The sequence below is a fragment of the Belnapia sp. genome, assembly GCF_059504005.1.
Genome location: NZ_JCACHU010000166.1, coordinates 55360 through 166674, shown reverse-complemented (window position 1 = coordinate 166674; position 111315 = coordinate 55360). Strand labels below are relative to the sequence as shown.

The window sequence follows — 111315 nt, the reverse complement described above, 5'->3', positions numbered from 1 at the left end:
CGTCTCTACCGCTCGGCGACCCTGGCCCATCTCACCGAGCGCGACATGGCGACCATCGCCGACCTCGGCCTCAGGACCGTCTGCGACCTCCGCGGCGTGGAGGAGGCCGCCCACCGCCCCTCCCGCCTGCCCGAGGGCGCCGAGCGCGTCCACCTCCCCATCGAGCCGACCGTCGGCACCTCGCTCGCCGACCTCATGCAGCGCGAGCTGGCGACCGGCGAGGACGTGGTCGACCTCCTTCGCCGCGCCTATCTCGATTACGGCACCCGCTTCATCGGCGCCTACCGCACTCTCTTCGACCTGCTGCTGGAGCCGGAGCGCCACGCGCTGCTCTTCCACTGCTCCGCCGGCAAGGACCGCACCGGCCTTGCCGCGGCGCTGATCCTCACCGCTCTCGGAGCCACCCGGGAGACCGTGCTGGAGGATTACTGCGCCACCGACCGCCTCTGGCGCCACGACCTGGCCTTGCCCGCGGGCACCCCGCAGCCCCTGGCCGACGCCCTCTTCGCCACCCATCCCGAGCTGCTGGAAGCCGCCCTCGATGCCGCCGTCGAGGCGCATGGCGGTGCCATGCCCCTGCTGCTCGAGCGCGGCCTCGGCCTCACCGCTCCGCGCCTCGCCCGCCTGCGCGACCTGCTGCTGGAATGATCAGGCGAGGTAGCCGCCCCCGTTCACGTGATAGACCTGCCCGGTGATCCAGGCCGCCCCTGACGAGGCCAGGAACACCGCCATGTCGGCGATATCCTCCGGCCGCCCGAGCCGCCCGAGCGGCAGCGCCGCCCCCATCGCCCGCACCTCCTCGTTGCTGTTGCCGTGGCGCGGCTGCGCCGTATCGGTGAGGCCCGGCGCGATCGCATTCACCCGGATGCCATGCGGCGCCAGCGCCAGCGCCATGGAGCGGGTGATGCCGACCACGCCGTTCTTCGTCGCGCTGTAATGCACCCCGACCGGCGTCCCCCGCACCGCGGATGAGGCGAGGTTGACGATGCAGCCCTTCACCCCCTCCGCCACCATGGCCCGGGCCGCTGCCTGGGCGCAGAACACGCTGCCCTTCAGGTTTACGGCAAAGACCTGGTCCCACTGCGCCTCCTCCATCTCGAGGAAGTCGACCCGGGGGAAGATCCCCGCATTGTTGACCAGCACCTCGACCGTCCCGAGCGCCGCCGCGGCCGCCCCGACCAGCGCTGCGCAGGCAGCGGCCCCGGCGCCGACATCGCCCTGCACCAGCGCGGCCTTCCGCCCGGCGGCGCGAACGCCCTCAGCGACCGCCTCCGCCGCCGCCCGGTCATCCAGCCAGTTGATGGCGACGTCATGCCCCGCCGCCGCCAGCGCCAGCGCGCAGGCCCGCCCGATCCCCTGCTGCGCCCCCGTCACCAAGGCCACCATCGCCCCGTCCTCCGCCCGTGCCGCGCCGCACTATGCAGCCCCGCATGGCGCCTGAGGAGGGAGCGGCGGCGGGCTGCCGCGCCGGGGGAGGGGCCTGGACCACGCCGCCGCTCGGTGTAGCCTGCCGGCATGATCGCCCTGCCCGAGACCCCGAGCCTCCGCCTTGACGGCCGCCGCGCCCTCGTCACCGGTGCCGGCCGCGGCATCGGCCTTGCCGCCGCCGCCGCGCTGGCCGGGGCAGGGGCCTCGGTCACGCTCGCCGCCCGCACGGGCGAGGAGGTCGAGGCCGCCGCCGCCGCCATCCGCGCCCGGGGCGGCCAGGCCGAGGCGCTCCGCCTCGACATCGCCGATACGGCGGCGACTGCCGCCGCCATCGCCGGCCTCCCCGCCTTCCACGCCTTCGTCAACAACGCCGGCACCTCGCGCCATGCCCGCTTCCTCGATGTGACGGAGGCGGACTTCGACGCGGTGCTGGCCCTCAATCTCCGCGGCTGCTTCTTCGCCGCCCAGGCCGTGGCGCGCCGCATGGTGGAGGAGGGCGTGGCCGGCTCCATCATCAACATCTCGTCGCAGATGGGCCATGTTGGCGGCCCGAACCGCAGCGTCTACTGCGCCAGCAAATGGGCGATGGAGGGCTGGACCAAGGCGATGGCGATCGAGCTCGGCCCCCTCGGGATCCGCGCCAACACCATCGGCCCCACCTTCATCGAGACGCCGATGACCCGGCCCTTCTTCGAGCGCCCCGAATTCGCCGAATGGGTCCTCTCCAGAATCAAGCTCGGCCGCCTCGGCCAGGTGCAGGACCTGATGGGCCCGGTCGTCTTCCTCGCCTCCGACGCCTCCGCGCTCATGACCGGCTCTGCGATGCTCATCGATGGCGGCTGGACCGCCGAATAAGGGAAACCTCCGACCATGGCCCACTGGCTCAAGCAAAGCATCTCCGCCTCCGACAAGGCCGATGCGGACACCAAGGTCCGCGGCATCGTCGAGGGCCTGCTCGCCGACATCGCCGCCCGCGGCGACGCCGCCGTCCGCGAATACTCGGTGAAGTTCGACGGCTGGGACCGTGCCGACTACCGCCTGACCGATGCCGAGATCCGCGAATGCCTGGACCAGCTCACCGGCCAGGACCTCGAGGACATCCGCTTCGCCCAGGCCCAGGTCCGCAATTTCGCCGAGCACCAGAAGGCCGCCCTCCGCGACATCGAGGTCGAGACGCTGCCCGGCATCGTCCTCGGCCACAAGAACATCCCGGTGAACTCGGTCGGCTGCTACGTCCCCAGCGGGAAGTACCCGCTGCTCGCCTCCGCCCACATGTCGGTGGTGACGGCGAAGGTCGCCGGCGTCCCGCGCATCGTCACCTGCGCCCCACCCTACAAAGGAAAGCCCGCACCCGCCATCGTCGCCGCCCAGCACCTGGCAGGCGCCGATGTCATCTACTGCCTCGGCGGCGTGCAGGCCGTCGGCGCCATGGCGCTGGGCACGGGAAGCATCGCCGCCGTCGACATGCTGGTCGGCCCCGGCAACGCCTTCGTCGCCGAGGCCAAGCGCCAGCTCTTCGGCCGCGTGGGCATCGACCTCTTCGCCGGCCCGACCGAGACCCTCGTCATCGCCGACGAGACGGTCGATGCCGAGCTCTGCGCCACCGACCTGCTCGGCCAGGCTGAGCACGGCCCCACCAGCCCCGCCATCCTGCTGACCGACTCCGAGAAGCTCGCCCACGAGACCATGGCCGAGGTCGAGCGCCTGCTGACCATCCTCCCGACGGCCGAGATTGCCCGCAAGGCCTGGCAGGACTATGGCGAGGTCATCCTCTGCGACAGCCTCGATGAGATGGTGCGGGAGGCCGACCGCATCGCCTCCGAGCATGTCCAGGTGATGACCCGCGACGACGACCACTTCCTGCGCCACATGACCAATTACGGCGCCCTCTTCCTCGGCCCCCGCACCAATGTCTCCTATGGCGACAAGGTCATTGGCACCAACCACACGCTGCCGACGCAGCGGGCGGCGCGCTACACCGGCGGCCTCTGGGTGGGCAAGTTCCTGAAGACCGTCACCTACCAGCGCGTGCTGACGGACGAGGCCAGCGCCATGATCGGGGAGGCCTGCTCCCGCCTCTGCATGCTGGAAGGCTTCGCCGGCCATGCCGAGCAGGCCAATATCCGCGTGCGCCGCTACGGCGGCCGCAACATCCCCTATGCGACCGCGGCGGAGAAGCGCTGATGGCCCTCGACCTCCTGCTCCGCCACGCCCGCCTGGCCGACGGCACCGCGACCGATATCGGCGTGAAGGACGGGCTGATCGCCGCCCTCTCGCCTAGCCTCGGGGCCGATGCGGCGGAGGTGGTGGACTGCGCCGGCCGCCTCGTCTCCCCCGGCCTCGTCGAGACGCATATCCACCTCGACAAGACCTGCACCATCGACCGCTGCGCCTGCGAGACCGCCCGCTTCCCGCACGGGGCGATGGAGCGCACCAGCGCCATCAAGCACACATTCACCGTCGAGGATGTCACCGACCGCGCCCGCCGCACCCTCGAGAAATGCATCGGCCACGGCACCACCCTGATTCGCACTCATGCCGAGGTGGACCCGAAGGTCGGCCTGCGCGGCTTCGAGGGCGTGAAGGCCCTGGTCGATGAGTACAAATGGGCCATCGACATCGAGATCTGCGTGATGCCGCAGGAGGGGCTGCTCAACAACCCCGGCACCGACGAGCTGATGGTCGCGGCGCTGCGCAGCGGGGCCCGCGTCGTCGGCGCCGCCCCCTCCTACGATACCGACCCGGCCGGCCAGATCCGCCGCGTCTTCGAGCTCGCCCGCGAGTTCGACGCCGATATCGACATGCATGTCGACAGCGGCTCCTCCGCCGCCCATCTCGACACGCGCTTGGTCTGCGACCTGACCGAGCGGTATGGCTGGGGCGGCCGTGTCGCCTGCGGGCACCTGACGAAGCTCTCCGTCATGCCGCTGCCGGAGCTCGACGAGATGGCGAAGCGCATGGCCGGCACCGGCGTGGCGTTGACCGTCCTACCGGCGACCGACCTCTATCTCGGCGCCCGCGACCGGGACCACCGCATCGAGCGCAGCGTGGCGGACGCCAACCGCCTGCACCGGCTCGGCGTCACCTGCTCACTCTCCTCCAACAACATCCTGAACGCCTTTACGCCCATGGGCGACGGCCAGCTCATCCGCATGGCGAATCTCTACGCCAACGTCACCCAGCACGCGATGCCGGACGACCTGCGCGAGACCTGGGCCATGTTCACCACGGAGTCGGCCAGGCTGATGCGCCGCCAGGATTACGGCATCGCGGTCGGCAACCCCGCCGACCTCGCCCTGATCGACGCGCCGGATCCGGTCGCGGCCATCCGCGAGGTCGCGCCCGTCCTCGCGGCCTTCAAGCGCGGCCGCCGCAGCGTCACGCGCCAGCCCGTCACGCTGCATCGCCCGGAGTGACCCCATGACCAGCGTCACCGACCGCCGCCTCCGCTTCCGGAACGTCCTCGCCGGGCCGGCCTGCGTGCATCCCGGCTCGGTCTTCGACCCGATGTCCGCCCGCATCGCCGAGGATCTCGGCTTCGAGGTCGGCATGTATGCCGGCTCCACCGCCTCGCTCACCGTGCTCGGCGCGCCCGATCTCATCGTGCTCACCCTCAGCGAGTTCGCCGAGCAGGCCCGCCGGATCTGCCGCGCCGTCCGCACCCTGCCGCTGTTGGTCGATGCCGACCATGGCTACGGCAATGCTCTCAACGCCATCCGCACGGTGGAGGAGCTGGAAAATGCCGGCGTCGCCGCCATGACGCTCGAGGACACCGTCCTCCCGCGCCCGCATGGCGATGGCCGTGTGACGCTGATCTCGCTGGAGGAGGGCCTCGGCAAGGTTCGCGCCGCGCTCGCCGCCCGCGACGACCCCTCCTTCGTTATCGTCGCCCGCAGTGGCGTCGTCTCCGTCAACGGCGTGGAGGATGCCGTCGCCCGTACCAAGGCCTATACCGCGAGCGGCGCGGACGCCCTCTTCTACACCGGCATCAAGACCCGCGCCGAGCTCGAGGCCGTCGCCGCGGTGGCCACCCGCCCCATCATCCTCGGAGGCATCGAGGGCACGGAGCTGAAGGACCGCGACTACCTTGCCGCCCGCGGCGTCCGCATCGCCCTCCAGGGCCACCAGCCCATCATGGCCGCCCAGCAGGCCGTCTACGCCACGCTGAAGGCGCTCCGCGAGGGCGTGCAGCCGGCCGATCTCCCCGGCCTGCCGGAGCCCGGCCTGATGCCCCGCATCACCCGCGACGCCGACTACAAGCGTTGGACAAAAGAATTCCTCGGAGGGAACTAGACATGTCGAACACGGCGGAAAGCCCCTTCCAGACCCTCCATGAATTCGTCAAGGAGGCGAAGGGCCGCCTCAGCCCCGGCAACTGGGACTACCTGGTCGGCGCCACCGAGACCGAGACGACGATGATGCGCAACCGCGCCGACATCGACGGCCTCGCCTTCCGCCCCCGCGTCCTCCGCGATGTCTCCAACATCGACCTCACCGGCCGCTTTCTCGGCAAGCCCGTCACCCTGCCGGTGATGCTGGCGCCCGTCGGTGGCCTCGAAAATTTCGACCCGCAGGGCGGCGCCCCCGCCGCCCGCGCCGCGGCCGAGTTCGGCGTGCCCATCATGGTCTCCTCCGTCTCCATGCCCGGTCTTGAGCCGATGGCTAAGGCGGGGCAGGGGCCCAAGGTCTTCCAGCTCTATGTCCGCGGCGACTTCGCCTGGATCGAGGAGATCACCCAGCGTGCCATCGATGCGGGCTACGATGCCTTCTGCCTGACGGTGGACACCGCAATCTACAGCCGCCGCGAGCGCGACATCGCCAAGCGCTTCGTCAAGCCTTGGCGCCAGCGCGCCACCGGCCAGCACTTCCAGGCGGCGCTCAGCTGGGACGACGTGAAGCGCTGGAAGGACCGCTTCCCCCGCATGCCGCTCGCCCTCAAGGGCATCGCCACGGCGGAGGATGCGGTCCTCGCCGTCGAGCATGGCGTCGAGGTGGTCTATGTCTCGAACCATGGCGGCCGCCAGCTCGACCACGGCCGCGGCTCCATCGCCGTGCTGCCGGAGGTGGTGAAGGCGGTGGAGGGCAAGGCGAAGGTCTGGGTCGATGGCGGCTTCGTGCGGGGGAGCGACATCGTCAAGGCCGTCATCCTCGGCGCCGAGCTAGCCGGCATGGGCCGGATGTACTGCTACGCCCTGGCCGCCGCCGGCGAGGCCGGCGTCGCCCGCATGTTCCAGCTCCTGCAGGAGGAGGTCCACGAAGTCCTCGGCCTGCTCGGCGTGACGAGCTTCGGCCAACTCGACGGAAGCTACCTCCACCCCGTCGCACCCGTGGTGCAGCCCCACGTCCACAGCGCCTTCCCGCTGACCAACCTCAGCGACCCTGGCTACCGCTAGACCCCGGCCGCATACCCGTCCCGCTGCGGATCGGCGCCGCCCTCGGCGGTGCCGTCCCAGACGGCGATGCCATGCACGCCGGCAAAGGCGTAGCTCTGGTAGCTCCGCTTCGTCGGATAGCCCATCGCCTGCAACGCCCGCTCCGTCGCGCGCGGGATGCGGTTGGACAGGTCGATGGTCTCGCCCGTCGCCGAGAAGCGCGGCGCCATCACCGCCTCCTGCATCCCCATCCCCCAGTCAAGCAAGTTGAGCAGCACCTGCGCGACCGCGACGGTGATCCATGCTCCACCCGGCGCCCCGAGCGTCACCACGGGCTTGCCCTCCCGCAGCACGATGGTGGGCGTCATCGAGGAGTAGCGCCGCTTCCCCGGCGCGATCGACCCGGCCCGCCCGGGCCGCGGGTCCATCCAGTTCATCGCCCCGTTCAGCATGAACCCCATCCCCGGCACGATCAGGCCGGAGGGCACGGCAAGGGTATGCGTCATCGAAACCATCATGCCATCCGCATCGACGCAGGAGACATGCGTGGTGTTCGGCGCATCGCTCCTCGCCCGGGTCAGCGAGGCCCGCTCCCCCCGCCGGATGCGTGCCGCGCACTCCTCCGCATATGCCTCCGACAGCAGCCGCTCCACCGGCACCGGCTGGAAGGCCGGATCGCCGACATGCGCCTCCTTGTCGATGCCGGCGATCTTCATCGCCTCCGCGACGACGGCGATGTAGTCCGGCGTGTTGTGCCCGAGCGCGGTGAGGTCGAAGCGCTCCAGGATCCGCAGCATCTCGCCGACGACGATGCCCCCCGCCGGCGGCTCCGGCAAGGCCAGCTCATACCCGCGATAGGGCATCCGCAAGGGCGGCGCCTCCGCCACCCGGAACCCCTCGAGATCGCCGGCGGCGATCAGCCCGCCCCGCTCCTCCATCGCCGCCACGATCGCCCGCGCGATGCGCCCGCGGTAGAACTCCTCCGCGCCGCCCTCGGCAAGGACCCTGAGCGTCGCCGCCAGCCCCGGGTTGCGCACCGCCTCGCCGAGCCGCTTCGGCGTCCCGTCCTCCCGCAGGTAGAGCAGCCGGCCCTCCTCGGTGAAGCCGAGCTTCTCCGGGTAGCTCATCCGGCCATAGGGCCGCTCGTCGAGGGTGAACATCGCCTGCACATGCGGGCGGATGATCCAGCCCTCCTCGGCGAAGCCGATCGCCGCCTCGAAGAGGCTGGCCCAGGGCTTCCGCCCGAGCCTCGCATGCGCATCCGCGAAGACCCGCAAGGCTCCCGGCACGGTGACTGCCTTCGCCCCGCACTCGTTCTCGTGACCGCGGACGCGATAGCCGAAGCCGTCCGGGCACTCGCCGAGGAAATCCGCGGCCCACATGTCCTCCCGCACCGCGCCTGGGCAGGTGCCGAGCCCGTTGAGCACCGCATGCGTCCCGCTCGCGGGATCGAAGACCTGCAAGGTGGCGATCCCGCCGATCCCGCACATCATCGGGTCGACGACCCCCTGCGCCAGCGCGCAGGCCAGCGCCGCATCCAGCGCATTGCCGCCCGCGGCGAGCATCGCGGCCCCCGCCTCCACCGCCTCCGGCTGCGGCGCGACCACCATGGCGCGCGGGGAGGGGAGGCGACGCTCCGGCCGCATCACTCGGCCGCCCGCAGCCCGTCCCACCAGGCGCATTCCCCCGGCATGAGGACGTGGTTCCCCGGCAGCACCTGCACCGGCGCCCGCTCCCCCTCGGCCGCCGCCATCAGCCGCATCCGCCGCGCCTCGGCCCGCATCTCCGGTGGGCCCCAGCTCCGCTCATGCCCCCAGAGGCTCGGCCCCGAGGTCATCTCCACCGGCTTCCAGGAGCCCGGGTCGATCACCCGCCCGCCCCAGCCATACTCCACCATGAAGCCCCCCGGCGTCCGGGCATAGAAGCTGGTCATGAAGTCGTTGGTGTGCCGCCCGAGGCTGACCCCAATCCGGCCCTCGTCCAGCATCGCCAGGTCATAGCCCTGGCCGACATCGTCGAGGCTGAACAGCTCCAGCATCAGGTGGTGCAGCCCGGCCTGGCCGGTCTCGATCAGCGCCAGCGAATGATGCCGGGGATTGACGTGGAGAAAGGTCGCCCTGAACGGGTGGGTGACGAAGTCCGAGACCCCGAAGCCCAGCACATCCCGGTAGAAGGGCAGCACCGCCTCCATCCGCGGCACCGTCAGCACCGCATGCCCCATGCCGAGCGGCCCGGTGCGGAAGCCGCTGATGCAGCGCCCCGGCCGGAAGGGCTCCGCCGTCACCTCCGCCCCGTGGACGATCTCGAGCCGGTTGCCGACCGGATCCTCGCTGACGACCAGCCCGGCGACCCGGCGCTGCGCCGCCAGCCCCGCATCGCCCTGCGCAACCGGCACGCCCAGGCCCTCCAGCCGCGCGGCGACCGCGTCGAGCGCCGCCCCATCCGCCACCTCCCAGCCGAAGAACCGCGCCCCGTCGCCGGCGCCCGGCACCACCAGCAGCCGCTGCTTCCGGTCATCCATGCGGAAAGTGAGCTGCGCCCCGCTCCGTTCGGCGAGCTGCAGGCCGAGCAGGCCGGTGCCAAAAGCCGCCCAGTCCTCCAGCCGGCTGGCCTCGATGCCGACATAGCCGAGCGCCTGGATGGCCATGATGTCCTCCCCTTCGCCGCCTCCCCGGCAGCATCGCGCCGATGGGGCCGCCGGTCACATGAAAAGCGCCGGTTGCCGCAGCCAACCTCACCCTCCGAGCGCCATCCCATGGGATGGACCCGGCGCCGGTCTCCGCGCGGAAATGAGACGGCACCACATTCGGCGAGCCCTCGCAAATACTCGTGCTGAAAGAATACTCACATCCGAGGCAAAGCCTCATTATTCCCTCTGACTCACAATGGCTTCGATCATAATACGCCTCGTTCCCATACAAGGCGTGCAAGCCATGCGATATGCGATACTTGGCCTTTCCCTGGCCACGATGCCGCTCGTCGTTGCCGCGAGCCTGACAGCCGCCGCGCAGCCGGCCCTGCCGGTCGCGGCCGAGGCCGGGCCGGATGTCGGCCTGCCCCACCCGCCCTCGGTCCAGTGCCGCCCGGTCTATGCCCCGGTCGCCGTGACCTTGGGCCCCGCCCGCGCCGATGCGGAGCGGAGGACCGAGGGCCTGCTCCTCATCGGCATGGTCTGCACCAGCGGCGGGTGACGCAAGATCCATGCGTGACTTCCTGCTGGCCTATCTGGCGCTCCTGGTCACGCCTGGCCCGAATCTCCTGGTGATCGCCGGCTTCGCCGCCTTGCGCGGGCTGCGCGGCGCGCTGCCGATCTGCCTCGGCATCGCGCTCGGCGCCGGCACGCTGAGCGCGGCGCTCGCGGCGGTCCTCGGCAACGCCCCGGCCGCCGCCGGCTGGGCCAAGGCCGGCCGCGTCGCAGCGGCGGCGCTGCTTCTCCTGGTCGCCCTCGCGGTTGCGCGCAGCCGCCGGCCGGACGCCGGCCGCGCCCCGCGCCGGGCCCAGGGCGCCGAGTTCGGCGCCGGCTTCTGCACCGCCCTCACCAACCCGATGACGGCCGCCTTCTTCGCGGCCCAAATTCTGGGGCCGCTCGCCTTGTCCGAGGGCCTCCTGCCGATGCTGCCCCTGGCGGTGACGGCGACGGCGCTCGCGGTCTCCCTCGTCCTTGCCACGCTGCTGGCCTATCCGGCCTGCCAGCGCATGGCGCTCGACTGGCACCGCCCGATCCGCCTGGCCACGGCCGCCGTCCTGGTGGCGATGGCGGGCTCGATCCTCGCCACGCCCTGAGGGGGTGCCGGCCGCGCCGGCGGATGGCAGCCTCCCCAAGGCCTTCCCGGCGATGGCGGGCCACGCCGGCCAGGGACGAGGACCCGACCGGCACCTGCCCCGAGGGCGGGATGGTTCGGCCGGGGCGCGCTACGCCAACCCCTTGGACGCCTTCTCGAACGTCCCCTTGCTGAGCTTCGGCGCCGCCAGCACCCGCTGCAGCTCCTGGCGCATCAGCGCCGCCCGCGCCGGCGCCTGCCGGCGCCACTGCCCGAGCGGCCCGACCATGCGCGCCGCGATCGAGCCGTTGATCGGGTCGAGCGCGATCACCGCATCGGCCAGGAACCGGTACCCCTCGCCATCCTCCCTGTGGAAGTGCAGCGGATTCCCCGCCGCAAAGGCCCCGACCAGGGAGCGGGCGCGGTTCGGGTTGCGCAGGTCGAAGTCCGGATGCCCGTAGAGCGCCCTGACCGCCTCCAGCGTATCCGCCCGCGATGACATCGCCTGGATCGAGAACCACTTGTCGAGCACCAGGTCGTCGCCCCGCCAGCGCGCATGGAAGTCGGCCAGCGGCCCCTCCCGCGCCGGCCCCTCGGCATCGGCGAGCAGCGAGAGCGCCGCGAGCCGGTCGGTCATGTTCCCCGCCGCCGCATACTGCGCCTCGGCAAGGCCGGTGTCGCCGGCCGCCACGAGATAGGCGAGGCAGGCATTGCGCAGCGCCCGCCGCCCGATGCTGCGCCCGTCGACGCGGTACTCCCCCGCCTCCGACAGCGCGCCATAGGCTTCGCGCAGCACATCGCCGCAGCGCCGCCCGATCTCCCGCCGCAGGTGCTCCCGCACCGCATGCACCGCGGCCGGCTCGGCGACCTCCATCTGGTCGGCGACGAAACCCTCGCCCGGCAGGGCCAGCGCCTCCGCGGCGAAGGCCGGGTCCGCCTCCGCCCCGCCCAGCGTGGTGCGCACCGCCTCCTCCAGCGCCGCATCGAAGCCGAGCGCCTCGCCCCGCTGGTGCGCCGCCACCATCTCCAGCATCAGCGCCGCGGCATATTGCAGCCCGCTCTCCCAGCGGACGAAGGGGTCCGTGTCGTGCACCGCGAGGAAGCGCAGCCGCTCCCGCGCCACGCCCTTCAGCTTCACCGGCGCCGAGAAGCCGCGCAGCAGGGAGGGGACGGGCGGCCCGTCCACATCCTCGAAGGTGAAGCTCTGCTCGCCGCCCTCCAGCAGCAGCACCCGCGTCCCCGGCCTGGCCTCGTTCTCCCCGGCGAGCCGCGTCGCCACCTCCCGCCCGCCCGCATCGAGCAGCCCCATGGCGACGGGGATGGGCACCGGGTGCTTCTCGGCCTGCCCCGGCGTCGGCTTCGTCGCCTGCCGCAAGGTCAGCACCCAGCGACGCGCCGCCGGCTCGTAGCGATCCTCGGCGGTGAGCTCCGGCGTGCCCGCCTGGTCGTACCAGCCCATGAAGGAGGAGAGGTCGACGCCGGACGCCTCCTGCATTGCCGCGACGAAATCCTCGATCGTCACCGCCTGGTTGTCGCAGCGCGCGATGTAGAGATCCATCCCCCGCCGGAAGGCCGCCGCCCCGATCCGCGTATGGATCAGCCGCACCACCTCCGCGCCCTTCTGGTAGACGGTCGGGGTGTAGAAATTGTCGATCTCGATATAGCTGTCCGGCCGCACGGGATGCGCCATCGGCCCTGCATCCTCGGGGAATTGCGCGCCGCGCAGCCCGCGCACGTCGCGGATGCGCTTCACCGCCCGGCTGCCCTGGTCCGCCGAGAATTCCTGGTCGCGGAAGACCGTCAGCCCCTCCTTCAACGAGAGCTGGAACCAGTCCCGGCAGGTGACGCGGTTGCCCGTCCAGTTGTGGAAATACTCATGCGCGATGACGGTCTCGATGCCCTGGTAGTCGCCATCCGTCGCCGTCTCCGGCTTGGCGAGCACGTATTTGGTGTTGAAGACGTTGAGCCCCTTGTTCTCCATCGCCCCCATGTTGAAGTCGGAGACGGCGGCGATGTTGAACACGTCGAGGTCGTATTCGAGGCCGAACACCTCCTCGTCCCATCTCATGGAGCGGATGAGGCTGTCCATCGCATGGCCGCAGCGGTCCTCGTCGCCCCGCCGCACCCAGATGTTGAGCGCCACCTGCCGCCCGGATTTCGTGACGAAGCTGTCACGCACGTCGACCAGATCGCCGGCGACGAGGGCGAAGAGGTAGCTCGGCTTCGGATGCGGGTCGACCCAGCGCACCCAGTGCGTGCCGTCCCCGCCATGCCCCGCCCCCGCCGGATTGCCGTTCGAGAGCAGCACCGGGCAGCGCGCCCGCTCGGCATGGATGGTGACGGTGTAGCGCGCCATCACATCCGGCCGGTCGGGGAAGAAGGTGATGCGGCGGAACCCCTCCGCCTCGCACTGCGTGAAGAAATTGCCCCCGGAGGTATAGAGCCCGGACAGCTCGGTATTCTTCTCCGGCGCGATCCGCACCAGCGTCTCCAGCACGCCCGCATCCGGCGCATCGGCGACGGTCAGCGACCCGTCCCCGCCGAGCCTCGTCCGCCCCTCTGCCAGGGCCGCCCCATCGAGCCTGGCCTCCAGCAGGGTCAGCCCATCCCCGTCCAGGCGGAACTCGCCCGGCCCGTTGCGCCGGAATGCCAGCCGCGCCCGGACCAGCGTCGCCGCCGGGTCGAGGCGGAATTCCAGCTCCACCGTATCGATAAGGAAGGCGGGCGGCCGGTAATCGGCCCGGTGGGTCGTGTGCGGAGCGCTGTCGGGCATCGGTGTGAACCCCTCCCATCTCGGTCATCCGGGAGATCGGGTCGCCCCCGCCATTCTGCGAGGGGCCCCCTCAATCCACCCGGATCCGGTTGGCCTCGATCACCTGCCGGAACTGCTTCCGGTGCGTCTTCAGGAAGGCGGTGAACTCCGCCGTCCCCCGCGGCTCCGGCTGGAAGCCGATCGCGGCCAGGCGCGAGCGCACCTCGTCCGTCGCCATCGCCTGCCCGGTCTCCTCCGCCAGCCTGGCGACGATCTCGGGCGGCGTCCCCGCCGGCATCATGTAGCCGCCGAAGGCGCCGACATCGAAGCCCGCCGCCTCCGGCACGCTGGCAAGCGGCGCGATCCCCGGCGCCAGCGCGCTCCCTGCCGCGAGGGTGATGCCGAGCGCCCGTAGCGCCCCCTGCCGCACCAGCGGCCCCGTCGCCGCCAGCGTGTCGACGGCGAAATCCACCTGCCCCGCGACCACCGAGGTCAGCGCCGGCCCGCTGCCCTGGAAGGGCACGTGCACGGTGTCCGTCAGCCCCGTCTTGCTCAGGAACATCAGGGTGATGAGATGCGCCGCTGCTCCGGTGCCCGAGGAGGCGTAGGTGAACTTGCCCGGATTGGCCTTCACGACGCGGATGAACTCCGCCGTATCCTTGGCGGGGAAGTTGTTCGTCACCGTCAGCAGGTAGGGCGAAATGCCGATCATCGCGACCGGCGCGAGGTCCTTCTCGGGATCATAGGGCGTCCGCTGCACCAGCGGCGCCGTGGTGATCGGCCCGGTCGAGGCGGCAAGGATGGTGTAGCCATCGGGCGCCGCCTTGGCGACCGCATCCGTCCCGATCATCCCGGCCGCGCCCGCCTTGTTGTCCGGCACGATCGGCTGCCCCCATTGCGCCGAGACCTGCTGGCCCGCGACCCGCGCCATCAGGTCCGTCGCCTGCCCTGGCGGCCAGGGCACGACCAGCCGCACGGGGCGGGACGGGTAGGGGCCCTGCGCCTGCGCCTGCGCAAGGCCGAGGCGCGGCGCGGCAAGCCCTGCGCCGGCGAGCAGAAGGGTACGACGATCCACGGCAGGTTTCCCCTTTTTTTCGTTTTGCCGGGCGAGCATAGGGCGGGAGGCGCGCCTGCTCCACCCACATCTGACGAAGCCGCGTCAGCAGACGACCAAGCGGATGCTCTTGCCCCGCTCCATCAACGCGAAGCCATGGTTGATCTGCTCGAGCGGCATGGTGCGGGTGAGCGCCGCGTGCTGATCTCCGCGCCGACGACGCCGATGATGATGCTCCCGAGCCAGCCGGGACGCGTGCGATCCGGCGTTCGGCGCATGACCTTGGCATTGCCGATGCATTCGAAGGAAAAACGGTGACGCCGGCGCGCACCTCGCCCGCCCTCGGCCTCGAGGATGACTAGGTCACTGCCGCACGTCCCTCATGGACTGGCCCCCTGCCGAAGCCGGCGGCACCCCGCCGCCGGTCCCGGCAAGGGTCCGGAATGCGTCTTAGTCCTTCAGCTCGGCCGGCACCTTGCCGCCATTCGCGGCCAGCTTCTGCATGACCTGCTTGTGCAGCCAGATGTTCATCGATGCCGAGTCACTGGTGTCGCCGGAATAGTTGAGCTCCTTCGCCAGCTCCTTCCGGTTCTCGAGGCTGCTGTCGAGCTCGAGCAGCTTCATCAGGTCGACGATGGAGTGCCGCCAGTCCAGTCGCTGCCGCTGCTGCGAGGCCAGCCCGTCGAGGATGCCCGTCACGTCGATTGGCGCCGAGGCGGTCGCCGCCCCCGCCGCAGGCAGGTCATCCGCCGGGCCCGGCGATTGCGGCGGCGCCACCGCGGCCCCGTCGGATGCGGGGGCGGCCTGGGCATGCCCCCGCAGCTTGTCGAGAATTCGGCCGAACAGACTCATGCGGATCACTCCATGGGATTGCCCAGCCCCAACGATCCGCGGCCCTTCCGGTTCGCTCATGGGCCATGGCTGGCCCGTACAAGGGTCTTTCCCTCCTCCTCCGAGTAGACGAAAAGGAGCGCGGCCGGCGGCAGCGTCACATGCAGGCTTCGATGGCACACGCCGCACATGGCTCGGTCGACGAGAAGGTGGCCGAGGCGAGCGCTGCGCTGCCACAAGATGGCTGAGGCATGCCCTTCGACATGGGTCGCGATATTGCCCTGGCTCGGTCCGCCGGAGGTGAAGCCGCGCCCTTCGCCTCGCGGCACGCCACCGCGCTGGGTCCCGCCCCAGGGTCCGCCCTCGATGCCGCTCTTCAGGAAGATCGGCGGTTGCATGGCGTCGCCGACGAACAGCACGCCGACGGCCTGGTCATGCCCGACAAAGAAGCGGCGCGCCTCCTCCAACAGGGACCGCGAATAGGAGGTGAGGCCGCGAGCATGGGTGTAGAGCTTCTCGTCGGCGGCCAGCTTGGCCTGCGGATCGAGCGCCATGGGTTCCTCCCGCCCTTGTTGCAGGGCGATTCTGCCTCCGGCCGCCCGAACCTGCCATTCAATCCGAAGGGTTCAGATCAACGGCGCGCCCTCCGGCTCCAGCGCCCGTTGCAGGAAGCCGTCGGCCAGCGGCGCATAGTCCTCCCAGAGCGTGCGGAGCGCGGGCAGCGGCGCCGCCGCCTTGTCGACGCGCAGGTCGACATAGGGAAAGACCTCCCGCCAGACGACCAAGAGGCTCGCGGAGCTCACCGCCCCATGCTCGCCGCCCGCTGCCTCGCCGGCCTCCAGCCCCCGCATCAGCCGCTCCGCCAGCGGCAGCTCCGGCGCGGCGACGAAGGCCCCCACCATCGCGCCCGGCACCGCGGATGAGGCGAGGATGTTGCCGATGGCCACCACCCCCTCGCCATGCGCGGCACCGAGCCCCGGCTTCACCTTCGTTCCATGGAAATGCGCCGTCCGCCCTTCGGCATCGAGCACCGCGACCTGCCGCCAGGCATGATGCGGCGTCGATGCCACCAGCGCCGCCACCACCGCCTCCGCGCCGCAGCCCGAGCGCAGCAGGTCGAGCCCCCTTGGCCCCAATCCGGGATCGGTCCGATGCTGCGTCAGGACCGCCCCGACCCCCGCCGCGCAGAAGGGTACCCGGCTGCCGACCGCGATGGAGGAGGTCGTCACCGCCGCGCCGATCTGCCCCGTCCTCGGGCAGCGGCCGATGAGCGAGAAGGTCACGGCCGCACCCCCCGCCCGATCCGCCCCGGCTCCCGCAGCTTCTCGGCGTAATCCGCGAACTCGCAGAGCAACCGCCGCGTCTGCCGCGGGTCGATGATCTCCTCCGCCCAGAAGGCCTCCGCCGTCCTAAGCGGGCTGCGCAGCTTCTGCAGCCGCGCCTCGATCTCCGCGAGCTTCGCCCTCGGGTCCTCCGCCGCCTCGATATCCGCCCGGTAGGCCGCCTCGATCCCGCCCTCGAGCGGCAGCGACCCCCAGCGCGCCGAGGGCCAGGCATAGCGCAGCGAGAACCGCCCCGCCGGCTGGTGGATCGCCCCCGCCACCCCGAAGGCGTTGCGCAGGATCACCGTGCACCAGGGCACCCGGCTCTGGTTGATCGCCGCCATCGCCCGCACGCCCCAGCGGATCGTCCCCCGCTGCTCCGCCTCGAGGCCGATCATGAAGCCCGGGCAGTCCATCAGATGCACCACCGGCAGGTGGAAGGTATCGGCCAGGTCGACGAAGCGGATGATCTTGGCACAGGCATCCGCCGTCCAGGACCCGGCGTAGAACATCGGGTCCCCCGCGATCACCGCCACCGGCAGCCCGTTCAGCCTTGCCAGCGCAGTGACGACCGAGCGCCCGAAATACCGCCCCGTCTCGAAGACGCTGCCCGCATCGAGCAGCCCCTCGATCAGCGGCCTGATCCGGTAGGCCTTGCGGATCTCCCGCGGAATGGCCGAGAGCCAGTCCTCATCCGCCCGCGCCGGGTCATCCCCGCAGGCCGCCCGGGCGGGCAGCTCATGGACGGAGCTCGGCAGGTAGCTGAGGAAGCGCCGCGCCGCCGCGAAGGCCTCCTCCTCGCTGTCGACCGCATGGTCGACCGAGCCCGCCCGGGTCTGCGTCTCCCACCCGCCCAGCTCCTGCTTGGTGAACTGGCGCGGCCCGAGCGCATTCACCACCGGCGGCCCAGCGACGAACATCGCCGAGCCCTCCTTGGTCATCACCGAGAAATGCGTCGCAGCGAGGCGCGCCGCGCCGAGCCCCGCCACCGAGCCGAGCCCCAGCCCCACCACCGGCACCACCGAGAGGTTGTCGCCCGTCAGGTGGTACATCGCCTCCCCGCCGATCCCGCCCGGCAGGTTGGCCCGCCCGGTGGTCTCGATCGTCTTGACCGACCCGCCGCCGCCCGAGCCCTCGATGATCCGGATGAGGGGCAGCCGCAGCTCGCGGGCCATCCGCTCCGCCATGATCGGCTTCTCGCGGATCGTCGCATCCGCGCTACCGCCGCGGACGGTGAAGTCGTCGCCCACGATGACCACCGGCCGCCCCTCGACCCGCCCGCGCCCCATGACGCAATTGGAGGGCGTGAAGGCCGCCAGCTCCCCATCCGCTCCGTACTGCGCCTTGCCCGCAATGGTCCCGACCTCATGGAAGGAGCCTGGGTCGAGCATCCGGTCCACCCGCTCTCGCACCGTGAGCCGGCCGCCGGCATGCTGGCGCGCCACCTTCTCCGGCCCGCCCATCGCATGGGCCAGCGCCTCGCGCCGGGCGAGGTCCTCCAGCTCCGGCTGCCAGCTCATCCGCCCCTCCATGTCTTTCCCAGGATGCTATGGCGGTTTCGCCCACGCGGTACACGGACGAAACCGCCCTAGCCATTGTTTTGGCGAGGCAATTACTCCAGCGGGCGTCGACGCTCGTTGGAGTTTGCTCTGGCCGCGCCTATCTTCCGCGGAACGAGGAACGGAGCACATCCATGGCCGAGACGCTCGACGCCTGCATCGTGGGCTGGGCCCATACCCCCTTCGGTAAGCTGGAGGAGCCGGATATCGAGAGCCTGCTCGCCCGCGTCGGCCGCGCCGCCATCGAGGATGCCGGCATCTCCCCGGCCGAGATCGATGCCGGCTTCCTCGGCGTCTTCGGCGAGGGCTTCACCAACCAGGGCTTCCCGAGCTCGCTGGTCCTCCAGTCGATCCCCCAGCTGCGCTTCAAGCCGATCACCCGCTACGAGAATGCCTGCGCCACCGGCACCGCCGCCATTCACGGCGCCCTCGATTTCCTGGCGGCCAAGCGCGGCCGCTTCGCCCTCGTGCTCGGGGCGGAGAAGATGACCGCGACGCCGGGCCCCCAGGTCGGCGAAATCCTGCTGAACGCAAGCTACCGGAAGACCGAGCAGGACATCCGCGGCGGCTTCGCCGGCGTCTTCGGCCGCATCGCCGAGGCCTATTTCCAGCGCCATGGCGACCAGTCCGACGCGCTTGCCGCCATCGCCGCCAAGAATCACAAGAACGGCGTCGACAACCCCTGGGCGCAGATGCGCAAGGACCTCGGCTACGCCTTCTGCCGCGCCGAGAGCGACAAGAATCCCTTCGTCGCCCCGCCGCTGAAGCGCACCGATTGCAGCCTGGTCTCCGACGGTGCCGCGGCGATGATCATCACCGATGCCGAGTCGGCGAAGGCGATGCAGAAATCCGTCCGCTTCCGCGCCGCCGTGCAGGTGAACGACTACCTGCCCATCGCCGCCCGCGACATCATCCGCTTCGAGGGACCGCGCGAGGCCTGGTCCCGCGCCCTCGACCAGGCCGGGCTCGGCGCCGCGACGGACCTGTCCTTCGTCGAGACGCATGACTGCTTCACCATCGCCGAGCTCCTCGAATACGAAGCAATGGGCCTGACGCCGGAAGGGCAGGGGTCCCGCGCCATCCTCGAGGGCTGGACGGCGGCCGACGGCAAGCTCCCCGTCAACCGCTCCGGCGGGCTGAAGTCCAAGGGCCATCCAATCGGCGCGACGGGCATCTCCATGCACGTCCTGACCGCCATGCAGCTCACCGGCACCGCCGGCGACCTGCAGCTGCCGAAGGCCGATCTCGGCGGCGTCTTCAACATGGGCGGCGCGGCGGTCGCCAATTACGTCACCATCCTCGAACGCGCCTGAGGATGGAGCCGGCCGACCCCGTCCTCTGGGTCTGGGTCACCACGGCCGATGCGGAGGAAGCCCGCCGCATCGGCCGAGCGGTGGTGGAGGAGCGCCTGGCCGCCTGCGCCAACCTCCTCCCCGGCCACACCGCCATTTATCGCTGGAAGGACGAGGTGAGGGAGGACCCCGAGTCCGCCCTCGTCCTGAAGACCACCGCCGGCCGCTTCGAGGCGCTCCGCGCCCGCATCCGCGCGCTCCACAGCTACGACCTCCCGGCGATCCTCGCCCTGCCGGCCGCCGCGGCCGATGCCGATTTCCTCGCCTGGGTGCGGGACCAGGCCAGCGGCTGAACATCCGCGTCCCGAAGGCGTTAGGCCCTGACCCTCAGGTCAGGACACAAGCCGATGCCGCGCTGGACCCGCCTCGCCGACCCCGCAACCGATGCCGACCTGCTGCCTGCCTGGTTCGTCCGGCGCATGCTGGGCGCGGAGACGGGCCATTTCGGCCTGCTGCTGACGACGGGCGACGTGCTGCGGGTCGCCGGCCTCCGCGCCGCCCATATCGCCGAGGACGGGACCATCCTGCTGGACCTGCTGCTCGACCACGCTGGGGTGCCCATGCTGGCCGACCTCGCCTGGCAATCGAAGCACTTCCTCGGCGCCCCGGTCCCCGGCGCGGTGGAGGCGACGGTCAATCTCGCCCAAGTGGTCTGCGCCGTCGAATTCACGGCTGAATCCACCCTTTCGGACAAGGTGGTCGAGCTCCGCGCGGCGGCCGAGGCGGCGGTCGAGCGTCAGGAGGTGGCCTGACCGGCCGGCCGTACCGCGATCCTTGCGTCCGGCCGAATGTTCCTGCTACGTTCCGGCCGCCGCCGCCCGAGCCGCGCGCCCGGGACGGTGCTGCGCCTCAAGCACTCAAATATTAAAGCGGAGCCGTGAGAAAAGCTATAAAAACAATGGTTTCTGCTAGGAACCTCAAGCGCCATGACGGCTCTGTTTGAGGCGATTTGAGGACCTTCAACCCGGCACCAGCACCATCGCCGCCGCCTGTGCCGCGATCCCTTCGCCCCGGCCGGTGAAGCCCAGCCGCTCCGTGGTGGTCGCCTTCACCCCGACGATGCCCGGGTCGACGCCCAGCAGCTCCGCCACCCTGGCCTGCATCGCCTCGCGGTGCGGCCCGATCTTCGGCCGCTCGCAAAGGATCGTCACATCCACATTGGCGATGACGCCGCCCCGCGCCGCCACCCGCCCCGCTGCATGGCGAAGGAACTGCGCGCTGTCCGCATCCTTCCAGCGCATCTCCGAGGGCGGGAACCAACGCCCGATATCGCCCTCGGCCAGCGCCCCGTAGATCGCGTCGCACAGCGCATGGATGCCGACATCCGCATCGGAATGCCCCTCCAGCCCGAACTCGCAGGGCACGACGACGCCACAGAGCACCATCCGCCGCCCGACCTCGGTCCGGTGCACATCGAAGCCGGTGCCGATGCGCGGCACGAGCCGCCCCTGCACCTGCCCTGCCACCCGCTCCAGATCCTCGGGGAAGGTGATCTTCACATTGGTCTCCGATCCCGCCACCAGCACCACCCTCTCGCCCGCGAGCTCCAGGAGCTGCGCATCATCCGTCGCCTCGCCCGCCGCCGCCCGGTGTGCCTTCAGCAAGGCCCCGAAGCGGAAGCCTTGCGGCGTCTGCGCCCGGTAGAGGCCGGCCCGCGGCACTGTCTCGACGATCGTCGAGCCTTTGCCCCGCTTCAGCGTATCCGCCACCGGCTGCGCCGGGATTGCCCCCGGCGCGCCCCGCAAGGCCTCGAGGATGGACGGGATGGTACCTCGCGGCACGACCGGCCGCGCCGCGTCATGCACCAGCACCACCTCCGGCGCCTGTGGGGCCAGCGCCTCCAGCCCGGCGCGGACGCTGGCCTGCCGCGTCGTCCCGCCGGTCACCGCCGGCAGCACCGGCAGCCCGTCGAGCAGCGAGGCGATCCGCCCCTCCTCGCCCTCGGCACAGACGGGCAGCAGGATGTCGACCAGCCCCTCCGCCAGCAGCGCCTCGGCGGCATGGCGGATGACGGGGCGCCCCAGCAGGGGCAGGTACTGCTTGGGCTCTGTGGCGCCGAAGCGCGTGCCGCTGCCGGCGGCCATCAGGAGGGCGGCGATGCTCATCGCCGGACCCTATCGCAGAACCGCCAGGGGCGAAATCGCGCCGAAAAATTGGTACGTTTCTCGGCGTTCCGCCCAGGCAGGCGTTGCCGAAACGCAGCACTTCGCCTAGTTTGCCCAAATCATGAGCATGAGCATGCCCGACTCCCAGGCCCGCCCGGAGCCGAATGCCCCCGAAGCAGGCGGTCTGCCGCCGATACTGGTCGGCGACGTGCGCATCGACACGCCCGTCTACCTTGCCCCCATGTCCGGCGTGACGGACCTGCCCTTCCGCCGCCTCGCCCGCCGGCTCGGCACGGGCATGGTGGTGAGCGAGATGATCGCCTCCCAGGCCATGGTCCGGGAGAACCGCCAGACGCTGAAGATGGCCGAGGTCGACGGCTTCGGCGCCCCTTCCGCCGTCCAGCTCGCCGGCTGCGAGCCCGCGGTGATGGCCGAGGCCGCGAAGCTTGCCGCAGACCGCGGCGCCGCCATCATCGACATCAATTTCGGCTGCCCGGTGAAGAAGGTCGCGCTCGGCCAGCAGGCCGGCAGCGCCCTGATGCGCGACGAGGTCCGCGCCGCCGCCATCCTCGAAGCGGTGGTGAAGGCGGTGACCGTCCCCGTCACCCTCAAGATGCGGATGGGCTGGGACCATTCCTCGCTCAACGCCCCGAACCTCGCCCGCATCGCCGAGGCTTGCGGCATCCGGCTCGTCACGATTCATGGCCGCACCCGGCAGATGCTCTACACGGGCAAGGCGGACTGGGCCTTCATCCGCGGGGTGAGGGAGGCTGTCTCCATCCCCATCCTCGCCAATGGCGACATCCTGACGCCCGAGCACGCCGCCGAGGCGCTCCGCCTCTCCAGCGCCGACGGGGTGATGATCGGCCGCGGCTGCTACGGCCGCCCCTGGCTGCCGCGTCAGGTCGCGCACTACCTCCGGACCGGCAAGACGCCGGCCGAGCCCAGCCTTGCCGAGCAGCTCGCCATCCTGCTCGAGCATTATGCCGAGATGCTCTCGCATCACGGGACGCAGACCGGCCTCCGCCTCGCCCGCAAGCATATCGCCTGGTATTCCAAGGGCCTGCCAGGCTCGGCCGAGTTCAGGTCCCAGGTTAACCAGGTGGAGACGGCCGAGGAGGTGGTGCGGCTGATCGAGGGCTTCTACCGGCCGCTGCTCGATCTCGGCCTGGAAGCCGCCCGCGCCCGCTTCCATGCGCAAGGGTTGGAGCGGATCGCGGCATGAGCGGCGCCTTCGCCACCCGCACGCGGGTGACGCCGCTGCCGACGCGCAGCGCGCCGCTGCCGGAGTACGGCGCGATCCTCGCCGCGCTTCCCATGCCGGCGGTGGTGCTCGATGCAGAGGACCGCTTCCGCTACGCCAACCCGGCGGCGGAGCTCTTCTTCCAGCTCTCCTTCGGCTCGCTCGCCATCCTCCGCCTCGGCGACCTGCTGCCGCCGGACAGCCGGCTCTTCGCCCTGCTCGCCCAGGTCCGCCAACATGAGGCGCCGGTCTCCGACCATGACCTGACGCTGGAGAGCCCCCGCCTCAACCGCCGCGGCGTCGCCGCCCATGGCGCGCCGCTGCCGGAGATGCCGGGCGCCGTCATACTGACCCTGCAGGACGGCTCGACGGCGCAGATGATGAACCGCCAGCTCAACTTCCTCGGTGCGGCGCGTGGCGCTTCGGCCATGGCTGAGATGCTGGCCCATGAGGTCAAGAACCCGCTGTCGGGCATCCGCGGCGCCGCCCAGCTGCTGGAGCAGGGCGCCGCGGAGGCCGACCGCGAACTCTGCCAGCTCATCCAGGATGAGGCCGACCGCATCCGCAACCTGGTCGACCGGATGGACATGTTCTCCGACCGCCCGGTGGAGCTCGCCCCGGTCAACGTTCACCAGGTGCTCGACCATGTGCGGCGCGTGGCCCAGACCGGCTTCGCCGCGCATCTCCGCATCCATGAGGAATACGACCCGTCGCTGCCGCCGGTCTGGGGCAACCGCGACCAGCTCGTGCAGATCCTGCTGAACCTCGTGAAAAACGCCGCCGAGGCGGTGGATCCGCTCTCCGGCGAGATCGTCCTCGCCACCGCCTACCACCATGGCGTCCGCATCGCCGTCCCCGGCAGCCGGGAGCGGGTGCACGTGCCTTTGCAGGTGATCGTGCGCGACAACGGCTCCGGCATCCCGGAGGCGGTGCGCGCCACCCTCTTCGAGCCTTTCGTCACCACCAAGCGGGGCGGGCAGGGGCTCGGCCTCGCGCTAGTGGCCAAGCTGGTCGCCGACCAGGGCGGGCTGATCGAATGCGACAGCCGCCCGGGCCGCACCCTCTTTCGCCTCTCGCTCGCCATGCCGCCGGCGGGGCTGCGTCTCGATGCCAATCGGATGGACCGTCCATGAGCGATAGCCGCACCATCCTCGTCGCCGATGACGACCGGGCGATCCGCACCGTGCTCAGCCAGGCGCTCGGGCGCTCCGGCTACCAGGTGCGCGCCACCTCCTCCGCCTCCACGCTCTGGCGCTGGGTGGAGGATGGCGAGGGCGACCTCGTCATCACCGACGTGGTGATGCCGGACGAGAACGGCCTCGACCTCGTCCCCCGCATCAAGCGCATCCGTCCCGACATGCGCGTCGTGGTGATGTCGGCCCAGTCGACCTTCATGACGGCGCTGAAGGCGGCACAGCGCGGCGCCTTCGAGTACCTCCCCAAGCCCTTCGACCTGAAGGAGCTGTTGGCCGTCGTCGAGCGCGCCCTCGCCGCCCCCCAGGCCCCGGCGCCCGCCGACGAGGCAGAGCCGGAGGAGCGCCTGCCGCTGGTCGGCCGGAGCCCTGCGATGCAGGAGATCTACCGCACCGTCGCCCGCCTCACGACGACCGACCTCACCGTGATGATCACCGGCGAGTCGGGCACCGGCAAGGAGCTGGTGGCCCGTGCCCTGCACGACTACGGGCGGCGCCGCGGCGGGCCCTTCGTCGCCATCAACATGGCGGCCATCCCGCGCGAGCTGATCGAGAGTGAGCTCTTCGGCCATGAGCGCGGCGCCTTCACCGGCGCGCTGAACCGCGGCATCGGCCGGTTCGAGCAGGCGGCCGGCGGCACGCTCTTCCTCGACGAGATCGGCGACATGCCGCCCGAGGCGCAGACCCGCCTGCTGCGCGTGCTGCAGGAGGGCGAGTTCACCACCGTCGGCGGCCGCAACCCGATCAAGGCGAATGTCCGCATCGTCGCGGCCACCCATCGCGACCTCCGCCAGTCGATCCGGCAGGGGCTCTTCCGCGAAGATCTCTTCTACCGTCTCAACGTTGTCCCCATCCGCCTGCCGCCCTTGCGCGAGCGGATGGAGGACATCCCGCTGCTCGCGCGCCACTTCCTCGAGCGCGCCCGCGCCTCCGGCCTGCCGCTGAAGCAGCTCAGCACCGAGGCGTTGGAGCGGCTGAAGGGTCATGCCTGGCCCGGCAACGCCCGCGAGCTCGAGAACCTCATGCGCCGCCTCGCCGCCCTCTACCCGCAGGAGACGATCGACGCCGAGGCCGTCGCCTCCGAGCTGTCCGAGGCGGAGCCACCGGCCGAGACCGGCCAGCGCCGTCCCGAAACGCTGGAGCAGGCGGTGGAGCGGCACCTGAAGGCCTTCGTCGCCGCCCACAAGGACGGGCTGCCGGTGCGCGACCTCTATGACCGGGTGCTGGCCGAGGTGGAGCGGCCCTTGCTGCGCCTCGTCCTCGGCGCCACCCGCGGCAACCAGATTAAGGCGGCGGCGATGCTCGGCCTCAACCGGAACACGCTCCGGAAAAAGATCCGCGAGCTCGAGCTGCCCGTGGTGCGCGGGCTCGGCTGATGGCGACCGGCGAGCCGCGCCAGCGCGGCCTGCCCCGGCGGATCGCCGATGTGCTGCTGGGCCGGGGGATGACCCTCGGCCTCGCGGTCGGCGCGCTGCTGCTCGGCGTCGTCACCTTCTCCGTCCTGTCGGATGGCAGCCCGCTCGGGCCGACCAAGCCGGGCGCCGTGGTCGGCCTCGTCCTCGTCAATGCGGCGGTGCTGCTGCTGCTGATGGCCTCGCTCGCGGGCAGATTGGTGCGGGTCTGGGCGGAGCGGCGGCGCGGCTCGGCGGGGTCCCGGCTGCATGTGCGACTTGTCCTGCTCTTCGGCGTGGTCGCGGTGGTGCCGGCGATGCTGGTCGCCGCCTTCGCCGCGCTGTTTTTCAACCTCGGCATCGAGACCTGGTTCAGCGACAGGGTGCGGACGGCACTGGAGGCCAGCCTCCAGGCCAGCCGCGGCTATCTCGAGGAGCATCGCAACACCATCCGCGGCGATGCGCTGGCCATGGCGGCGGACCTTTCCCGCGCGCGCGTCCTGCTGCCCGACAACGGCCTCGCCTTCGCCCGCGTCCTGGCGACGCATACGGCCCTGCGCAACCTGACGGAGGCCGTCGTCTTCGACCCAGCGACGCAGCAGGTGATCGCCCATGCCGGCTACACGACGAGCTTCGTCCTCGACCCGCCGCCGGAGGACGCGATCGCCCAGGCCCGGCTCGGCGAGGTTGCCGTGCTTCCGGCGGAGGACCGGGTGCGGGCCGTGGTCGCGCTTGATTTCGGCCAGGGCTGGATGCTGCTGATCGGACGGCCGCTCGACGCGACCGTGCTGGCGCATCAGCGGTCGGTCGAGAAGGCGGTCGCCGAGTATGTCGAGCTCGACAACAACCGCTCCGGGCTCCAGATCACATTCGTCATGATCTTTGCCATCGCGGCGCTCCTAGTGCTGCTGGCGGCGGTGCTGATCGGCCTGGTGCTGGCCAACCAGCTGGCGCGGCCGATCGGGCGGCTGATCGTCGCGGCCGAGCGGGTGAGGGGGGGCGACCTCGCCACTCGCGTTGAGGAAGGGGCGGCCGACGAGGAGATCGCCAGCCTCGCCCGCGCCTTCAACCGGATGACCAACCAGTTGGCGGCACAGCGCTCGGAACTGCTGCAGGCCTATCGCCAGATCGACGAGCGGCGGCGCTTCACCGAGACGGTGCTGGCCGGCGTCTCCGCCGGCGTCATCGGCCTAGAGACGGATGGGCGGATCAACCTGCCGAACCGCCGTGCGAGCGAGCTGCTCGGCATCGACCTCGACTCCGCCATCGGCCGGCCGATGGCGGAGGTGGTGCCGGAATTCGCGCCGCTGCTGGCGGGCGGCGCCGAGCGCACGGCCGAGATCCGCATCGGCCCGCCGAGCAACCGCCGGACGCTCCTCGCCCAGATCGGCGAGGAGCGGCAGGCGGGCGGGCAGGGGGAGCTGGCCGGCTTCGTCCTTACCTTCGACGACATCACCGAGCTGCTCTCGGCCCAGCGCAAGGCGGCCTGGGCCGATGTGGCGCGGCGCATCGCCCATGAGATCAAGAACCCGCTGACCCCGATCCAACTCTCGGCCGAGCGCTTGAAGCGGCGCTACCTGAAGCAGATCAGCAACGATCCGGAGACCTTCGTCGCCTGCACCGACACGATCGTCCGCCAGGTCGGCGATATCGGCCGGATGGTGGACGAGTTCTCCGCCTTTGCCCGCATGCCCCAGCCGGTGATCCGCCCGGAGGACCTCTCGCAGGTTCTGCGCGAGGCGCTGGTGCTGCAGCGGGACGCCCATCCCGGCATCCGCTACCAGGTGGACCTGCCCGAGGGGGTGCGCGGCCCGCTCGTCGCCTGCGACCGCCGGTTGCTCGGCCAGGCGCTGACCAACCTGCTGATGAATGCTGCCGACGCCGTCACCATGCGGGCCCAGGCCGAGCGGGAGGCCGGCGAGGATCCTGCCCCAGCCTTCGGACACATCACCGTGCGCATCGAGCAGGGCGAGGACAGCGTCGCCATCGCCATCGAGGATGACGGAATCGGCCTGCCCCAGGGGGATGAGCGGGACCGGCTGACCGAGCCTTATGTGACGCATAAACCGAAAGGAACCGGGCTCGGCCTTGCCATCGTGAAGAAGATCATGGAGGACCATGGGGGCAGGCTGGGGTTGGAGGACCGTCCCCGCGAGGCCGGCTCGGGGCGCGGTGGGGCCCGGGCCGTTCTCACCCTGCCGTGGCGACCGGGCTCCGACCGCATGGCGGAGCGCCCGGCCGGCACGGAGACCGAGACGATGGACCCCTGGCCGGATGGCAGCATGAGGCGCGCGCATGGCGCATGAAATCCTGATCGTGGACGACGAGCCGGACATCCGGGCGCTGATCGAGGGCATCCTCTCGGACGAAGGCTACGAGACGCGGCAGGCGGCGAATTCCGACCAGGCGCTGGCGGCCTTCAAGCAGCGCCGGCCGTCCATGGTGGTCCTCGACATCTGGCTGCAGAACTCGAAGCTGGACGGGCTCGGGATCCTAGCGGAGCTCCACAAGGAGGAGCCGCAGATCCCGGTCGTCATGATCTCCGGCCACGGGACGATCGAGACGGCGGTGCGGGCGATCCAGCAGGGCGCCTACGACTTCATCGAGAAGCCCTTCAATTCCGACCGGCTGCTGCTGGTGGTCGCGCGCGCGCTTGAGGCGGCGCGGCTGCGGCGGGAGAATTCCGAGCTGCGGCTCCGGGCCGGGCCGGAGACCGAGCTGGTCGGCACCTCGGGGAGCCTCGCCCAGCTCCGCGCCTCGATCGAGCGGGTGGCGCCGACCGGCAGCCGCGTGCTCATCGCCGGCCCGGCCGGTGCGGGGAAGGAGGTGGCGGCGCGGATGATCCATGCCCGGTCCCGCCGCGCCGACGGGCCATTCGTTGCGCTCAACTGCGCGACGCTGAACCCGGCCCGCTTCGAGGAGGAGCTTTTCGGCACCGAGGCCGGGGTGGATGCCCAGGCCGCGCCGCGCCGCGCCGGCGTGCTGGAGCGCGCCCATGGCGGCACGCTGCTGCTGGACGAGGTGGCGGACATGCCGCTCGAGACCCAGGGCAAGATCGTCCGCGCGCTGCAGGAGCAGGGCTTCGAGCGCATCGGCGGGGCGACGCGGGTGAAGGTCGATGTCCGCGTCATCGCCACCACCAACCGCGACCTCCAGGGCGAGATCGCGGCCGGGCGCTTCCGTGAGGACCTCTATTACCGCCTCGCCGTGGTGCCGCTCCGCATCCCGGCGCTGCGGGAGCGGCGGGAGGATGTGCCGGCGCTCGCCCGGCACTTCATGGCCCGCTCCGGCGAGACCTCCGGCATGCCGCCGCGGGAGCTGGCCGAGGACGCCATGGCGGCGCTCCAGGCCTATGACTGGCCGGGCAACGTCCGGCAGCTGCGCAACCTCATCGACTGGCTGCTGATCATGGCGCCGGGCGAGGCGCGCGAGCCGATCCGCGCCGAGATGCTGCCGCCCGAGGTCGGCTCCGCGGCGCCCGCGATGCTGAAGCTCGACCGCAGCTCGGAGATCATGACGCTGCCGCTACGCGAGGCCCGCGAGCTGTTCGAGAAGCAGTATCTCGAGGCCCAGCTGCTCCGCTTCGGCGGCAATATCAGCCGTACTGCCAATTTCGTCGGCATGGAGCGGAGCGCGCTGCACCGGAAGCTGAAATTCCTCGGCGTCCATGCCGAGGACCGGGTGCCGGCCGGGCCGGCGCTGTGACATCCTGCCGGAACGGCTAGCCGGGGTCCCCATGTCGCGCATCGCTTACGTCAACGGCCGCTATGTCGACCAGCGGCGCGCCGAGGTGAATGTCGAGGATCGCGGCTACCAGTTCGGCGACGGCATCTATGAGGTCGTCCATCTCCATGCCGGCCGCTTCATCGACGAGGAGCGCCACCTGGCCCGGCTGGAGCGCTCGCTCGCGGAGATCCGCCTGCCGATGCCGATGACCCGCACGGCGCTGCGCCATGTCCTGGCCGAGGTCGCCCGTCGCAACCGCGTGGCGGAGGGGCTGCTCTACATGCAGGTGACGCGCGGCGTGGCGCGGCGCGACCATGCCTTCCCGAAGCAGCCGGTGCCGCCGGCACTGGTTGTGACGGTGAAGCGCATCGCCCCCTATCCGGCGAGCGTCGAGGGCTGGGGCGCCAAGGCCATCACCCTGCCCGACCTGCGCTGGGCGCGGCGGGACATCAAGTCGATCAACCTCCTGCCGAACTGCCTGGCCCGCCAGGCGGCGCGCGAGCAGGGGGCGATCGAGGCCATCCTCTACGACGCGGCGACGGGGATGGTGACGGAGGGCGCCGCGACGACCTTCTGGATCGTCGATGCGGCGGGCGTCATCCGCACCCGCCAGCTCGACCACGTCATCCTGCCCGGCTGCACCCGGGCGGCGCTGCTGGCGGAGATAGGGGCGGCCGGGCTTCGCGTCGAGGAGCGGGAATTCAGCCTGGAGGAGGCGAGGGGTGCCCGCGAGGCCTTTCTCACCTCGGCGACCTCCTTCGTGAAGCCGATCCTGGCGCTCGACGGCCAGCCGGTCGGCGACGGCCAGGTCGGGCCGGTGGTGCGGCGGCTCTTCGACCTTTTCGCCCGGCATGTGAAGGGCGATCTGAGGAACGCGGCGTGACCGAACCGCGGGGCATTCTCTGGGACTGGGACAACACCCTGGTCGATGGCTGGCTTGCCATCGCTGCCGGGCTGAACGCCGCCTTCGACCGTTGCGGCCTGCCGCGCTGGACATTGGAGGAGGTACGGGGCCGCGTGCGCCGATCGCTGCGCGAGACCTTCCCCGAGATGTTCGGCCCGCGCTGGGAGGAGGCGAGGGATGTCTTCTATGCGGCGGTGCGCGCGCGGCACCTCGAGGTGCTGACGCCGATGCCGGGGGCGGGGGAGGCAGTTGCCGCCGTCGCCGCGCTCGGCCTGCCGCAGGGCGTCATCAGCAACAAGCAGGGGCCGCTCCTGCGGGCGGAGGCGGCACATCTCGGCTGGGCAGGGCACTTCCGCATCCTGGTCGGGGCCGGGGATGCGGCGGTCGACAAGCCCGATCCGGCGCCTTTCCGCATGGCGCTGCCGGCGCTCGGCCTGCCGGCGGGCGCGGTCTGGTATGTCGGCGACACCGCACTCGACATGGAGGCGGCGCGGCGGGCAGGCTGCACCGCGGTGCTGCTCGGCGATGCGGCGCATGACGGCGGGCCGGAGGCTGCCGCGCCGGACCTTACCTTCGCCGACGCGACGGCGCTCGCTGCCTATCTTCGAGGCGCCCGCCAGGGCTGATGCCCGGAGCGGCGGCAGGCCCCGCCGCCATGCGCGGATGGGGGGTCAGCCTCGCCTTGCAAAGGGCGGCACGAGGATGGATGGTGCGGCCTCCGGCGGGGTAACCCGTCTCGGGCGCGCCGCCGACTCAGAGTGGCCGTCAAGAACAAGAAGGACCGAGCCGTGGCAGCCGAGAAGTCCCAGAACGTGCAGGATGTCTTCCTGAACCACGTTCGCAAGAGCAAGACTCCCGTGACGATCTTTCTCGTGAACGGCGTCAAGCTTCAGGGAATTATTACCTGGTTCGACAACTTCTCCGTCCTTCTCCGCAGGGATGGGCATACCCAATTGGTCTACAAGCATGCGATCAGCACCGTGATGCCGGGCGCGCCGATCCAGCTCTTCGATGCCACGGCGGCCGCCCGCGAAGGGGCGACCGTCGGCCGCGAAGGCACCACCTTGACGATGAACCGTGAGGCCAATCCTGTCGGCGGAGATTGAACCGGGGCTTCCGGCCCCAGCGAATGACCGGGGCGACGGCACCGAATCCGGCCCCACCAGGGCCGCCGTCATCCTGCCTTACGAGCGCCAGCCCCGGGGCCTCGGCCCGCAGCAGGACACGGCGCCCCGGGCAGCCGAGGCCAGGCTGGCGGAGGCCGTCGGACTCGCCGCCAGCATCGGCGTGACCATCGTCCATCAGGCGGTCTACCCGCTGCGCGAGCGCCGCCCCAGCACCTATCTCGGCGAGGGCCAGGTCGCGGCCGCGCGGCAGGCGATCGACGACCAGCGCGTGGCGGTGGTCGTGGTCGATGCCGCGCTCTCGCCGGTGCAGCAGCGCAACCTCGAGCGCGAATGGCGCTGCAAGGTCATCGACCGGACCGGGCTGATCCTCGAGATCTTCGGCGAGCGGGCCCGCACCAAGGAGGGCTCGCTGCAGGTCGAGCTCGCCCATCTCGACTACCAGCGCACCCGCCTCGTCCGGTCCTGGACCCATCTCGAGCGCCAGCGGGGCGGCTTCGGCTTCCTCGGCGGCCCCGGCGAGTCGCAGATCGAGATCGACCGGCGGCTGATCACCGACCGCATGGTCAAGCTGAAGAAGGAGCTGGAGCAGGTGCGCCGCACCCGCGGCCTGCACCGCCGCCAGCGGGAGAAGGTGCCCTACCCGGTCATCGCGCTCGTCGGCTACACCAATGCCGGCAAGTCGACGCTGTTCAACGCGCTGACCGGTGCCGGCGTCTATGCGCAGGACCAGCTCTTCGCCACGCTCGACCCGACTATGCGCGGCATCCGGCTGCCCTCGGGGCGGCGGGCCATCCTTTCGGACACCGTCGGCTTCATCTCGGAGCTCCCGACTCAGCTGGTCGAAGCCTTCCGGGCGACGCTCGAGGAGGTCGCGGCGGCCGATGTCATCCTCCATGTCCGCGACGTCGCCCATCCGGACACGGCAGCGCAGCGGGCCGACGTGCTCTCCGTACTTGAGGAAATGGCCGAGGGCGCCCATGCCCCGCTCGACGAGGGATGGCAGCGCCGGGTGCTGGAGGTGCTGAACAAGGCCGATCTGCTCGGCGGAGTCGGCGCCGTGCCCGGCGGCTCGGTCGAGGGCGCCGTCGCCGTCTCGGCCCTGACCGGGGAGGGGCTGCCGCAGCTGCTGGAGGCGCTCGATGCCCGGCTCTCGGCCAATATGGAGACCGTGCGCTATGCCATCCCCTCGGCGGATGGGGCACGGCTCGCCTGGCTGTACCGCCATGGCGAGGTGATCGAGCGCGCCGATACCGAAGAGGATGTCCAGGTGACCGTGCGGCTCTCGCCCACCAACCGCGCCCGCTTCGAGCAACCGTCGCAATGAGCATGCAGTTCAACAGCCGGGCGATGGAGGAGGTCGCCGCGCTGCTCAGGCAGGCGACCCGGGCGGAGATCCTGCCGCGCTTCCGCCGCCTCGCCGCCGGCGCGGTGCGGGCGAAGAGCGGGCCGCTCGACCTCGTCACCGATGCCGACGAGGCAGCGGAACGGGTGATCACCGCCGGGCTGCAGGCGCGCTTCCCCGGCTGCGTCGTGGTGGGCGAGGAGGCGACTTCGGCCGACCCCTCGCTGCTCGGCCGGCTGGCCGGCGCCGATCTCGCCTTCGTCGTCGACCCGGTGGACGGCACGGCGAATTTCGCCGCCGGCCTGCCGGTCTTCGGCTGCATGGCGGCTGCCATCATCCGCGGCGAGATTGTCGCCAGCTGGATCCATGACCCGCTCGGCGACGACACCGCCATGGCGCTGCGCGGGGAGGGGGCCTGGATCGAGGCGCCGGACGGGCACCGGGCCACGCTGCGGGTGGCGGCGCCCGCGCCGGTCGGGCAGATGGTCGCCGGCGTGTCCTGGGGCTACATGCCGGAGCCGCTGAAGAGCCGTGTCGCCTCGCGCCTGCCGCGGCTGGCGGCAACGGTCAACTTCCGCTGCGCCGCGCATGAGTACCGGCTGGCGGCCGGGGGCCATGCCCACGCCCTCGTCTACAACAAGCTGATGCCCTGGGACCACGCGCCCGGCTGGCTGCTGTACTGCGAGGCAGGCGGCTATGCCGCCCGCTTCGACGGCTCGCCCTACGGGCCTCAGACCACGGCAGGCGGGCTCATCCTCGCCCCCGACCGGGACGGGTGGGAGGCGCTGCGCGAGGCCCTGCTGGCGGAGTAGCGGCGCGGCAGCCTAGTCTCCCGGCCAAACCGAGGAGAACCTGCCATGTCCGATGCTGCGCCTGCCCTGGTCATCCTGCCGCGCGCCCATGACGTGGGCGGCTTCGAGGTCCGCCGTGCCCTGCCCGCCAAGGAACGGCAGATGGTCGGGCCGTTCATCTTCTTCGACGAGATGGGCCCGGGGGAATTCCTCGAGGGCAAGGGGCTCGATGTACGGCCGCATCCGCATATCGGCCTCTCCACCGTGACCTATCTCTTCGAGGGCTCGATCCAGCACCGGGACAGCCTCGGCTCCGACCTGCCGATCGTGCCCGGCGACGTGAACTGGATGACGGCCGGGCGCGGGATCACCCATTCCGAGCGCAGCAGCGACGAGAGCCGCGGGCAGCGGCAGCGGATGGCCGGCATTCAGTCCTGGGTCGCGCTGCCGAAGTCGGCCGAGGAGACGGCGCCCGATTTCGCCCATCACCCGGCCGCGACGCTGCCGGTGGCGGAGGAGGGGGGGCTCCGCCTGCGCCTGGTCGCCGGTGAAGGCTGGGGGCTCAGGGCGCCGGTCGCGGTCTCCTCGCCGCTCTTCTATGCCGATGCCGTGCTGGCGCCGGGCGCCGTGGTGCCGATGCCCGACCAGCATGAGGAGCGCGCGGCCTATGTCGTGGAGGGTGCGGTCACGGTCGGCGAGGACAGGCATGAGGCGGGGCGGATGCTGATCTTCCACCCGCGCTCCGGCCTGGCGCTGCGGGCCGGGCCGGAGGGCGCGCGCCTGCTGCTGCTCGGCGGGGCGGCGATGGACGGGCCGCGCTACATCTTCTGGAATTTCGTCTCCTCCTCGCATGAGCGGATCCAGCAGGCGAAGGAGGACTGGCAGGCCGGCCGCTTCCCCAAGGTGCCGTCCGACTCGGTCGAGTTCATTCCCCTGCCGGAGACGGTGCGGGCGCGGGGTTAAGGACGACTCACCGTCAAGTGATCACGTTTACGCATCGATCTGCGCCAGATTGGTGCCGGGCTGAGCCAGCCGGGGTCGGAGGCAGATCGGGAGGCATGCGACACGGATCTGGCCGGCGCAGGACCGCCTGGGCGCGGCTGTCCGTGCTGCTCCTTGGCCTTGGCCTCCCGGCCCAGGCAGCCGCCGAGCCGGTAGTGCTTCAGTTGCAGTGGGACCACCAGTTCCAATTCGCCGGCTACTATGCCGCCTTCTGGCAGGGCTATTACCGCGAGGCGGGGTTCGAGCAGGTCGATATCCGCAGCGCCTTCCCGCCCGGCGGGGGCCCGCTGCGGAACCCGGTCGCCGAGGTCGCGGAGGGGCGGGCGCAATTCGGCACCAGCAACGCCGGCATCCTGCTGGCCCGTGCTGCCGGCCGGCCGGTCACGGTGGTCGCCTCGGTCTTCCAGCAGAGCGGCACGCGGCTCTTCTTCCGCCGTAGCACTCCTATCTCGAGCCCGGCCGACCTCGTGCGGCTGCGGCTCGGCCGCAACGAGGGTAACGAGCTGCTGGACGTGGAGCTGCGGGCGATGCTCGCGGCCGAGGGCATCGACCAGCGGCGGATCGCCGTGGTGCGCTTCCCGCCCAACCGCATCCTCGCCGAGCTCGCCGCCGGCACCTTCGACATGGTCTTCGGCTACAGCCTCTCGGCGCCTTGGGAAGCCCGGGAGATCGGCATGGAGCTGGGCGAGCTGCGCCCGGTCGATTACGGCATCGCCTTCTACGGGGACAGCCTCTTCACCCATGCCGAGCTTGTCCGGCGCGACCCGGCCATGGTCCGCCGCTTCCGGGAGGCCAGCCTGCGCGGCTGGCGCTACGCGCTGGATCATCCCGAGGAGGTCGCCCGGCGCATCTCGGCCGAGCTGCCGCGCACCCTGCCGCTGAACGACCGGCTGGGCTTCGACCTGTTCCAGGCCGAAGGGGTGCGGCAGCTGACGCTCCATCCGATCGTCGAGCTCGGCAATACCAACCCCGACCGCTGGGAGCGGATGTTCAGCCAGCTCCGCCGCGCCGGGGTGGTGGAGGGGGCGCTCGATCTCGGCGAGTTCCTCTACGACCCGCAGCGGACGGAAGCGGAGCGCCGGGAGCGGCAGCAAGCGGTCCTGCTCTGGGCGCTGGCCGCGGCGGGGCTGGTGGTTTTGGCGGCGGGCGGGCTCAGCCTCTTCCTCCGGCGCGCCGTCGCCCTGGCCCGGGCCGAGCTGGAGCGCAGCCAGGCGGCCCTGCTGAGGGCGCAGAAGCTCGAGGCGGTCGGGCAGATGACCGGCGGCATCGCCCATGACTTCAACAACCTGCTGCAGGTCGTCTCCTCCGGCCTCTCCCTGCTGGAGCGGGAGACGACGCCCGCGGCGCGGCGGCAGGAGATTCGCCGGACGATGCGGCAGGCGCTCGACCGCGGGGCACGCATCTCCCGCCAGCTGCTGGTCTTCGCCCGGCGGCAGGCGCTGCTGTCGGAGCGGGTGGATGCGGTGGAGCAGCTGCGCGGCATGCGGTCGCTGATCGCCGGCGCCCTGCGGCCGGATATCGAGCTGCGGCTCGAGCTTCCGGCGGAGCCGCTGGCGGTGGAGCTCGATACCGTGCAGTTCGAGGTGGCGCTGCTGAACCTCGCGGTGAATGCGCGGGATGCCATGCCGCGGGGCGGGCGGCTGGTCGTACGGGCCGAGGCACGGCGGCTGGCGGAAGCGGCAGGGCTGGCGGACGGGCTGCGGGGCGACTTCGTCGCGGTGGAGGTGGCCGATACGGGCCAGGGCATGACCCCGGATGTCATGGCAAGGGTCTTCGAGCCCTTCTTCACGACCAAGCCGCTCGGCCATGGCACCGGGCTCGGCCTGGCCCAGGTCTATGGCTTCGCCCGTCAGTCCGGCGGGACGGTGCGGATTGCCAGCCGCCCGGGCGGGGGAACGGCGGTGACCCTATTGCTGCCCCGCAGCGAGGCGGCGGTGGAGACCCGGGCCGAGCCGGCGCCCGCGGAGGCACTGACGGGCGAGGGACTGTCCGTCCTGCTGGTCGACGACGATGCCAACGTCGCGCTGTTGCTGACGGAGTCGGTCGAGGCGATCGGCCATCGGGTTACCTATGCCGCCGGGGCCGAGGCGGCGCTGGCGGTGCTGGAGAGCGGCCAGCGCATCGACGCGGTGGTGACGGATGTGATGATGCCCGGCGGCATGGGCGGGGTGGACCTCGCCCAGGCGATCCGGGCCCGGCGGCCGGGGCTGCCGGTGATCCTGGTGACCGGCTACGGGGAACGGCTGGAGGAGGTGCAGGCGGTCGGCCTGCCGGTCCTGCGCAAGCCCTTCCGCATCGAGGAACTCGATGCGCTGCTGCGCGGCGAGGCCAGGCAGGGCGCCGGCGTTTCCGGTTAGTTCACGAATGATTCTGCGCTAGGCGGATTACAACATCGCCTTAGCAAAGCTTTGACAGGTTTTAGTCAAAACTTAACAAACCAAGTGAAAAGCTTTCACTCCGTGCCGGCGACCTCCGGACGACGACTGTGAAGCCGTTTACAGGTGTTGTTTTTCCTCGGTTTTCACCGCTTGCCACTCGGCCTCCATGGCCTCAAGCGAAGCATCGGCCGGCGCTAGGCCACGCTGCGCAAGGCGCGTCTCGACGCCCTGGAAGCGCCGCTCGAACTTGGCATTGGCGGAACGGAGGCACTCCTCCGGATCCAGCTCCAGCTTCCGTGCCAGATTGGCGAGAACGAAGAGCAGGTCGCCCACCTCATCGGCCAGCCGCGCCGGGTCGGCGCCCGGCAGCTCGGCCCGGAGCTCGGCGGCTTCCTCCTCCAGCTTGTCGAGGACCGCGGCGGCATCCGGCCAGTCGAAGCCGACCCGGGCAGCGCGACGCGTCAGCTTGGCGGCGCGGATGAGGGCAGGGAGCCCGACCGGGACGCCGGCCAGCGTCCCGGTTTCGGCCCGGGCGGCGCGCTCGGCGGCCTTCTGCACCTCCCAGGCCGCGGTCTGGCCGGCAGCGTCGCGCGCCGCGGCCTCACCGAAGACATGCGGGTGGCGGCGGATCATCTTCTCGCTGATCGCCTCGGCAACCTCGGCGAAGCCGAAATGGCCGAGCTCCGACGCCATCTGGGCGTGGTAGACGACCTGAAAGAGCAGATCGCCCAACTCGTCCTGCAAGGCGGCGAAATCAGGGCCGCGCCGGATGGCGTCCGCGACCTCATAGGCCTCCTCGATCGTGTAGGGCGCGATACTGGCGAAGTCCTGCACCCGGTCCCAGGCGCAGCCATCCGGAGCACGAAGGCGGGTCATGATGGCAAGCAGCCGGGCGATGGCAGCCTCGGGAACAGGGGGGTTGGGCATGGCAAGGGCTCCGCGATCGGGTCGAAGGCTCCCGTCGCAGATACCGGCCCGGGCAGCAATCCGCGCCGGTTTATCCCCAAGTATGATTGTTGGATAAGATATATTATGGAAAAAAAAGAGCTGGGGATAAAGCTGTGGCTAAGCCTGTGGGCAGCGCGTTCGGCCGATTGACCGTGGTTTTCGCGCAGCACGCTGTGGTGAGGATGCCTCAGTCCAGCGGGATGTCCAGCACCATTCCGTCATGCGCAGGCTCGATGCCGGGCGGCAGCTCCCGCCTCAGCCGCGCATAGTCCAGCCCGGTGCCCATATGCGTCAGCACCGTCCGCCGCGGCTTCAGGCGGGCGACCCAGTCCAGCACCTGGCCGAGATTGGCGTGCACCTTGTGCGGCGCGCGCTGGAAGCAGCCGACCACCCAGGTGTCCAGCCCCTCGAGATGCGGCATGCTCTCCTCCGGCAGCATCACCACATCCGTCGAATAGGCGAAGCGGCCGATCCGGAGGCCGAGCGTGTCCATCACCCCATGGTCCTGGCGGAAGACCTCCACCGTCAGCCCGGCAACCTCGAAGCGGTCGCCATACTCCACTCGCCGACCCTCGAGCGCCGGCCGGTAGAAGAATGGCGGCGTCGGTCCGATGAAGGCGTAGTCGAAGCGGTCATCGAGCTTTTGCAGCGTGGTTCTCGTTCCGTACGCCTCCAGCGCCCGGCCGGTGATGCGGTTCACCTGGCGAAGGTCGTCGATGCCGAGGCAATGGTCGGCATGGGCATGGGTGAAGAGGATGGCATCCAGCCGCCCGGCGCCGACCGCGAGGAGCTGCTGGCGAAGATCCGGCCCCGCATCGATCAGCAGCCGTCCGCCCGACGGTCCCTCGATCAGCGCCGAGGTGCGGGTGCGCCGGTTGCGCGGCTCGGCGGGGTCGCATTCGCCCCATTCGCCCCCCTCGCCCGCCCCGCCGATCAGCGGCACCCCGCCGGAGCCGCCGCAGCCGAGGATGGTGACGCGCAGCACGCCCTAGGCGACCCGCGGGAAGAGGCGGCGGAAATTCGCCGTCGTCAGTGCCTCCACCTCCGCCCCGCTGAGGCCGCGGGCCTCGGCCAGGACGCGGGCGGTATGCGCCACATAGGCGGGCTCGCAGCGCTTCCCGCGCAGCGGCACCGGGGCGAGATAGGGACTGTCTGTCTCGACCAGCAGCCGGTCGGCTGGCAGCTCCGCGGCGATCGCCCGGATCTCCGGCGATTTCGGGAAGGTCAGGATGCCGGAAAAGGAGACGTAGCCCCCCATCGCCACGGCCTCCCGCGCCAGCTCAGCGCCGGAGGAGAAGCAATGGAGCAGGAAGTCGAAGCCTCCGCCCGCCTCGCGCTCCTCGCGCAGGATGCGGATGATGTCCTCATCCGCCTGCCTGGCATGGATGGCGAGCGGCAGGCCGGCCAGGCGCGCCGCGCGGATATGCCGGCGGAACCCCTCCCGCTGGAGGTCGCGCGGCGATTTGTCATAGAAATAGTCGAGCCCGCTCTCGCCAATGCCGATGATGCGCGGATGGTCGGCGAGCGCCACGATCTCCTCGGCCGTCGGCAGCCCCTCGGGCTCGCCGGCATTGTGCGGATGCACGCCGACCGTGCCCCAGACATCCGGGAAGCGCTCGGTGAGCGCCTTCACCGCCGCCGCCTGGCCGGTCCGCACGCCAATGGTCACCAGCATGCCGACGCCCGCCTCGCGGGCCCGGCCGACGATCCCCTCGATCTCGGCTTCAGTGAAGTAGTCGAGATGGCAATGGCTGTCGACGAGCATGGGTCAGGCTTCGACCTTGCGGAAGAGCGGCGCGGGCGGCGGCAGGGCCGCGCCCTCGGGCAGCGGCTCGGCGAGGCCGGCGAGTCCCCTGCCCTCCGGCGGCACGCCGAGCTGGTCGAGCATCGCCGCCATGGTCGCCGGCATAAAGGGCTGCAGGAGGGTGGCGAAGACCCGGAGCGCGGTGTGCAGATGCCGCAGCACCATGGCCATGCGCGCCGGGTCGGTCGTCTTTAGCGCCCAGGGCGCCTGGAGGGTGATGTAGCCATTGGCCGCGCGTGCCTCGGCGAGGATCGCCTCCAGCGCCAGGTGGAACTCCTGCCGCTCGAGATGGGCGCCGACGCGCGCCGGGAGGCTCCCGAGTCCGGCGAGCAACTCGGCATCGCCCTCCGCCGCTCCGGCCGAGGCCGGCAGCGCGCCGCCGCAATTCCGCTGGATCAGCGAGAGCGTCCGGTTCGACAGGTTGCCGAGCGTATCCGCCAGCTCCCCGTTGAGCCGCCTGATCAGCGCGGCGCGGGAGAAGTCGCCGTCATTGCCGAAGGGCACCTCGCGCAGCAGGAAGTAGCGCACCGGGTCGAGCCCGTATTCCTCGACCAGCTTCACCGGGTCAATGACGTTGCCGAGGCTCTTCGAGATCTTCTGTCCCTCATTGGTCCACCAGCCATGGGCGAAGACCCGCCGCGGCGGCGCGAGCCCCGCCGCCACCAGGAAGGCCGGCCAGTAGATGGCATGGAAGCGGACGATGTCCTTGCCGACGAAATGCACATCGGCGGGCCAGAACTTCCACCGTTCGGCTGAGGTGTCGGGGTAGCCGGCGGCGGTGATGTAATTCGCCAGCGCATCGAGCCAGACATACATCACATGCGCCGGGTCGCCCGGCACCGGGATGCCCCAGGTGAAGCTGGTCCTGCTGATCGAGAGGTCCTGCAACCCGCCCTCGACGAAGCGCATCACCTCGTTCCGCCGCGAGGCGGGGGCGATGAAGTCCGGGTTCTCCCGGTAGAAGTCGAGCAGCCAAGGACCCCATTTCGACAGGCGGAAGAAGTAGCTCGGCTCCCGCACCCACTCGACGGGGGCGCCGGTCGGGGCGAAACGTTTCCCGTCCCGCTCCTCGATCTCGTCCGGGCCGTAGAAGGCCTCGTCGCGAACCGCGTACCAGCCCTCGTAATGGCCGAGATAGATCTCGTCGCGCCGGGCCAGCTCCTCCCACAGCGCCTGGCAGGCGGCCTTGTGGCGGGGCTCGGTGGTGCGGATGAAGTCGTCGTTGGAGAAGCCCATGGTCGCGGCCAGGTCGCGGAAGTGCTGGCTTACCTGGTCCGTGAAGGCCTGCGGGTCCATCCCCGCATCCTGCGCCGCCTTCTCCACCTTCTGCCCATGCTCGTCCGTGCCGGTGAGGAAGAAGACGTCATGGCCCGAGAGCCGGTCCCAGCGCGCGGTCACGTCGGTGGCGAGCGAGGTATAGGCATGGCCGATATGGGGCCGGTCGTTCACGTAATAGATCGGGGTGGTGACGTATTTCGTGGCCATGGCTGCGTCTTTCAGCGGAGCGAGAGCATCCCGAGGCTGCTCAGGACGGCCTGCTTGCGGTCGAGGTTCAACCGCTCCGTCTCGTCCGCGAGGCGGCCCAGCTTCTCCCACAGGGTGGACCACTCGGCAAGCGAGCGGCCCTCGGCCCAGGGCAGCGCCGCCCCCTCGCGCACCGCGCCGCGCAGCCCGGCCGCCATCGCCCGCCGCAGCAGGGCCATGAAGGTGGCGAGCGCCGCCGCATCCCGCCGCGCCGTGACCCGGTCGGCGATGTCCTGCGCCCGACGCGGGTCGAGCCGCGGCAGGCCGGCTAGAACCTCCTCCACCATGGCCTGGAGGGCGAGCCCCTCGCCTTCCGCCAGCAGCAGGGCGCGGCCGGGGCAGCCATCGGCGATGCGGGCGAGGCCTGATCGCTCCGGCCCGCCGAGCTCCGGCAGCCAGCGGCCGAGCAGCCCCTCCATCGCCGGCGCCGGCAGCGGTGCCAGGTCGAGCCGCCGGCAGCGGCTGCGGATGGTCGGCAGCAGCCGGTCCGGCGCGCTGGTGACGAGCAGCTGCACGGTGCGCGGCGGCGGCTCCTCGAGCGTTTTCAGCAGGATGTTGGGGACGACCTCGCGCTCCGCCCGCTCCAGCTCCTCGACGACGACAGCGCGCCAGCCGCCCTCGGCCGCGGTCATTGCCATGAAGCGGAGGGCAGCGCGGGCATCCTCGGCGCGCAGCACCTCCTTCTTGCCGCGCTCCCCGGTATTCGGCGCCATGCTGAAGAGGTCGGCATGGGCGCCGGCGGCGATCCGGCGGAAGACGGGGTGGTCCTCCGGCAGGTGGAGCGGCACCTGCCCTGGCCTGGCCGGGGGCAACCCGGCCAGCAGCCAGCGGGCGAAGCGATAGGCGAGCGTCGCCTTCCCGACTCCGGAAGGCCCGGCAATCAGCCAGGCATGCGGCAGGCGGCCGGAGCGCGCTGCCTCCTCCAGCGTGCGCGCGGCATCGTCATGCCCGACGAGGTCGGGGTTGGCGCGGGGTTCGTGCGGTGTCACGGCAGCAGGCGGCGGCGCACGGCCTTCAGGATCTCGCCGGCAACGCCCTCCGGCGTGTCGCTCGCGTCCAGCAGCAGGCAGCGTTCCGGCTCCGCCGCGGCGATGGCGCGGAAGCCGTCGCGGACCCGGGCGTGGAAGGCCGGGTCCATGGCCTCGTAACGATTGGCGTCGCCACGGGCGGCGGCACGGGCGAGGCCCGCTTGGGGTTCGATTTCGAGCACCAGCGTAAGGTCAGGCTTCAGCCCCTCCAGCGCAACCGCCGCCAGCGCGTCGAAGACCCGGCGCGGCACGCCCTGGCCGAAGCACTGATAGGCCAGCGTCGAGTCCGCGAAGCGGTCGGAGACCACCCAGGTCCCGGCGTCGAGCGCCGGCCGGATGGTCCGCTCCACATGCTCCCGCCTTGCGGCGAAATGCAGCATGCATTCCGCGACGCCGTCCCACGGCCCCTGCCCGAGCAGCACGCCGCGGACGGCCTCCGCCCCTGGCGCCCCGCCCGGCTCCCGCGTGCGGAGGACGGGGATACCCTCCGCCGCCAGCGCCGCGACGAGCCGCCCCGCCTGGGTGGACTTGCCCGCCCCCTCCCCGCCTTCCAGCGTGATCAAGCGGCCCCGCCCCATCAGCCGCCGATCCAGCGGCCGATCACCGCCGGGATGCGAGAGACGAGGCCAAGCTTGTCCACATCGGCGCCGGCCTGCAGCGGCAGGGAAAGGTTCGGCACGCCCTGCCCGCCCACCTCCAGCCGACCGAGCTCCTGGCCCTTCTGAACCGGCGCCGCGATCGGCGCGTCGTAGCGCAGCTTGGCCTGCAGCCGCTGGCGCCACTGCCGCGGCAGGGTGACGACGACATCCTTGCCGCCGACCAGCGGCACCGTCTTGCGGTCGCCGAGATGCACCGGCACCTCCTCGATCACGTCGGCCGCGCGGAACAGCACGACATTCTCGAACTCACGGAAGCCCCATTCCAGCAGCCGCTCGCTTTCCTCGCCACGGGCCCGCATGCTGGGCAGGCCGTTGAAGACGAGGATCAGCCGCCGGTCGCCCCGCCTGGCGCTGGCGGTGAGGCCGTAGCCGGCCTCCTCCGTGTGGCCGGTCTTGAGCCCATCGGCACCGGGCACGCGGGCGAGCGTCGGGTTGCGGTTCTCCTGGGTGATGTTGTTCCAGGTAAAGCTGCGCTCGTTGTAGTACCTATAGTATTCCGGAAAGTCGTTGATGATCCGCCGGCCGACCCGCGCCAGGTCGCGGCAGGTCATCCGGTGCTCCGGGTCGGGCCAGCCGGTAGCGTTGCGGAAGTTGCTGTCGGTCAGGCCGATCTTCTTCGCCGTCTCGTTCATCATCTCGGCGAATTGCTGCTCGGAGCCGGCGATGCCCTCGGCCAGCACGATGCAGGCATCATTGCCCGACTGCACGATGACGCCGCGGATCAGCGCCTCGACCGGCACCGTGTTGCCGATCTGGACGAACATCTTGCTGCCCTGCATGCGCCAGGCGCGCTCGCTGACCGGGAGCTCCTGGTCGAGCTTCAGCCGCCCTTCCTTCAGCATGCTGAAGACCATGTACATGGTCATCAGCTTCGACATGGAGGAAGGCGGCATCCGCTCATCGGCGTTCTTCTCGAGCAGCACCGCATCGGTGTCGGCGTCGATGATGAGCGCCTGGCGGGCGATGGTGTCGAAGGGGCCGAGCGGCGTGCTGGCCGGGGTCGGCGCCGGGCCGGAGGGCGCATTGCGCGCCATGCCGGGCCGGGGGGCGTTGCCGCTCCGCGGCTGGGCGAAGGCCGGCAGGCTGGCCGAGGTCAGCGCCGCGGCGGCGGGCAGGATCAGGCCGCGGCGGGTGGAACCCAGGACCCCGGGCTTCGGGGCATCAGGGCGGGATGGCATGGCGGGCTGACTCCGGTGCGGTGCGCATCGCATACGCTGTTGCACCCCTGCCGCTCAAGGCCTTGTGTGCACCGACCGAAAAACGAGACGCTGGCGTGGCTTGCGGAACGCTATTCGACCAGCAGCCGAACCTCCGACAGCCCGGCCCGCAGCACGGCGCCGACGGCTCGGTCGGCCGCGGCGATGTCCGGGATAGGCCCGGCGACGACCCGGTACTGCGGCTGCCGCCCGCCGCCGAAGGGCTCGACCCTCGGCGCCACGCCCGGGATCCGCGCCGCCTGCCGCTGCGCCAGGTCACGGCGGAAGAAGCTGCCCGCTTCGACCAGCAAGCGCCCCGGCCGTGCGGCGCGGGTCGTCACCGTCTCCGGCAGCGGATCGGGCGGCAGTTCGGGCCGAGCCTCGGCAAGCGGCCGTGCGGTCGTCTGGGCGAGGACGGGGCGCGCCACCGCCTCGCGCGCGCCGGGCAGCGGCGGCAGCGCCTCGCGCTCGACGGCGGCGCGGGGCGCGGCGGCGAGCGCGAGCGCCGGCCGGTCCGGGCTCGGCAGGGCGCCGGCGAGGGCCTGGCTCGGCCCGGTCTCGACCCGGATGCGCACCTGCGCCGCCCCACCGGCCGGGATGCCGAGCAGCTGCGCCGCCCGCGGCGACAGGCCGATGATCCGCCCCGGCTGGGCCGGCCCACGGTCATTGACCCGGATGCGGACCTCCCGCCCGGTCTCGAGGTTCCAGACCGAGACGACGGCCGGCAGCTGCAGGGTGCGGTGGGCGCCGACCAGCCGGTCCGGGTCATAGACCTCGCCATTGGCGGTGGGCTGGCCTGGGCGCCCGCGCGGCAGGACGGCGGCGATGCCGCTCTCCTCGAGCCCGAAATCCTCCCTCGGATAGGACCAGACACCGCCCAGCGAATAGGGCACGCCGAGCGTGTACCGGCCGGCGGGCGCAGGCGGCGCCTGGCGATCGCATCCCGCCGCCAGCAGGGCGAGCGCCAGGGCGGCAGCCAGCCTCAACCGACGCGGTCCGAGAGCAGCCCCACGGCCAATGCGTAGTTCACCGGCGGGTTGTAGCGGCGGATCACCTGGAAATTCTTGTGGCAGAGGAAGACCTGCGTGGTGCCGTTGCGCGGCAGGACGAGACCCGTCTCGATGTCGGAGGCCGGCAACGGTCCGCCATCGACGCGGCGGAAGCCCATCCGCCCCCATTCGCGCAGCGGCCGCCGGCTGTCCGTCTCGGCCCGCTCCTGGTCGAAGCCGGGGGGCACGAGCACCGCCTGGCCCCAAGGCTCCTCCTCCCGCCAGCCATGGCGGGCGAGGTAGTTGCCGATGGAGGCCAGCGCATCGGCGCGGCTGTCCCAGATGTCACGCCGCCCGTCGCCGTCGAAGTCGACGGCCAGCCGGTCGAAATTGGTCGGCATGAATTGCGGCTGGCCCATCGCCCCGGCCCAGCTGCCCTTCATGCGGGCGGGCGCGACATGGCCGCCATCCAGTACCTTCAGCGCGGCGAGGAGCTCCGTGCGGAAGTAGCTCGACCGCCGCCCGTCCCAGGCAAGGGTCGCCAGCGCCTCGATCACCCCGAAGCCGCCGGTATTGGTGCCGAAATTGGTTTCCATCCCCCAGATCGCCACGATCACGCGGGGATCGACGCGGAAGCGGGTGCCGATGGCCGAGAGCAGGCTGCGGCTCTCGCCGTAGTTCCGCCGTCCGTTCTCGATCCGGGTCTGGGAGACGATGCGGTCGCGATACTCCTCCCAGCTCATCGACCCTTCGGGCTGCTTCCGGTCCAGCTCCAGCACCCGGTCATTCGGGCGGAGGCCGGTGAGCGCCCGCTGGAGGGTGGCGGGCGAGACCCCGGCACGGCGGGCATCGCTGCGCACGCCGTCGAGGAAGGCATCGAAGCCAGAGGTGGCGGCGCGGGCCGGCGCGGCGAGCGCCACCGGAACGGCAAGGAACAAGCGGCGTGGGAGCATGGCGCGACAGGTGCCATGAGCCCCACCCTTTCCGCAACCATGACGTGCTCTTCAAAGCCGGAAAGGCGGTGCTAGGATCGCGGGACAGAAGGGGAAACGTCATGGCCGCCGTCACCGAAACCATCGCCCAGTATTGCGCGACGCTCGATTTCCAGGCGCTGCCCGCCGAGGTGCAGGAGCGCACGCGCTTCCTGGTGCTCGACCTGGTCGGCAACATCATCCGCGGCCGGCACGACGCGGAGAGCACCCCTGCCCTGCTCGCCGCGGCCCGCGCCCTTGGCCTCGCCGCCGGCGGCTCCGCCGTGCTCGGCGATTCCGCGCGCTACACCCCAGCCGGGGCGGCGATGCTGAATGGCGCCCTCGCCCACAGCCTCGACTTCGACGACACCCATGCGGCGGGCACCCTGCACCCTGGCGCGCCGGTGATTCCCGCAGCGCTGGCGGCTGCCGAGATGGTCGGGGCCGATGGACGCACGGTGCTCTCGGCCATCGTCGCCGGCTATGAGGTGACGTGCCGCCTTGCCCTGGCCCTGCCGGGCGGCGACCACTACGATCGCGGTTATCACCCGACCGCCACCTGCGGCGCCTTCGGCGCGGCCGCCGCCGCGGCACGGGTCTTTGGCCTCGACGCCCGCGGGATGCAGGATGCCTTCGGCATCGCCCTCTCCCAGGCCGCCGGCAGCCTGCAATTCCTGGCGAATGGCGCCTGGACCAAACGCTTCCAGGTCGGCTGGAGCGCGATGAACGGCCTCGCCGCCGCGACCCTGGCACGGGAGGGCTTCCGCGGCGCCTCCGAGGCCTTCGAGGGCAAGGCCGGCTTCCTCCGCGCCTATGCGCCGAAACCGACGCCTGAGCGCGCCCTCCAGGGCCTCGGCCACCAGTTCGAGCTGATGAACACGGCGGTTAAGCCCTACCCCTCCTGCCGCTACGGCCATGCCTGCATCGACGCCGCCATCGCCTTCCACCAAGAGCTCGGGCTGAAGGCCGAGGAGATCGAGGCCGTCACAATGGGCCTGCCCAACAAGGGCATGCTGCTGGTCGGCGCCCCCCTCGCCTACAAGCAGAACCCGCAGAATGTCGTGGACGGCCAGTTCAGCGGCCCCTTCGTCGTCGCCTGCGGCCTGGTGCACGGCCATATGGGCTGGGACAGCTACGCCCATCTGCAGGACCCGGCGGTGCGCAGCGTCCTCCCCAAGGTCAACTGCGTCGAGGATCCGGAGGTCCAGGCCCTCTTCCCCGACTACATGTCCGGCAAGCTGACGCTCCGGGCGCGCGGGCAGCAGCATGTCCGGCTGGTGAAGATTGCCAAGGGCGAGCCGGAGAATTTCCTCACCGAGGCGGAGCTGAGGGCGAAGTTCCACGGCCTGGTCGATGCCGTGCTCGGCCGCGACCGCGCGGTGCAACTGGCCGATGCGGTGATCGGCCTCGACCGGGCGGCGGATGTGAACGGCATGCTGCGGCTTGGCGCGCCGATGATGGCGGCGAGGCTCGCCGGGGAGTAATCCCCGGTCCTACTTGTCCTCGAGCTGGCCGAGGAAGGCGCGGAAGTCCCGCGCCTCGCCGAAATTGCGGTAGACGCTGGCGAAGCGGACATAGGCCACCTGGTCCACCTCCCTCAGCGTCTCCATGACGATCTCGCCGATCTGGCGCGAGGTCACCTCTGCATCGGCTTCGGTCTCCAACCGGCGCTGGATGCCGTTGACGATGCGCTCCACCCGGTCCTCGTCGACCGGGCGCTTGCGCAGCGCGACGCGGATGGAGCGCGCCAGCTTCTCCCGGTCGAAGGGAGCCCGGCGGCCATCGGTCTTCAGCACCGTCAACTCGCGGAGCTGCACGCGCTCGAAGGTGGTGAAGCGGCTGCCGCAGGCCGGGCAGGAGCGCCGGCGGCGGATGGCCGCCGCGTCCTCCGCCGGGCGGCTGTCCTTCACCTGGGTATCGTCACTGCCGCAATACGGACACTTCATCGATAGATCGGGAAGCGTTGGCAGAGGGCGAGGACCCGGGCCTTCACGCTCTCCTCCACGGCCGAGTTGGCCGTGGCATCATTGGCCCGCGCGAGCCCGTCCAGCACCTCGCCGATAAGCCGGCCGACCTCGCGGAACTCCGCCTCACCGAAGCCGCGCGTGGTGCCGGCCGGCGTGCCAAGGCGGACGCCGGAGGTGACCATCGGCTTCTCCGGGTCGAAGGGGATGGCGTTCTTGTTGCAAGTGAGGTGCGCGCGGTTGAGCGCCCCCTCCGCCGCCTTGCCGGTCAGCCCCTTCGGCCGCAGGTCGACCAGCAGCAGATGGTTCTCCGTCCCCCCCGTGACGAGGTCGAGGCCCTGCGCCTTCAGCTCCTCCGCCAGCGCCACCGCATTGGTGACGACGGCCCGGGCATAGGCGCGAAACTCGGGCTTCAGCGCCTCGCCGAAGGCCACCGCCTTGGCGGCGATCACATGCATCAGCGGCCCGCCCTGCAGACCCGGGAAGACGGCCGAGTTGAACTTCTTGGCCAGCGCCTCGTCATTGGTGAGGATCATGCCGCCGCGTGGCCCACGCAGCGTCTTGTGCGTCGTCGTGGTCGCCACATGCGCATGCGGGAAGGGCGAGGGGTGTGCCCCACCGGCGACCAGCCCCGCGAAATGCGCCATGTCGACCATGAACCAGGCGCCGACCTCGTCCGCGATCTCGCGGAAGGCCTCGAAGTCCCAGACCCGGGCATAGGCCGAGCCGCCCGCGATGATCAGCTTCGGCTTGTTCTCGAGCGCGATCCGGCGGACCTCCGCCATGTCGATCCGCTGATCCTCCCGGCGCACCGTATAGGGCACCGGCTTGAACCACTTGCCGGAAAGGTTGGCCGCCGAGCCATGGGTCAAATGCCCGCCAGCCGCCAGGTCGAGGCCCATGAAAGCATCGCCCGGCTGGAGCAGCGCCAGGAACACCGCCTGGTTGGCCTGCGCCCCGCTATGCGGCTGCACGTTGGCGAAGCCGCAGTCGAACAGCTTCTTCGCCCGCTCGATCGCCAGCGTCTCCGCCACGTCGACGAATTCGCAGCCGCCATAGTAGCGCCGGCCCGGATACCCTTCGGCATACTTGTTGGTCAGCACCGAGCCCTGCGCCTCGAGCACCGCCCGGGAGACGATGTTCTCCGAGGCGATCAGCTCGATGCCGTCCTGCTGCCGGCCGAGCTCCTGCCCGATGGCAGCGGCGAGGTCCGGGTCGGCCTCGGCGACCGAGGCGCTGAAGAAGCGGTCCGGGATGCGGTAGGCGGTGGTCTCGTTCATGGCGTCACCCCTTCGGAGCAAGCTTGGCGAGGCGCCGGGCATGCCGCCCGCCCTCGAATTCGGTGGCGAGGAAGGCCCGGAGCGCGGCGAGCGCGAGTTCCGGCCCGGTGGTGCGAGCGCCGAAGCAGGCGATGTTGGCATCGTTATGCGCCCGGGTCAGCCGCGCCTCGGTGGCGGAGTGCAGCACCGCCGCGCGGATGCCGCCATGGCGGTTGGCCGCGATCTGCACGCCGATACCCGTCCCGCAGACCAGCACGCCGTACTGGGCTTCCCCGGCCTCCACCGCGGTGGCGACGCGATGGGCGAAATCCGGATAGTCGACGCTCTCGGCGGAGTTGGTCCCGACATCGACCAGCTGGTGGCCAGCCTCGGCCAGGGCCTGCTGCAGCACGGATTTCAGCGGCAGGCCGGCATGGTCCCCGCCGATGGCGATGGTGAGCTGGGTCATGCGGCGTCCCTACCACGCAATGGGCCTCGCCGGATATGGTGCCCACAAGGGCTTGGGCGCAACCCCGGCCCGCACCCGGCCGGACCGATCCCCGGCCGGCGCCTCTCTCATCCCGCTTCCGTCCCGGCCCCGGACATGGCACGGATAGGCGAGCGGAGGAGCACCCCATGGTCAACAGCACCAATCCCGAGACCCTGGCGCTGCATGGCGGCAGCTACCGGGCCGATCCCACCACCGGCTCGGTCGCCGTGCCGATCCACCAGACGACGAGCTTCCAGTTCCAGGATACGGGCCATGCCGCCCGGCTCTTCGGCCTGGCCGAGCTCGGCAACATCTACACCCGCATCATGAACCCGACCTGCGACGCGCTCGAGACACGGGTCGCGGCGATCGAAGGGGGGGTGGCGGCGCTCGCGGTCGGCTCCGGCCAGGCGGCGACCAGCTTCAGCGTGCTGAACCTCTGCTCGGCCGGCGACAACATCGTCTCCTCGACCGACCTCTATGGCGGCACCTGGAACCTCTTCGCCAATACCTTGAAGCAGTTCGGCGTCGAGGTCCGCTTCGTTGACCCGGCCGACCCGGAGGGCTTCGCCCGCGCCACCGACGCCCGCACCCGCTGCTACTATGCCGAAGTCCTGCCGAACCCGAAGCTGCAGGTCTTCCCGATCGAGCAGGTGGCCGCCATCGGCCGCCGCCTCGGCGTGCCGCTGATCATGGACAACACGGCGGCCCCCATCATCTGCAAGCCGCTCGCCCTAGGCGCCGCGGTCGTCATGCATTCGACGACCAAATTCATCGGCGGCCATGGCACCAGCATCGGCGGCATCGTGGTCGATGGCGGCAATTTCGACTGGGAGGCCGGCGGCGACCGCTTCCCGACCCTGAACCAGCCGGACCCGAGCTACCATGGCGCGGTCTGGACCCAGGCGGCGAAGCCGCTCGGCCCCATCGCCTACATCCTGCGGATGCGCACCTGCCTGCTGCGCGACATGGGCGCCCCGATGTCGCCCTTCAACGCCTTCATGTTCCTCCAGGGGCTGGAGACGCTGCCGCTGCGGATGGAGCGGCATTGCGCCAATGCGCTGAAGGTCGCAGCCTACCTCTCTTCCCACCCCAAGGTGACGAAGGTCATCCACCCGAGCGTGCAGACCGGCGAGGCCAGGCGCCGGGCCGATGCGGCGCTGCATGGCGGCTATGGCAGCCTGATGGGCTTCGAGATGCAGGGCGGCGCCGAGGCCGGCGCCCGCTTCATCGACAACCTGAAGATGCTCTACCACGTCGCCAATATCGGCGACGCCCGCTCGCTCGCCATCCATCCGGCGACGACCACCCACAGCCAGCTCTCCGCCGAGGAGCAGGCGGCGACCGGCGTGACGCCCGGCTATGTCCGCCTCTCCATCGGCATCGAGCATGTGGAGGACATCATCGCCGACCTCGCCCAGGCGCTGGAGGCGGCATGAGCATCGGCGCCCCCGTCGGGGCCTTCCCGGCGACACGCATGCGGCGCAACCGGCGCGACGCCTGGACGCGCCGGCTGAATGCCGAGAACACCCTCACCGTCGACGACCTGATCTGGCCGATCTTCATCCGCGAGGGCACCGGCCAGACCACCGATGTCGCCTCCATGCCCGGCGTCGTCCGCGTGACGCTCGACCGGCTCGCCGGCCATGTGGAGGGGGCGGCGAGCCTCGGCATCCCCGCCATCGCGCTCTTCCCGATGACGCCGCCCGAGCTCAAGAATGCCGAAGGCACCGAGGCGCTCAACCCCGAGAACCTGATGTGCCGGGCCGCACGCCTGCTGAAGCGCGAATTCCCCGAGCTCGGCCTGGTCGGCGACGTGGCGCTCGACCCCTATACCGACCACGGCCATGACGGGGTGATCCGGGAGACTCCGGCGGGCGACTATGTCCATAACGATGACAGCGTCGCCATCCTCGTCACCCAGGCGGTGAACCAGGCCGCGGCCGGCATCGACGTCATCGCCCCCTCCGACATGATGGACGGCCGCATCGGCGCCATCCGCGCGGCGCTCGACGAGGCCGGGCTGATCGACACCCGCATCATGTCCTATGCGGCGAAGTATGCCTCCGCCTTTTATGGCCCCTTCCGCGATGCGGTCGGCAGCGGCAGGGCCTTGCGCGGCGACAAGAAGACTTACCAGATGGACCCGGCCAATTCGGACGAGGCGCTGCGCGAGGTGGCGCTCGACCTGGCCGAGGGCGCCGACATGGTCATGGTCAAGCCGGGGATGCCCTATCTCGACATCGTGCGCCGGGTGAAGGATCGCTTCGGCGTCCCCACCTTCGCCTATCAGGTGAGCGGCGAGTACGCGATGATCGTGGCCGCGGTCCGCAATGGCTGGCTGGAGCATGAGCGGGCCATGCTGGAGAGCCTGCTCGGCTTCAAGCGCGCCGGCGCCAATGGCGTGCTCACCTATTTCGCGGTGGAGGCGGCGCGGCTGCTCCGCGCCCGGTCATGAACACCGACTGGCTCGGCCTCGCCGACAAGATCGCGGTCGTCACCGGCGCCGCGGGCGGCATGGGCCGTGCCATCGCTGTCGCCTTTGTCGATGCCGGTGCCGCCGTCGCCCTGCTTGACCGAGAGAAGGATGGGCTGCTGGCGCTCGAGGGCCAGCTCACCGCCGCCGGCGGCCGCGTCGCCGCCATCGCCTGCGACACCGGGTCGGAAGCGAGCATCGCCGATGCCGCCCGCGCCTCGGCCGACAAGCTGGGCCCGGCCGATATCCTGGTGAACAATGCCGGGATCCTGCGCGCCGGGCCGCTCGCCACCCTGCCCCTCGAGGAGTGGAACACACTGCTCTCGGTGAACCTCACCGGGTACCTGCTCTGCGCCCAGGCCTTCCGGCCGCAGATGCTCGGGCGTGGCGGCTCCCTGGTCCATATCGCCTCGATCGCGGCCAGCAACCCGCAGCCGCGCAGCGGCGGCTACAGCCCGAGCAAGGCGGCCGTTGCCATGCTCTCCCGCCAGCTCGCGCTCGAATGGGGCCCGGACGGCATCCGCAGCAACGTCGTGAGCCCCGGGTTGATCCGCACGCCGATGTCGGAGAGCTTCTACCAGGCGCCGGGGGTGAAGGAGCGGCGCGAGGCCATGCTGCCGCTCCGCCGCATCGGCACGCCCCAGGACATCGCCGATGCGGTGATCTACCTCGCCAGCGCGCGTGCCTCCTATGTGACCGGCGGCGAGATCCTGGTCGATGGTGGGCTCGGCCAGGTCATCATGGAGCTGACGCCCCGCCCGGGCTACTGAGCCCCTCGAAAAAGGCGCCGATTGCCCGGGCGGCGAGGCTTTCCTTGTCCCGGTCGTAGAAGCCGCAATGCCCGCCGCCCGCGACCCGCAGCGGCAGCACCGCCGGGCACTCTGCCCAGTCGATGCCGTCCATCACCGAGACCGGCACCAGCGGGTCGTCCTCCGCCATGACCAGCAAGGTCGGCACGCGCAACCGCGGCAGGGCGGCGGCCGGGCGGTTCACCTCGAAGAAGACGGCGAGCGAGGGATAGCCGAAGCGGGGCGCCGTGACCTGCGCCTCGAACTCCATCAGCGAGCCGGCTCGCCGCGCCGCCTGGCGCAGCGGCTCGGGCAGGTCGGTGGCCGGCACGGCCAGCACCTCCCGCCGGTAGAGCGCCAGCAGGGCCCGGCCGAGGACGGGGTTGGCGTCGATCGCCGCATAGGCCGCCTCCGGCTCCAGCGGCGGGCCGATGGCGGCGGCGCCGAGGATGGCGGGCAGCGCCTCCCCCTCGCGGACGAGCAGGTTGAGCACCAGCGCCCCGCCGAGCGACCAGCCGGCCAGCACCAACCCCTGCCCTGTCAACGCCTCCGGCAGCACCGCGAGCGCCTCTGCCAGGTCCTCGCTGCGGCCGAGATGGTAATGGCTGGTGCTGCGGGCGAGGCTGCGGGCGCTGCCGCGCAGGTTCAGCCGCAGGACCGGGAAGCCCCGCCGCAACAGCGCGGCCGCCGCCTCGCGGAGATAGGGATCGTCCTCCGTCCCGGTCAGGCCATGGACCAGCACGGCCAGCGGCCGCCCATGCTCCGCACCTGGTAGATGGAGCATGGCAGCCAGCGCATCGCCATCCGCCATCGGCAGCCAGAGGCGATGCCCGGGCGGCAGCCGCGCCGGCCAGGGCCATCGCAGCGCCCGGAGCGTCTGCAAGGTGCCGCCCAGCCAGGGCGGCCGCGGGCGGAAGGGCACGGGCGATGGCGTCATGCCACCGCCAACGCGCTGCCGCCGCCGCGGTTACAGGACCCCCTTCTCCCGCAGCCCCGCGATCTCCTTGGCCGACATGCCGAGAACCCCACCCAGCACCTCCTCCGTGTGCTGCCCGAGGACGGGCGGCGGGCTCCGGTACTCGGGGGGCGTCGCCGAGAGCTTCACCGGGTTGGCGATCACCTTCACCGTCTCGCCCGAGGCGTGCGGCAGCTCCAGCACCATGTTGCGCGCCTGGACGTGCGGGTCGGCGAAGACCTGTTCCAGCGTGTTGATCGGGCCGCAGCCGATCTTCAGCGCCTCCAGCGCCTCGATCCATTCGGCCGTCGTCTTAAACCGCATCACCGGCGTCAGCGTCTCTGTGACGAGCTGCCGGTTGGCGACGCGCTTCGGGTTGGTGGCGAAGCGCTCATCGGCCAGCAGATGCTCGAGCCCGTTCGCCTTGCAGAAGCGCTCGAAGGTTGGGTCGTTGCCGACGGCCAGGATGATGTAGCCATCCTTGGTCGGGAATTCTTGATAGGGCGCGATGTTCGGATGCTGGTTGCCGAGGCGCGGCGGGTTCTCGCCCGTTGCCAGGTAGTTCATCCCCTGGTTGGCGAGCCAGGCGACATGGGTATCCAGCATGCCGATGTCGATCTGCTGCCCTTCCCCCGTCGCGTTGCGATGGTTCACCGCGGCGAGGATGCCGATGCAGCCATAGAGCCCGGCGAAGAGGTCGGCGACCGGCACGCCCACCTTCTGCGGCGACCCGCCCGGCTCCCCGGTCAGGGACATGACGCCGCCCATTGCCTGGATCAGCGCGTCATAGCCGGGCCGCGGCGCATAGGGCCCGGTCTGGCCGAAGCCGGTGATGGAGCAGTAGATCAGCCGCGGATACCGCTCCCGCAGATGCTCCCAGCCGAGGCCGTATTTCGCCAGCGCGCCGACCTTGAAATTCTCGACCAGGATGTCGCAATGCCCGAGCAGCCGGTGGATCACCGCCTGGCCCTCGGGCCGGGCAAGGTCGAGGGTGACCGACTTCTTGTTACGGTTCACGCCGACGAAATAGGCGCTCTCCCGCGTGTTCGGCACGAAGGGCGGGGCGAAGCCGCGGGTGTCGTCGCCGGCCTCGGGCCGCTCGATCTTGAAGACCTCGGCGCCGAGGTCGCCCAGCATCTGCGTGCAGGTGGGCCCCGCCAGCACCCGGGTCAGGTCGAGCACCCTGAGCCCCCGCAGCGGCCCGCCCTTCACTCCGTCCTGCATCACCCTCTCCCTCCCCTCGCGGCCATGATCCTCTCCTCTGATGCCCCAGCCTCACGGCAACATCCAGCCCGGCCGTCCCCAAGTCAGCCCGGCCGCGCCCCGGCCTTTTCCTCGCCGCCCAGCAGGCGTGCCAGGGCGGAGCGCGACGGCGCCTGCATCAGCGCCTCCACCGCGGCGGAGCGTGCCACATGGCCCGACGCCACGAAGCGCTCGTGATTGGCCTCGATCTGGTCGCGGTCGTAAAGGTAATTGACCATCACCCCGAAGCTTTCGCGCATGCCGCGGGCCGAGGTGTTGCCGAGCCAGTTCACCCGCTCGAGCCTCGCGCCGTTGCCGAGATGGAAGCGGGCCACCGGGTCGATGCTCGCCTTCCCTGCCGCAGGCCGGGTGAGATAGGTCGCCGCCAGGCGGAGCAGCGGCCCGCGCAGCGCCTCCCGCTTCGCCTCGTCCCGCCACCACTCGCCCTCGGTCAGCGCCCGGAAGGCCGAGGCCGCGTCCGCCTTTCCCGCCGTCGCGGTCAGCAGCGCCTCCTCCTCGGCGCGGAACGGCGCCTCCTCCATCCGCTCCAGCCAGCGCCGCAGCCCCGGCACCGGCGAGAGGGTGGCGAAGCTGGCGAGCTGGGGCAGTTCCGCCTTCAGCTCCTCCACCACCTGCTTGATGAGGAAATTGCCGAAGGAGATTCCCCGCAGCCCCTCCTGGCAATTGGAGATGGAATAGAAGATCGCCGTGTCGGCCCGTGCCGGATCGCCCGACGGGTCATCCCGCGCCAGCAGCGGCTGCACCGCGGCAGCCAGGCCCTGCACCAGCGCCACCTCGACGAAGATCAGCGGCTCGCCCGGCAGGGACGGGTGGAAGAAGGCGAAGCAGCGCCGGTCGGCATCGAGCCGGCGGCGGAGGTCATCCCAGCCCTGGATCTCGTGCACCGCCTCGTAGCGGATCAGCTTCTCCAGCACCGCCGCCGGGGTCTGCCAGTCGATCCGCCGCAGCTCCAGGAAGCCGCGGTTGAACCACGAGGCGAAGAGATGCCGCAGATCGGCATCCAGCACGCGAAGCACCGGCTCGTTCCGGGCAGGCCCGGCCAGTTCCTCGCGCAGCCCGACCAGGGCGGCGGTGCCGCCGGGGGCCATGTTCATCCGCCGCAGCAGCTCCTGCCGCGGCGGCTCGGCCGCCTCGGCGAGACGGGCGGCGGCCTCCACCGAAGGGTCCGCCAGCCAGGCCTCGGCCGCCTGGCGCAGGCGGTCCGGGTCGGGCCCGAAACCCTCGGCCAGAAAGCGGAAGAAGACGACCCGGTCCTCCCCCGCCAGCTGCGCCAGGCTGTCGCGCAGCTCCCGCGCGACGGCGGCCCCCGAGGCCTCGCCGCGCTCCGAGAGCAGGGATTCGGCCAGCCGCCGCGCCCGGTCGATGGGCGGCAGGCGGCCCGAGGGGACATCGGCATAGTCCCGCCCGCGGTCGGCGATGCTGGACCATACCCGCTCCAGCCAGGTGCGGCTGTCGGCGAGGCCCGAGGCACTGGATGGCATGCGCTCCTCCCCTTGCCCCCCCTGGCGGCGGAGGGCTCAAGCCGTATGTCCCTGCCGCGACACTGAACCGGGCCGGCATCCGCAGCAACGCCGGCCCGGGCGATCGGCTGCGCCGGAGGAGGAGACGTCCTTGGAACAATCCCGCATCCCGCTCGAGGCCCGCTGGCTGGCGCTGATGCGCGAGGTCCTGCCCGGCATGGCGGCGGCTGAAGGCTGGCCCATCCGCCTCGACCATTGCTTCATGCGGGTCTGCCTTGACGCCGCGCTCGGCCGCCCCTGGCACGAGGCGGTACGCCGCCCGGCCATCCGCCACCTCACCGCGGAGCAGTTCGGGAAGGCCGTCGCCATCGCCGAGCGCATCCGGGCCGAGCCCGCGCTGCTGCCGGCGCTGAACGCGCAATCGCTCCGCTGGCGGGGCAAGGCGCGCTGACCGACCGGCCTTGCGGAAGCCCCACCCCGGCGCCATGGTCCGCGCACAGACCCGGAGGATCCCATGCTCGACCGGCCCATGCCGACCCCTGCCGCCCCCAGCCTAGACCCCTTCGCCCTGGCGAAGGCGCTCTCCGGCTACCACTTCATCGGCGGCGGCTATGTTCCCGGCCGCAACGGCAAGTCCTTTGCCGTGGTCAACCCGGCGACCGGCGAGGAGGTGGCCCGCGCCGCCGAGGGCGATGCGGCCGATGTCGACGCCGCCGTGCAGAACGCCGCCAAGGCGCAGAAGGACTGGGCCAGGATGCCGGCGCGGAAGCGCGGCGCCCTCGTCCACCAATGCGCCGCCCTGCTGAAGGAGCACCAGGAGGAGCTCGCCCGCCTCATCGCGCTCGAGACCGGCAAGGCGCTCCGCACCGAGAGCCGCGTCGAGGCCGGCGTCGTCGCCGATATCTTCGAGTTCTTCGGCGGCTTGGGGAGTGAGTTGAAGGGCGAGAGCGTGCCCTTCGCCCCGAACGTCCTCAGCGTCACGGTGCGCGAACCGCTCGGCGTCGTTGGCGCGATCATCCCCTGGAACGTGCCGATGCTGCTGATGGCGCTGAAGGTGGCGCCCGCCCTCGTCGCCGGCAATGCGGTGGTGGTCAAGAGCGCCGAGGAGGCGCCGCTTGCCGTGCTGCGCATCTGCGAGCTGATGAACCGCGTGATGCCTGCCGGCGTCTTCAACATGCTCTCGGGCTATGGCCCGGAATGCGGCGCGCCGCTGGTCGAGCACCCGCTAGTTCGCAAGCTTACCTTCACCGGCAGCGTCGAGACCGGCAAGATCGTCGCCCGCGCCGCGGCCGAGAAGCTGATCCCGGTGACGCTCGAGCTCGGCGGCAAGTCGCCGATGATCGTCTTCGCCGATTGCGACTTCGACAAGACGGTGAGCGGCGCGCTGACCTCCATGCGCTTCACCCGCCAGGGCCAGAGCTGCACCGCGGCCAGCCGCATCTATGTCGAGCGCCCGATCTTCGACCGCTTCGTCGCGGCGATGAAGGACGCGGTGAACAACATGGCCATGGGCGACCCGCTCGACGAAAAGACCGACATCGGCACCATCGTGTCGCAAGGCCAGCTCGAGAAGGTCCGCGGCTTCATCGAGGAGGGCACGCAGACGCCGGGCGCGACCGCCCATGTCTGCTCCGCCATGCCGAGCGACCCGGCGCTGAAGAAGGGCCTCTTCATCCAGCCCGTGATCTTCACCGGCCTCGGCCGCGACAGCCGCCTGGTGCGCGAGGAGATCTTCGGACCGGTCACGGTCATCGCACCCTTCGACGATGCCGAGGCGGTGCTGGAGGAGGCGAATGACAGCGAGTTCGGACTCGCGGCCTCGCTCTGGACCAACAACCTGAAGGTCGGGCTCGACCTGGCGCACCGGCTGGAGGCCGGCCTCGTGCAGATCAACCAGAACCTCGTCGTCCAGGCCAACCTGTCCTATGGCGGGGTGAAGAGCAGCGGCCTCGGCAAGGAGGCCTCGCTCGAGGCGATGCTCGAGCACTTCACCCACAAGAAGACGATCATGGTGAACATGGGCTGAGAACTCCCTACGGAGCCGCGCAGCGGCTTCGTGGGGTCCCCTATGCTCGCCTCATCCCTGAGGCCTTACACCGCCTTTCGCGGCAAAGCCGCGGAAGGGCATCAGGCGCGCCGATCCCGGCTCAGACGAACCACTGCCCCGTGGCGGCGTAGTTCGCCTCGACCTGGGCAGCGACGGCGTTCCAGTCCGTCACCTCGGCGCGGTCCGGGTCGCCCAAGCCGATGCCCGAGACGTACCACGTCCCGGTGCGCTCAAAATTCCGCGTTGCCTCGGCGGCGATGGCGTTCCAGTCAGCGCCTTCCCAGTTGCGGGCCTCGAATTCCTGGTTCACCGCGCCGCGGCCGATATCCGGGTTGTCGGTGAAGAAGCCGTCGACGCCGATCTCGATCAACGCCCGCGCCTCCTCGGTCGGCGTCTCGACCTTGCCCTCCGGCGTGAGCGAAAGGAAGCTCTCCTCCCGGCGCAGGGTGTAGGGCACCACCTCCAGCCCCGCCGCATGCGCCTCCTCGACCAGCGAGGTGGTCTCGCCGGTGAGCTTGCGGGTGATCTCGGCGCGGCCGTCGCCATTGCCGTCCACCGGCGTTTCCAGCTCGACCACCGGGCGGATGTAGTCCTTGTAGGGCCCAATCGCCTCAGCATAGACCCGCGCCATGGCCTGCAGCGCCTCGGCGCTCACCAGGTCCTCGTTGACCGCGCTCTCCATCGACAGGTCGAGGCCGAGCTCGTCGTAGACCGAGGGGTCGGCGCCGAGCGACGCCTTGCCCGGGTCGAAATTGAAGGCGAGGTCGTAGGAGCCCCCGAGCAGCTGCACCAGCGGCAGGTCGACATCCGCCTCCGACATGATCTCCTGCTGCAGCTTGATCAGGTTGCCGAGCTCGAAGGACTGGATGGTGACGCGGTCGGGGTCGGTGAACTCCGCCCGCACCAGCGCGTCGATCAGCAGCCGGCTGGTGTCCTGCTGGATCGCCGTGCCGTCCAGGTAGGTGCCCTCCTGCAGGAAGAAGGTCGGGTGCTTCGTCTCCGGGATGATGCCGATCTCGCGCCCCGTCCGCGCCTCCTCCTGGCGCACCAGCTCGATGATCTCGTCGAGAGTCGGGATGCGGTAGAGGTCGTCGTACTCGGCATTGTCCGGCCGGATCTCGGGGATGCGCTCCCGCGCGTAGAGCGTCTTGATCTCGGCCAGGGTGAAGTCCTCGGCAAACCAGCCGGTGATCTCCTGGCCGTCGATCTCCTTGGTCGTCTCCCGGTCGGCGAATTCCGGGCGCTCGGAGACGTCCGTGGTGCCGCTCAGGTCGTTCTCGTGCCGGGCGATGAGCACGCCGTTCCTGGTGACGACGAGGTCGGGCTCCACCACGTCGGCGCCGAGCTCGATGGCGAGCCTGTAGGATTCCAGCGTGTGCTCCGGCCGGTAGCCGCTCGCCCCGCGATGGCCGATGACCTCCGGCGCATTGCCGTCCAGCGTATTGAAGTCGTTCATCGATTCCCCTTCCCTGGCCCGCCTCGATGCGGCCTTGGCGGCGGAGGCTAGGGGCGGCGGGCAACGCCGGCATGACGGCTCGGTGACAGGCACGTTATATTGTATGCACTCTGCATCAGCCCGCCTTCGGCACCAGCCGCCGCGCCACCCAGCCGAGGCTGCCGCCCTGCACCAGCACGGTGAAGACCGCCACAGCGTAGGTGGCCGCCAGCAGCGCCGGCTTCTCGTCGACCTCGGGCAGGGACAGCGCCAGGGCGATCGAGATGCCGCCGCGCAGCCCGCCCCAGGTCAGCAGCGCGACGGTCCCGGGCGAGAATGACACCAGCCGGTGCAGCCCGAGCACCGTCGTCCCCACCGCGATGAAGCGCCCGCCCAGCGCCAGCGGCACCGCGAGCGCTGCGATGCCGAGGAACGCGGATTCGAAGCGCATCACCAGCACCTCGAGGCCGATCAGCAGGAACAACGTGGCATTCAGCCCGTAATCCACCACCTCCCAGAAGCCGAAGACATAGCGCCGCGTCCGCTCGCTCATGCCGAGCCGGGCGCCGCGGTTGCCGAGCAGCAGGCCCGCCGCCACGACCGCGATCGGCCCGCTCGTCTCCAGCGACTGCGCCAGGGCGTAGGTCCCGGTCGCCAATGCCAGCGACAGCATCACCTCCAGCGCATGCTCGTCGACCCGCCGCGTCATGTGGTAGGCGACGAAGCCGGTCAGCGTCCCGAGCGCCGCCCCGCCCACCGCCTCGCGCAGGAAGAGGAGGGCGATGTCGTCCGGACCGGCATGCTCGCCCAGCGCCACCGCCACCAGCAGCGAGAAGATGACGACCCCCACGCCGTCATTGAACAGCGACTCGCCGGACATGTCGGTCTCCGGCGCCCGCGGCACGTTCACCGCCTTCAGCGTCCCGAGCACCGCCACCGGATCGGTCGGGCTGATCAGCGCGCCGAAGACCAGGGCCCAGGCCAGCGGCAGCGGATGGCCGACGAGCCCCGAGGCCAGCCACAGCCCGCCCCCGATCACCCCCGTCGAGATCACCGTGCCGAGGCTCGCCGCCACCGCCACCGGCAGCGCCCGCCCCCGCAGCGCCCCGATGTCGAGATGCAGCGCCCCGGCGAAGAGCAGGAAGGCGAGCAGCCCGTCCATCACCGTCTTCTCGAAGTCGATAGCCTGCAGCGCCTGCGTCAGTGCCCGGTGCAGAGGCTCCTGCGGAAAGGCGAGGTCGAGGCCCACCATCAGCAGCGAGGCTACCAGCCCCATTCCCAGCAACCCGATCGAGCTCGGCAGCTTCAGGAAGCGGTAGTTGAGCCAGCCGAACCCGGCCGATAGGGTCAGCAGCAAGGCAGCCAGGTCCAGCAGCGAGAGCAAGGGGCGATACCTCCGGCGATGGCCGGCTAGCGCGGCGCCGGCGCAACCGTTCCTCGGGCCCTACGTTGCCACCCGCATCCTTCCCTCCGGCGAGGCACCCCGCGCATGACCATCCTGGGCTACAAGCTGATGGCGGAGGAGCACGCCCCGCGCGCCCTCGTCCGGAACCTCGTTGCCGCCGAGGCAGCAGGCTTCGAATTCTCCGCCATCTCCGACCACTTCTCGCCCTGGGTGGAGGAGCAGGGCCACGCCTCCTTCGCCTGGTCCGTCCTCGGCGCCATGGCGCAGGCGACCAGCCGCATTGGGCTGATGACGGCCGTCACCTGCCCGATCATGCGCTACCATCCGGCGATCATCGCCCAGGCGGCCGCGACGCTCGCCATCCTGAGCGAGGACCGCTTCACCCTCGGCCTCGGCGCCGGCGAGCGGCTGAACGAGCATGTCGTCGGCGAGGGCTGGCCCGGGGTCGGCGAGCGCCATGCGCGGATGGGCGAGGCGCTGGAGATCATCCAGGGGCTGCTGACCGGAGAGCTGAGCAACTACCGCGGCCGCTACCTCCAGCTCGACCATGCAAGGCTGTTCGACCGGCCGCAGCGCAAGCCGCCGGTGATCTTCGCCTCCGGCGGGCCCGAGGCCTCGCGCCTGGCCGCCCACAAGGCTGACGGGCTGATCGCCACCGAGCCGAAGCCGGAGCTGGTCGAAGCCTATCGCAAGGCCGGCGGCACCGGCCCCTGCTATGCCGAGATCTCGGTCTGCTTCGCCCCGAGCAAGGAGGAGGGGCTCAAGACCGCCCGTCACTACGCCCGCTGGTCGGTGACCGGCTGGAAGGTCATGGCGGAGCTGCCAAGCACCGAGGCCTTCGCCGCCGCGACGGAGCATGTGGCGCCCGAGATGATGGCCGCCCAGGTGCCGGCCGGGCCGGAGCCGGCGGCCTTCCTCGAGCGGATCGAGACCTTCCGCAAGGCCGGCTTCGACCACCTGATCCTGAACCAGATCGGCCCGGACCAGGAGGGCTTCATCGCCTTCTTCCGCCGCGCCCTGGCCCCTGCCCTGCGCTAGCCCAGCAGCGCCTGCGCGCAGGCATCGAGGATGCTGTCGGCGTCGAGGCCGTATTCGCGGTAAAGGTCGGGGATGTCCCCCGCCTGCCCGAAGCGGTCGACGCCGAGCGGCACCACGCGCTGGCCGCGCACCGCGCCGAGCCAGGCATGCGCCGCCGGGTGACCGTCGAGCACCGTGACCAGCGCCGCATCCGGCGCCAGCGGCGCCAGCAGCTGCTCCACCCAGCTCGGCGCGCCGAAGCCGCCGCGGGCCTTCCGCCGCGCCGCCAGCCACTCGGCATGCAACCGGTCCGGGCTGGTGATGGCGAGCAGGCCCGCCCCCGGCTCCTCCGTCCGAAGCTCCTCGAAGGCGGCCGTGGCCTCCGGCGCCACCGGCCCCTGATAGGCGATGGCGATCCGCGCCCCCGGCGCCGGCGCCACCACCCAATGCCCGCCCGCGACCACCGCCGCCGGGTCGAGCTTCCGAGGCGGCTGCTCCAGCCCCCGCGTCGAGAGCCTGAGCCAGACCGCGCTGCCGTCCGGCTTCTGCATGTGCTCGAAGCCCCAGCGCATCAGGATGCTGAGCTCATCGGCATGCGTCGGCTCGTAGCTCGCCAGCCGGTCCTGGGCGATGCCGATCAGCGGCGTGTTGACCGATTGGTGCTGCCCGCCCTCCGGGGCAAGGGTCAGGCCCGAGGGCGTCGAGACCAACATGAAGCGCGCATCCTGGTAGCAGGCATAGATCAGCGCATCGAGGCCGCGGTTGACGAAGGGGTCGTAGACCGTCCCCACCGGCAGCAGCCGCGCCCCGTAGAGCGAGTGCGAAAGGCCGAGCGCCCCGAGCAGCAGGAACAGGTTCTGCTCGGCGATGCCGAGCTCGATATGCTGCCCCTCCGGCGACATGCCCCAGCGCTGCGCGGAGGCCAGCTTCGCATCCCGGAACACGTCGTTCTTGAGGTGCCGGTCGAAGACGCCGCGCCGGTTCACCCAGGCGCCAAGATTGGTCGAGACGGTGACATCCGGGCTGGTCGTGACGATCCGCCCGGCGATCGGCGCCGCCGCCCCCTGCCCCCGCCCGAGCTCGGCCAGCACCTCGCCGAAGGCCGCCTGGGTCGAGAGCTTCCGCCCAGCCGGCACCCGCGGCATCGGGAAGGCCTCCGGCACCGGGACGGTCGGGGCAGCCAGCCGCCGCCCCTCCTCCGCCAGCTTCCGCGCGAAGGGCGCACCCTCGACGAAGGCGCGCAGCTCCGCCTCCGACACATCGAGCCCGGCGAAGGGCTCCCATTCCTGGCCGTCCTCGATGCCCATCTCGCGCTTGAAGCCGGCCATCTGCTCGCGCGTCATCAGCCCGGCATGGTTGTCCTTGTGCCCGGCGAAGGGCAGGCCCATGCCCTTGATGGTGTAGGCGATGAAGCAGGTCGGCTGGTCGCCCGCGGCATCCTGCGCCCGGAAGGCCTCCAGCAGCGCCGCCACGTCATGCCCACCGAGATTGGTCATCAGCGCGCCCAGCTCCTCGTCGGAGAGCGGGTCGATGATGGCGCGGATGCCATCCTCCCGGCCGAGATCGGTCAGCAGCGCCGCCCGCCAGGCCGCGCCCCCCTGGAAGGTGAGGGCCGAGTAGAGGCTGTTCGGGCAGTCGTCGATCCAGCGGCGCAGCGCCTCGCCGCCCTCGCGGGCGAAGGCCGCCTCCAGCTTGCGGCCGTATTTCAGGGTGACGACATTCCAGCCCATGTCGCGGAACAGGCCCTCGATCCGGCCGAACAGCCGGTCCTGCACCACGGAGTCGAGGCTCTGGCGGTTGTAGTCGATGATCCACCAGACATGGCGGACATCGTGCTTCCAGCCCTCGAGCAGGGCCTCGTAGATGTTGCCCTCGTCGAGCTCGGCATCGCCGACGATGGCGATGTGCCGCCCCGCCGGCACGCCGGGCCGCGCCAGGCCGTGCAGGTGCACGTAGTCCTGCACCAGGCTGCCGAAGCTGGTCAGCGCCACGCCGAGGCCGACCGAGCCGGTCGAGAAGTCGACCTCCGCGCCGTCCTTCACCCGCGACGGGTAGGGCTGGATGCCGCCAAACTGCCGCAGCGTCTCGAGCTTCGCCCGCTCCTGTCGCCCGAACAGGTAGTTGACGGCATGGAAGACCGGCCCGGCATGCGGCTTCACCGCCAGCCGGTCCTCGGGCTTCAGGATCTCGAAGTAGAGCGCGGTCATGATCGAGATGACGGAGGCGCAGGAGGCCTGGTGCCCGCCCACCTTCAGCCCGTCCCGGTTCGGCCGGACGTGATTGGCATGGTGGATCATCCAGGCGGAAAGCCAGAGGAGCTTACGCTCCATGGCATGCATCAGCCGCAGCCGCCCGCCTTCCGACTCGCGGTCGGCCCGCACCAGGTTGGATGCGCCATTCGCCAGGACGTTCACCGGGCCCCTCCCGCATTCTTGGACAGGCCGCATCTGGCCCTGCATCCCCGGCCTCGGCAAGGGCGGCGCCGCTTGCGGTGGAGCCGATGCCCCGGTAATCCGCTAGGCCGAGCCCCGCGAGAGTCCCGGCTGGCGCCATGCCGATCAACAAGTCCCTGTTCGGCCGCCTCTCGCTGCTGCTGATGGCGGTGGGCTTCGCCGCGCTGCTGGCGAGCGGCGCCGGGCTGGTCTGGCTGGTCGAGGAAACCCGGAGCTTCGCCAGCGGCGTCGTCTCGACGCAGGATATCCGGGTCTCCGCCAGCCAGGTGCTTTCCCTGGTCCAGGACGCGGAAACCAGCCAGCGCGGCTTCCTGCTGACCGGCGAGGCGCGCTACCTCGACCCCTTTCGCCGCGCCGTCGCCGAGCTGCCGCAGGAGCTGCCCGCCCTGGTCAGCCAGATCATCGCCGATGGCGGCAACGCGGCCGCCGCCCGCCTCCTGCAGCAACAGGTGGAGGCGAAGCTCGCCGAGCTGACGGAGACCATCGCGCTGGCGGAGGCAGGCCAGGCGGAGCAGGCCCTCGACCTGGTCCGGACCGACCGCGGCAAGGCGGCGATGGACGCCATCCGCAGCACGGTGGCCGGCATCGAGGCCCGCAGCCTGGCCCGCGGCAGGGCCCGCAGCGAGGGGCTGATCGCCAACGGCCGCCTGCTGCTGCTCGGGGCGGCCGGCGCCTTCGTGATGATGCTGGCGGTCACCATCGGTGCCGCCTTCCTCGCCCGCCGCTACACCCAGGCATTGGAAGCCGCCCAGGCCGAGATTTCCGCCGCCAATGCCTCGCTCGAGTCCCGGGTCGAGGAACGCACCGCCGCCCTCGCGGAAGCCAATGACGAAGTGCAACGGTTCGCCTATATCGTCTCGCATGACCTGCGGGCGCCCCTGGTGAACGTGATGGGCTTCACCACCGAGTTGGAGTCGGCCATCGTGCCGCTCGGCGCGCTGATCGCGGCTGCCGAGCGCGAGGCGCCCGGCCTCGTTACCCCCGAGGCCCGCGGCGCCGTCCTGGAGGACATCCCGGAGGCGGTCGGCTTCATCCGCTCCTCCACCCAGCGGATGGACCGGCTGATCAACGCCATCCTCCGCCTCTCGCGCGAGGGCCGCCGGGTGCTGAACCCGGAGCCGATCGACCTGCAGGCGCTCCTCGTCAGCCTTGTCGCCACGCAGCAGCACCAGCTCGACGAGGCCGGCGCCAGCCTCAGCCTCGCCCCCGGCCTGCCGCGCATCCGCAGCGACCGGCTCGCGGTCGAGCAGATCTTCGGCAACCTGATCGACAATGCGGTGAAGTACCTGGACCCCGCCCGCCCCGGCCGCATCGTGATCCGCAGCCGCACCACCCGCAGCCATGTGCTGGTCGAGGTCGAGGACAACGGCCGGGGGATCGACCCGCGCGACCATGGCCGCATCTTCGAGCTGTTCCGCCGCTCCGGCCGGCAGGACCGTCCGGGCGAGGGGATCGGCCTGGCCCATGTGCGGGCGCTGGCCCGCCGGCTCGGCGGCGACGTCGAATGCCGCTCGGCCCCCGGCCTCGGCTCCACCTTCCGCGTCACCCTGGCGCTCGCAGCACCCGCCAGTTCCCCGCCGCCCCGCGCAGAGGACAGCACCGCATGAACGCCGCCGCCCAGGCCGTCACCATCGTCATGGTCGAGGATGACGAGGGCCATGCCCGGCTGATCGAGAAGAACCTGAAGCGCGCCGGCGTCTTCAACGAGGTCCGCCACTTCCTCGACGGCACGACGGCGCTCGACTTCCTGGTGGGCTCCGGCCGGCCGGAGAACCGGCCGCTGCTGGTGCTGCTCGACCTCAACCTGCCGGACATGTCGGGCTTCGACATCCTGGCCCGGCTCAAGGCGGACCCGCAGCTCAAGCCCGTCCCCGTCATCGTGCTGACCACGACGGATGACGAGCGGGAAATCAGGCGCTGCTACGAATTGGGCTGCAGCGTCTATATCACCAAGCCTGTCAATTATGAGACATTCGCACAGGCCGTGCGGCAGCTTGGCCTGTTCCTGGCCGTGATCCAGGTGCCGCCCACCCCGTAACCCCCTCACCCGTTCGCACGATGACCCCGCCTCGCCGCATCCTCTATATCGACGACGAACCCGGCCTTCGCCGCCTGGTGCAGCGCGACCTGGAGCGCCAGGGCTATGCCGTGGTGACCGCGCCGGACGGTCCGGCCGGCGTCGCGCTTGCGGCCGAGGGCGGGTTCGACGCCATCTGCCTCGATCACTACATGCCGGAGCAGGACGGGCTCGACACCCTCGCCCAACTGCGCGAGCTGCCGGGCCAGCCCCCCATCATCTACGTCACCGGCTCGGACGAGGGGCGCATCGCCATCGCCGCGCTGCGCGCCGGGGCGGCTGACTATGTGATCAAGGAGGCGGGCGGCGACTTCCTGCTGCTGCTGCGCTCGGCGATCGAGAGCGCCATCGAGCGCGAGGCGCTGCGCCGTGCGCATGACGCCGCCGAGGCCGCGGTGCGCGAGGCCCGCGACCGCGCGGAGGAGCTGGCCAATCAGCGCGCCACGCTGCTGCGTGAGGTGAATCACCGCGTCTCCAACAGCCTCCAGCTCATCGCCTCGCTCACCCGGCTGCAGGAAGGCGCGGTGCAGGACCCTGCGGCGCGCGAGGCGCTGGCCGCCATGCGCAACCGCATCGCCGCCGTCGCCCAGGTGCATCGCCGCCTCTACACCTCGGACGACGTGCGCAGCGTCGCGCTGCACGACTACCTGGCCGGGCTGGTGGCGGAGATCGCCCGCTCGGTCGGCGGCCGGCCCATCGGTTTCGAGGCGGAGCCGATCGAGGTGCCGACCGACCGCGCCGTCTCGCTCGGCGTCATCCTCACCGAGCTCGTCACCAACGCGCTGAAATACGCCTATCCCGCCGGCGAGGAGGGCCCGATCACCGTGCGCCTGGAGCGGCAGGAGGACCATGGGCTGCTCGCGGTGCAGGACCAGGGCGTCGGCACCGCGGCCAAGCCCTCCGCGAGCGGCACCGGCCTCGGCCGTCGCATCGTCGAGAGCCTATCGCAGGGCGTCGGAGGGATGGTGACGCAGACCGCTGGGCCCGGCGGCACCGCGGTCTCCATCCGCTTCTCGCTGGCCTAGAGCGAGTCCCGTCCGGCTTGGCTTACGGAGCCTGCCCCAGCTTGTTATCTGGCCGGCAGATGCCTCCGGTCGGACGATCCCGTCTGTTCGGCGCTTGCCCTAGAACGACACCGAGAGCGACAGCGCGCCGAAGACGAAGTCCTTTTTCTGCCCGACGAATTCCTTGCTGCGGAAATCCTGCGTGTAGCTGATTCGGACATTCTGCCAGAAGATCGCCCCGCCAAGCTCGAGATCACCGACGAAGGGCCGATGGTCGACCGAGCGGCTGTCCCGGTAGGTATTGCCATCGAGGAAGATGTCCCGCGCCACTGCCCGGCCGCCAGCGCCGGCGAAGAGGTACCAGCCGAAGCCCTCGCCCACCGCGGCCGGCGTGTCGGCGATGGTCGGGCGGATGCGCGGCGCGCCGAAGTCTCGCTCGAGCCCCTGGCCGATGCGGATGCGCCCGCCGATGCCGGCATAGGTCTGCACCGTGCCGGCGGCCAAGGTCACGCTCGGCAGCGTGTCGACGCCGAGCCCGCCCGGCAGGCTGGCGACCGGCACGCGCCAGATGCGGTCGTAATTCAGGTTGAAGACCGGCTCGTCGCGCAGCTGGTAGCGCCAGCCGCGCGCCTCGCGGTCGCCGAGGATGGAATGCACCACATCCTGCGTCGGCCGGGCGAGCGAGCTTGGCCCAACCACGCCGACCTGCAGGCTGAAGCGGTCGAGCGTCGTCTGCGTCCGCCGGTCCAGCGAGATCTCGCCATAGAGGTAGCCGGCATAGGGCCGGTCGCGCGGATCGGGGTCGCGGGGGCGGATGTCGCGGGGGGTGTACATGTTCTGGCCGAAGCCGAGCCCCCAGCGGCTCCGCGCCGGGCCGAACAGCCCAGCCAGAGCCTCGTCCAGCGCCGCCAGCGGCCCGGGCAGGTTGTCCTCGGCCGAGGCCCAGTTGAAGCGGAAGCCGTTGGTGTACCAGCGGTCCGTGCTCCGGGCGTAGCTGTCGTTCTCGGTGACGATGCTGAGGGCCCCGCGCCGGTCCGGCGCCGGGAGGTCCTGCGCGGCGACGGTGCCGGCAAGCAACAGAAGGGCAGGCAGTGCTGCGGCAGCCGATCGCATCATTTGTCCCATCCCAGGAGAGGCGCTAGATGTACCCCCTCGGACCGCGCAAGCAAAGGATGGGTGGCCGAGTGGTCTATGGCAGCGGTCTTGAAAACCGCCAACCCGCAAGGGTTCGTGGGTTCGAATCCCACCCCATCCGCCAGCCTCAGCACTCGACGACGTTGACCGCGAGCCCGCCGAGCGAGGTCTCCTTGTACTTGTGCGACATGTCGAGCCCAGTCTGGCGCATCGTCGCCACGACCTGATCGAGGCTCACCAGGTGCCGCCCGTCGCCATGCAGGGCGAGTCGCGCGGCATTGATCGCCTTCACCGCGCCGATGGCGTTCCGCTCGATGCAGGGCACCTGCACCAACCCCGCCACCGGATCGCAGGTGAGGCCGAGATTGTGCTCGAGGCCGATCTCCGCCGCATTCTCGACCTGCGCATCCGTCCCCCCGAGCGCCGCGGCCAGCCCCGCCGCCGCCATGGCGCAGGCCGAGCCGACCTCGCCCTGGCAGCCTACCTCGGCCCCCGAGATGGAGGCATTGCGCTTGATGATGGCGCCGGTCGCGGCAGCGGCCAGGAAGAAAGTCTCGACCCCCGCCGGCTCCGCCCCGGGCACGAAGCGCTCGTAATACTGCAGCACGGCGGGGATGATGCCGGCGGCGCCGTTGGTCGGCGCCGTCACCACCCGGCCGCCCGCGGCATTCTCCTCGTTCACCGCAAGCGCCCAGAGGTTAACCCAGTCCATCGCGCCGAGCGGATCCGCCTCGTTCCGCGCCGCCCGTGCCTCGAGCCGCTGCAGCAGCGCCGGGGCGCGGCGGCGGACGCGGAGGCCGCCCGGCAGCTCCCCCTCGCCGCGGAGGCCCCGGGCGATGCAGGCGCGCATCGCCTCCCGGATGCGGGCGATGCCCGCCGAGAGCGCGGCCGGGCTGCGGAGGCTCAGCTCATTCGCCCGCATCAGCCCGGCGATGCCGAGACCCGTCTCCCCTGCCCGCCGCAGTAGCTCCGCCGCATCGGCGAAGGGATGCGGCACCTCCACCTCCACCACCTCCGCCGCGCCGTCGCCGAGCGGCAGCCCCGCCTCGTCCACCACGAAGCCGCCGCCGACGGAATAGTAGGTGCGGACGATCGCCGCCCGCCCCGGCGCCTCGGCCGTGATCCGCAGCGCGTTGGTGTGCAGCGGCAGGGTCTCGCGCGGGTGGAAGAGGATATCCGCCGCCGGGTCGAAGCCGATCCGCCGCCCGTCGGGCAGGGTGAGCCGCCGCGCCTGCCGCACCGACTCCGTCAGCATGGCGGCCTCGTCCGGGTCGATCTCCTCCGGCCGGGCGCCGGCGAGGCCGAGCAAAACCGCCCGGTCCGTCGCATGCCCGCGCCCGGTCAGGGCGAGCGAGCCGTAGAGCGCGACGCTGATCCGCTCGACCGGCCAGGCCGGGTCGAGCCGGGCGGCGAAATGCCCGGCGGCCAGCATCGGCCCCACGGTATGCGAGCTGGAGGGCCCGACGCCGATGCGGAAGAGATCGAAAAGGCCGATCCAGCCGGGGGAGGTCTGGCTCATGCGAAGGACGGGATGCCTCGACAATGTGAAAGGGATAAGATGCCGCCATGGGCTCCGCGACAAGGATTTTTCCTGTCCGTGGCGCAAGCCTTGCATCATTCCGCCTGCAGCGAGGTGACCCGCATGACCGTCCAGCTCCGCCCGTCCGTCTGTCCGCATGACTGCCCGAGCACCTGCGCGCTCGATGTGGAGGTGCTGGACGGGGTGCGGATCGGCGCGGTGCGCGGGGCGGACAACCCCTATACGGCCGGCGTCATCTGCAACAAGGTCGCGCGCTACGCCGAGCGCATCCACCATCCCGAGCGGCTGACCCACCCCCTGCTCCGCACCGGGCCGAAGGGCAGCGGACAGTTCCGCCACATCTCGTGGGAGGAGGCGCTGAACCGCATTGCCGGGCGCTTCACCGAGGTCGCCGCCACGCATGGCAGCGAGGCCTGCTGGGCCTACAGCTCCGCCGGCACTATGGGCCTCGTCAACCGCGACGGCATCTTCCGCCTGCGCCATGCCATGCGCTGGTCCGGCCGCAAGCCGACCATCTGCACGGCGATCGCCTCCGCGGGCTGGCTGGCCGGCTGCGGCCGCATCACCGGCACCGACCCGCGCGAGATGGCGCTCGCCGACCTGATCGTGGTCTGGGGCGGCAACCCCGTCGCCACCCAGGTCAACGTCATGGCGCATGTGAGCCGCGCGCGGAAGGAGCGCGGGGCGAAGCTCGTCGTCATCGACCCCTACCGCACCGGCACCGCTGCCGTCGCCGACCTTCACCTTCCGCTGCGGCCGGGGACGGATGCGGCGCTGGCCTGCGCGGTGATGCATTGCGCCTTCCGCGACGGCCTCGCCGACCGCGCCTACATAGATCGGTACACCGCCGATGCGGCGGCGCTCGAGGCGCATCTCGCCAGCCGCGGCGCGGCCTGGGCGGCGGCGATCACCGGCCTCTCTGTCGCGGAGATCGAGACCTTCGCCCGGCTCTACACCGGCACGCCGCGCTCCTACATCCGCGTCGGCTTCGGCTTCACCCGCGGCCGCGGCGGCGCGGCGGCCATGCATGCCGTCAGCTGCCTGCCCGCCGTCACCGGCGCCTGGCAGCACGAGGGCGGCGGCGCGCTCTGGAACAACCGCGGCATCTATGCCTGGGACAAGTCGCTGATCGACGGCCATGCGCTGCGGGACCCCGCCATCCGCGAGCTCGACATGAGCCGCATCGCCAGCATCCTCGCCAATGATCCGTCGGCGCTGCAGGGCGGCCCGCCGGTGCATGCGCTGCTGGTGCAGAGCGGCAATCCCGCCGCCGTCTGCCCGGACAGCAACCGCGTCCGCGCCGGGCTGCTGCGCGAGGACCTCTTCACCGTCGTCCACGAGCAGTTCCTCACCGAGACCGCGCGCTATGCCGACATCCTGCTGCCGGCGACGATGTTCCTGGAGCACGACGACATCTACCAGGCCGGCGGGCACAGCCATGTGCAGATCGGCCGCAAGCTGGTGGAGCCGCCAGGCGAGCCAATGTCGAACCACGACCTCGTCTGCGCCCTCGCGCAGCGCTTCGGCCTGGACCACCCAAGCTTCCGGATGAGCGCGCTGGAACTCGCGGATGCGACGCTGCGCGCCTCCGGCTATCCCGGCGCCGAGGCTCTGACGGAGCGGCGCTGGCTGGACGTGCAGCCCTCCTTCGAGCGAGCGCATTTCCTGGATGGCTTCGGCCATCCGGACGGGCGCTTCCGCTTCCGCGCCGACTGGCAGGCGCTCGGCGATTCTGAGGGACGGCTCCCGCCCCTGCCCGACCAGGCGCCGCTGCAGGATGCGGCGACGGCGGAGCACCCGTTCCGCCTCGTCGCCCCGACCGCGCGGCAATTCCTCAACTCCACCTTCACCGAGACGCCGACAGCCCGGCGCCGCGAGGTCCGCCCGGCGCTCCGCCTCGCCCCAGAGGATGCCGCGCGGCTCGGCATCGCGGAGGGGGTGCTGGTCCGCATTGGCAATGCGCGCGGCGAGCTGCTGCTGCATGCGCAGCTCGCCGAGGGGCAGCAGCCGGGGACGCTGGTGGCCGAGGGCGTCTGGCCCGCCGCCTCCTATGCCGGCAGGGCGGCCTGCGGGATCAACGCCCTCACCAGCGACGAGGCGGCGCTGCCGGCCGGCGGCGCGGTATTCCACGACACCGCCGTCTGGCTCCGCCCCGAGCCGGCCTACTGATCGGGGCCGAGCACGAAGCGCAGCGCCCGGTTCACCGCCACCGGGATCTCGGAGAAATGCGTCTCGCCCGAGATCGGCTCGAAGCGCGCGGCGATGCCGAGGTCGCGCAGCCGGTCCGCCATTTCCCGCGCGCGGGCCGGGATGCGGAGCCGCCCGATGCTCTCCCGCCGCATCGCCGCATCGCCCGCCGCCGCCTGGAAGGGCGCCAGCCGCTCCTCGAACTCCCCTGCGCCGAGCAGCACTCGCGCCTGCCCGCGCTCCGCCGCCGGCAGCGCGGCGAAGCGCTGCGCCGCCTGGCCGATCAGCTCCGCGTCGAACTGCAGCGAGGGGCTGATCGCCACCCAATGGGTGAAGGCGCGCGGCCGTGCCAGCAACGACCAGACCACGCAGAGCCCGCCCAGCGAATGGCCGAAGACCCCCTGCCGGGACCGGTCGAGCGGTACCTGCTGCGCGACGAAGGGCTGCAGCTCCTCCTCGATGAAGCGGAGGAAGCCTTCCGCCCCGCCGGTGCGCCCCTTCTCCGGCGGCGGCGTCAGGTCGAAGGCGCGGCGGCGGTCGTCATAGGCCGCCTCGGTTGGATAGCCGATGCCGACCAGCACGCCATCGCGGATGCCCGTCTCGCCGGGGAAGGCGGCCTGCACGCGCAGCGCATCCGCGGCAATCCCCATCACAGCATTGGCGTCGAGCAGGAACAGCGCCGGCCAGCCCGCGGCCGGCGCCGGTCCGTCCGGGCGGCGGAGGAAGATGCGCCAGGGCGGCCGCCCGCTGGATCGCGGAGCGAGGTCGAACTGCCTGACGCCCGGCAGGGTCGCCAGCGCCCCGTTCTGCGCATCCACCCTGCCGCCGAGCAGAACCGCGCCGGCGAGGCCGAGCGCCGCCCGCCGCGAGGGCGGCATCAGCCCGCTGCGCCCTTCGGCAGTTCGCGCTCCACCAGCCGGGCCAGCAGCGCGGCGCCGTAGGGAATGGCGGCATCGTTGAAATTGTAACGCTGGTTGTGGACGGTCGCGCTGTCGCCGTTGCCGACATGCAGGTAGGCGCCCGGCACCCGCTCCATCATGAAGCTGAAATCCTCGGAGCCCATGCCGGGCGCCTTGGTGCGGTCGACCTTCGCCTCCCCCACCAGCTCCACGGCGGCGGCGGCGAAGCGCTCGGTCTGCTCCGGCGCGTTGATGGTGGGTGCGAAGATCAGGCGGAAGTCGAGGCTCGCCGCAGCACCCAGCCCGGCGGCGACGCCCTCGGCCACGCGCTTCATCCCCATCTCGAGCAGCCCACGGGCCCGCTCGCTGAAGAAGCGTGCCGTGCCGGAGAGCTTCGCCGTCTGTGGGATGACGTTGTAGGCATCGCCGCCCGTGACCTTGGTGATGCTGAGCACGGCCGTCTCCATCGGCGGCATGTTGCGCGAGACGATGGATTGCAGCGCAGTTGCGATGTGGCAGGCCGCCAGTACCGGGTCGATCCCTGCTTCCGGCCGCGCCCCGTGCGAGCCCTTTCCTTCCACGACGATGTCGAAGAAGGCGCCGCCCGCCGCGGTCGGCCCGCTGCGGATGGCGTATTCGCCGACCGGCAGCCCCGGCCGGTTGTGCATGGCGAAGACCTGGTCGCAGGGAAAGCGCTCGAACAGCCCGTCCCGCAGCATGGCGAGCGCCCCGCCGCAGCCCTCCTCGCCCGGCTGGAAGATGAAGTTCACCGTGCCGTTGAAGGCCCGCGTCTCCGCCAGGTACTGCGCCGCGCCGAGCAGCATGGTGGTGTGGCCGTCATGGCCGCATGCATGCATCCGGCCGGGGGCGGTGCTGCGGTAGGGCAGGTCGTTGGCCTCCTCCATCGGCAGCGCGTCCATGTCGGCGCGCAGCCCGATCGCCGCCTCGCCATTGCCCGATCGCAGCACGCCGACGACGCCCGTGCCGCCGACGCCGCGATGCACCTCGATCCCCCATTCCTCCAGCTTCCGGGCCACCAGCTCCGCCGTGCGATGCTCCTCCATCCCGAGCTCCGGATGGGCGTGGATGTCCTGGCGGATGGCGGCGAGCTCGGCCTGGCGGCGGGCGATGGCGTTGAAGGCGGTCATGCGGGGTTCCTCACGGCAGCGTCCCGCCGAGGAGACCCCGCCGCGCCGCCCCCCGCAAGGGTGGGCACTCGGTTTTTCGCCGGATTAATCAGGCAGCAACCGCCTTGGCGGACACCATTCCCCAGGACCAGTCCGGCAGGATTCCGCACCCGATGACCCCCGCTCCGCTGAGCGACGACCCGAATGGCCGCCACCGCGACCCGGTGACCGGCGCGGTCACCGAGGAGGCCCTCCTGCATTTCCTCGAGGCGGTGCTCGGCATGGCCGAGCCGGTCGGGCCGCAGGTCGGCATGCTGTGCCTCGGCATCGATGGGCTGGACGGCATCACCGCCCGGCACGGCATCGCGGTGCGGGATGCGGCACTGCTCGGCATCGCCGACCGGATGCATGAGCGCATCCGCGTGCAGGACCTAGTCGGGCGGGTCGATGCCGGTTTCGGCATTTGCCTCGCCGACATCTTCCCCAGCCAGGCCGTGGCGGCGGGCGAGCGCCTGCTGCGCTCCATCCGCGCGACGCCGGTGCCGACGCCGGTCGGCGCCCTTGCCCTCACCTGCAGTATCGGCCTCGTGCTGAGCCGCGGCGGGGAGGAACTGGCCCCGGCCCTGCTGGACCGGGCGCGAGATCTGCGCGAGGCGGCGCGGCGGGCCGGCGGCGACGGCCTCGTCACCTCATTTGAGGCGGGCGCTGATTAGAGAAACCCTGATCGGATGGGGTCATCCGATCAGGTAATTTGCTTCATCAAACGACAAGCTAGAGTGGGTTCCGTGAGCCTTAGGCGAACGGAAACCATTCTAGGCTTCGGACACATTGCCTGAGCCAGAGGATTACGGCGAGGGTGATGGCACCGAAGATGGTGGTGGCGCATCGGTCGTAGTGGCTTGCGATGCGGCGCTAGTTCTTGAGGCGGCCGAAGGCTATCTCGATGCGGTAGCGGTAGAGCGCCTTGTCGTGCGGAATGGGCTGTTCCCGGTCCTTCTTGGGCGGGGTTGGACGACAAATGACACGGCGTTCTGCACCTGATGACAGGAGACCTGCTCCCGGTTCGCTGCGTGAGGCCTTACGAGCCTTCTACCCCGCTCGAGATCGTCCGCTCACAAGTTAACGCGACAATGCCCCCGCAGGAGCTTGACTGCGCCTCAAGTTGACGATGCCAACTGAACTGCGTCAGTCCGCAGCGCTAACCCGGCAGCCTGATTACCCCTCTCGTCGACGGCTGGTCATAGAGCCGAATCGACGAACTGGTGCCCGGTGCTGCACATCCCAAATTCAGACCGACCCTTAGTCAGCAAGGTAAAGGGCCTGGAATCCGCGCATACCGTTGTCCGCCCAGTGGTCCAGTCAGATGGTCAACACGCCGCCCGGTTCCAGCACCTCGACGATCACCGCCGGCGACTTCTCGTCGCGGCGACGCCAGAACTGCTCAAAGAAAGGACGGTGAAATGCGCATCCGCGGACTCCCGTGAGTCTTCCTCATGCCGTCGGATCTATGACTGGGCGGGCCGATCCGCTCTGTGAGCCAATATGTCAACTCCTGCGGAAGCGCCACCTGGCGACTCCCGATCACCCGAGCGCGCGGATCACCTCCTCGATCGTCGTGACCAAGGCGACGTTGCGCATGGCGTAATCGATCGAGGCCCGGTGCCAGTCGGCATTCATGGTCGAACAGCCATCCTGCGGGACGACCATGACATAGCCCTTGTCGGCGCCGGTGCGCGCCGTGTGCTCGATGCTCATGTTGGTCCAGGCGCCGGTCTCGATGATGAAGTCGCGCCCTTCGGCCTTAAGGATGCGCTCGAGCGACGTGCCCTCCCACGCGCTCATACGCGCCTTGCGCACCACATGGTCGCCGGGCTGCGCCTCCAGCCCCGGCACCGGCTCGGCACCCCAGCTGCCTTCGACCAGCGCATTGGCATCGATGCAGCCTTCGAAGAGCGGCGCGTTCAACGTCATGTCGCGCCCATCCGCCCGCCGGAGGAACCAGACATGGATTACCGGCACGCCGCGCGACCGGCAATGCGCCGCCAGCCGCGCAATATTGACGACAGCGTTCTGCTGGCGGCAATGCTCGGGGCTGCCGGAGGAAGCGAAGGCGCCGCCTTCCATCACCACGTCATTCTGCATGTCCTGGATGATCAGAGCGCAGCGCGAGGGGTCGAGCCGCAGCGCGTCGTCGTGCGTCGCCGGTCGATCGGCGGCCTGCGGTCTCGCCTTCATGAAGGGTTCGTTGCGCGGGCCTGTCCTGACCGGGATGGCGTAGACCGAGGTGGTCGCACAGACATAGAGAGTGCGCCAGTCCGCCCCACCCCAGTGCAGGTTGGCCACCGGTTCCGGCACCGAGACCTTGCCCAGCAGCCGCCCGCCGGGGGAATGGACCCAGAGGCCACCGGGCGCGGTGCACCAGACATTGCCCTCGGCGTCGCATTTCATGCCGTCCGGTACGCCTGGCAGCAACGCATCGCGCAGGCCGGAGGCGAAGATGCGGCCGTTGCGCAGCGACCCGTCGCCCGCCACGTCATAGACCCGAATATTCGCCTGATCGGTGTCGTTCACATAAAGCAGCGATTCGTCGGGCGAGAAGCACAGCCCGTTCGGCTGGCTGAAGGTGAAGCGGTCGACGAGAAGCTGCGGCTCCTCGCCTGGCTTCGCGCCGGGCCGGATCCGGAACACGCCCTGCCAGCCAAGCTGGCGCGGGCGTTCCACGCCATAGACCGGCATGCGGCCGTACCAGGGATCGGTGAAGTAGATCGACCCGTCGGAGCGGACGCAGAGATCGTTGGGGGAGTTCAGTTCCCGCCCCTGAAAATGGCTGGCCAGCACCTCGCGCGTGCCGTCATGCCGCAGGCGCACCACTGAGGAGGTGGCATGCTCGCAGGCGAGCAGATTGAGTTCGGCGTCGTAGGTCAGGCCGTTCGACTTGTTGGACGGGCGCGTGGCCTCGCGCGCACCAGCTCGGTCGAGGCGGCGCCGCACATCGGCAGGCATGTCGGAAAACAGCAGGTAGTGCTCCGTCGGGTGCCAGATCGGCCCCTCGGTGAAGGTGAAGCCGCTGCCCGCCTGGAGGACGGGGGCGTGCTCGTCGATCAGCCGGCGGAAGCTGGGGTCGTGGGCGACATGGGCCATCGGCGCGCTCCTCAGACCGGAAACCAGTCCCGGCGGGCCACCGTCTGCGTCACCGGCCCGGGCACCTGCAGGTCGAGCCGGCCGACCACCTGGCCATGTTCGATCTTCGCCGGCTTGTCATGCACCGGCAGCAGGAAGCGGGAGGAGTTGAGCAGCTTCTTGATCGCCGCCTTCTCCGACCGCTTGGAGCCAGCGTGGTTGCCGGTCACCTGCGGCTCCTGCGCGCTGACCTGGAAGACGGGCTCGACGACCTGATCGTTGAAGTCGTAGATCACGTCGCCGCAGATGGTGGCAAGGCCCTCGGCCGTCTCGACATGCACGTTCATCGAGCCTTCGGTATGCGCATTGGCGGCCTCCAGCACCATGCCCGGCATGATCTCGACCGGGCCGGACAGTTCCAGGTCCTCGAAGCGCAGCGCGTGGCGCGTGTGCAGCCGCTCGATCAGGTGCTGGATGTCCGGCTTGGGATACTGCGGATGCATCAGGCCGGAAACCGAGCATTCCAGCTCGCGCCGGTTCACCACCACGGTGGTGTTCATCGGGAAGTGGTCGTCCTTGCCAGCGTGATCGATATGCAGGTGGGTATGCAGCACGTAGCGCACATCGCCGGGCTTGACGCCGAAGCGGGCGAGCTGACGCTCGATCATGTTCTCATGGAACTGGAGGCCGCGCATGCCGAGCGTTTCCATGATGGCGTTGTCGCGGTAGCCGGTATCCACCACGATCGGCCAGCGCCCGCCCAGGATCAGGAAGCCGTAGACGGGCACCCGCCGGATGCGGCCGCAGTCCCGTGCCAGCACCAGGAAGCTTGATTCCAGCTCGATGTCGCCGTAGTCGAGGAGCTTGATCTCAAGGCCCATCCCACATCTCCCTACAGCCGGTAGACCCGGCACGCGTTGTCGAAGAACAGGGCCCGCCGCGCCGTCTCCTCCAGCCCTCCCGCGGCCTGCAGATGGGCGCCGAGCAGCGGGGCGTAGCCCGTCCAGAGCTTCTCGATGGGGAAATTCGATCCCCAAAGGCAGCGCGCCGCGCCGAACAGTGCGAGCGTCTCGCCCGTCACCCAGGCGACATGGGCCGCGTCGCTGCGGTGCAGGAAGGTGCCGAAGCCCGAGAGCTTCACCACCACGTTCGGGCAGGCGGCCAGCGCCGCCATGCCGGCTCGCCAGGCGTCGCGGCCGGCGGCGGAGAGATCCTCCAGCATCCCGGCATGCTGCAGCACGAAGGTCACGCGCGGGCAGGCGGCGGCGAGATCCGCCGCCATCGCCATCTGGTCGGCGAAGACCTGCAAGTCGAAACTGAAGGCGTAATCCGCGAGCCGGGCGATGTTCCGGCGCACCGTCGCGTCGCCGCACAGGTCGGGGCGGGCGGCGAAGCGATAGAGCGGGTTCCGGTGCCAGTGGAATTGCTGGCGGATGCCGCGCACCCGCGGGAAGCGCGCCAGCCGGTCGAGCGCGGGCCGCGCATCCTCGGCCGTCATGTCGGCATAGGCGACCGTCGCATGCGGCCAGCCGGTCTCGAGCGCGAGCTGCTCGATCCAGGCCGCCTCCGCGACCGCCTGGTCCTCCGGCCAATTCGCCTGGACATAGACCGCCTTCTCGACGCCGCTGCCCCCGATGTCCGCCAGGTACTCCGCCATGGGATAGTCGCGGCGGATGGCTTCGTAGGGGCCGAAGATACGCGGCTGCATCGGACCCATCAGCCAGGGCAGGTCGGCTCGGCGCCAGACGTGGAAATGGGCGTCCACGATCCTCATGCGGCGCCCCCCGCCTGCGCCAGCGGCCCAGGCCCGACCAGGTGCCGCGCGATCGCAGCGGGGCCCGAGCCGTTCCCCAGCTCGTCGATGAAGGGCAGGATCGCGCGCAGCGCGCCGGTCTCGGGCCGGAAGCTCGGATCGGCGGCGAGCGGGGTCAGCCAGATCACCCGCCAGGCCAGGCTGCGCAGGCGCCGCATCGCCAGCACCAGCGCCGCGGGGTCGCCACGCTCCAGCCCATCGGAGAGGATGACCACGGCCGCGCCGCGGGCGAAGCTAGCGAAGCGCGGCACCGTCAGGAACACGCCCAGCGCCTCGCCGAGCCGCGTGCCGCCATCCCAATCGGCCACCAGCCCGGCGGCGAGGCCGAGCGCCTGTTCCCGCGACCGGTGGCGCAGCGCGCGCGTGACGCGCGTCAGCCGCGTGCCGATGGTGAAGACCTCGGCCCGCTCGGCGGCCTGCACCAGCGCATGGGCCAGGCGTAGCGCGCCATCCGTGCCGGCCTTCATGCTGCCCGACACATCGACCAGCAGCAGCAGGCGGCGCTGCCGCGCCAGGCGCCGCCGGGTCGGCAGCCGGGCAAGCTCGCCGTCGCGCCGCAGCAGATCCTGGAAGGCCCGACGCGGATCGGCAAGGCGGCCGCGCCCGGCGCGGATGCGGCGCGAGCGGCGGCGCGGGATCGCATCCGGCAGCGCGCGGGCGAAGGCGCGCAGCACCGCCTCCTCGTCCACGGCGGTCAGGGATCGCGCCAGCAGCCGCTCCTGCGCGGTCGCCTGCTGGCCGGAGGGCTCGTCCTCCTCGGGCTCGGGCATGGGGCCGAGGCCGGCCGCGTCATAGGCGCGCGGCAATTCCTCGCCCGCCGCCTCGGCGGGCGCGAGGAAGGCGCGTCCGAGGAAGACCGCGTCGAACACGTCGTCGAAATCCTGCCGCCGCTCCGGGCCTGGCCCGAAGACGGCATGCGCGGCGCGCCGCACATCCCGGATCGAGCGCGGCCCGAGCAGCCCGACGGCGGCCAGGAAGCTCTCCGCCTGCTCGGGCGCCGCCGCGAAGCCCGCTTGCCGCAGCGCAGGCGGCAAGGCCAGGAAGGGGGCGAGCGGGCGCGGGATCATGCCGCCCCCTGCAGGATGCGGTCGAGCCGCGGCGCGACGAAAGCCAGGTCGTCCTGGTCCTTCAGCACCACGCCGATGGCGCGGGCGAAGGCCGCCGGCCAGGGGGCGCCCTGGGCGTTGAGCAGCGTCGCGGCTTCCGCCCATTCGACCGTCTCGGCGACGCCCGGTGGCTTGGCGAGAGGCTCCGCCCGCAGCCGGCCCACCGCCGCCACCACCCGGTGCGCGGTGTCCCGCGCCACGGCCGAGGCCCGCATCATCACGATCTGCGCCTCGAGCTGCGGATCGGGATAGCCGATCCAGTGATAGACGCAGCGGCGGCGCAGTGCCTCGTGCAACTCGCGCGTCCGGTTGGAGGTCAGCACGACGACTGGTGGCTCGGTGGCGCGGATCGTCCCGCGCTCGGGGATCGAGAGACTGAAATCCGACAGGAACTCCAGCAGGAAGGCCTCGAACTCGTGGTCCGACCGGTCGATCTCGTCGATCAGCAGGATGCGGTCCCGCGGACGCTGCAGGGACAGCAGCAGCGGGCGGGCGATCAGGAAATCATCGCCATAGAGATTGACATAGGCATCGCCGGCCTGGCGTATCGCCAGCATCTGCCGCGGGAAATTCCATTCGTACATCGCTGCCGACGCGTCGATGCCCTCATAGGCCTGCAGCCGCACCAGCTCGCGGCCGAGCACGGCGGCGATCGCCTTGGCGGCCTCGGTCTTGCCAACGCCCGGCGCACCTTCCAGCAGCAGCGGCTTGCCGAGGGCGAGCGCCAGATAGGCGGCCGTGGCCAGCCCGTCATCGGCCAGGTACTGCGCGTCCCGCAGCGCGCGCACCAGCGCCTCGGGGCTGTCGATGCCGGCGATGGCGCGCCTGACGGCCATGCTACAGCCGCTTCCGCGGCTTCGCGCCGCCCTGCGCCTTCAGGCCGCGCAGCACCTTCTCAGGCGTCACCGGCAGTTCGTCGATGCGCACGCCGATGGCGTCGTAGACCGCGTTGACGACAGCCGGCAGCACCGGGTTCGCGCACATCTCGCCCGGCCCCTTGCCGCCATAGGGCCCGTCCTCGGCCGGGCGTTCCAGCACGCTGATATGGTGCGGCGCCAGGTCGCCTGGCCCGGGCATCAGGTAGGTGTTGAAGTCGACCGGGCCGTGGTCGCGCGCGGGGTAGTAGGGCTCCGTCGTCTCCCAGGCGGCGTGGCTCATCCCCATCCAGGCGCCGCCGCGCAATTGCTGCTCGACCAGCCGGGGGTTCAGCGCCCGGCCGACCTCATAGGCCGACCTCATGTCGGTGACCGTCACCTCGCCAGTCTCGTCATCCACCTCAACCTCGACCAGCATGGCGGCATGAGCGAAGGTGGAAACCGGCGTCATCTCGCCGGTATCGGGATCGACGTCGCTCAGCGGGATCAGGAAGATGCCCCGCCCCGCGATGGTGCGGCCCTGCCTGAACTGCGCCGCCTGCGCCGCCGCCATGGTGGTGATGGACCGGCCCGGCGCGCCGCGTACATGGATGTTGCCGCGCCCATCCGTCACCAGGTCGCCGGGATCGACCTCGAGCTCCTCGGCCGCGGCCTCGAGCATGACGGCGCGCGCCTCCCGCGCCGCCATGATCACCGCATTGCCCATGCGGTGCGTGCCGCGGCTGGCGAAGCTGCCCATGTCGTGCGGGCCGGTGTCGCTGTCGGCGGTATCGACATAGACATCCTCCACCGGCACGCCGAGCGTCTCCGCCGCGATCTGGCGAGTGACCGACTTCATGCCCTGGCCGAGATCAATCGCCGACAGCGCCACGGTGAATTTTCCGTCGGGGTTGGAGTGGATCAGCGCCTGGCTCGGGTCGCCGCCGAGATTCATCCCGATGGGGTAGTTGATGGCGGCGAAGCCGCGGCCGCGATGCAGCGCCATGGCTCAGCGCCTCCGGAAGCCGGACAGGGAGGAGAACCGCATCGCCCCGGCGCGCGACGGGGCGGTGGCCGGTGCGGGCGGCGGTGGCGGCGACCCAGCGGGCGGCAGCGCCGTCCGGGACGGCAGCTGGGCCCGCGGCGGCGCAGGGGCGGCGCCGGGCACCGTGGCGGGGCGCGCACCCTTGCGGGCGTAGCTGCCGCCTTGAACGCCGGCAACCCGCCCCTCCTCATCCGTCGTGGTCACGGCCGGCAGGCGCGCGCGCTCGCCGCCGCCGTCGCGCCGCGACGCGGCAGCGAGCATGGCCGGGCTCAGCCGGACGCCAGCCTTCTCCGCCACCACTTGGCAGCACTCGATCAGGGCGCAGTTCTTGGCCAGGCGCCGATGCGCCTTCATGTCCCCGTCGCGATAGGCGTTGAGGATGCGCAGCTCGATCGGGTTCATCCCGACCGCCTCCGCCACCTTGTCCATATGCGCCTCGATCGCGAAGTCCACGCCGGTGATGCCGAAGCCGCGCATCGCCGTCGCCGGCGTGCGGTTGGTGAAGACGCAATAGACGTTCGCCGACACGTTCGGGATCGTGTAGGGCCCCGGCAGATGCCCCACGCCCTTGATGATCGCGTAGGAGGAAAGCCGCGTATAGGCGCCGGAATCGAAGTAGCCGGTGAACTGGCGGGCGACGATGCGGCCGTCGCGCATCACCCCGTCCTTCACGTACCAGCGCTCGGCGCCGCGCGGCGCGCCGACCTGCATTTCCTCCTCGCGGTCCCACATGTACTTGCAGGGCCGCCCCGTCAGCATGGCCCCCAGGATGGCCAGCGGCTCGTGGATGCTGTCCACCTTGCCGCCGAAGCCGCCACCCACCGTGCCACCGATGAAGTGCAGCCGGCTCGACGGCGTTTCCAGCACCTTCGAGGCGGTGGCGAGCGAGAAGAACAGCGCCTGCGTCGAGGTGTAGCAGACATAGCGGCTGTTTTGCTCGGGCGCGGCGATGGCGCCGCAGGTTTCGATCGGCGCCTGCTCGATCGGCGACATCTGGTAGCGCCCCTCGACGACCAGGTCTGCCTGGCGGAAGCCGGCCTCGACGTCGCCGAAGCGCAGCTTCTGGTGGTCGTACTTGCCGTGATAGACGAAGCGATTGGTGGGATAGACGTCGAGCACCGTCGGCGCGCCCGGCCGGATCGCCTCCTCCACGTCCAGCACATGCGGCAGCGGCTGCCATTCCACCCGGACCTTCGCCACCGCGTCGCGCGCCCGCGCCTCGCTCGTCGCGATCACCGCCGCCACCGGCTCGCCCCGGTAGCGGACGCGGTCGGTGGCCAGCACCGGCTCGTCATCGAGGCCGAAATCGAGCAGCGAGAGCAGCGTGTTCAGGTTGCGCGGCACGTCGCGCCCGGTAAGGATGCGGACGACGCCGGGCATCCGCTCGGCCTCGGCAAGGTCGATGCGCTGCACGCGCGCCGCATGGTGGGGCGACCGCACGCAGCGGATATGCAGCAGCCCGTCGAACAGATGGTCGTCGTAAAACGGTGAGCGCCCGGTGACATGGCCGGTGATGTCCTGCCGCCGGGTCGGCCTGCCGACCTCATTGAGGTTGTCGTCGCGCTCGTCGGCGAAGAACTCCTTGCGGAAGTCGATCATCGCCTGCTGCGTGAGGGTCCCGCTCATGCCCGCTTCCTTTCTGCCGCGACATCAAGGATGGCAGCGATGATCGGCTCGTAGCCGGTGCAGCGGCAGAGATTTCCGCTGATCGCCTCGATCACCTCCTCGCGCGTCGGGGCGGGGTTGCGGTCCAGCAGCGCCTTGGCCGCCATGAGCATCCCCGGTGTGCAATAGCCGCATTGCGCCGCGAATCGTTCCATGAAGGCGTCCTGGAGGGGATGCGGCGCAGGCCCGCCGAGGCCGGTGGCCGTATCGATCCGACGCCCCTCCACTGCCTCGCCGAGGAGGAGGCAGGCAAGTTGCGGCTCGCCGTCCAGCAAGACGGTGCAGGCCCCGCAGGTGCCCTGGCCGCAGCCGTATTTCGGCGAGAGGTCGCCGACGCCGCGACGCAGCAGGTCGAGCAGGTTCTGTCCGTCCTCCGTGAAGGCGGCCTTGGGCTCGCCGTTCAGCGTGAAGGTGACCGGCTTCAGCGCCATGTCAGAGCATCCTCCCGAGCAGGCGACGCAGATGCACGCCCGCCACCTCGCGCCGGTACCATGCGCTGGCCAGCGCATCGGTCGGCGGGTCCAGCCCTTCGGCCACGAGGGCCGCGGCCCGTGCCACCGCGGCGGCATCCAGCGGGCCGCCCTCCAGCGCGCGCTCCGCCGATGGCGACCGCAGCGGCATCGGGCCAAGACCGACGCAGGCGATGCGCACGCCGCGCAACCGCCCACCCTCCCGCGGGAGATGCGCGGCGAAGGACAGCACCGAGACCCCCTTGGGCCTGACACGGCTGACCTTGAGGAAGCCGAAGGCTCGCGGGTCGCGCGGGCGCGGCACCTGCACCGCGGCGACCAGCCCGGCCCGCAACCGGTCGCGCAGCAGGTCCTCGATCGGGCGCTGCATCCCGCCGGCCATCACGATCCGCGCGCCGAGCGCCAGCAGGGCCGCGGCGAGGTCGCCATAGGGATGCTCGGCGAAGAGGTTGCCGCCGATGCTCGCCATGTTCCGCACCTGCGGCCCGCCCACCGCGCGGACCACCGGATGCAGGAAGCCGAGGTCCGGATTGGCCGCGATGGCGGCCATGGTGACGCCCGCGCCGATCTCGACGCCTTCGCCCATGGGCCGGATCCGCGACAGCGACGGGTCCGTGCTACGCACCACCCGCCCCTGCACCAGCCCGGCATTGACGGCACGCATCAGGATGGTGCCGCCGCCCAGATACACGGCGCCGGACCCGAGCGCGCGCTGCGCTTCGGCAATCGTCCCATGGCTCTCCACCGTCACCGCCATCAGCCCGTCTCCCGTGCCAGATAGTCGCGGATCGCCGCAAAGCCGCCGCCATAGATCTGGTCGCCCACCATGCGGGCGAGATCCACCTCGCGGCCGGCCGGCGTGTCGAAGCGGCTTTCCCAGTGCCAGAAGGTCTGGTCGACATCCGTCACCGGCGCCAGCCGCACATGCGCCACGTAGTTGAGCAGAGGTATCGGCGTCTCGAGCAGGCAGTAGCTGAAGGCCAGGTCCGCATCTGACAGCGTGAGCAGGCGCTCGCGTAACTCCGATCCGTCCTGCAGCCGGAAGCGGCGGATGCATCCGATGCGGTCGGCGCTCTGCCCGCGCTCGATCTGGCTCTCGGCAACGGCGGGGTGCCAGCGGTCATGCCCGTTGAAATCGCGCAGCACCGCCCAGACCGCCTCCACCGGCGCCGCGATCACCGTGCTGCGCACCACCTTCGGCATGTCACGTCGCCATCTGGCGCTTGAGCGCCGTGAAGCCCGCCAGGAACACGTTCTGGCCGATGCCCTTCTCCAGCTCGTCGGCAGCCTCCGGCGCGCAGTCAAATTCGGCCAACCATTCCGCGAAGGTGCGGTCCCCGTCCGTGACCGGCGTCAGCCGCAGCGTGGCAACGTAGCCGGTCAGCGGCATGGGGCTCTCGAGAATGGAATAGGTGCAGAAATACTCGTAGTCCGAGAGGGCCAGGAGCTGCTCCCGCAGCCTATCCCCGTTCTGCAGCCGGAAGTCACGGACGCAGCCGACGCGGTCTGATGGCTCGCCGTTCTCGATCCGGCTCTCCCGCACCGCTGGGAGCCAGCGCGGCAGGCCGTTGAAGTCGCGGACCCGTTCCCAGACCCGCGCAACGGGCGCGTCGATCACGGAGCTCACATAGACCCGTGCCATCTATTTCTGGTCCCCCTTGCCCGCCTTGCGGGCGCCCTCAGCGATGCGCTGCATGTCGGAGGCCTCGCGGATCAGGCCGCCCTGCTTCGCCAGGCTGCCGCCCTCGATGCCAATGTCGCCGAGCAGGCTGTCGATCAGTGGCGCCTGCACGCGGTAGCGCAGCGCCGAGTTGATCACCTCGTCGGTCGGCGACCCAACGCCGCCGCCACCGCCGGTGAGGCCGTCGAGCTGCACGATGCGGATGTCCTGAATCTTCTCGAGCGGCTTGACGCTGGCCGCAACAATTCCCTCCACATGCTCCAGCAGCTTCCGGCGGAACAACGAGTGCCTCGCCTCGTCCGTCAGGATATTCTCCGCTTCATTCAGCAGCTTCTGCGCCTCGGCCTCGACGGCGGCGCGCACCTTCGCGGCCTCGGCCATCAGCCGCGCCTCGGCAGCCGCCTTCTCCGCCAGCAGCACATCCACCGACTTGCGCCGGCTCGCGGCCTCGGTTTCGCGCGCGGTGCGGACCTTCTCCTCGGAGACCGCGGCCAGCGCCCGCGCCGCCTCGGCCTCGGCCCTGGCGGCCGATTCGTCAAGCGACTTGCGATAGAGCGCGATCGCCTTGTCCATCTGCACGCTCTCCACCACCTTCTCCCGCTCGACCTCCAGCCGCCGCCGGCTGGTCTCGTGGTCGATGCGGATCTCGTCGAGCTGCCGTTCAGACGCGACGCGGGCGCGCTCCACATCCTCACGGCTCTCGATCTCGGCCTCACGCAGCGCCTGCACGCGAGCGATCTCAATCTGCTCCAGCGCCCGGCGCCGCTCGACTTTCGCCGCTTCCACGGCGCGCTCGCGCTCCACCTCCGCGGCCTCGACGTCGCGCTGAGCGGCGATCTGCGCCTGCCGCACCGCGGCATCGGCCTGCGCGGCCTTCGCCTTCTCGCCCGCTAGCGAGACTACCTTCGACTGCTCGGCCGCCTCCACGACCTTCGCGCGCTCGATATCGATGATCTCCCGTGTCCGGCGGCTGGCGATGCGCTCCTGCTCCAGCGCCAGCTCGGCGGCGATCCGCGCCTTCTCCACCTCCTGGCGGCGCCCAATCTCCGCCCCCTCCAGCGCCTGCTCGCGCGCAATTTCGCGCGTCCGGGTCGCCTCCTCGGCGGCGATCCGGTCGGCAGAGATGCGCTTGTCGCGCGCGATGCGCGCCGCCTCGGTCGCCTCAAGCGCAGCAATCTCCACCGCCTCGACCGAGCTCTGGCGCTCGATCTCCAGCTCCCGGATGCGCCGGTCCTCTCCGATGCGCGCCTCGTTCACCTCGGCGGCCTGCGCGATGCGGGCACGTTCCACGGCCTCGCGGGCCACGATCTCCGCCTCCTCCAGGCTCCGCTGCCGCTCGATCTCCTGCCGGCGGACCTTCTCCTCCCCGGCGATGCGGGTCTGGGCCAGCAGCAAGGTCTGCGCCATGCGCCGCTTCTCGGTCTCCTCGCGCGCGACGATCTCCGCATGTTCCAGGCTGCGCTGCCGCTCAATCTCGAGCCCCTGGGTCTCGCGCTCCCGAGCGATCCGCGCCTCGTCGACCGCCCTCTCCTGCTCGATGCGCGCCCGCTCGGTCGCCTCACGCGCAGCGATCTCGGCCTCCTGTAGGGATTGCTGCTTGGCAATCTCGCGGGACTGCGTCTCGCGGTCGTTCTCGATCCGGGCCTCGCGCACGCTCCGCTCGTGCAGGATGCGCAGCTTATCCACCTCCTCGCGCGCGGCGATCTCCTCGGACTCGATGGCCTTCTGGCGCGCGATCTCGCGGCCGCGGACCTCGCGCTCGGAAGCGATGCGCGCCTCGGCGACGACACGTTCGTTCTCGATGCGTGCCTTCTCGATGATCTCGCGCGCCGTGATCTGCGCTTCCTCCGCCTCCGTGTCCCGGGCGGCGCGTTCGCGCGCAACCTGCGCCCGCTGCTGGGCGCGCCGGAACTCGATCTCGCGCTCCTGGTCGAGGCGAGCTTCCTCGCCCTCCCGCTCGATGTCGAGCGCCCGCTTCTCGGACTCCAGGTTGCGCGCCCGGATCTGAATCATCGCATTCTGCTCGATGTCATTGCGCAACGTGCGCCTGCCTTCGATTTCCCGGATCAGTGCGGTGAGGCCTTCCGCATCGAAGCGGTTGGAAGGGTTGAAGAACTCCAGACTGGTCTGGTCGATGTCGAGGATCGCGACGCTCTCGAGCTCGAGCCCGTTCTTCTCAAGATCGGCCTGCGCCACCGCCTTGACGCGCGCGACGTAGTCCGAGCGCTTCTCGTGCATGCCGGCCATGTCCATCTCGGCGGCAACGGCGCGCAGCGCGCTCTCGAACTTGCCCGACAGCAGGGCGTTCAGCCGTTCCGGCTCCAGCGTCCGGCGGCCGAGCGTCGAGGCAGCCATCGCCACGGCGCGCCGCTCGGGCTGCACGCGCACGTAGAACTCGGCCTCCAGATCGATGCGCATCCGGTCCCGCGTGATCACCGCCTCGCCCTTCGAGCGGCTGATCGGCAGCGGCAGCACGTTCATGTTGACCGGCGTGATGTCGTGGATGATGGGCCAGACGAAGGCGCCGCCGTCGATCACCACTTTCTCCCCGAGGAATCCGGTGCGCACGAAGGCGATCTCCTTCGTCGAGCGACGGTAGAGCCGCTGCATCACCCAATAGACGATGGCGATGCCGACGACAGCGACGATCAGCAAGAGGATGAGTTGCCCGATGATTTGCCCGCTCATGCTCGTTCCCTTATCGGCTCAGCTGCGTGCGATGCGCTTGAAGGCACGGGTCTGCTCGGTCAGCGCAATCTCGGCGGGCAGGCGCTCCATGGACGAAGCGCCGTAGAATCCGTGGCAGGCCGAGGTGTTCCGCAGGATGAACTCGGCATCCGCGGGCATTGCGACCGGCCCGCCATGCACCAGGACGATGGCGTCGGGCTTCTCGGTCAGCGCCGCCGCCGCGATGCGCTCGACGATCGCCGGGCAGTCGGGCAGCTTCAGCCCGGTGTCGGCGCCGATGCTACCGCCGGCGGTGAGTCCCAGATGCACGACGACAATGTCGGCCCCTGCCCTCGCCATGGCCACCGCATCCGCCTCGTCGAAGACATAAGGGGTGGTTAGCAATCCCCGGGCGCGCGCCATCGCCACCATCTCGACCTCGAGCTGGTAAGACATGCCGGTCTCTTCCAGGTTCTGCCGGAAGACGCCGTCGATCAGGCCGACGGTTGGGAAATTCTGCACGCCCGCGAAGCCGATGCGCCGGACCTCGTCCAGGAAGACCTCCATCCGCCGGAAAGGGTCGGTCGCGCAGACGCCAGCGAGCACCGGCGTCCGACGCACTACCGGCAGCACCTCGCCCGCCATCTCCATGACGATCGCGTTCGCGTCGCCATAGGGCATGAGGCCGGCGAGGCTACCGCGGCCGGCCATGCGGAAGCGGCCGGAGTTGTAGATCACGATCAGGTCGATCCCGCCCGCCTCCTCGCATTTCGCCGAGAGCCCGGTGCCTGCGCCGCCGCCGATGATCGGCTCGCCACGGGCGACCATGGCGCGGAAACGATCGAGGATGTCCTGGCGGGTCTCGCGCTGCGCGCTCATGGCTGGCCCCTCTTCCTGCGTGGCGTCCGGGCTCCGCCATGCAGCTGGCGGAAGCCGGCGAGGACCGCGGCGGCGAAACCCGGGTCGTTGATGTGCTGCGGCAGGCGGATCAGTTGCCGGTTGGGACCGGGACGCAGCGTCGCCTCGATGGCGCGGAACAGCGCCTGGCGGGCCACGGGATCCTGGAAGGCGCGGCCGGGGGCATCGAGCGCCGAGACGCCGCCCTCGGGCAGGTAGAAGCGCACCGGCCCCTCCATCAGGTTGAGCCGCTCGGCGATCCAGCGGCCGATCGCGGCGGAGTCCTCGGGGGTGGTGCGCATCAGCGTCACCTGCGGGTTGTGGTGGTAGAAGACCCGTCCGCGGTAGCGCTCCGGCACCGTCTCGGGCGGGCCGAAATTGACCATGTCCGCCGCGCCGACGGAGCCGACAAAGGGCATGCGCGTGCGGATCACGGCGCCGAAGCGGTCGGGCGTGGCGGGCAGCACGCCACCGAACAGCATGTCCGCGACCTCAGTGGTAGTGATGTCGATGACCGCTGCGACCTTGCCGTCGTCGATCAGCCGCTCCATGGACTGCCCGCCGATGCCGGTGGCGTGGAAGACGAGGCAGTCCCAGTCCTCGCGCAGCGCGCCCGCAATCTGCTGAACACATTGGGTGGTGACGCCGAACATGGACAGCGCGACGGCTGGGCGCCTCGGCCGGCGCGGCCGGGCGGCACGGCGGGCCCTGACCATGCCGATCATCGCCTGGGCGGCATTGCCCAGCACGTCCTCAGTGATCGCATTCAGCCCCTGAACGTCGGCGACCGAATGCATCAGCATGATGTCCGCGGTGCCGACATACTGTCGCACATCGCCGCTTGCGACGGTCGAGACGATCAGCTTCGGCACCCCGACCAACAGCGTCCGCATGGCCGGCGCAACCATCGCCGTCCCGCCCGATCCGCCCGCCGAGAGGATGCCGGCGATGCCCGATTGCCGTTCCAGCCAGCGCCGGAAGGCTTCGGTCATCGCCGCGACCGCGGCGCCGCGGTCGCCGGTGAAGACCCCGGCGGCGCCGCGCGGATGGAAGGCCGCGACCTGATGCGCGGGAACATCCGCGCCGGAATGCCCGCCGCTGGTCGACAGGTCCACCAGGCGCACCGGCAGGTCGGCCTCGCGGATGAGGTCGCGCATGTAGCGCAGTTCCTCGCCCTTGGTGTCGAGCGTGCCCACCACGAGCACGACATCGGAACCCGGCGCGGCGAGCGGCCGGATCTCGGCCTGTCCCCCCGCCGGGGCGGCGATAGGCTGGTTGGTGACCACCCGGGCCATACGCTCCAGCACCTCCACCGGGACCGGCTTCGACCAGCGCGTCGGCAGCGTGGGGTTGGACATGTAGATCTTGCTGGACGCGCCCGCCGGCCGGCGGATGTCGGCCTCCGCCGGCGGCTCGGCGACCAGCGGCGTGTCCTCGTGCCCGTAGCGGCCGACGCCGAGCAGGCGTTGCTGCAGCTCCCGGTCCGCGGCTAGGTCGCGTGCCGGGGCGATGCGGTTGACGCGGCCATTGACCATGATGGCCACCGTCTCCGCCACCGCGCAGGCGACGCCGATGTTCTGCTCGATCACCAGCACGTCGATCTCGCCATCCTCGGCGAGCGAGACGAGCAACTCCTCGAGCTGCGCGACGATCACCGGGGCGAGGCCTTCGGTCGGCTCGTCCATGACCAGCAGCTTCGGGTTCATCAGCAGCGCCCGACCGATCGCCAGCATCTGCTGCTCGCCGCCCGAAAGCTGCGCGCCGCCATTGCCGCGGCGCTCGGCCAGCCGCGGGAAGGTCGCGTAAACCCGCTCGATGGTCCACGCGCCGCCCCTGCGCGCGACCATCCGCAGGTGCTCGTCCACCGTCAGCGACCGCCAGAGGCGGCGCCCCTGCGGCACGTAGCCGATGCCGAGCCGCGCGATGTCCGCGGGGGAACGGCCGAGCAGCGGTTGCCCGCGGAAGGCGACCGACCCCGAGGCCACGGGAACGAGGCCCATGATCGCCTTGCACAGCGTGGTTTTGCCCATTCCGTTCCGGCCCACCACCGACAGCGCGCCGCCATCGAGTCGCAGGTCGACGCCCTGCAGGGCGTGGCTCGCCCCGTAGAAGACGTTCAGCCCGCGGATGTCGAGGCTGGCAGGACCCTGGCGGTCAGGCATGCGCATGGCGTCCGTCCCCCAGATAGAGCTCCTGGACCTGTGGATCATCCTCGATCTCGGCCGGCGTGCCCTCCTTGAAGACGCGGCCGTTGTGCATCATCGTCACGCGTTGGGCGACCCGCAGCGCCACATCCATGTCGTGCTCGATGATGATGAAGCCGATATGGGCCGGCATGTTCGCCAGGATGGCCACCAGCTCGGCGCGCTCCGTGGGCGACAGGCCGGCCGCCGGCTCGTCGAACAGGATGAGCCGCGGGGCGCCGGCCAGCGCCAGCGCGATCTCCAACTGGCGCTGCTGGCCGTAGCTGAGTTCGCTCACCAGCCGTCCCTGCACCTCCGCCAGGTGAACGGCCTCGATCAACTCCTCGCTGCGCGTGAGGAGCGGGTCGCCACGCCGCGGGCGGAGCAGCGAGAAGCGGCCGCGGCTGACGCCGCGGCAGGCGAGGTAGACATTGTCCGCGACGCTGAGCCCGCCGAACAGCAGCGAGATCTGGTAGGTGCGGCGCAGGCCCCGGCGAATGCGCTCATGTGCCGGGAAGCGCGTCACCTCCTCGCCGAACAGGCGGATCGTGCCCGAGCTCGGCAGGAAGTCGCCGGTGACGCAGTTGAACAGCGTCGTCTTCCCCGCGCCGTTGGACCCCAGCACGGCGCGCCGCTCCCCGGCCGCGACCGTCATCGTAACGTCCGAGATGGCGGCGAGCGCGCCGAACAATTTGGTCACGCCGCGCAGTTCGAGCGCGTTGCCGGACCCGGCGGCGCCGAGTCGCTCGGCCGCGTCCGCGCGGGCGGCAGCGGGCCGCGCTTCGGTGGGCCTCACGGCACGCGGCCCGGGTTTGCCCGGCCGGTGAGGGGATCGACCGGCCTGCGGCGCGCCTCCCGCCAGCGGTCCCATAGCCCCAACGCGCCATCGGGGGAGAAGAACACCACCGCGAGGAAGCCGAGCCCGATGAGCAGCTTGAAGCGTTCGTTCGACAGGTTGAAGGCGGACAGCACATCCGGGCTGAAGGTGCCGAGCAGCACGTAGATGAAGGCGCCGACGAAGGGCCCGATCGGGCGGCGCAAGCCACCGATGACGGCGATGATCAGGATGTCGATCACCGCCCCGATCCCCGCGGTGAAGGCGGCGACCTGGGTGTTCTGCCAGACGAGGAGGATGCCGCCGATGGCGGCGATGACGCCGGCGAAGCCATAGGCGGCGATCCGGTGCGCGACGACGTTGAAGCCCATCGCCGCCATCCGCCTCGGGTTGTCGCGGATGCCCTGCAGGGCGAGGCCGAAGGGCGAGCGCGCGACATAGACGACGGCGAGGAAGCACAGCACCGCGAAGACCAGGGCGAGGTAGTAGAAGGCGGTCGGCTGCCGCCAGTCGATGCCGAGCACTCGCGGCGGCACCACCAGGTTGAAACCGCTGTAGCCGTTGAATATCTCGTAATTCTGGCGGGTGAAGTAGAAGAAGGCGCTGGCGATCGCGAGGGTGATCATGATGGTGTAGATGCCCTCGGTACGCACCGCCAGCGCGCCCACGGCCGTGGCGAAAGCCGCCGCGATCAGGACCGCCAGCGGCAGGTAGAGCCACCAGGGTAGGCCAAGGCTGATCTGCTGCACCCCGGACGTGCCGAGGATCGCCACCATGTAGCCGGCCAGCGCCGCGACGGTCATCTGGATGAGGCTCACCATCCCGCCATAGCCCGCGAGGAACATCAGCGAGAGCGCGATGACCCCGAGGCAGAAGGACCAGCCGAAGACCTGGAACAGCCAGAAGTCGCTGGCGAGGGTGGGCATGATCAGCAGGATGCAGCCCGTCGCCCACCAGCCGGCGGGAATGGACATGACCAGGTCCGGCCAAGAGGCGGAGCCGGCGGGGGTGCCGGCGCGCTGGTCGCGGGACTTGTCGGTCAGCGCCAATGCCGCCCCCTCAGCGCCGGTTGCCAATGAGGCCCTGCGGCCGGAAGGCCAGGACGAGCGCCATGATCAGGAAGGTGAAGACTACCGAATAGGTTGGCGCGTAGACCAGCCCGATCTGCTCGACGAGGCCGATGATGAGCGCGCCGAGTGCGGCGCCGGTGATCGACCCCATGCCGCCGACGATCACCACGACCAGGCTCGCCAGCAGGAAGCGCGTGTCCTCGCCCGGGGCGAGCGACTGGAAGGTACCGCCGACCACGCCCGCAACACCCGCCAGCCCCGCGCCAAAGCCGAAGACGGCGAGGAACACGTACTGGATCCGGATGCCCGATGCAGTCAGCATCTCCCGGTCGTCGACGCCCGCGCGGACCAGCATGCCGAGCCGCGTTCGGTTAAGCACCAGCCACATCCCGAGGCCGATGACGATCGCCATGATCAGAATGGCGATGCGCACCTGCGGGAAGCGCATGTAGACAGGCGCCCCGTTGCGGTCGACCGCGACGACGATCGGCAGGGTTGCGGGGCCCGAGAGCCAGTCGGGCGTCTGCAGCGTGTAGGACTGCCCGCCCCAGATCCACAGCATGATGTCGGCCAGCACCACCGACAGGCCGATGGTGACCATGGTCTGCCGGAGCTCCTCGCCCTCCATGCGCCGGAAGACCTGATGCTGGAGCAGCAGGCCGAACAGCCCGACCACCAGGAAGACGACCGGCACGGCCACCAGCCAGTCGCCGGCCGCATTCGACACCCCATAGCCCAGATAGCCGCCCAGCAGGTACAGCGAGCCATGCGCCAGGTTGACGTTGCGCATCAGCCCGAAGATCAGGGTGAAGCCGGACGCGACCAGGAAATAGAGCGCGCCGAGCGTCAGGCCGCCGAACAACGCATTGACGAAGACCCGCTTGCGGCCGAGCACCTGCTCAACGCCCGCGGTCCAGGGCGTCAGGATGAGCCACAGCAGCCCCGCTGCCAGCAGCAGGACGATCAGCGTCCAGACGGGGTAGCGTCGCGCGATGTCGGTCATGGCGGCGGACACTCCGTGCGGGACGGCGGGCCGGGAGCGCACAACGGACCCTACCCCGCTTCGCCGGGGCCAGCCCGCAGGATGCGCCGCCAGGCGCCGTCCACGGGATCGCCGGTCAGCCGCCGCCCAGCGCCCGGCAGTCCGGGTTGGTGCGGGACGGCAGCCCCATGGCCTGGAACTGCGCGGCGGTCAGCCCCAAGGTCTGGTTCACGCCGTCGACCTTCGCGACGTTGCGGCTCACCAGCGTCCCGCCGGGGCCTTCCGCGATCTCGTTGACGAAGACCGTGCCGGTGGCCTGGCGGTTCTCGTTCAACGTGACCTCGCCGAGCGGCGTGGCGAGGCGCAGCGACGAGAGCGCCGCGTTGAACCGCCGCTGCCCGTCGCTGAGATCGCCGTTCACAGCATTCAGCCCAGCGATCGCGGCCTGCGTGGCGATGTAGTAGCCGGTGCCGAACAGCGAGGGACTCGGGAAGCGCTGGTTCGCCGGGAAGGCCTCGCGGTACTGGCGCACATAGGTTTGCCAGGCCGGGTCCGCATTGTCCTCCGCCAGCGGGCCGGAGGTCAGCGTCCCGACCAGCGCTTCCTTGGCGCGGCCGCGCGCGGTCAGGACTGTCTGGTCAGCCATGATGGTGCCGCCGATGATCCGTGTGCCGGCGCCGGCCTGCTGCCACTGGTTCAGGAAGTTGATGGCATCCGTGCCGCCCATGCCGAGATAGACGGCGTCCACGTTATCCGGCAGTTGCGCGATCACGCCGCCGAAATCCGTGGCGCCGAGCGGCACCCAGAAGCGCTGCACGATGGTGCCGCCGGCGCGGCAGAAATCGACCGCGAAGCCGAGGAAGTTGGTGTAGCCGAAGGAGTAATCGGCGGCGACCGTGGCGACTCGGCGCCAGCCCCGGTTCTGCACGACGTAGCGGCCGAGGCCGGTACCCCACTGCGCGCCGTCGAGGTTGAAGCGGAAGACGTTGGGCGCGGGATCCACCCAGGTCATCTCGAGCGCACCCGAGATGCCGTTGATGATCGTGCGGTCGGGAATTGTCTTGGCGTAGTCGCGGATCGCGATGCCCTCGGAACCGGAGAGCGGCCCGATAATGAAATCGACGCGATCCTGTTCGATGAGCTTGCGCGCCTGGCGCACGGCAGTATCCGGCCGCGTGTCGCTCGGCGCCACGACCGTCTCGATCCGGCGCCCGCCGGCGGTGTGGTTCACCTGCCGCAGGGCGAGTTCGACGTTGCGCACGGCATCGGCGCCGCCGGCGGCGAAGGCGCCCTCTAGGGCGACGAGCACCCCGATCCGGATGGGCGGCTGGGTCTGTGCCGCCGCCGGCATCGCCAAGCCCAGAGACAAGGCTGCGGCGCCGGCAAGCCCGAAGAGAGTCCGCTTATCCCAGTTCATCCATGTTCCTCCCACCTGGACGATGGTCCGCTTTCCATGCCGGCACCTTGCACCGGGGACGGCCATTTTTTCATTGGCGAAGCTGCAGCTGCAGGGCCCTGCAGGCATCGTGACGCGTGGATAACAGCGTGGCCGTCGGTGGTCCGATCCGTCAAGGGGAAAGCTGGACGGGTCAGGAGACGCCTGCCGGTCACGCCTGTGCGTTTGTCTGTGACCAGGCTCCGGCCGAGCCGCGGCGTTGGCTCGCGAGCGACGGCGCGGCCAAAGGTGTCGGCCGGCGCGCCCGCCGGCCAGGGGATCATGGGTTTGACCGGCCTGCTGGGCCAGGGCGCCTCGGCCTGCGCCGCAGCAGGCCGGTCGGGCAGCAGCGCGGCCAGCGGCGGGACGAGCAGCTCGCGGCGGCAATCCAACAAGCAGCGGCCCGGCGCCACGATAGGAGACATGCTTGGCCCGCAACCCGGCCGCAGCGCGCAGCCGCAGCTCGCTGCTGAGATGCTGCAAGGTGCCCCAGCCGGGAATGCCGCTGTTCAGCGCGTTCGGGTCGAGGCGGCGAATGCGGCGATACCGGCAAAGCCGGAGCGCGGATGGGTGGTTAGCGCATTCGGCGCGGTAATGCTTTGTCCTTTCAAAGGAAACGAGCTCCGCGATGAGTGCCGGCCTGTCGCCATCTCCAAGGGGGCTGGACCTTTCGGCCTGACATTCCGCTGGCGGTGGCGCTGGGTGCTCAGAACTATGTTCCGGCCCGGCCGTTCCTTGGACCTCGATCCCTCAGGGCTGGCCGCCCGCTCCGGGGCCGCCTCGGCCGTCCCAAGGGTGGTGTTGGCTGGGCGTGGGATCCCCAACGGCCGCGCGGACGGCAGGACCGGAGCCTTCGAATGGACGCGGTGATCGACCTGCTGAACGCAGTCCTTTGGAACTACGTGCTGATCTATGGACTGCTCGCGGTCGGGGTCTTCTTCACCCTGCGCCTACGCTTCATCCAGATCCTCCGTTTCCCGGAGATGATCCGCAACATCACCGGCGCCAAGCGGGCGGACCGGGCCGGGATCACTCCCTTCCAGGCACTCTGCACAAGCCTGGCCTCCCGCGTCGGCACCGGGAACATCGCCGGCGTGGCGGTTGCGCTGACGCTAGGCGGGCCCGGCGCGATCTTCTGGATGTGGATGGTGGCGGCTCTCGGCATGGCCACAGCCTTCGCCGAAAGCACGCTTGCCCAGCTCTTCAAGGTTCGGGACGAGGAGGGGCGCTATCGCGGAGGCCCAGCCTTCTACATCGCGCGCGGGCTCGGCGCGCCATGGGCGGGCGCACTCTTCTCCGCTTGCCTGATCCTCTCCTTCGGGCTGGTTTTCAATGCGGTGCAGGCCAACTCCATCGCCGATGCGATGGAAGGTGCTTTCGGCCTGCCCAAGCTCGCCACCGGGCTCGCGCTGGCCGTGCTGGCCGGGCTCATCATCTTCGGTGGCATCGCCACCATCGCCCGCGCGGCGGAGGTGATCGTGCCCGTGATGGCGCTGGGCTACATTTCGGTCGCGCTTTACGCGGTCGTGGCCAACATCGCCGAGGTGCCCTCGATGCTGGCGCTGATCGTGCGTTCGGCCTTCGGGCTGGAGCCGGCGGCGGGCGGCGTTGCGGGCTCCATGGCCGCCGCGATGCTGAACGGCGTCAAGCGCGGCCTCTTCTCGAACGAGGCAGGGATGGGCAGCGCGCCCAACATCGCCGCAGCAGCGACGCCCGACCCGCATCACCCGGCCAGCCAGGGCTTCGTGCAGTCCCTCGGCGTCTTCATCGACACGCTGGTGATCTGCACCGCGACCGCGCTGCTCATCCTGCTCTCGGGCGTGCTGCAGGCGGGCACCGATGCCAACGGCACACAGCTCACGCAGGAGGCGCTGAGCATGCATATTGGCGCCGCTGGCCCTTACTTCATCGCCATCGCGGTACTGTTCTTCGCCTTCACCTCGATCATCGGCAACTATGCCTATGCGGAGAATGCACTGGTCTTCCTGGGCCTCGGTCGCCGAGCGGGGCTTGTCGCCTTGCGCCTCGGCGTGCTGGCGATGGTGGTCTGGGGGGCAGTGCAGAGCGTGGCCACCGTCTTCAATGCGGCCGATGCCTCCATGGGGCTGATGGCGACGATCAACCTGGTCGCAATCTTGCTGCTCTCGGGCCTCGTCGTGCGGCTGGCGCGCGACTATGCCTCCAAGCGGCGCCGCGGGGAGGAGCCGGTCTTCCTGGCCAACGAGATGCCGGAACTCGCCGGGCGGATCGACCCCGAAATTTGGCGGCGACGCTGAGCGCAGGCGGCAGCTATGGAGTGACCAGAGATTGCGGGTCCATCAGCGCATGCGGCGTCGCACAGAACGGCTGGGACGTCCGAAAGGGCCGTGGCCATCCCATAACCCTGTCGACTGCCTGAAAGGCCAAATTCGAGATAAGCGGATGGCCTGACCTTGGGTCGGTATTCGTGAAGGTACACGCGTTAGCGCGCGTTCGGGACGTCCGGCCGGACGTTACCAGGCACAGGCAGGCAGCGACGAGCCGCTCGGCCTGACCTAACTGAGCAGCCCCCGCTGCTCGGACCCGCACCACCAAATCCGGGGACAACGCAATTAGCGAAGGCCGTCCTGGCCGGTGATCTCGGCGGTGGTCAGGCCGCCGATGCGCGGCAGCGGCCGTCCGCCATCGGTCAGCGCCAGGCAGAGCAGGATCTCGCCGGCTCGCGGCGCATCCGGCACCCGGGCCTCGATGGCATCGAAATGGCTGCGGACGAAGGCGGCGTCCTTGTGGCCCAGCGGCACGTCGATGGCCGTCCCCGGACCGCCGGCCTTCTTGGCCGAGGGGATCAGCGCCGGCCCCCTGCCGAGCGCCGCGCGCACCGGCGCCCCCATCTTCGGGTGCAGCAGCGCGGCGGCATGCTCGAGCTCGCCGGCCTCCCCCACCACCGCCGCCTTGCCGAAGCTTTCCACCTGTTCGCCCGGAATGCCTAGGGCGGCGACCGCGCGCTCCGCCAGCAGCGCGCCGAGTTCCTCGCCCTGGGCGATCAGCTCGGCGAGGTCCTCCTCGTAGCGGCCGGCAAAGGGGTTCTCGATGACGGCGCAGGCGACGGCGCGGCGGATCGGCCGGGGCAGCTCGCGCCCCATCTCCCGCCGCGTCTCGTCCAGCAGCACGACGAGCTTCCGGATCACCGCCGCCATCGGCTCAGGCCCTTCCCGCCAGATTGGCCAGCCGTGCGCCATGCCCGATGACGGCGCCGAGCGAGCCGAGGTTGCGCCGGTCGGCCAGCGCCGCAACGGCCGCCAGCGGCCGCCCCTCCCGTAGCCGCGCGAAGGAATCGCCGATCGAGACCGAGAAATGCAGCATGATGCTGGCATCGCGGTAGCAGTCGGTGGTGCAGGCCTGGCAGCCATCGCGCATCACCTTGTCCGGTGTGAAGTCCCAGACGGAAGAGAGCGGCTCCTTCCAATCCTCGCAGCGCCAGAGGTCGTAGTTCCAGTCGAGGTAGAAATACTTGTAGCCGGCATGGCAGATGAAGCGCTCGCCCTGGCCGGTGAGGCGCCGGCGCATATCGGCGATGGCGGCGCGCGGGTTGTGGACGGGGATGACGGCGCGGGCCTGCTCCACCCCGTCGAAGGCGGTCAGCAGCTCCGCCTGGGACATGTCGACCAGCTCGCTATCCTCGGAAAAGACGAGGGAGGAGGAGCCGAGCGCCGCCTTCCGTGGATAGGAGAAGGTGACGGCGGCGAAGCCGAGCTCCTTGAGGAAGCGCCCGAGCGCGGCATAGTCCTTCACCAAGCGGGTCATGGCGACGCTGGCGATGGGCGTCACCCCTTTGGCGGCGAGGCGCGTATTCGCCTCCCGGATGCGGGCGCAGACGCCCTTCAGCCCGCGATTCTCCTCGTGCAGATGCGCATGCTCGCTATCGATGGAGATGAAGAGGGTGGTGATGCCGGCCGCCGCCAGATCGTCCACCTTGGGTGGCAGCAGCCAGCCATTGGTGACGAGGGTCGGCTGGGTGCCCTGCGCCGTCGCCTCCCGCGCCATCTCCAGGATCTTCGGGTGCAGCAGCGGCTCGCCGCCCATGAAGGTGACGAAGCGCACATTGGCCTGCTCGCGCAGCCGGGTCAGCGCGGCCGGAAAGCGCTCCGCATCCAGCCAGCTCCGGTGCTTCACGAAGCCCTTGTCATGGGCGAAATTGCAGAAGTCGCAGGTCGCGTTGCACATATTGGTGACGGAGATGTTGCAGATCGCCGGCCCCCCGCGCGGCACCAGCCGCAGCAGGTCGAACACCCCCGATGTCTTGCTCGCCATCACCTGTCCCTCGGTCCAGCCGGACGCATAGCCCCGGTCTCCGCCCGCTGCCAAGCGATAAGGCCCGGCAGGCTGAGGCAGACCTCCCGCGCCCGCCGCACCAGGGCCACGGCGAGGGCCGCCGCGGCCGGCACCCCGACCAGCGCCGCGGCGCCGATGATCGCCCCCTCCTGCACCGCCAGGGCCCCCGGCAGCATGAAGCCGACATTCCGCAAGGCCTGGGCCAGGCTCTCGATCACCAGCGCATCCGCCAGGCTGATCGGATGGCCGAGGAGCCACAGCACGCCTGCGATCTCCACCGCCCCCAGCAGCCATGAGACTGTATGCCAGAGGGTCGCCGCCGCCAACCGCGGCCAGTCGGCATGCAGGTCGAGGATCGCCGCCTGCAGCCCCCGCACCCAGCCGGGGTCGATGGCCGGCCAGCGCCGCGCCAGCCGCCCGAGCCCGCGTTCCAGCAGGGCCAGCGGCAGGCGGCGCTGGAACAGCACCATGGCCCCTGCCCCGGCCAGCGCGATGCCGAACCCGGCCGCGGCAAAGCCGAGCAGCCCTGGCCCATCCCCCACCCCGAGCAGCAGCGCGACGCCCGCCAGGGTGAAGAAGAGTTGCGAGACGGCCTCCAGCGTCAGGTCGACGGTCGCCGTCGCCCCCGCCATCTGGCCGGAGATCCCGTGGCGCGCGAGCAGCCGCGCCGCCGCCGCCTGCCCGACCAGCGCCCCGGCCGGCACCAGCGCATTGGCCGATTCCCGGTACCAGCGGAGCTGCGCCATCACCCGGAAGGGCGGCCGCGCCGCGGGCGGCAGCAGCGCCCGCCAGGCGGCGGCCGTCAGCAGGATCTGCGGGATGTGGACGGCAGCGGAGATGCCGACCGCCGCCGGCAGGTCCGCCAGCACCGCGCCGAGTCCCAGCAGCTCCCCGGCATTGAGGGCGATCACCGCCCCCAGCGCCAGCGCGCCGAAGACCAGCCCGTTGCGGAGGCCCTGGCGCCAGCCCGGGATCAATGCCCGAGCGTCTCGGGCACCCGCTCGGCCGGCGGGGTGTTGCGGCTGCGGCCGCAGCGCATCACCCCGTCGATCATGACGCCGCCGATGCCGGGGATGTCGCCGAGCTCGACGCTGTGCAGCAGGTCCCGGCCCGCCGTGTGCTGCGCCCGGTCGAGGAAGACGAGGTCCGCCGCCCGCCCGGCCTCGATCAGCCCGGCATCGAGGCTGCGGATGCGCGCCGTGTTGCCGGTCGCCATGGCGAAGGCCTGCTCCGCCTTGATGCCGCCGAGGGAGGAGAGCAGCGAGATCATCCTGAGGATGCCGAGCGGCTGCACCCCCGACCCGGCCGGGCTGTCCGTGCCGAGGATGACGCGATGCAGCTGCCCGAGGTCCCGCGCCGCCTGCACCGCCGCGATCGCCACCCGCTCGTTGCCGTTGTGGACCAGCTCGATCGCCCGGCTGCTGCGCTCGCAGAGCTCGCAGACATGCGCCTCCGGCAGGCTGGTATGCCCGCCATTGATATGGCCGATGATGTCGGCATCCGCCTCCAGCACCGTGTCTCTGTCGATCAGCCCGCTGCCGGGGATGGAGGGCCCGCCGGTATGGATGGTGCTCTGGATGCCGTGCTTGCGCGCCCAGGCCACCATCTCCCGCGCCTCGTAGCCCGCCTTCACCGAGCCGAGGCCGACCTCGCCCAGCAATGTCACGCCGGCGGCGGCGAGCTCGGCGAAGTCGCTCTCCACCATGCCCTTCTCCAGCACCGGCGCGCCGGCCAGCACCTTCACCCCGGCCGGCCGGGCATTGAAGAAGGCCCGTTGCGCAGTGATCGCCAGCGCCTTCAGCCCGACGATGTCCTTCGGCCGCCCGGGCAGGTGCACCTCGCCGGCCGAGATCATGGTGGTGACGCCGCCATGCAGGTTGCTCTCGACCCAGCCCATCTGGTTCTGCCGGGGGGTCCAGTCGCCGATCACCGGATGGACATGGCTGTCGACCAGGCCGGGCGCGACCGCGCAGCCATGCGCATCGATGACGGCATCGACCGCACCGCGATCGGCCAGCTCCCCGGACCGCCCCACGGCCGCGATCCTGCCGTCCTCGATCAGGATGGCATCTGCCTGGAGCACCGGATCGGCCAGGTCGCCCGAGAGCAGCAGCCCGATATTCCGCACCAGGATGCGGCCCTTGGCCGGACCCGAAGCCTGCTCCACCGCCATGGGCTGATCCCCTTCGATCCAGCGCCACTCTAGCCCCGGCCCATTCGTAAGCCTAGAAACGAAATGCGACCCGGAGGCGAGGATGGGGGAGACCGAGGACTACGTGCTGGAGGAGCAGGTGGGCCACCTGCTGCGCCGGGCCTATCAGCGCCACCTCGCCCTGTTCCAGGGCATCATCGGCGAGGACGGGCCGACCTCCATGCAATTCGCGGCCCTCCACGTGCTCTGGCGGCGTGGCCCGCTCTCGCAGAACCTCCTCGGCCGGCTGCTGGCGATGGACCCGCCAACCGTGAAGGGCGTCGTCGCGCGGTTGATGGCCCGCGGCCTGGTGGTGCGGGAGCGCGACCCCTCCGATGCCCGGATGCTGCTGGTGGCGCTGACGCCGACGGCGCTTGCCGCCCTGCCCGGCTGGGTGGAGAAGGCCAGGGCCGTCACCGCCGCAACCCTCGCGCCGCTGCCGCGGGACGAGCAGGCGCGGCTCATCGCCACGCTCCGCCGGATGGGATGATTCGGGTTGTGGCGGCACGGCCAGGCTGGCAAACTCGTTAGCGACACAACGATTGGTCATGCCCGATGAGCACCGACCGCACCGCCCTCTTCGGCGCCCGCGAGGGGGATGAGGGCATCGTCCGCTGCGATGCCTGCCCCGTGCTCTGCCGCATCCGCCCCGGCCGCAGCGGCGCCTGCAGCCGCTATGCCAACCAGGACGGCGCCCTGGTCCGCACCGACCCGCTGGTGCTGATGCAGCGGGTGGTGGAGGCGGGAGGCGAGACGGTACCCTTTCTCGAAGGGTCGGAGGACTGGGCCGGCGGGCTGGCGCCGCGGGTGGAGGTCTTCGTCTCGGCGATCGGCGCCGGCACCACCTATCCGGACTACAAGCCGGCGCCCTTCATCGTCGGCTCGCGCCATGCCGGCGTCGATACCGTCACCGTCGTGACCGAGGGCATCTTCAGCTATTGCGGCCTCAAGGTGAAGATCGACACCGACCGGCATCTCGGCCCGGAAACGGCGGCCATCCGCGTCGATGGCGAGCAGATTGGCCATGTGACGACCGCCGAGTACGGCAGCCAGATGCTGAGCCTCGGCGGCGTGCGGCACCTGACGGGCGGCTCCAAGCGCGAGGGCAACGTCACCTGCGCCGCCATGCTGGCGCTCTGCAACAAGCAGGCGGTGGAGGTGGCGATCGACAGCGGGGCGAAGCTGGTGCTGCAGGCCGGCCAGGCACCGATCGTCGACGGCGTGCCCGAGCAGCGGATGCGCGTCGGCTGCGGCAGCGCCGCCATCGGCATCTTCGCCCGGCAATGGCACGGGCATGTCGATGAGGTGATCGTGGTCGACGACCACATCACCGGCGTTTTGTCGGAGCACCAGGCGGGAAAGTGCCTCGACGTGCCGCCCACCGGCATCCGCGTGCGCGGCCGGCGCTCGACGCCCGGGCGCTACTTCCAGGTGGCGCTTCCGGGCGACGGCTGGGGCGGGACCGACATCAAGGACCCGCTCGCCGTCATCGAGAGCATCGACCCGAAGACTGCCTGGCCCGGCCTCCGCCTGCTGCTGACCAGCACGACGGGCGAGGACCACCTCTATGTCGAGCTGGACGAGGCGCTGCGCCCGGTGCCGGTGCCGACCCCGCCCGCCGTGCGGAAGACCGTCGAGCGCATCGGCGAGAATTGCGAGCCGGCGCTGACCTCGGTGCTGTTCATGGCGGGCGCAGGCGGCTCGCTGCGGGCGGGCGTCACCGAGAACCCGGTGCTGCTGACGCGGGAGGTGCAGCGCTCCCTCGTCCGCGTCACCATCGGCGGCGCGCCCTGCACGCTTTGGCCGGGGGGCGGCATCACCGTCATGGCGGATGTGCTGCGGGTGCCGGATGGCGCCTTCGGCTATGTGCCGACGCCGGCGCTGGTGGCGCCGATGGAGTTCACCCTGCGCGCCGATCTCTACGCGCGGCTCGGCGGGCATGTGGACCACGCGGTGCCGCTGGAGAGGCTGCTCGCCGATCATGGCGGCGATGCGCGGCAGGAGGCCTGGATCGACGGAAACCCATGGCCCGCACCCTAGCCACCACCCTTCCCGATGGCCGCCTGCACCTGCAGGACGGCCCGATCGACCTGGTGATCGGCCTCGAGGGCTCGCGCTCGGCCATCGGTGATGCGGCCGCCCGCGCCATCGGCGCCTTCGACGGGCTTCTCGCCGGGCTGGTGGCGGAGCTGCCGCTGCTCCGCGCCCCGCTCGGGCCGGACCGCCCGGTGCTGCAGGGGCCCGTCGCCCGGCGCATGGCAGCGGCGGCCTGGCCTTTCCGCGCCGGCTTCATCACGCCGATGGCGGCCGTTGCCGGCGCGGTGGCGGAGGAGGTGCTGGCAGCCCTCGCCGGGGTGCCCGAGCTGACCACCGCCTATGTGAACAATGGCGGCGACATCGCCCTCTTCCTCGCCCCCGGCGCCGGCCTGCGGATCGGCCTCGTCCCGCATCTCGCCCGTGCCGTGCCGGAGGCCCTGATCCGGATCGGCGCCGAGGATCCGGTGCGCGGCATCGCCACCAGCGGCTGGCCGGGGCGAAGCTTCTCGCTCGGCATCGCCGATGCGGTGACGGTGCTGGCCGCAAGCGCCGCCGCGGCGGATGCGGCGGCGACCGTGATCGCCAATGCCGTGGATGCCGAGCACCCGGCCATCCGCCGCGTCCCGGCTTCCTCACTGGATCCGGACAGCGATCTCGGCGAGCGGCTGGTGACGGCCGAAGTCGGGCCGCTGCCGCAGGACGTGGTCGAGGCAGCGCTCGATGCCGGGGAGGCGCGGGCGGAGGCGCTGCTCTCCGCCGGGCTCATCGAAGGCGCGGCGCTGGTGCTCGGCGAGGGCGTGCGCATCGTCGGCGCGCAGGGGCTGCTGCCCGGCGCGGCCTCGGATCGCATCGGCTGGAGGGGGCTGCTCTAGACCGACAGGTACTGCTCCCTGACCCCGTCGGCCGCCAGCAGCTCCGGGATGCTCCCACTCCAGCGGATGCGGCCCTTCTCGATGATGGTTGCCCGGTCGCTGACCGCCTGGGCGAAATGCAGGTTCTGCTCGGAGAGGAGGATGGAGAGGCCCTCCGCCTTCAGCGCCCGGATCGCCTCCGCCATGCGCTCGATCACGACGGGCGCCAGGCCCTCGCTCGGCTCGTCGAGCAGGATCAGCTTCGGGTTGCCCATCAGCGTGCGGGCGATGGTGAGCATCTGCTGCTCGCCGCCGCTCATCCGCCCGCCCGCCCGGTCCTGCATGGCGCCGAGGCTGGGGAAGAGGGCGAAGAGCCGTTCCAGAGTCCAGGGCCGGCGGCCGGCGGCCGGCGGGCGGCGGCCGACTTCCAGGTTCTCCAGCACCGTGAGCTCGGTGAAGATGCGACGCTCCTCCGGCACGTAGCCGAGGCCGAGGCGGGCGATCTCGAAGGGTTCCAGCCCCGCGATCTCGGCACCGTCGAAGCGCACGCGCCCGGCGGCCGGCGGGACGAGGCCCATGATAGCCTTCATCGTCGTGCTCTTGCCGGCACCGTTGCGGCCGAGCAGCACCACCACCTCGCCGGCGCCCACTTCGAGCGCGACATCGTCGAGGATATGCGCCCTGCCGTAATAGGCGGACAGCCCGGCGACCTGCAGCATCAGTGCGCGCCCGTCACCGCACCGGAGCCGAGATAGACCTCGCGCACCCTGGGGTCGGCCCGGACCGCCGCGGGCGCCCCCTCGGCGATCAGGCGGCCGCGGTCGAGCACCAGGATGCGGTCGGCATGGCCGAAGACGACGTCCATGTCGTGCTCGGTGAAGAGCACGGCGATGCCGCTCTCGCGCGCGATCCGTGCAGTGAGTGCCATCAGCCCGACGCGCTCCTGCGGCGCCATGCCGGCGGTCGGCTCGTCCATCAGCAGCAGCTTCGGCTCATTCGCCAGCGCGATGGCGAGCTCCACCCGCTTCAGGTCGCCATAGGCGAGGATGCCGCAGGGCCGGGCCGCCTGGTCGGCCATGCCGAGCCGGTCGAGCAGTCCGCGCGCCGGCGCCGCATCCATCCGCGCCACCGGCCGCCACAGCCCGCCGAGGCGGCGGTGGTGCGAGAGCAGCGCCATCTGCACATTTTCCAGCACCGTCATCGAGCCGAAGGTCGCGGTGATCTGGAAGGTCCGCCCGACACCGAGCCGCCAGATCTGCCGCGGCGCGAGCCCGGTGATGTCCCGCCCCAGCAGTCGCACCGCGCCGGCATCCGGCCTGAGCTGCCCGTTCAGCATGTTGAAGCAGGTGGACTTGCCGGCGCCGTTCGGCCCGATCAGCGCCAGCATCTCCCCCGGCGACACGGCAAAGGAGACGCCCTGCACGGCGCGCACGCCACCGAAGCTCTTCTCCAGCCCCTGGACCTCAAGCGTCGCCATGGCGGGCCTCCCAGCGCGCCCGGGCCGCGCCGGCCAGCCCCTGCGGGAAGAACAGCACGAGCAGCACGATGACGGCGCCGAGGATCAACCGCCAGAGATCAGTCAGCCGCACCAGCTGCTCCTGCAGCCCGGTGAAGGCCAGCGCCCCGATGATCGGGCCGGAGAGCGTCTGCACTCCGCCCAGCAGTACCATCAGCAGCGCATCGACGCTGCGCGGGATGCCCATGAAGGTCGGGAAGACGCTGCCCTTGCCATAAGCGAAGAGCCCGCCCGCGATCCCCGCCGCCGCAGCCGCCAGGGCGAAGCCGAGCCAGCGGATGCGGAAGGCGTCGATGCCGATCGCCTCGGCGCGCAGGGCGCTGTCGCGCTGTGCCCGGAGCGCATAGCCGAAAGGCGCATGCACCACCCGCCGCAGGAACAGCGTCGCACCCAGGCAGAGCGCCAGCGCCAAGTAGTAGAAGACGAGCTTCGGCGCCGCCCAGGGATCCGGCCAGACGCCGAGGATGCCGTTGTCGCCCCCCGTCACCTCCACCCACTGGAAGGCGACCGACCAGGCGATCTGCGCGAAGGCGAGCGTCAGCATCGCCGCGTAGACGCCGGAGAGGCGGACGCAGAAATAGCCGAAGACCAAGCCGAACACCCCCGCCGCCACCGGCGCCAGCGCCAGCCCGGCGAGCATCGGCGCCCCGAGCCACTGCGCCGCCAGCGCCGCCCCATAGGCGCCGAGGCCGAAATAGGCGGCATGGCCGAAGCTCGCCATCCCGCCCGGTCCCATGATGAGATGCAGGCTGGCGGCGAACAGCACGGCGGTGGCGAGCTCCGTCAGGACGGAGACGGCATAGTCGCCGAGGAAGGGCGGCACCACGACCGCCAGAGCCAGCGCCGCCAGCGCCAACCGGCGCAGCGCGGCGGGCGCCGGGCCGATCACCGGCTCCGCACTCCCCTGCCCGCCCCGCGCCGCCGCCTCCGGCTTGCCGAGCAGCCCGTGCGGCCGCACCACCAGCACCAGCGCCATGACGAGGAAGACGAGCACCAGGGTGATCTTCGGCACGATCAGGATGCCGAAGGCATGCAGCTCGCCGATCAGCAGCGCCGCCAGCGCCGCGCCGGTGAGGCTGCCAAGCCCGCCCACCACAACGACGACGAAGGCCTCGGTGATGATGGAGAGGTCCATATGCAGGTTGACGCTTTCCCGCGGCAGCTGCAGCGCCCCGCCGAGCCCGGCGAGCAGGCTGCCGAGGAAGAAGACCGAGCTGAACAGCATCCGCTGGTTGACGCCGAGCGCGCCGACCATCTCCCGGTCCTGCGTCGCCGCCCGCACCAGCGTGCCCCAGCGCGTGCGGCGGAAGAGCAGCACCAGCAGGCCGAGCACCACCGGCCCGACGCCGATCAGGAACAGCTCATAGAGCGGGAAGCGCAGGCCGAGGATCTCGGTGCTGCCGCGCAGCCCCGGCGCGCGCGGGCCGAGCAGGTCCTGCGCGCCCCAGATCATCTGGGTGAGTTCCTGGACGATCAGCACCACGCCGAAGGTGGCGAGCAGCTGGAACAGCTCCGGCGCGCGGTAGATGCGGCGCAGCAGCAGCATCTCCACCGCCAGCCCGATTAGCCCGACCAGCAGCGCCGCCCCGATCACCCCTCCCCAGAAGCTGAGATGCCCACGCGGCAGATGGGTGACGAAGGTGTAAGCGAGATAAGCCCCCAGCATGTAGAAAGAGCCATGGGCGAAATTGACCACCCGGCTGACGCCGAAGATGACGGTGAGGCCCGAGGCCACGAGGAAGAGCGAGGAGGCGCTCGCCAGGCCGCTGAGGGCCTGGAGGACCAGGTTCTCCAAGGCGGCCTGCGTCAGGCCTGGGGCCGCAGCGTCCGGACAACATCATCCGAGGGCAGGTAGTCCTTGCCATCGGCATAGCGCCAATCGGCCATCGCGCCCTTGCCGTTCTTCAGCACGGTGCGGCCGACGAAGGCGCCCATGGTGGACTGGTGGTCGATGGCGCGGAACTGCACCCGGCCGAACACGGATTGGAATTGCAGCCCGGCCATGGCATCGACCAGCGCCTCGGTCCCGAGCGAGGGCGATGCCTTAAGGAGCGCCGCAATTGCCATCACCGTGTCGTAGCCGACCACGCTGCCGAGCCGCGGATAGTCATTCCAGCGCTTGCGGTAAGCCTCGCGGAAGGCGGTGTGGGTCGGCGTGTCGATCTGTTCCCAAGGATAGCCGGTGACGATCCAGCCTTCCGGCGCCTCGTCGCCGAGCGGGTCCAGATATTCCGGCTCGCCGGTGAGCAGGGAGACGACGCGCCGCCGCTCGAACAGCCCGCGGGTCGAGCCCTGGCGGACGAAATTGGTGAGGTCGGCGCCGAAGGTTACGTTGAAGATCGCCTCCGGATTGGCCGCCGCCAGCGCCTGCACGGTGGCACCGGCGTCGATGCGGCCGAGCGCCGGGAATTGCTCGGCGACGAATTCCACATCCGGCTTGGCGCGGCCCAGCAGCTCCTTGAACCAGCGCACTGCCGACTGGCCGTACTCGTAGTTCGGCGCGACCGTCGCCCAGCGCCTGGCGGGCAGCTTGGCCGCCTCCTCTACCAGCATGGCGGACTGCATATAGGTGCTGGCCCGCAGCCGGAAGGTATACCGATTGCCTTTGCTCCAGACGAGCGCATCGGTCAGTGGCTCGCTGGCGACGAAGAGGCGCCGGTTCTGGTTGGCGAAGTCGCCGAGCGCCAGCCCGACATTGGACAGGAAGCCGCCGGCCAGCAGGCTGACCTTCTCCGCATTTACCAGCTCGCCGGCGAGGCGCACGGCATCCTCCGGCCGGCCGGCATCGTCGCGGAAGACGGTCTCGATCCGGCGGCCATCGATGCCGCCGGCGGCATTCACCTGCTCCTGCGCCAGGAGCCAGGCATTGCGGTAGGGCTGCAGGAAGGCGGGCTGGGCGGTGTAGCTGTTGATCTCGCCGATGCGGATGGCCTCGCCCTGCGCCCGGGCGATGCCCGGCGCCGCCAATGCCGCCATCCCGGTGCCCGCCAGAATACGGCGGCGCCCGATCGCCCGTCCCACCATACTGCCCCCGGTCCCGCTTGCCACTGCGAAGACGATATGGAACCGCACTATCCGTTATCGTGCAAACGATTTTCGGAGCGTGCCCCTACTTCACCTCGACATAGCGCAGATAGGGCCGCTTCGCCTCCCAGCCCTGGGGGAAGAGGGTCTTGGCCTGCTCGTCGCTGATCGAGGGTGGAATGATGCCGCGCTCGCCCGGGCGCCAGTTCACCGGCGTCGCCACCTTGGCTCGGTCGGTGAGCTGCAGGCTGTCGATGACGCGCAGCACCTCGTCGAAATTCAGCCCCGTGCTCGGCGGGTAGACGAGGAAGAGCCGCACCTTCCTCTGCGGGTCGATAACGAAGACGGTGCGGACGGTGATGGAGGGGTCCGCTTCCGGATGCACCATGCCGTAGAGGGCGGCGACCTTCTTGCCTGGGTCGGCAATCATGGGGAAGTTCACCGCATGCCCCTGGGTCTCGGCAATATCCGCCTCCCAGCCCTCATGGCGGTCGAGCGGGTCGACCGAAAGGCCGATCACCTTCACTCCGCGCCGGTCGAATTCCGGCTTCAGCCGCGCCGTCTCGCCGAGCTCCGTCGTGCAGACGGGCGTGAAGTCCTTCGGGTGCTGAACAGCACACCCCAGGAGGAGCCGAGCCAGTCATGGAAGCGGATGGGCCCATGGGTGGTCTCCGCCTCGAAATCGGGCGCGACCTGACCGAGCTGGATCATTGCAGTCTCCCGCAAAATGAAGGCGCCGGAGCGCAGCATGGCGCCCCGGCCCGGTCAACGGGGAAACATAACCATTCCGTAAGATTTCACGGAATGGCCGCCCACCTGTCAGGCGGCGG

General features: G+C 70.8%; 99 protein-coding genes, 1 tRNA gene and 1 pseudogene (2 of these 101 cut by a window edge). 41 read left to right on the top strand and 60 right to left on the bottom strand.

Annotation, left to right across the window (positions count from 1 at the left end; translation table 11 throughout):
• Positions 1-648 carry the 3' portion of a tyrosine-protein phosphatase gene (locus AC5JJ1_RS26340; RefSeq protein ID WP_495788090.1) on the top strand. It extends 102 nt beyond the left edge of the window, so the window shows 648 of its 750 coding nt (coding positions 103-750); its start codon lies beyond the left edge, outside the window; it ends in the stop codon at positions 646-648.
• On the opposite strand, the gene AC5JJ1_RS26335 is transcribed toward AC5JJ1_RS26340, so the two are convergent.
• A complete protein-coding gene (locus AC5JJ1_RS26335; RefSeq protein WP_495788089.1) occupies positions 649-1386 on the bottom strand; it encodes an SDR family NAD(P)-dependent oxidoreductase in 738 nt (245 codons plus the stop codon). It lies immediately after the preceding gene.
• Positions 1387-1515: 129 nt separating this feature from the next.
• On the opposite strand from AC5JJ1_RS26335, the gene AC5JJ1_RS26330 reads away from it, so the two are divergent.
• The 5 genes from AC5JJ1_RS26330 to AC5JJ1_RS26310 are packed head-to-tail and all read left to right on the top strand — an operon-like array spanning position 1516 to position 6821.
• The gene (locus AC5JJ1_RS26330; protein ID WP_495788088.1) at positions 1516-2283 is read left to right on the top strand and encodes an SDR family NAD(P)-dependent oxidoreductase; all 768 of its coding nucleotides are present in this window, start codon (positions 1516-1518) and stop codon (positions 2281-2283) included.
• Positions 2284-2298: 15 nt separating this feature from the next.
• The gene (gene hisD / locus AC5JJ1_RS26325; RefSeq protein ID WP_495788087.1) at positions 2299-3612 is read left to right on the top strand and encodes a histidinol dehydrogenase; all 1314 of its coding nucleotides are present in this window, start codon (positions 2299-2301) and stop codon (positions 3610-3612) included.
• On the top strand, positions 3612-4844 hold the full coding sequence (locus AC5JJ1_RS26320; RefSeq protein ID WP_495788086.1) for an amidohydrolase family protein: 1233 nt from the start codon (positions 3612-3614) through the stop codon (positions 4842-4844). Before hisD ends, AC5JJ1_RS26320 begins: the two co-directional genes overlap by 1 nt.
• 4 nt (positions 4845-4848) lie before the next feature.
• Positions 4849-5721: an isocitrate lyase/PEP mutase family protein gene (locus tag AC5JJ1_RS26315; RefSeq protein WP_495788085.1), complete on the top strand. Its 873-nt coding sequence runs from the start codon at positions 4849-4851 to the stop codon at positions 5719-5721.
• Positions 5722-5723: 2 nt separating this feature from the next.
• Complete coding sequence (locus AC5JJ1_RS26310; RefSeq protein ID WP_495788084.1) at positions 5724-6821, top strand: alpha-hydroxy acid oxidase; 1098 nt, start codon at positions 5724-5726, stop codon at positions 6819-6821.
• On the opposite strand, the gene AC5JJ1_RS26305 is transcribed toward AC5JJ1_RS26310, so the two are convergent.
• On the bottom strand, positions 6818-8446 hold the full coding sequence (locus tag AC5JJ1_RS26305; RefSeq protein ID WP_495788083.1) for a gamma-glutamyltransferase family protein: 1629 nt from the start codon (positions 8444-8446) through the stop codon (positions 6818-6820). The genes AC5JJ1_RS26310 and AC5JJ1_RS26305 overlap by 4 nt on opposite strands.
• Positions 8446-9447, bottom strand: a complete 1002-nt coding sequence (locus AC5JJ1_RS26300; protein ID WP_495788082.1) for a VOC family protein — start codon at positions 9445-9447, stop codon at positions 8446-8448. The genes AC5JJ1_RS26305 and AC5JJ1_RS26300 overlap by 1 nt, the downstream gene beginning before the upstream one ends.
• 322 nt (positions 9448-9769) lie before the next feature.
• On the opposite strand from AC5JJ1_RS26300, the gene AC5JJ1_RS26295 reads away from it, so the two are divergent.
• Together AC5JJ1_RS26295 and AC5JJ1_RS26290 are read left to right on the top strand one after the other, a co-directional pair.
• A complete protein-coding gene (locus AC5JJ1_RS26295) occupies positions 9770-9991 on the top strand; it encodes a hypothetical protein (RefSeq protein WP_495788081.1) in 222 nt (73 codons plus the stop codon).
• A 10-nt stretch (positions 9992-10001) separates the two neighbouring features.
• Positions 10002-10583 (top strand): LysE family transporter, encoded by a 582-nt coding sequence (locus AC5JJ1_RS26290; RefSeq protein ID WP_495788080.1) that lies wholly within the window; start codon positions 10002-10004, stop codon positions 10581-10583.
• A 129-nt stretch (positions 10584-10712) separates the two neighbouring features.
• Here AC5JJ1_RS26290 and pepN read toward each other — a convergent pair whose 3' ends face one another.
• The gene (gene pepN, locus AC5JJ1_RS26285; protein WP_495788079.1) at positions 10713-13334 is read right to left on the bottom strand and encodes an aminopeptidase N; all 2622 of its coding nucleotides are present in this window, start codon (positions 13332-13334) and stop codon (positions 10713-10715) included.
• Between the two features lie 70 nt (positions 13335-13404).
• Positions 13405-14388, bottom strand: coding sequence for a Bug family tripartite tricarboxylate transporter substrate binding protein (locus AC5JJ1_RS26280; protein WP_495788078.1), 984 nt, complete (start codon positions 14386-14388; stop codon positions 13405-13407).
• Between the two features lie 135 nt (positions 14389-14523).
• Between AC5JJ1_RS26280 and AC5JJ1_RS26275 the strand changes: the two genes are divergently transcribed.
• Positions 14524-14685: a hypothetical protein gene (locus AC5JJ1_RS26275; protein WP_495788077.1), complete on the top strand. Its 162-nt coding sequence runs from the start codon at positions 14524-14526 to the stop codon at positions 14683-14685.
• 132 nt (positions 14686-14817) lie between these two features.
• Here AC5JJ1_RS26275 and AC5JJ1_RS26270 read toward each other — a convergent pair whose 3' ends face one another.
• The 4 genes from AC5JJ1_RS26270 to AC5JJ1_RS26255 all read right to left on the bottom strand — a co-directional run bounded on the left by AC5JJ1_RS26270 (position 14818) and on the right by AC5JJ1_RS26255 (position 18040).
• Positions 14818-15219 (bottom strand): DUF3597 domain-containing protein, encoded by a 402-nt coding sequence (locus tag AC5JJ1_RS26270; RefSeq protein ID WP_495788076.1) that lies wholly within the window; start codon positions 15217-15219, stop codon positions 14818-14820.
• A 56-nt stretch (positions 15220-15275) separates the two neighbouring features.
• Positions 15276-15752 (bottom strand): hypothetical protein, encoded by a 477-nt coding sequence (locus tag AC5JJ1_RS26265; RefSeq protein WP_495788075.1) that lies wholly within the window; start codon positions 15750-15752, stop codon positions 15276-15278.
• A gap of 72 nt (positions 15753-15824) precedes the next feature.
• Positions 15825-16481 (bottom strand): DUF1028 domain-containing protein, encoded by a 657-nt coding sequence (locus AC5JJ1_RS26260; RefSeq protein WP_495788074.1) that lies wholly within the window; start codon positions 16479-16481, stop codon positions 15825-15827.
• Positions 16478-18040, bottom strand: coding sequence for an acyl-CoA carboxylase subunit beta (locus tag AC5JJ1_RS26255; protein WP_495788073.1), 1563 nt, complete (start codon positions 18038-18040; stop codon positions 16478-16480). The genes AC5JJ1_RS26260 and AC5JJ1_RS26255 overlap by 4 nt, the downstream gene beginning before the upstream one ends.
• Positions 18041-18213: 173 nt before the next feature.
• Here AC5JJ1_RS26255 and AC5JJ1_RS26250 point away from each other — a divergent pair, with 173 nt between their 5' ends.
• Genes AC5JJ1_RS26250 through AC5JJ1_RS26240 form a run of 3 tightly spaced genes read left to right on the top strand, consistent with a single transcriptional unit; the run spans position 18214 to position 20183 of the window.
• A complete protein-coding gene (locus tag AC5JJ1_RS26250) occupies positions 18214-19392 on the top strand; it encodes an acetyl-CoA acetyltransferase (protein ID WP_495788072.1) in 1179 nt (392 codons plus the stop codon).
• Between the two features lie 2 nt (positions 19393-19394).
• Positions 19395-19724, top strand: coding sequence for a divalent-cation tolerance protein CutA (cutA, locus tag AC5JJ1_RS26245; protein WP_495788071.1), 330 nt, complete (start codon positions 19395-19397; stop codon positions 19722-19724).
• 54 nt (positions 19725-19778) lie between these two features.
• Entirely contained in the window at positions 19779-20183 is a 405-nt protein-coding gene (locus AC5JJ1_RS26240) for a hypothetical protein (RefSeq protein WP_495788070.1), read from the top strand.
• 207 nt (positions 20184-20390) lie between these two features.
• On the opposite strand, the gene AC5JJ1_RS26235 is transcribed toward AC5JJ1_RS26240, so the two are convergent.
• Entirely contained in the window at positions 20391-21536 is a 1146-nt protein-coding gene (locus tag AC5JJ1_RS26235; RefSeq protein WP_495788069.1) for a bifunctional 2-C-methyl-D-erythritol 4-phosphate cytidylyltransferase/2-C-methyl-D-erythritol 2,4-cyclodiphosphate synthase, read from the bottom strand.
• 133 nt (positions 21537-21669) lie between these two features.
• Here AC5JJ1_RS26235 and dusB point away from each other — a divergent pair, with 133 nt between their 5' ends.
• From dusB to AC5JJ1_RS26175, 12 genes are all read left to right on the top strand, one after another.
• On the top strand, positions 21670-22761 hold the full coding sequence (gene dusB / locus AC5JJ1_RS26230; protein WP_495788068.1) for a tRNA dihydrouridine synthase DusB: 1092 nt from the start codon (positions 21670-21672) through the stop codon (positions 22759-22761).
• Positions 22758-23912, top strand: coding sequence for a two-component system sensor histidine kinase NtrB (locus AC5JJ1_RS26225; RefSeq protein ID WP_495788067.1), 1155 nt, complete (start codon positions 22758-22760; stop codon positions 23910-23912). The genes dusB and AC5JJ1_RS26225 overlap by 4 nt, the downstream gene beginning before the upstream one ends.
• Positions 23909-25348 (top strand): nitrogen regulation protein NR(I), encoded by a 1440-nt coding sequence (gene ntrC / locus AC5JJ1_RS26220; RefSeq protein ID WP_495788066.1) that lies wholly within the window; start codon positions 23909-23911, stop codon positions 25346-25348. Before AC5JJ1_RS26225 ends, ntrC begins: the two co-directional genes overlap by 4 nt.
• Positions 25348-27669 (top strand): sensor histidine kinase NtrY-like, encoded by a 2322-nt coding sequence (locus tag AC5JJ1_RS26215; protein ID WP_495788065.1) that lies wholly within the window; start codon positions 25348-25350, stop codon positions 27667-27669. Before ntrC ends, AC5JJ1_RS26215 begins: the two co-directional genes overlap by 1 nt.
• Positions 27659-29068 (top strand): nitrogen assimilation response regulator NtrX, encoded by a 1410-nt coding sequence (gene ntrX / locus AC5JJ1_RS26210; protein ID WP_495788064.1) that lies wholly within the window; start codon positions 27659-27661, stop codon positions 29066-29068. The genes AC5JJ1_RS26215 and ntrX overlap by 11 nt, the downstream gene beginning before the upstream one ends.
• Before the next feature lie 31 nt (positions 29069-29099).
• On the top strand, positions 29100-29972 hold the full coding sequence (locus AC5JJ1_RS26205; protein ID WP_495788063.1) for a D-amino-acid transaminase: 873 nt from the start codon (positions 29100-29102) through the stop codon (positions 29970-29972).
• Positions 29969-30619, top strand: a complete 651-nt coding sequence (locus AC5JJ1_RS26200) for an HAD family hydrolase (protein ID WP_495788062.1) — start codon at positions 29969-29971, stop codon at positions 30617-30619. The genes AC5JJ1_RS26205 and AC5JJ1_RS26200 overlap by 4 nt, the downstream gene beginning before the upstream one ends.
• A gap of 162 nt (positions 30620-30781) precedes the next feature.
• The gene (gene hfq / locus AC5JJ1_RS26195) at positions 30782-31099 is read left to right on the top strand and encodes an RNA chaperone Hfq (protein WP_495788061.1); all 318 of its coding nucleotides are present in this window, start codon (positions 30782-30784) and stop codon (positions 31097-31099) included.
• A complete protein-coding gene (hflX, locus tag AC5JJ1_RS26190; RefSeq protein WP_495788150.1) occupies positions 31095-32444 on the top strand; it encodes a GTPase HflX in 1350 nt (449 codons plus the stop codon). Before hfq ends, hflX begins: the two co-directional genes overlap by 5 nt.
• 2 nt (positions 32445-32446) lie before the next feature.
• On the top strand, positions 32447-33274 hold the full coding sequence (locus tag AC5JJ1_RS26185) for an inositol monophosphatase family protein (RefSeq protein ID WP_495788149.1): 828 nt from the start codon (positions 32447-32449) through the stop codon (positions 33272-33274).
• A 45-nt stretch (positions 33275-33319) separates the two neighbouring features.
• Positions 33320-34216: a pirin family protein gene (locus AC5JJ1_RS26180; RefSeq protein ID WP_495788060.1), complete on the top strand. Its 897-nt coding sequence runs from the start codon at positions 33320-33322 to the stop codon at positions 34214-34216.
• 95 nt (positions 34217-34311) lie between these two features.
• A complete protein-coding gene (locus AC5JJ1_RS26175; protein ID WP_495788059.1) occupies positions 34312-36612 on the top strand; it encodes an ABC transporter substrate-binding protein in 2301 nt (766 codons plus the stop codon).
• 138 nt (positions 36613-36750) lie between these two features.
• Here the strand turns inward: AC5JJ1_RS26175 and mazG are convergent, their stop codons facing one another.
• The 9 genes from mazG to AC5JJ1_RS26130 all read right to left on the bottom strand — a co-directional run bounded on the left by mazG (position 36751) and on the right by AC5JJ1_RS26130 (position 45734).
• Positions 36751-37560 carry a nucleoside triphosphate pyrophosphohydrolase gene (gene mazG, locus AC5JJ1_RS26170; protein ID WP_495788058.1) on the bottom strand — a complete coding sequence of 270 codons (810 nt, stop codon included), beginning with the start codon at positions 37558-37560 and terminating at the stop codon, positions 36751-36753.
• A 208-nt stretch (positions 37561-37768) separates the two neighbouring features.
• Positions 37769-38563: an MBL fold metallo-hydrolase gene (locus AC5JJ1_RS26165; RefSeq protein WP_495788148.1), complete on the bottom strand. Its 795-nt coding sequence runs from the start codon at positions 38561-38563 to the stop codon at positions 37769-37771.
• Between the two features lie 6 nt (positions 38564-38569).
• Complete coding sequence (locus AC5JJ1_RS26160) at positions 38570-39346, bottom strand: TatD family hydrolase (RefSeq protein ID WP_495788057.1); 777 nt, start codon at positions 39344-39346, stop codon at positions 38570-38572.
• Positions 39347-39349: 3 nt separating this feature from the next.
• On the bottom strand, positions 39350-40870 hold the full coding sequence (gene metG, locus AC5JJ1_RS26155; protein ID WP_495788056.1) for a methionine--tRNA ligase: 1521 nt from the start codon (positions 40868-40870) through the stop codon (positions 39350-39352).
• 11 nt (positions 40871-40881) lie between these two features.
• Entirely contained in the window at positions 40882-41898 is a 1017-nt protein-coding gene (locus tag AC5JJ1_RS26150; RefSeq protein ID WP_495788055.1) for a DNA polymerase III subunit delta', read from the bottom strand.
• On the bottom strand, positions 41895-42515 hold the full coding sequence (gene tmk / locus AC5JJ1_RS26145) for a dTMP kinase (protein ID WP_495788054.1): 621 nt from the start codon (positions 42513-42515) through the stop codon (positions 41895-41897). Before tmk ends, AC5JJ1_RS26150 begins: the two co-directional genes overlap by 4 nt.
• Positions 42515-43774, bottom strand: coding sequence for a D-alanyl-D-alanine carboxypeptidase family protein (locus AC5JJ1_RS26140; protein WP_495788053.1), 1260 nt, complete (start codon positions 43772-43774; stop codon positions 42515-42517). Before AC5JJ1_RS26140 ends, tmk begins: the two co-directional genes overlap by 1 nt.
• Positions 43775-43884: 110 nt before the next feature.
• Positions 43885-44778: a septal ring lytic transglycosylase RlpA family protein gene (locus AC5JJ1_RS26135; RefSeq protein ID WP_495788052.1), complete on the bottom strand. Its 894-nt coding sequence runs from the start codon at positions 44776-44778 to the stop codon at positions 43885-43887.
• Entirely contained in the window at positions 44775-45734 is a 960-nt protein-coding gene (locus AC5JJ1_RS26130; protein WP_495788051.1) for a lytic murein transglycosylase, read from the bottom strand. The genes AC5JJ1_RS26135 and AC5JJ1_RS26130 overlap by 4 nt, the downstream gene beginning before the upstream one ends.
• A gap of 101 nt (positions 45735-45835) precedes the next feature.
• On the opposite strand from AC5JJ1_RS26130, the gene AC5JJ1_RS26125 reads away from it, so the two are divergent.
• The gene (locus AC5JJ1_RS26125; protein ID WP_495788050.1) at positions 45836-47236 is read left to right on the top strand and encodes an MmgE/PrpD family protein; all 1401 of its coding nucleotides are present in this window, start codon (positions 45836-45838) and stop codon (positions 47234-47236) included.
• A 9-nt stretch (positions 47237-47245) separates the two neighbouring features.
• On the opposite strand, the gene nrdR is transcribed toward AC5JJ1_RS26125, so the two are convergent.
• The 3 genes from nrdR to rpiB are packed head-to-tail and all read right to left on the bottom strand — an operon-like array spanning position 47246 to position 49444.
• Complete coding sequence (nrdR, locus tag AC5JJ1_RS26120) at positions 47246-47698, bottom strand: transcriptional regulator NrdR (protein ID WP_495788049.1); 453 nt, start codon at positions 47696-47698, stop codon at positions 47246-47248.
• Positions 47695-48996: a serine hydroxymethyltransferase gene (gene glyA, locus AC5JJ1_RS26115; RefSeq protein ID WP_495788048.1), complete on the bottom strand. Its 1302-nt coding sequence runs from the start codon at positions 48994-48996 to the stop codon at positions 47695-47697. Before glyA ends, nrdR begins: the two co-directional genes overlap by 4 nt.
• A gap of 4 nt (positions 48997-49000) precedes the next feature.
• The gene (gene rpiB / locus AC5JJ1_RS26110; RefSeq protein WP_495788047.1) at positions 49001-49444 is read right to left on the bottom strand and encodes a ribose 5-phosphate isomerase B; all 444 of its coding nucleotides are present in this window, start codon (positions 49442-49444) and stop codon (positions 49001-49003) included.
• Positions 49445-49611: 167 nt separating this feature from the next.
• Between rpiB and AC5JJ1_RS26105 the strand changes: the two genes are divergently transcribed.
• The 3 genes from AC5JJ1_RS26105 to AC5JJ1_RS26095 are packed head-to-tail and all read left to right on the top strand — an operon-like array spanning position 49612 to position 52711.
• Entirely contained in the window at positions 49612-50904 is a 1293-nt protein-coding gene (locus tag AC5JJ1_RS26105; RefSeq protein ID WP_495788046.1) for an O-acetylhomoserine aminocarboxypropyltransferase/cysteine synthase family protein, read from the top strand.
• Positions 50901-51923: a porphobilinogen synthase gene (gene hemB, locus AC5JJ1_RS26100; protein WP_495788045.1), complete on the top strand. Its 1023-nt coding sequence runs from the start codon at positions 50901-50903 to the stop codon at positions 51921-51923. Before AC5JJ1_RS26105 ends, hemB begins: the two co-directional genes overlap by 4 nt.
• Positions 51920-52711, top strand: coding sequence for an SDR family NAD(P)-dependent oxidoreductase (locus tag AC5JJ1_RS26095; protein ID WP_495788044.1), 792 nt, complete (start codon positions 51920-51922; stop codon positions 52709-52711). Before hemB ends, AC5JJ1_RS26095 begins: the two co-directional genes overlap by 4 nt.
• Here the strand turns inward: AC5JJ1_RS26095 and AC5JJ1_RS26090 are convergent.
• The 3 genes from AC5JJ1_RS26090 to AC5JJ1_RS26080 all read right to left on the bottom strand — a co-directional run bounded on the left by AC5JJ1_RS26090 (position 52680) and on the right by AC5JJ1_RS26080 (position 56428).
• Positions 52680-53666 carry a YheT family hydrolase gene (locus AC5JJ1_RS26090; protein WP_495788043.1) on the bottom strand — a complete coding sequence of 329 codons (987 nt, stop codon included), beginning with the start codon at positions 53664-53666 and terminating at the stop codon, positions 52680-52682. The genes AC5JJ1_RS26095 and AC5JJ1_RS26090 overlap by 32 nt on opposite strands.
• 30 nt (positions 53667-53696) lie before the next feature.
• Positions 53697-54908, bottom strand: coding sequence for a CaiB/BaiF CoA transferase family protein (locus AC5JJ1_RS26085; protein ID WP_495788042.1), 1212 nt, complete (start codon positions 54906-54908; stop codon positions 53697-53699).
• Between the two features lie 83 nt (positions 54909-54991).
• On the bottom strand, positions 54992-56428 hold the full coding sequence (locus AC5JJ1_RS26080; protein WP_495788041.1) for a malonyl-CoA decarboxylase: 1437 nt from the start codon (positions 56426-56428) through the stop codon (positions 54992-54994).
• A 130-nt stretch (positions 56429-56558) separates the two neighbouring features.
• Here AC5JJ1_RS26080 and AC5JJ1_RS26075 point away from each other — a divergent pair, with 130 nt between their 5' ends.
• Together AC5JJ1_RS26075 and AC5JJ1_RS26070 are read left to right on the top strand one after the other, a co-directional pair.
• Positions 56559-56858: a hypothetical protein gene (locus AC5JJ1_RS26075; protein ID WP_495788040.1), complete on the top strand. Its 300-nt coding sequence runs from the start codon at positions 56559-56561 to the stop codon at positions 56856-56858.
• Positions 56859-56921: 63 nt separating this feature from the next.
• Positions 56922-58433, top strand: a complete 1512-nt coding sequence (locus AC5JJ1_RS26070) for an aldehyde dehydrogenase family protein (RefSeq protein WP_495788039.1) — start codon at positions 56922-56924, stop codon at positions 58431-58433.
• A 121-nt stretch (positions 58434-58554) separates the two neighbouring features.
• On the opposite strand, the gene AC5JJ1_RS26065 is transcribed toward AC5JJ1_RS26070, so the two are convergent.
• Positions 58555-59910 carry a glycerophosphodiester phosphodiesterase family protein gene (locus AC5JJ1_RS26065; RefSeq protein ID WP_495788038.1) on the bottom strand — a complete coding sequence of 452 codons (1356 nt, stop codon included), beginning with the start codon at positions 59908-59910 and terminating at the stop codon, positions 58555-58557.
• Positions 59911-60025: 115 nt separating this feature from the next.
• A complete protein-coding gene (locus AC5JJ1_RS26060) occupies positions 60026-61273 on the bottom strand; it encodes a cation:proton antiporter (protein WP_495788037.1) in 1248 nt (415 codons plus the stop codon).
• 105 nt (positions 61274-61378) lie between these two features.
• Between AC5JJ1_RS26060 and AC5JJ1_RS26055 the strand changes: the two genes are divergently transcribed.
• Positions 61379-62332 (top strand): TIGR03557 family F420-dependent LLM class oxidoreductase, encoded by a 954-nt coding sequence (locus AC5JJ1_RS26055; RefSeq protein WP_495788036.1) that lies wholly within the window; start codon positions 61379-61381, stop codon positions 62330-62332.
• Here AC5JJ1_RS26055 and AC5JJ1_RS26050 read toward each other — a convergent pair.
• Positions 62329-64725 (bottom strand): 1-deoxy-D-xylulose-5-phosphate synthase N-terminal domain-containing protein, encoded by a 2397-nt coding sequence (locus AC5JJ1_RS26050; RefSeq protein WP_495788035.1) that lies wholly within the window; start codon positions 64723-64725, stop codon positions 62329-62331. The two genes, AC5JJ1_RS26055 and AC5JJ1_RS26050, sit on opposite strands and share 4 nt — an antisense overlap.
• Before the next feature lie 137 nt (positions 64726-64862).
• On the opposite strand from AC5JJ1_RS26050, the gene AC5JJ1_RS26045 reads away from it, so the two are divergent.
• Genes AC5JJ1_RS26045 through AC5JJ1_RS26035 form a run of 3 tightly spaced genes read left to right on the top strand, consistent with a single transcriptional unit; the run spans position 64863 to position 67866 of the window.
• Entirely contained in the window at positions 64863-66371 is a 1509-nt protein-coding gene (locus AC5JJ1_RS26045) for a sensor histidine kinase (RefSeq protein ID WP_495788034.1), read from the top strand.
• On the top strand, positions 66368-66802 hold the full coding sequence (locus AC5JJ1_RS26040) for a response regulator (protein ID WP_495788033.1): 435 nt from the start codon (positions 66368-66370) through the stop codon (positions 66800-66802). Before AC5JJ1_RS26045 ends, AC5JJ1_RS26040 begins: the two co-directional genes overlap by 4 nt.
• A 20-nt stretch (positions 66803-66822) precedes the next feature.
• Positions 66823-67866, top strand: coding sequence for a sensor histidine kinase (locus tag AC5JJ1_RS26035; RefSeq protein ID WP_495788032.1), 1044 nt, complete (start codon positions 66823-66825; stop codon positions 67864-67866).
• Positions 67867-67965: 99 nt separating this feature from the next.
• Here AC5JJ1_RS26035 and AC5JJ1_RS26030 read toward each other — a convergent pair whose 3' ends face one another.
• The gene (locus AC5JJ1_RS26030) at positions 67966-68961 is read right to left on the bottom strand and encodes a lipid A deacylase LpxR family protein (protein WP_495788031.1); all 996 of its coding nucleotides are present in this window, start codon (positions 68959-68961) and stop codon (positions 67966-67968) included.
• Positions 68962-69015: 54 nt separating this feature from the next.
• On the opposite strand from AC5JJ1_RS26030, the gene AC5JJ1_RS26025 reads away from it, so the two are divergent.
• Positions 69016-69103 (top strand) — tRNA-Ser (locus AC5JJ1_RS26025).
• Positions 69104-69106: 3 nt separating this feature from the next.
• On the opposite strand, the gene AC5JJ1_RS26020 is transcribed toward AC5JJ1_RS26025, so the two are convergent.
• Positions 69107-70498 (bottom strand): L-serine ammonia-lyase, encoded by a 1392-nt coding sequence (locus AC5JJ1_RS26020; RefSeq protein ID WP_495788030.1) that lies wholly within the window; start codon positions 70496-70498, stop codon positions 69107-69109.
• Positions 70499-70576: 78 nt separating this feature from the next.
• Between AC5JJ1_RS26020 and AC5JJ1_RS26015 the strand changes: the two genes are divergently transcribed.
• Positions 70577-72688, top strand: coding sequence for a molybdopterin-containing oxidoreductase family protein (locus AC5JJ1_RS26015; RefSeq protein ID WP_495788029.1), 2112 nt, complete (start codon positions 70577-70579; stop codon positions 72686-72688).
• On the opposite strand, the gene AC5JJ1_RS26010 is transcribed toward AC5JJ1_RS26015, so the two are convergent.
• Entirely contained in the window at positions 72682-73584 is a 903-nt protein-coding gene (locus AC5JJ1_RS26010) for an alpha/beta hydrolase (protein WP_495788028.1), read from the bottom strand. The genes AC5JJ1_RS26015 and AC5JJ1_RS26010 overlap by 7 nt on opposite strands.
• Complete coding sequence (locus AC5JJ1_RS26005; protein ID WP_495788027.1) at positions 73584-74753, bottom strand: M20 aminoacylase family protein; 1170 nt, start codon at positions 74751-74753, stop codon at positions 73584-73586. Before AC5JJ1_RS26005 ends, AC5JJ1_RS26010 begins: the two co-directional genes overlap by 1 nt.
• A gap of 152 nt (positions 74754-74905) precedes the next feature.
• On the opposite strand from AC5JJ1_RS26005, the gene AC5JJ1_RS26000 reads away from it, so the two are divergent.
• The gene (locus AC5JJ1_RS26000; RefSeq protein WP_495788026.1) at positions 74906-75445 is read left to right on the top strand and encodes a GGDEF domain-containing protein; all 540 of its coding nucleotides are present in this window, start codon (positions 74906-74908) and stop codon (positions 75443-75445) included.
• An 868-nt stretch (positions 75446-76313) separates the two neighbouring features.
• Here AC5JJ1_RS26000 and AC5JJ1_RS25995 read toward each other — a convergent pair.
• From AC5JJ1_RS25995 to AC5JJ1_RS25910, 18 genes are all read right to left on the bottom strand, one after another.
• Positions 76314-77873: an isochorismatase family protein gene (locus AC5JJ1_RS25995; RefSeq protein WP_495788025.1), complete on the bottom strand. Its 1560-nt coding sequence runs from the start codon at positions 77871-77873 to the stop codon at positions 76314-76316.
• Positions 77874-77884: 11 nt separating this feature from the next.
• Complete coding sequence (locus AC5JJ1_RS25990; RefSeq protein WP_495788024.1) at positions 77885-78733, bottom strand: N-acyl homoserine lactonase family protein; 849 nt, start codon at positions 78731-78733, stop codon at positions 77885-77887.
• Positions 78734-78744: 11 nt separating this feature from the next.
• Positions 78745-79626, bottom strand: a complete 882-nt coding sequence (locus AC5JJ1_RS25985; protein ID WP_495788023.1) for an amidohydrolase family protein — start codon at positions 79624-79626, stop codon at positions 78745-78747.
• Positions 79623-80732: a VWA domain-containing protein gene (locus tag AC5JJ1_RS25980; RefSeq protein WP_495788022.1), complete on the bottom strand. Its 1110-nt coding sequence runs from the start codon at positions 80730-80732 to the stop codon at positions 79623-79625. The genes AC5JJ1_RS25985 and AC5JJ1_RS25980 overlap by 4 nt, the downstream gene beginning before the upstream one ends.
• The gene (locus AC5JJ1_RS25975; RefSeq protein WP_495788021.1) at positions 80729-81607 is read right to left on the bottom strand and encodes an AAA family ATPase; all 879 of its coding nucleotides are present in this window, start codon (positions 81605-81607) and stop codon (positions 80729-80731) included. Before AC5JJ1_RS25975 ends, AC5JJ1_RS25980 begins: the two co-directional genes overlap by 4 nt.
• A 1-nt stretch (position 81608) precedes the next feature.
• Entirely contained in the window at positions 81609-82631 is a 1023-nt protein-coding gene (locus AC5JJ1_RS25970; RefSeq protein WP_495788020.1) for a xanthine dehydrogenase family protein molybdopterin-binding subunit, read from the bottom strand.
• 3 nt (positions 82632-82634) lie between these two features.
• Positions 82635-84296 carry a xanthine dehydrogenase family protein molybdopterin-binding subunit gene (locus AC5JJ1_RS25965; protein WP_495788019.1) on the bottom strand — a complete coding sequence of 554 codons (1662 nt, stop codon included), beginning with the start codon at positions 84294-84296 and terminating at the stop codon, positions 82635-82637.
• The gene (locus AC5JJ1_RS25960) at positions 84293-84766 is read right to left on the bottom strand and encodes a (2Fe-2S)-binding protein (protein WP_495788018.1); all 474 of its coding nucleotides are present in this window, start codon (positions 84764-84766) and stop codon (positions 84293-84295) included. The genes AC5JJ1_RS25965 and AC5JJ1_RS25960 overlap by 4 nt, the downstream gene beginning before the upstream one ends.
• Position 84767: 1 nt before the next feature.
• Positions 84768-85562, bottom strand: a complete 795-nt coding sequence (locus AC5JJ1_RS25955) for an FAD binding domain-containing protein (RefSeq protein ID WP_495788017.1) — start codon at positions 85560-85562, stop codon at positions 84768-84770.
• Complete coding sequence (locus tag AC5JJ1_RS25950; RefSeq protein ID WP_495788016.1) at positions 85562-86008, bottom strand: SRPBCC family protein; 447 nt, start codon at positions 86006-86008, stop codon at positions 85562-85564. Before AC5JJ1_RS25950 ends, AC5JJ1_RS25955 begins: the two co-directional genes overlap by 1 nt.
• Position 86009: 1 nt before the next feature.
• Positions 86010-86447 carry an SRPBCC family protein gene (locus AC5JJ1_RS25945; protein ID WP_495788015.1) on the bottom strand — a complete coding sequence of 146 codons (438 nt, stop codon included), beginning with the start codon at positions 86445-86447 and terminating at the stop codon, positions 86010-86012.
• Entirely contained in the window at positions 86448-89174 is a 2727-nt protein-coding gene (locus AC5JJ1_RS25940; protein WP_495788014.1) for a flotillin family protein, read from the bottom strand.
• Positions 89175-89192: 18 nt separating this feature from the next.
• Entirely contained in the window at positions 89193-90032 is an 840-nt protein-coding gene (locus AC5JJ1_RS25935) for a phosphoenolpyruvate hydrolase family protein (protein WP_495788013.1), read from the bottom strand.
• Positions 90029-92212, bottom strand: coding sequence for an ABC transporter permease (locus AC5JJ1_RS25930; RefSeq protein WP_495788012.1), 2184 nt, complete (start codon positions 92210-92212; stop codon positions 90029-90031). The genes AC5JJ1_RS25935 and AC5JJ1_RS25930 overlap by 4 nt, the downstream gene beginning before the upstream one ends.
• Entirely contained in the window at positions 92205-93029 is an 825-nt protein-coding gene (locus AC5JJ1_RS25925; protein WP_495788011.1) for an ABC transporter ATP-binding protein, read from the bottom strand. Before AC5JJ1_RS25925 ends, AC5JJ1_RS25930 begins: the two co-directional genes overlap by 8 nt.
• Positions 93026-94117 carry a branched-chain amino acid ABC transporter permease gene (locus AC5JJ1_RS25920; RefSeq protein WP_495788010.1) on the bottom strand — a complete coding sequence of 364 codons (1092 nt, stop codon included), beginning with the start codon at positions 94115-94117 and terminating at the stop codon, positions 93026-93028. Before AC5JJ1_RS25920 ends, AC5JJ1_RS25925 begins: the two co-directional genes overlap by 4 nt.
• 10 nt (positions 94118-94127) lie before the next feature.
• Complete coding sequence (locus tag AC5JJ1_RS25915; protein ID WP_495788009.1) at positions 94128-95141, bottom strand: branched-chain amino acid ABC transporter permease; 1014 nt, start codon at positions 95139-95141, stop codon at positions 94128-94130.
• Positions 95142-95256: 115 nt separating this feature from the next.
• On the bottom strand, positions 95257-96537 hold the full coding sequence (locus AC5JJ1_RS25910; RefSeq protein WP_495788008.1) for an ABC transporter substrate-binding protein: 1281 nt from the start codon (positions 96535-96537) through the stop codon (positions 95257-95259).
• An 875-nt stretch (positions 96538-97412) separates the two neighbouring features.
• Here AC5JJ1_RS25910 and AC5JJ1_RS25905 point away from each other — a divergent pair.
• A complete protein-coding gene (locus tag AC5JJ1_RS25905) occupies positions 97413-98831 on the top strand; it encodes an alanine/glycine:cation symporter family protein (protein WP_495788007.1) in 1419 nt (472 codons plus the stop codon).
• Between the two features lie 315 nt (positions 98832-99146).
• On the opposite strand, the gene AC5JJ1_RS25900 is transcribed toward AC5JJ1_RS25905, so the two are convergent.
• From AC5JJ1_RS25900 to AC5JJ1_RS25885, 4 genes are read right to left on the bottom strand one after another with little or no spacing between them, the layout of a single operon-like run.
• Entirely contained in the window at positions 99147-99731 is a 585-nt protein-coding gene (locus AC5JJ1_RS25900; protein WP_495788006.1) for an amino acid synthesis family protein, read from the bottom strand.
• A gap of 4 nt (positions 99732-99735) precedes the next feature.
• Complete coding sequence (locus AC5JJ1_RS25895) at positions 99736-100845, bottom strand: radical SAM protein (protein WP_495788005.1); 1110 nt, start codon at positions 100843-100845, stop codon at positions 99736-99738.
• Positions 100845-101843, bottom strand: a complete 999-nt coding sequence (locus AC5JJ1_RS25890; RefSeq protein ID WP_495788004.1) for a lysylphosphatidylglycerol synthase domain-containing protein — start codon at positions 101841-101843, stop codon at positions 100845-100847. Before AC5JJ1_RS25890 ends, AC5JJ1_RS25895 begins: the two co-directional genes overlap by 1 nt.
• Entirely contained in the window at positions 101840-103039 is a 1200-nt protein-coding gene (locus AC5JJ1_RS25885; protein ID WP_495788003.1) for an amidohydrolase family protein, read from the bottom strand. The genes AC5JJ1_RS25890 and AC5JJ1_RS25885 overlap by 4 nt, the downstream gene beginning before the upstream one ends.
• Before the next feature lie 82 nt (positions 103040-103121).
• Between AC5JJ1_RS25885 and AC5JJ1_RS25880 the strand changes: the two genes are divergently transcribed.
• From AC5JJ1_RS25880 to AC5JJ1_RS25870, 3 genes are all read left to right on the top strand, one after another.
• The gene (locus tag AC5JJ1_RS25880; RefSeq protein ID WP_495788002.1) at positions 103122-103547 is read left to right on the top strand and encodes a MarR family winged helix-turn-helix transcriptional regulator; all 426 of its coding nucleotides are present in this window, start codon (positions 103122-103124) and stop codon (positions 103545-103547) included.
• 65 nt (positions 103548-103612) lie between these two features.
• Positions 103613-105097, top strand: coding sequence for a 6-hydroxynicotinate reductase (locus AC5JJ1_RS25875; RefSeq protein WP_495788001.1), 1485 nt, complete (start codon positions 103613-103615; stop codon positions 105095-105097).
• On the top strand, positions 105082-105966 hold the full coding sequence (locus tag AC5JJ1_RS25870) for a UPF0280 family protein (protein ID WP_495788000.1): 885 nt from the start codon (positions 105082-105084) through the stop codon (positions 105964-105966). The genes AC5JJ1_RS25875 and AC5JJ1_RS25870 overlap by 16 nt, the downstream gene beginning before the upstream one ends.
• On the opposite strand, the gene AC5JJ1_RS25865 is transcribed toward AC5JJ1_RS25870, so the two are convergent.
• The 6 genes and pseudogenes from AC5JJ1_RS25865 to AC5JJ1_RS25840 all read right to left on the bottom strand — a co-directional run.
• Entirely contained in the window at positions 105963-106664 is a 702-nt protein-coding gene (locus AC5JJ1_RS25865) for an ABC transporter ATP-binding protein (RefSeq protein ID WP_495787999.1), read from the bottom strand. The genes AC5JJ1_RS25870 and AC5JJ1_RS25865 overlap by 4 nt on opposite strands.
• Complete coding sequence (locus AC5JJ1_RS25860) at positions 106664-107422, bottom strand: ABC transporter ATP-binding protein (RefSeq protein ID WP_495787998.1); 759 nt, start codon at positions 107420-107422, stop codon at positions 106664-106666. Before AC5JJ1_RS25860 ends, AC5JJ1_RS25865 begins: the two co-directional genes overlap by 1 nt.
• Complete coding sequence (locus AC5JJ1_RS25855; protein ID WP_495787997.1) at positions 107409-109256, bottom strand: ABC transporter permease; 1848 nt, start codon at positions 109254-109256, stop codon at positions 107409-107411. The genes AC5JJ1_RS25860 and AC5JJ1_RS25855 overlap by 14 nt, the downstream gene beginning before the upstream one ends.
• Before the next feature lie 11 nt (positions 109257-109267).
• Positions 109268-110485 carry an ABC transporter substrate-binding protein gene (locus AC5JJ1_RS25850; protein WP_495787996.1) on the bottom strand — a complete coding sequence of 406 codons (1218 nt, stop codon included), beginning with the start codon at positions 110483-110485 and terminating at the stop codon, positions 109268-109270.
• Between the two features lie 85 nt (positions 110486-110570).
• Positions 110571-111196 (bottom strand): annotated as a pseudogene (locus AC5JJ1_RS25845) (peroxiredoxin).
• A 108-nt stretch (positions 111197-111304) separates the two neighbouring features.
• A protein-coding gene (locus tag AC5JJ1_RS25840; protein WP_495787995.1) for an acyl-CoA dehydrogenase family protein crosses the window boundary here: on the bottom strand, positions 111305-111315 show its 3' portion. It continues 1135 nt past the right edge of the window; the window shows 11 of its 1146 coding nt (coding positions 1136-1146); its start codon lies beyond the right edge, outside the window; the stop codon is at positions 111305-111307.

Bases quoted from the DNA above. Each gene is read 5' to 3' on its own strand.
- AC5JJ1_RS26215 (WP_495788065.1), top strand. From the start codon at position 25,348: ATGGCGACCGGCGAGCCGCGCCAGCGCGGCCTGCCCCGGCGGATCGCC.
- cutA (WP_495788071.1), top strand. From the start codon at position 19,395: ATGGAGCCGGCCGACCCCGTCCTCTGGGTCTGGGTCACCACGGCCGAT.
- AC5JJ1_RS26070 (WP_495788039.1), top strand. From the start codon at position 56,922: ATGCTCGACCGGCCCATGCCGACCCCTGCCGCCCCCAGCCTAGACCCC.
- AC5JJ1_RS26240 (WP_495788070.1), top strand. From the start codon at position 19,779: ATGCCGCGCTGGACCCGCCTCGCCGACCCCGCAACCGATGCCGACCTG.
- AC5JJ1_RS25885 (WP_495788003.1), bottom strand. From the start codon at position 103,039: ATGGCGGTGGAGCAGGCTTCGGGTCCGGCCAAGGGCCGCATCCTGGTG.
- AC5JJ1_RS26130 (WP_495788051.1), bottom strand. From the start codon at position 45,734: ATGCTCCCACGCCGCTTGTTCCTTGCCGTTCCGGTGGCGCTCGCCGCG.
- AC5JJ1_RS25860 (WP_495787998.1), bottom strand. From the start codon at position 107,422: ATGGCGACGCTTGAGGTCCAGGGGCTGGAGAAGAGCTTCGGTGGCGTG.
- AC5JJ1_RS25980 (WP_495788022.1), bottom strand. From the start codon at position 80,732: ATGATCCCGCGCCCGCTCGCCCCCTTCCTGGCCTTGCCGCCTGCGCTG.
- AC5JJ1_RS26225 (WP_495788067.1), top strand. From the start codon at position 22,758: ATGAGCGGCGCCTTCGCCACCCGCACGCGGGTGACGCCGCTGCCGACG.
- AC5JJ1_RS25950 (WP_495788016.1), bottom strand. From the start codon at position 86,008: ATGCCGAAGGTGGTGCGCAGCACGGTGATCGCGGCGCCGGTGGAGGCG.
- AC5JJ1_RS25875 (WP_495788001.1), top strand. From the start codon at position 103,613: ATGAGCACCGACCGCACCGCCCTCTTCGGCGCCCGCGAGGGGGATGAG.
- AC5JJ1_RS26265 (WP_495788075.1), bottom strand. From the start codon at position 15,752: ATGGCGCTCGATCCGCAGGCCAAGCTGGCCGCCGACGAGAAGCTCTAC.
- AC5JJ1_RS26185 (WP_495788149.1), top strand. From the start codon at position 32,447: ATGCAGTTCAACAGCCGGGCGATGGAGGAGGTCGCCGCGCTGCTCAGG.
- ntrC (WP_495788066.1), top strand. From the start codon at position 23,909: ATGAGCGATAGCCGCACCATCCTCGTCGCCGATGACGACCGGGCGATC.
- AC5JJ1_RS25850 (WP_495787996.1), bottom strand. From the start codon at position 110,485: ATGGTGGGACGGGCGATCGGGCGCCGCCGTATTCTGGCGGGCACCGGG.
- AC5JJ1_RS26320 (WP_495788086.1), top strand. From the start codon at position 3,612: ATGGCCCTCGACCTCCTGCTCCGCCACGCCCGCCTGGCCGACGGCACC.
- AC5JJ1_RS26180 (WP_495788060.1), top strand. From the start codon at position 33,320: ATGTCCGATGCTGCGCCTGCCCTGGTCATCCTGCCGCGCGCCCATGAC.
- hisD (WP_495788087.1), top strand. From the start codon at position 2,299: ATGGCCCACTGGCTCAAGCAAAGCATCTCCGCCTCCGACAAGGCCGAT.
- AC5JJ1_RS26045 (WP_495788034.1), top strand. From the start codon at position 64,863: ATGCCGATCAACAAGTCCCTGTTCGGCCGCCTCTCGCTGCTGCTGATG.
- AC5JJ1_RS26005 (WP_495788027.1), bottom strand. From the start codon at position 74,753: ATGACCGCCTTCAACGCCATCGCCCGCCGCCAGGCCGAGCTCGCCGCC.
- AC5JJ1_RS25930 (WP_495788012.1), bottom strand. From the start codon at position 92,212: ATGCCTGACCGCCAGGGTCCTGCCAGCCTCGACATCCGCGGGCTGAAC.
- AC5JJ1_RS25970 (WP_495788020.1), bottom strand. From the start codon at position 82,631: ATGGCGCTGCATCGCGGCCGCGGCTTCGCCGCCATCAACTACCCCATC.
- AC5JJ1_RS25975 (WP_495788021.1), bottom strand. From the start codon at position 81,607: ATGGCCGTCAGGCGCGCCATCGCCGGCATCGACAGCCCCGAGGCGCTG.
- AC5JJ1_RS26330 (WP_495788088.1), top strand. From the start codon at position 1,516: ATGATCGCCCTGCCCGAGACCCCGAGCCTCCGCCTTGACGGCCGCCGC.
- AC5JJ1_RS26140 (WP_495788053.1), bottom strand. From the start codon at position 43,774: ATGCCATCCCGCCCTGATGCCCCGAAGCCCGGGGTCCTGGGTTCCACC.
- pepN (WP_495788079.1), bottom strand. From the start codon at position 13,334: ATGCCCGACAGCGCTCCGCACACGACCCACCGGGCCGATTACCGGCCG.
- nrdR (WP_495788049.1), bottom strand. From the start codon at position 47,698: ATGAAGTGTCCGTATTGCGGCAGTGACGATACCCAGGTGAAGGACAGC.
- AC5JJ1_RS25910 (WP_495788008.1), bottom strand. From the start codon at position 96,537: ATGAACTGGGATAAGCGGACTCTCTTCGGGCTTGCCGGCGCCGCAGCC.
- AC5JJ1_RS25945 (WP_495788015.1), bottom strand. From the start codon at position 86,447: ATGGCACGGGTCTATGTGAGCTCCGTGATCGACGCGCCCGTTGCGCGG.
- hemB (WP_495788045.1), top strand. From the start codon at position 50,901: ATGAGCATCGGCGCCCCCGTCGGGGCCTTCCCGGCGACACGCATGCGG.
- AC5JJ1_RS25955 (WP_495788017.1), bottom strand. From the start codon at position 85,562: ATGGCGGTGACGGTGGAGAGCCATGGGACGATTGCCGAAGCGCAGCGC.
- AC5JJ1_RS26160 (WP_495788057.1), bottom strand. From the start codon at position 39,346: ATGCTCGTCGACAGCCATTGCCATCTCGACTACTTCACTGAAGCCGAG.
- AC5JJ1_RS26090 (WP_495788043.1), bottom strand. From the start codon at position 53,666: ATGACGCCATCGCCCGTGCCCTTCCGCCCGCGGCCGCCCTGGCTGGGC.
- AC5JJ1_RS26310 (WP_495788084.1), top strand. From the start codon at position 5,724: ATGTCGAACACGGCGGAAAGCCCCTTCCAGACCCTCCATGAATTCGTC.
- AC5JJ1_RS26205 (WP_495788063.1), top strand. From the start codon at position 29,100: ATGTCGCGCATCGCTTACGTCAACGGCCGCTATGTCGACCAGCGGCGC.
- AC5JJ1_RS26030 (WP_495788031.1), bottom strand. From the start codon at position 68,961: ATGATGCGATCGGCTGCCGCAGCACTGCCTGCCCTTCTGTTGCTTGCC.
- AC5JJ1_RS25900 (WP_495788006.1), bottom strand. From the start codon at position 99,731: ATGGCGGCGGTGATCCGGAAGCTCGTCGTGCTGCTGGACGAGACGCGG.
- AC5JJ1_RS26000 (WP_495788026.1), top strand. From the start codon at position 74,906: ATGACCCCCGCTCCGCTGAGCGACGACCCGAATGGCCGCCACCGCGAC.
- metG (WP_495788056.1), bottom strand. From the start codon at position 40,870: ATGGCCACGAAATACGTCACCACCCCGATCTATTACGTGAACGACCGG.
- AC5JJ1_RS26020 (WP_495788030.1), bottom strand. From the start codon at position 70,498: ATGAGCCAGACCTCCCCCGGCTGGATCGGCCTTTTCGATCTCTTCCGC.
- AC5JJ1_RS25870 (WP_495788000.1), top strand. From the start codon at position 105,082: ATGGCCCGCACCCTAGCCACCACCCTTCCCGATGGCCGCCTGCACCTG.
- AC5JJ1_RS25895 (WP_495788005.1), bottom strand. From the start codon at position 100,845: ATGGCGAGCAAGACATCGGGGGTGTTCGACCTGCTGCGGCTGGTGCCG.
- AC5JJ1_RS25965 (WP_495788019.1), bottom strand. From the start codon at position 84,296: ATGAGCGGGACCCTCACGCAGCAGGCGATGATCGACTTCCGCAAGGAG.
- AC5JJ1_RS26235 (WP_495788069.1), bottom strand. From the start codon at position 21,536: ATGAGCATCGCCGCCCTCCTGATGGCCGCCGGCAGCGGCACGCGCTTC.
- AC5JJ1_RS26040 (WP_495788033.1), top strand. From the start codon at position 66,368: ATGAACGCCGCCGCCCAGGCCGTCACCATCGTCATGGTCGAGGATGAC.
- AC5JJ1_RS26295 (WP_495788081.1), top strand. From the start codon at position 9,770: ATGCCGCTCGTCGTTGCCGCGAGCCTGACAGCCGCCGCGCAGCCGGCC.
- mazG (WP_495788058.1), bottom strand. From the start codon at position 37,560: ATGCCCAACCCCCCTGTTCCCGAGGCTGCCATCGCCCGGCTGCTTGCC.
- AC5JJ1_RS26275 (WP_495788077.1), top strand. From the start codon at position 14,524: ATGGTTGATCTGCTCGAGCGGCATGGTGCGGGTGAGCGCCGCGTGCTG.
- AC5JJ1_RS26035 (WP_495788032.1), top strand. From the start codon at position 66,823: ATGACCCCGCCTCGCCGCATCCTCTATATCGACGACGAACCCGGCCTT.
- AC5JJ1_RS26315 (WP_495788085.1), top strand. From the start codon at position 4,849: ATGACCAGCGTCACCGACCGCCGCCTCCGCTTCCGGAACGTCCTCGCC.
- AC5JJ1_RS26095 (WP_495788044.1), top strand. From the start codon at position 51,920: ATGAACACCGACTGGCTCGGCCTCGCCGACAAGATCGCGGTCGTCACC.
- AC5JJ1_RS26055 (WP_495788036.1), top strand. From the start codon at position 61,379: ATGACCATCCTGGGCTACAAGCTGATGGCGGAGGAGCACGCCCCGCGC.
- AC5JJ1_RS25905 (WP_495788007.1), top strand. From the start codon at position 97,413: ATGGACGCGGTGATCGACCTGCTGAACGCAGTCCTTTGGAACTACGTG.
- rpiB (WP_495788047.1), bottom strand. From the start codon at position 49,444: ATGACCCAGCTCACCATCGCCATCGGCGGGGACCATGCCGGCCTGCCG.
- AC5JJ1_RS25995 (WP_495788025.1), bottom strand. From the start codon at position 77,873: ATGGCCCATGTCGCCCACGACCCCAGCTTCCGCCGGCTGATCGACGAG.
- AC5JJ1_RS26080 (WP_495788041.1), bottom strand. From the start codon at position 56,428: ATGCCATCCAGTGCCTCGGGCCTCGCCGACAGCCGCACCTGGCTGGAG.
- glyA (WP_495788048.1), bottom strand. From the start codon at position 48,996: ATGAACGAGACCACCGCCTACCGCATCCCGGACCGCTTCTTCAGCGCC.
- ntrX (WP_495788064.1), top strand. From the start codon at position 27,659: ATGGCGCATGAAATCCTGATCGTGGACGACGAGCCGGACATCCGGGCG.
- tmk (WP_495788054.1), bottom strand. From the start codon at position 42,515: ATGGGGCGGGGCCGCTTGATCACGCTGGAAGGCGGGGAGGGGGCGGGC.
- AC5JJ1_RS26175 (WP_495788059.1), top strand. From the start codon at position 34,312: ATGCGACACGGATCTGGCCGGCGCAGGACCGCCTGGGCGCGGCTGTCC.
- AC5JJ1_RS26300 (WP_495788082.1), bottom strand. From the start codon at position 9,447: ATGGCCATCCAGGCGCTCGGCTATGTCGGCATCGAGGCCAGCCGGCTG.
- AC5JJ1_RS26250 (WP_495788072.1), top strand. From the start codon at position 18,214: ATGGCCGAGACGCTCGACGCCTGCATCGTGGGCTGGGCCCATACCCCC.
- AC5JJ1_RS25880 (WP_495788002.1), top strand. From the start codon at position 103,122: ATGGGGGAGACCGAGGACTACGTGCTGGAGGAGCAGGTGGGCCACCTG.
- AC5JJ1_RS26305 (WP_495788083.1), bottom strand. From the start codon at position 8,446: ATGCGGCCGGAGCGTCGCCTCCCCTCCCCGCGCGCCATGGTGGTCGCG.
- dusB (WP_495788068.1), top strand. From the start codon at position 21,670: ATGCCCGACTCCCAGGCCCGCCCGGAGCCGAATGCCCCCGAAGCAGGC.
- AC5JJ1_RS25960 (WP_495788018.1), bottom strand. From the start codon at position 84,766: ATGGCGCTGAAGCCGGTCACCTTCACGCTGAACGGCGAGCCCAAGGCC.
- AC5JJ1_RS26065 (WP_495788038.1), bottom strand. From the start codon at position 59,910: ATGAACGACTTCAATACGCTGGACGGCAATGCGCCGGAGGTCATCGGC.
- AC5JJ1_RS26010 (WP_495788028.1), bottom strand. From the start codon at position 73,584: ATGCCGCCCTCGCGGCGGGCGGCGCTCGGCCTCGCCGGCGCGGTTCTG.
- AC5JJ1_RS26255 (WP_495788073.1), bottom strand. From the start codon at position 18,040: ATGAGCTGGCAGCCGGAGCTGGAGGACCTCGCCCGGCGCGAGGCGCTG.
- AC5JJ1_RS25935 (WP_495788013.1), bottom strand. From the start codon at position 90,032: ATGAGCGCGCAGCGCGAGACCCGCCAGGACATCCTCGATCGTTTCCGC.
- AC5JJ1_RS25985 (WP_495788023.1), bottom strand. From the start codon at position 79,626: ATGAGGATCGTGGACGCCCATTTCCACGTCTGGCGCCGAGCCGACCTG.
- AC5JJ1_RS26290 (WP_495788080.1), top strand. From the start codon at position 10,002: ATGCGTGACTTCCTGCTGGCCTATCTGGCGCTCCTGGTCACGCCTGGC.
- AC5JJ1_RS25915 (WP_495788009.1), bottom strand. From the start codon at position 95,141: ATGACCGACATCGCGCGACGCTACCCCGTCTGGACGCTGATCGTCCTG.
- AC5JJ1_RS26105 (WP_495788046.1), top strand. From the start codon at position 49,612: ATGGTCAACAGCACCAATCCCGAGACCCTGGCGCTGCATGGCGGCAGC.
- AC5JJ1_RS25940 (WP_495788014.1), bottom strand. From the start codon at position 89,174: ATGAGCGGGCAAATCATCGGGCAACTCATCCTCTTGCTGATCGTCGCT.
- AC5JJ1_RS26085 (WP_495788042.1), bottom strand. From the start codon at position 54,908: ATGCAGGACGGAGTGAAGGGCGGGCCGCTGCGGGGGCTCAGGGTGCTC.
- AC5JJ1_RS26270 (WP_495788076.1), bottom strand. From the start codon at position 15,219: ATGAGTCTGTTCGGCCGAATTCTCGACAAGCTGCGGGGGCATGCCCAG.
- AC5JJ1_RS25865 (WP_495787999.1), bottom strand. From the start codon at position 106,664: ATGCTGCAGGTCGCCGGGCTGTCCGCCTATTACGGCAGGGCGCATATC.
- AC5JJ1_RS26335 (WP_495788089.1), bottom strand. From the start codon at position 1,386: ATGGTGGCCTTGGTGACGGGGGCGCAGCAGGGGATCGGGCGGGCCTGC.
- AC5JJ1_RS25990 (WP_495788024.1), bottom strand. From the start codon at position 78,733: ATGGGCCTTGAGATCAAGCTCCTCGACTACGGCGACATCGAGCTGGAA.
- AC5JJ1_RS26125 (WP_495788050.1), top strand. From the start codon at position 45,836: ATGGCCGCCGTCACCGAAACCATCGCCCAGTATTGCGCGACGCTCGAT.